Source organism: Actinomadura sp. WMMA1423 (genome assembly GCF_006547145.1).
Lineage (GTDB): Bacteria > Actinomycetota > Actinomycetes > Streptosporangiales > Streptosporangiaceae > Spirillospora.
In genome coordinates this window covers 5,179,475-5,293,164 of sequence record NZ_CP041244.1, presented here as the reverse complement: position 1 = coordinate 5,293,164, position 113,690 = coordinate 5,179,475, and the positions used below count along the sequence as shown (strand labels likewise).

The 113,690-nt window shown below is 70.7% G+C and carries 113 protein-coding genes, 3 tRNA genes and 1 pseudogene (2 of these 117 running past the window's edge); 78 read left to right on the top strand and 39 right to left on the bottom strand.

Annotation, left to right across the window (positions count from 1 at the left end):
- Positions 1-1,295 carry the 5' portion of a transglycosylase domain-containing protein gene (locus FKD65_RS24535; protein ID WP_168221168.1) on the bottom strand. Its footprint begins 1,213 nt before the window's first position, so 1,295 of the gene's 2,508 nt are visible here — the first part of the coding sequence; it begins with the start codon at positions 1,293-1,295; its stop codon lies beyond the left edge, outside the window.
- A 1,208-nt stretch (positions 1,296-2,503) separates the two neighbouring features.
- On the opposite strand from FKD65_RS24535, the gene FKD65_RS24530 reads away from it, so the two are divergent.
- From FKD65_RS24530 to FKD65_RS24510, 5 genes are all read left to right on the top strand, one after another.
- A complete protein-coding gene (locus FKD65_RS24530) occupies positions 2,504-3,127 on the top strand; it encodes a PadR family transcriptional regulator (protein ID WP_141579709.1) in 624 nt (207 codons plus the stop codon).
- Positions 3,128-3,195: 68 nt separating this feature from the next.
- Positions 3,196-4,275, top strand: coding sequence for an inositol-3-phosphate synthase (locus FKD65_RS24525; protein WP_141579708.1), 1,080 nt, complete (start codon positions 3,196-3,198; stop codon positions 4,273-4,275).
- Between the two features lie 257 nt (positions 4,276-4,532).
- Positions 4,533-6,305, top strand: a complete 1,773-nt coding sequence (locus tag FKD65_RS24520; RefSeq protein ID WP_302931547.1) for an ABC transporter substrate-binding protein — start codon at positions 4,533-4,535, stop codon at positions 6,303-6,305.
- Between the two features lie 81 nt (positions 6,306-6,386).
- Positions 6,387-7,406: a hypothetical protein gene (locus FKD65_RS24515; RefSeq protein WP_141579707.1), complete on the top strand. Its 1,020-nt coding sequence runs from the start codon at positions 6,387-6,389 to the stop codon at positions 7,404-7,406.
- A gap of 91 nt (positions 7,407-7,497) precedes the next feature.
- Positions 7,498-9,102: an MFS transporter gene (locus FKD65_RS24510; RefSeq protein WP_141579706.1), complete on the top strand. Its 1,605-nt coding sequence runs from the start codon at positions 7,498-7,500 to the stop codon at positions 9,100-9,102.
- Here FKD65_RS24510 and FKD65_RS24505 read toward each other — a convergent pair.
- Positions 9,099-10,412, bottom strand: a complete 1,314-nt coding sequence (locus FKD65_RS24505; protein ID WP_141579705.1) for an adenosylmethionine--8-amino-7-oxononanoate transaminase — start codon at positions 10,410-10,412, stop codon at positions 9,099-9,101. The genes FKD65_RS24510 and FKD65_RS24505 overlap by 4 nt on opposite strands.
- Positions 10,409-11,881, bottom strand: coding sequence for a CCA tRNA nucleotidyltransferase (locus FKD65_RS24500; protein ID WP_141579704.1), 1,473 nt, complete (start codon positions 11,879-11,881; stop codon positions 10,409-10,411). The genes FKD65_RS24505 and FKD65_RS24500 overlap by 4 nt, the downstream gene beginning before the upstream one ends.
- A gap of 379 nt (positions 11,882-12,260) precedes the next feature.
- Between FKD65_RS24500 and FKD65_RS24495 the strand changes: the two genes are divergently transcribed.
- The 6 genes from FKD65_RS24495 to FKD65_RS24470 all read left to right on the top strand — a co-directional run bounded on the left by FKD65_RS24495 (position 12,261) and on the right by FKD65_RS24470 (position 20,533).
- On the top strand, positions 12,261-12,788 hold the full coding sequence (locus FKD65_RS24495) for an aminoacyl-tRNA deacylase (RefSeq protein WP_141579703.1): 528 nt from the start codon (positions 12,261-12,263) through the stop codon (positions 12,786-12,788).
- Positions 12,789-12,857: 69 nt separating this feature from the next.
- Positions 12,858-15,455 (top strand): DUF6049 family protein, encoded by a 2,598-nt coding sequence (locus tag FKD65_RS24490; RefSeq protein WP_302931546.1) that lies wholly within the window; start codon positions 12,858-12,860, stop codon positions 15,453-15,455.
- Between the two features lie 16 nt (positions 15,456-15,471).
- On the top strand, positions 15,472-17,166 hold the full coding sequence (gene murJ / locus FKD65_RS24485; protein ID WP_240810353.1) for a murein biosynthesis integral membrane protein MurJ: 1,695 nt from the start codon (positions 15,472-15,474) through the stop codon (positions 17,164-17,166).
- 164 nt (positions 17,167-17,330) lie between these two features.
- Positions 17,331-18,956, top strand: a complete 1,626-nt coding sequence (locus tag FKD65_RS24480) for a protein kinase family protein (protein WP_141579700.1) — start codon at positions 17,331-17,333, stop codon at positions 18,954-18,956.
- Between the two features lie 186 nt (positions 18,957-19,142).
- Positions 19,143-19,751, top strand: coding sequence for an RNA polymerase sigma factor SigM (gene sigM, locus FKD65_RS24475; RefSeq protein ID WP_141579699.1), 609 nt, complete (start codon positions 19,143-19,145; stop codon positions 19,749-19,751).
- Positions 19,748-20,533 (top strand): anti-sigma factor, encoded by a 786-nt coding sequence (locus FKD65_RS24470; protein ID WP_141579698.1) that lies wholly within the window; start codon positions 19,748-19,750, stop codon positions 20,531-20,533. Before sigM ends, FKD65_RS24470 begins: the two co-directional genes overlap by 4 nt.
- A gap of 224 nt (positions 20,534-20,757) precedes the next feature.
- Here FKD65_RS24470 and FKD65_RS24465 read toward each other — a convergent pair whose 3' ends face one another.
- Complete coding sequence (locus tag FKD65_RS24465) at positions 20,758-21,330, bottom strand: dienelactone hydrolase family protein (RefSeq protein ID WP_141579697.1); 573 nt, start codon at positions 21,328-21,330, stop codon at positions 20,758-20,760.
- 150 nt (positions 21,331-21,480) lie between these two features.
- On the opposite strand from FKD65_RS24465, the gene trxB reads away from it, so the two are divergent.
- A complete protein-coding gene (trxB, locus tag FKD65_RS24460) occupies positions 21,481-22,434 on the top strand; it encodes a thioredoxin-disulfide reductase (RefSeq protein ID WP_141579696.1) in 954 nt (317 codons plus the stop codon).
- A 157-nt stretch (positions 22,435-22,591) separates the two neighbouring features.
- Entirely contained in the window at positions 22,592-22,906 is a 315-nt protein-coding gene (gene trxA / locus FKD65_RS24455; RefSeq protein ID WP_141579695.1) for a thioredoxin, read from the top strand.
- 90 nt (positions 22,907-22,996) lie between these two features.
- On the opposite strand, the gene FKD65_RS24450 is transcribed toward trxA, so the two are convergent.
- A complete protein-coding gene (locus FKD65_RS24450) occupies positions 22,997-23,614 on the bottom strand; it encodes a GNAT family N-acetyltransferase (RefSeq protein ID WP_141579694.1) in 618 nt (205 codons plus the stop codon).
- Positions 23,615-23,812: 198 nt separating this feature from the next.
- On the opposite strand from FKD65_RS24450, the gene FKD65_RS24445 reads away from it, so the two are divergent.
- The 3 genes from FKD65_RS24445 to FKD65_RS24435 all read left to right on the top strand — a co-directional run bounded on the left by FKD65_RS24445 (position 23,813) and on the right by FKD65_RS24435 (position 27,096).
- A complete protein-coding gene (locus FKD65_RS24445; protein ID WP_240809581.1) occupies positions 23,813-25,105 on the top strand; it encodes a PLP-dependent aminotransferase family protein in 1,293 nt (430 codons plus the stop codon).
- Positions 25,106-25,131: 26 nt separating this feature from the next.
- Positions 25,132-26,073, top strand: coding sequence for a D-alanine--D-alanine ligase (locus tag FKD65_RS24440; RefSeq protein WP_141579693.1), 942 nt, complete (start codon positions 25,132-25,134; stop codon positions 26,071-26,073).
- 504 nt (positions 26,074-26,577) lie between these two features.
- Positions 26,578-27,096 (top strand): nitroreductase family deazaflavin-dependent oxidoreductase, encoded by a 519-nt coding sequence (locus tag FKD65_RS24435; protein WP_141579692.1) that lies wholly within the window; start codon positions 26,578-26,580, stop codon positions 27,094-27,096.
- 309 nt (positions 27,097-27,405) lie between these two features.
- On the opposite strand, the gene FKD65_RS24430 is transcribed toward FKD65_RS24435, so the two are convergent.
- From FKD65_RS24430 to rsmG, 3 genes are all read right to left on the bottom strand, one after another.
- Positions 27,406-28,398 (bottom strand): ParB/RepB/Spo0J family partition protein, encoded by a 993-nt coding sequence (locus FKD65_RS24430; protein WP_141579691.1) that lies wholly within the window; start codon positions 28,396-28,398, stop codon positions 27,406-27,408.
- Positions 28,395-29,210, bottom strand: a complete 816-nt coding sequence (locus FKD65_RS24425) for a ParA family protein (RefSeq protein WP_141587045.1) — start codon at positions 29,208-29,210, stop codon at positions 28,395-28,397. The genes FKD65_RS24430 and FKD65_RS24425 overlap by 4 nt, the downstream gene beginning before the upstream one ends.
- 344 nt (positions 29,211-29,554) lie before the next feature.
- A complete protein-coding gene (gene rsmG, locus FKD65_RS24420) occupies positions 29,555-30,232 on the bottom strand; it encodes a 16S rRNA (guanine(527)-N(7))-methyltransferase RsmG (RefSeq protein ID WP_141579690.1) in 678 nt (225 codons plus the stop codon).
- A 184-nt stretch (positions 30,233-30,416) separates the two neighbouring features.
- On the opposite strand from rsmG, the gene FKD65_RS24415 reads away from it, so the two are divergent.
- Positions 30,417-30,875: a DUF6458 family protein gene (locus FKD65_RS24415; protein ID WP_141579689.1), complete on the top strand. Its 459-nt coding sequence runs from the start codon at positions 30,417-30,419 to the stop codon at positions 30,873-30,875.
- 1,138 nt (positions 30,876-32,013) lie between these two features.
- Here FKD65_RS24415 and FKD65_RS24410 read toward each other — a convergent pair.
- The 5 genes from FKD65_RS24410 to rpmH are packed head-to-tail and all read right to left on the bottom strand — an operon-like array spanning position 32,014 to position 34,422.
- Positions 32,014-32,499: a R3H domain-containing nucleic acid-binding protein gene (locus FKD65_RS24410; RefSeq protein WP_141579688.1), complete on the bottom strand. Its 486-nt coding sequence runs from the start codon at positions 32,497-32,499 to the stop codon at positions 32,014-32,016.
- A gap of 38 nt (positions 32,500-32,537) precedes the next feature.
- Positions 32,538-33,548, bottom strand: coding sequence for a membrane protein insertase YidC (gene yidC, locus FKD65_RS24405; protein WP_141579687.1), 1,011 nt, complete (start codon positions 33,546-33,548; stop codon positions 32,538-32,540).
- Positions 33,541-33,909, bottom strand: a complete 369-nt coding sequence (yidD, locus tag FKD65_RS24400) for a membrane protein insertion efficiency factor YidD (RefSeq protein ID WP_141579686.1) — start codon at positions 33,907-33,909, stop codon at positions 33,541-33,543. Before yidD ends, yidC begins: the two co-directional genes overlap by 8 nt.
- On the bottom strand, positions 33,906-34,271 hold the full coding sequence (gene rnpA, locus FKD65_RS24395) for a ribonuclease P protein component (RefSeq protein WP_141579685.1): 366 nt from the start codon (positions 34,269-34,271) through the stop codon (positions 33,906-33,908). Before rnpA ends, yidD begins: the two co-directional genes overlap by 4 nt.
- 13 nt (positions 34,272-34,284) lie before the next feature.
- Positions 34,285-34,422, bottom strand: coding sequence for a 50S ribosomal protein L34 (rpmH, locus tag FKD65_RS24390; protein ID WP_021592695.1), 138 nt, complete (start codon positions 34,420-34,422; stop codon positions 34,285-34,287).
- 614 nt (positions 34,423-35,036) lie between these two features.
- On the opposite strand from rpmH, the gene dnaA reads away from it, so the two are divergent.
- The 9 genes and pseudogenes from dnaA (at position 35,037) to FKD65_RS24345 (ending at position 47,854) form a co-directional block, all read left to right on the top strand.
- Positions 35,037-37,118 carry a chromosomal replication initiator protein DnaA gene (dnaA, locus tag FKD65_RS24385; protein WP_141579684.1) on the top strand — a complete coding sequence of 694 codons (2,082 nt, stop codon included), beginning with the start codon at positions 35,037-35,039 and terminating at the stop codon, positions 37,116-37,118.
- A 663-nt stretch (positions 37,119-37,781) separates the two neighbouring features.
- Complete coding sequence (gene dnaN, locus FKD65_RS24380; protein WP_141579683.1) at positions 37,782-38,924, top strand: DNA polymerase III subunit beta; 1,143 nt, start codon at positions 37,782-37,784, stop codon at positions 38,922-38,924.
- 81 nt (positions 38,925-39,005) lie between these two features.
- Positions 39,006-39,944: pseudogene (gene gnd / locus FKD65_RS24375) on the top strand (phosphogluconate dehydrogenase (NAD(+)-dependent, decarboxylating)); the annotation flags it as partial.
- A gap of 158 nt (positions 39,945-40,102) precedes the next feature.
- Complete coding sequence (recF, locus tag FKD65_RS24370) at positions 40,103-41,245, top strand: DNA replication/repair protein RecF (protein WP_141579681.1); 1,143 nt, start codon at positions 40,103-40,105, stop codon at positions 41,243-41,245.
- Positions 41,242-41,760: a DUF721 domain-containing protein gene (locus tag FKD65_RS24365; RefSeq protein ID WP_240809579.1), complete on the top strand. Its 519-nt coding sequence runs from the start codon at positions 41,242-41,244 to the stop codon at positions 41,758-41,760. The genes recF and FKD65_RS24365 overlap by 4 nt, the downstream gene beginning before the upstream one ends.
- Positions 41,761-42,117: 357 nt before the next feature.
- The gene (gene gyrB, locus FKD65_RS24360) at positions 42,118-44,055 is read left to right on the top strand and encodes a DNA topoisomerase (ATP-hydrolyzing) subunit B (RefSeq protein ID WP_141579680.1); all 1,938 of its coding nucleotides are present in this window, start codon (positions 42,118-42,120) and stop codon (positions 44,053-44,055) included.
- Between the two features lie 82 nt (positions 44,056-44,137).
- Positions 44,138-46,642, top strand: coding sequence for a DNA gyrase subunit A (gyrA, locus tag FKD65_RS24355; RefSeq protein ID WP_141579679.1), 2,505 nt, complete (start codon positions 44,138-44,140; stop codon positions 46,640-46,642).
- Between the two features lie 42 nt (positions 46,643-46,684).
- A complete protein-coding gene (locus tag FKD65_RS45700; protein ID WP_240809578.1) occupies positions 46,685-47,689 on the top strand; it encodes a DUF3566 domain-containing protein in 1,005 nt (334 codons plus the stop codon).
- A gap of 91 nt (positions 47,690-47,780) precedes the next feature.
- Positions 47,781-47,854 (top strand) — tRNA-Ile (locus FKD65_RS24345).
- A gap of 16 nt (positions 47,855-47,870) precedes the next feature.
- Here the strand turns inward: FKD65_RS24345 and FKD65_RS24340 are convergent.
- Positions 47,871-49,481, bottom strand: coding sequence for a LacI family DNA-binding transcriptional regulator (locus FKD65_RS24340; protein ID WP_141579678.1), 1,611 nt, complete (start codon positions 49,479-49,481; stop codon positions 47,871-47,873).
- On the bottom strand, positions 49,481-50,161 hold the full coding sequence (locus FKD65_RS24335) for a transcriptional regulator (protein ID WP_168221167.1): 681 nt from the start codon (positions 50,159-50,161) through the stop codon (positions 49,481-49,483). The genes FKD65_RS24340 and FKD65_RS24335 overlap by 1 nt, the downstream gene beginning before the upstream one ends.
- A gap of 803 nt (positions 50,162-50,964) precedes the next feature.
- Between FKD65_RS24335 and FKD65_RS45040 the strand changes: the two genes are divergently transcribed.
- The 36 genes from FKD65_RS45040 (at position 50,965) to FKD65_RS24155 (ending at position 79,033) form a co-directional block, all read left to right on the top strand.
- Positions 50,965-51,186: a helix-turn-helix domain-containing protein gene (locus tag FKD65_RS45040; RefSeq protein WP_205718238.1), complete on the top strand. Its 222-nt coding sequence runs from the start codon at positions 50,965-50,967 to the stop codon at positions 51,184-51,186.
- A gap of 2 nt (positions 51,187-51,188) precedes the next feature.
- Positions 51,189-51,563 (top strand): helix-turn-helix domain-containing protein, encoded by a 375-nt coding sequence (locus FKD65_RS24325; protein WP_205718237.1) that lies wholly within the window; start codon positions 51,189-51,191, stop codon positions 51,561-51,563.
- Positions 51,563-53,233 carry a DEAD/DEAH box helicase gene (locus FKD65_RS24320; protein ID WP_141579676.1) on the top strand — a complete coding sequence of 557 codons (1,671 nt, stop codon included), beginning with the start codon at positions 51,563-51,565 and terminating at the stop codon, positions 53,231-53,233. The genes FKD65_RS24325 and FKD65_RS24320 overlap by 1 nt, the downstream gene beginning before the upstream one ends.
- The gene (locus tag FKD65_RS24315) at positions 53,230-54,144 is read left to right on the top strand and encodes a bifunctional DNA primase/polymerase (RefSeq protein WP_141579675.1); all 915 of its coding nucleotides are present in this window, start codon (positions 53,230-53,232) and stop codon (positions 54,142-54,144) included. The genes FKD65_RS24320 and FKD65_RS24315 overlap by 4 nt, the downstream gene beginning before the upstream one ends.
- Complete coding sequence (locus FKD65_RS24310) at positions 54,141-55,751, top strand: YfjI family protein (RefSeq protein ID WP_141579674.1); 1,611 nt, start codon at positions 54,141-54,143, stop codon at positions 55,749-55,751. Before FKD65_RS24315 ends, FKD65_RS24310 begins: the two co-directional genes overlap by 4 nt.
- Positions 55,752-56,194: 443 nt before the next feature.
- On the top strand, positions 56,195-56,383 hold the full coding sequence (locus tag FKD65_RS24305; protein ID WP_141579673.1) for a hypothetical protein: 189 nt from the start codon (positions 56,195-56,197) through the stop codon (positions 56,381-56,383).
- Positions 56,384-56,552: 169 nt separating this feature from the next.
- A complete protein-coding gene (locus FKD65_RS24300; RefSeq protein WP_141579672.1) occupies positions 56,553-57,458 on the top strand; it encodes a hypothetical protein in 906 nt (301 codons plus the stop codon).
- 64 nt (positions 57,459-57,522) lie between these two features.
- On the top strand, positions 57,523-57,753 hold the full coding sequence (locus tag FKD65_RS24295; RefSeq protein WP_141579671.1) for a hypothetical protein: 231 nt from the start codon (positions 57,523-57,525) through the stop codon (positions 57,751-57,753).
- 2 nt (positions 57,754-57,755) lie between these two features.
- Positions 57,756-58,058, top strand: coding sequence for an HNH endonuclease (locus FKD65_RS24290; protein WP_141579670.1), 303 nt, complete (start codon positions 57,756-57,758; stop codon positions 58,056-58,058).
- Position 58,059: 1 nt separating this feature from the next.
- The gene (locus FKD65_RS24285) at positions 58,060-58,482 is read left to right on the top strand and encodes an AAA family ATPase (protein ID WP_141579669.1); all 423 of its coding nucleotides are present in this window, start codon (positions 58,060-58,062) and stop codon (positions 58,480-58,482) included.
- A 174-nt stretch (positions 58,483-58,656) separates the two neighbouring features.
- Entirely contained in the window at positions 58,657-58,908 is a 252-nt protein-coding gene (locus FKD65_RS24280; protein ID WP_141579668.1) for a hypothetical protein, read from the top strand.
- Positions 58,905-60,464, top strand: a complete 1,560-nt coding sequence (locus FKD65_RS24275; protein ID WP_141579667.1) for a terminase — start codon at positions 58,905-58,907, stop codon at positions 60,462-60,464. Before FKD65_RS24280 ends, FKD65_RS24275 begins: the two co-directional genes overlap by 4 nt.
- A 142-nt stretch (positions 60,465-60,606) precedes the next feature.
- Entirely contained in the window at positions 60,607-60,816 is a 210-nt protein-coding gene (locus FKD65_RS24270) for a hypothetical protein (RefSeq protein ID WP_141579666.1), read from the top strand.
- A complete protein-coding gene (locus tag FKD65_RS24265) occupies positions 60,813-62,009 on the top strand; it encodes a phage portal protein (protein ID WP_141579665.1) in 1,197 nt (398 codons plus the stop codon). The genes FKD65_RS24270 and FKD65_RS24265 overlap by 4 nt, the downstream gene beginning before the upstream one ends.
- A complete protein-coding gene (locus FKD65_RS24260; protein WP_205718236.1) occupies positions 62,009-62,674 on the top strand; it encodes an HK97 family phage prohead protease in 666 nt (221 codons plus the stop codon). Before FKD65_RS24265 ends, FKD65_RS24260 begins: the two co-directional genes overlap by 1 nt.
- 64 nt (positions 62,675-62,738) lie before the next feature.
- On the top strand, positions 62,739-63,212 hold the full coding sequence (locus tag FKD65_RS24255; protein ID WP_141579663.1) for a hypothetical protein: 474 nt from the start codon (positions 62,739-62,741) through the stop codon (positions 63,210-63,212).
- A 114-nt stretch (positions 63,213-63,326) separates the two neighbouring features.
- Positions 63,327-64,823, top strand: coding sequence for a phage major capsid protein (locus FKD65_RS24250; RefSeq protein ID WP_141579662.1), 1,497 nt, complete (start codon positions 63,327-63,329; stop codon positions 64,821-64,823).
- Positions 64,824-64,885: 62 nt separating this feature from the next.
- Positions 64,886-65,209 carry a hypothetical protein gene (locus FKD65_RS24245; RefSeq protein ID WP_141579661.1) on the top strand — a complete coding sequence of 108 codons (324 nt, stop codon included), beginning with the start codon at positions 64,886-64,888 and terminating at the stop codon, positions 65,207-65,209.
- 3 nt (positions 65,210-65,212) lie between these two features.
- Positions 65,213-65,794, top strand: a complete 582-nt coding sequence (locus FKD65_RS24240; protein ID WP_141579660.1) for a head-tail connector protein — start codon at positions 65,213-65,215, stop codon at positions 65,792-65,794.
- Positions 65,791-66,261, top strand: a complete 471-nt coding sequence (locus tag FKD65_RS24235) for a hypothetical protein (RefSeq protein ID WP_141579659.1) — start codon at positions 65,791-65,793, stop codon at positions 66,259-66,261. Before FKD65_RS24240 ends, FKD65_RS24235 begins: the two co-directional genes overlap by 4 nt.
- A 10-nt stretch (positions 66,262-66,271) precedes the next feature.
- Entirely contained in the window at positions 66,272-66,517 is a 246-nt protein-coding gene (locus FKD65_RS24230) for a hypothetical protein (RefSeq protein WP_141579658.1), read from the top strand.
- On the top strand, positions 66,517-67,545 hold the full coding sequence (locus tag FKD65_RS24225; protein ID WP_141579657.1) for a phage tail tube protein: 1,029 nt from the start codon (positions 66,517-66,519) through the stop codon (positions 67,543-67,545). The genes FKD65_RS24230 and FKD65_RS24225 overlap by 1 nt, the downstream gene beginning before the upstream one ends.
- Before the next feature lie 27 nt (positions 67,546-67,572).
- The gene (locus FKD65_RS45035; protein ID WP_240809577.1) at positions 67,573-68,352 is read left to right on the top strand and encodes an endonuclease VII domain-containing protein; all 780 of its coding nucleotides are present in this window, start codon (positions 67,573-67,575) and stop codon (positions 68,350-68,352) included.
- Between the two features lie 6 nt (positions 68,353-68,358).
- The gene (locus FKD65_RS24215) at positions 68,359-68,865 is read left to right on the top strand and encodes a hypothetical protein (RefSeq protein WP_141579656.1); all 507 of its coding nucleotides are present in this window, start codon (positions 68,359-68,361) and stop codon (positions 68,863-68,865) included.
- Entirely contained in the window at positions 68,862-69,353 is a 492-nt protein-coding gene (locus FKD65_RS24210) for a hypothetical protein (protein ID WP_141579655.1), read from the top strand. Before FKD65_RS24215 ends, FKD65_RS24210 begins: the two co-directional genes overlap by 4 nt.
- 90 nt (positions 69,354-69,443) lie before the next feature.
- Positions 69,444-72,416, top strand: a complete 2,973-nt coding sequence (locus tag FKD65_RS24205; RefSeq protein ID WP_141579654.1) for a phage tail tape measure protein — start codon at positions 69,444-69,446, stop codon at positions 72,414-72,416.
- The gene (locus FKD65_RS24200) at positions 72,416-72,874 is read left to right on the top strand and encodes a hypothetical protein (protein ID WP_141579653.1); all 459 of its coding nucleotides are present in this window, start codon (positions 72,416-72,418) and stop codon (positions 72,872-72,874) included. Before FKD65_RS24205 ends, FKD65_RS24200 begins: the two co-directional genes overlap by 1 nt.
- Entirely contained in the window at positions 72,874-75,066 is a 2,193-nt protein-coding gene (locus FKD65_RS24195) for a hypothetical protein (protein ID WP_141579652.1), read from the top strand. Before FKD65_RS24200 ends, FKD65_RS24195 begins: the two co-directional genes overlap by 1 nt.
- Positions 75,067-75,078: 12 nt before the next feature.
- On the top strand, positions 75,079-75,540 hold the full coding sequence (locus FKD65_RS24190) for a hypothetical protein (protein ID WP_141579651.1): 462 nt from the start codon (positions 75,079-75,081) through the stop codon (positions 75,538-75,540).
- A gap of 26 nt (positions 75,541-75,566) precedes the next feature.
- The gene (locus tag FKD65_RS24185; RefSeq protein WP_141579650.1) at positions 75,567-76,343 is read left to right on the top strand and encodes a PIG-L deacetylase family protein; all 777 of its coding nucleotides are present in this window, start codon (positions 75,567-75,569) and stop codon (positions 76,341-76,343) included.
- 37 nt (positions 76,344-76,380) lie between these two features.
- Positions 76,381-76,683: a hypothetical protein gene (locus FKD65_RS24180; RefSeq protein ID WP_141579649.1), complete on the top strand. Its 303-nt coding sequence runs from the start codon at positions 76,381-76,383 to the stop codon at positions 76,681-76,683.
- Positions 76,683-77,243 (top strand): collagen-like protein, encoded by a 561-nt coding sequence (locus FKD65_RS46310; protein ID WP_141579648.1) that lies wholly within the window; start codon positions 76,683-76,685, stop codon positions 77,241-77,243. Before FKD65_RS24180 ends, FKD65_RS46310 begins: the two co-directional genes overlap by 1 nt.
- 10 nt (positions 77,244-77,253) lie before the next feature.
- Positions 77,254-78,054 (top strand): CHAP domain-containing protein, encoded by an 801-nt coding sequence (locus tag FKD65_RS24170; RefSeq protein ID WP_168221166.1) that lies wholly within the window; start codon positions 77,254-77,256, stop codon positions 78,052-78,054.
- Between the two features lies 1 nt (position 78,055).
- Positions 78,056-78,598: a 3'-5' exoribonuclease gene (locus FKD65_RS24165; RefSeq protein ID WP_141579646.1), complete on the top strand. Its 543-nt coding sequence runs from the start codon at positions 78,056-78,058 to the stop codon at positions 78,596-78,598.
- A gap of 2 nt (positions 78,599-78,600) precedes the next feature.
- Positions 78,601-78,831: a holin gene (locus tag FKD65_RS24160; RefSeq protein WP_141579645.1), complete on the top strand. Its 231-nt coding sequence runs from the start codon at positions 78,601-78,603 to the stop codon at positions 78,829-78,831.
- A gap of 131 nt (positions 78,832-78,962) precedes the next feature.
- A tRNA-OTHER gene (locus FKD65_RS24155) sits at positions 78,963-79,033 on the top strand.
- Between the two features lie 193 nt (positions 79,034-79,226).
- Here the strand turns inward: FKD65_RS24155 and FKD65_RS44385 are convergent.
- The 4 genes from FKD65_RS44385 to FKD65_RS24140 form a co-directional block, all read right to left on the bottom strand.
- Positions 79,227-79,370 carry a hypothetical protein gene (locus tag FKD65_RS44385; protein WP_168221165.1) on the bottom strand — a complete coding sequence of 48 codons (144 nt, stop codon included), beginning with the start codon at positions 79,368-79,370 and terminating at the stop codon, positions 79,227-79,229.
- A 264-nt stretch (positions 79,371-79,634) separates the two neighbouring features.
- Positions 79,635-79,901: a hypothetical protein gene (locus tag FKD65_RS24150; RefSeq protein ID WP_141579644.1), complete on the bottom strand. Its 267-nt coding sequence runs from the start codon at positions 79,899-79,901 to the stop codon at positions 79,635-79,637.
- Entirely contained in the window at positions 79,898-80,104 is a 207-nt protein-coding gene (locus tag FKD65_RS24145; protein ID WP_141579643.1) for a hypothetical protein, read from the bottom strand. The genes FKD65_RS24150 and FKD65_RS24145 overlap by 4 nt, the downstream gene beginning before the upstream one ends.
- On the bottom strand, positions 80,094-80,309 hold the full coding sequence (locus FKD65_RS24140; RefSeq protein ID WP_141579642.1) for a hypothetical protein: 216 nt from the start codon (positions 80,307-80,309) through the stop codon (positions 80,094-80,096). The genes FKD65_RS24145 and FKD65_RS24140 overlap by 11 nt, the downstream gene beginning before the upstream one ends.
- Positions 80,310-80,502: 193 nt before the next feature.
- Between FKD65_RS24140 and FKD65_RS24135 the strand changes: the two genes are divergently transcribed.
- On the top strand, positions 80,503-81,495 hold the full coding sequence (locus FKD65_RS24135) for a helix-turn-helix transcriptional regulator (protein WP_141579641.1): 993 nt from the start codon (positions 80,503-80,505) through the stop codon (positions 81,493-81,495).
- 141 nt (positions 81,496-81,636) lie between these two features.
- Here FKD65_RS24135 and FKD65_RS24130 read toward each other — a convergent pair whose 3' ends face one another.
- From FKD65_RS24130 to FKD65_RS24110, 5 genes are all read right to left on the bottom strand, one after another.
- On the bottom strand, positions 81,637-83,739 hold the full coding sequence (locus FKD65_RS24130) for an FtsK/SpoIIIE domain-containing protein (RefSeq protein WP_141579640.1): 2,103 nt from the start codon (positions 83,737-83,739) through the stop codon (positions 81,637-81,639).
- The gene (locus tag FKD65_RS24125; RefSeq protein WP_141579639.1) at positions 83,736-84,560 is read right to left on the bottom strand and encodes a DUF2637 domain-containing protein; all 825 of its coding nucleotides are present in this window, start codon (positions 84,558-84,560) and stop codon (positions 83,736-83,738) included. The genes FKD65_RS24130 and FKD65_RS24125 overlap by 4 nt, the downstream gene beginning before the upstream one ends.
- Positions 84,557-85,024 (bottom strand): DUF1707 domain-containing protein, encoded by a 468-nt coding sequence (locus FKD65_RS24120; RefSeq protein ID WP_141579638.1) that lies wholly within the window; start codon positions 85,022-85,024, stop codon positions 84,557-84,559. Before FKD65_RS24120 ends, FKD65_RS24125 begins: the two co-directional genes overlap by 4 nt.
- Complete coding sequence (locus tag FKD65_RS24115) at positions 85,021-85,290, bottom strand: hypothetical protein (RefSeq protein ID WP_141579637.1); 270 nt, start codon at positions 85,288-85,290, stop codon at positions 85,021-85,023. Before FKD65_RS24115 ends, FKD65_RS24120 begins: the two co-directional genes overlap by 4 nt.
- Positions 85,291-85,364: 74 nt before the next feature.
- Positions 85,365-86,078: a hypothetical protein gene (locus FKD65_RS24110; RefSeq protein WP_141579636.1), complete on the bottom strand. Its 714-nt coding sequence runs from the start codon at positions 86,076-86,078 to the stop codon at positions 85,365-85,367.
- Between the two features lie 240 nt (positions 86,079-86,318).
- Here FKD65_RS24110 and FKD65_RS24105 point away from each other — a divergent pair, with 240 nt between their 5' ends.
- From FKD65_RS24105 to FKD65_RS24090, 3 genes are all read left to right on the top strand, one after another.
- On the top strand, positions 86,319-86,525 hold the full coding sequence (locus FKD65_RS24105) for a hypothetical protein (RefSeq protein WP_141579635.1): 207 nt from the start codon (positions 86,319-86,321) through the stop codon (positions 86,523-86,525).
- Positions 86,526-86,904: 379 nt separating this feature from the next.
- Positions 86,905-87,561, top strand: coding sequence for a YdcF family protein (locus FKD65_RS24095; RefSeq protein WP_240809576.1), 657 nt, complete (start codon positions 86,905-86,907; stop codon positions 87,559-87,561).
- 184 nt (positions 87,562-87,745) lie between these two features.
- On the top strand, positions 87,746-88,981 hold the full coding sequence (locus FKD65_RS24090; RefSeq protein WP_141579634.1) for an epoxide hydrolase family protein: 1,236 nt from the start codon (positions 87,746-87,748) through the stop codon (positions 88,979-88,981).
- 58 nt (positions 88,982-89,039) lie between these two features.
- On the opposite strand, the gene FKD65_RS24085 is transcribed toward FKD65_RS24090, so the two are convergent.
- From FKD65_RS24085 to FKD65_RS24075, 3 genes are all read right to left on the bottom strand, one after another.
- Complete coding sequence (locus tag FKD65_RS24085) at positions 89,040-89,390, bottom strand: hypothetical protein (protein ID WP_141579633.1); 351 nt, start codon at positions 89,388-89,390, stop codon at positions 89,040-89,042.
- Positions 89,391-89,676: 286 nt separating this feature from the next.
- Positions 89,677-90,180, bottom strand: a complete 504-nt coding sequence (locus FKD65_RS24080) for a DUF1269 domain-containing protein (RefSeq protein ID WP_141579632.1) — start codon at positions 90,178-90,180, stop codon at positions 89,677-89,679.
- A gap of 622 nt (positions 90,181-90,802) precedes the next feature.
- Entirely contained in the window at positions 90,803-91,663 is an 861-nt protein-coding gene (locus FKD65_RS24075; protein WP_141579631.1) for a dioxygenase, read from the bottom strand.
- A 378-nt stretch (positions 91,664-92,041) separates the two neighbouring features.
- On the opposite strand from FKD65_RS24075, the gene FKD65_RS24070 reads away from it, so the two are divergent.
- The 4 genes from FKD65_RS24070 (at position 92,042) to FKD65_RS24055 (ending at position 96,323) form a co-directional block, all read left to right on the top strand.
- Positions 92,042-92,767: a VOC family protein gene (locus FKD65_RS24070; RefSeq protein ID WP_141579630.1), complete on the top strand. Its 726-nt coding sequence runs from the start codon at positions 92,042-92,044 to the stop codon at positions 92,765-92,767.
- A 1,032-nt stretch (positions 92,768-93,799) separates the two neighbouring features.
- Entirely contained in the window at positions 93,800-94,033 is a 234-nt protein-coding gene (locus FKD65_RS24065) for a hypothetical protein (RefSeq protein WP_141579629.1), read from the top strand.
- On the top strand, positions 93,990-95,021 hold the full coding sequence (locus FKD65_RS24060; RefSeq protein WP_240809575.1) for an AraC family transcriptional regulator: 1,032 nt from the start codon (positions 93,990-93,992) through the stop codon (positions 95,019-95,021). The genes FKD65_RS24065 and FKD65_RS24060 overlap by 44 nt, the downstream gene beginning before the upstream one ends.
- 351 nt (positions 95,022-95,372) lie before the next feature.
- Positions 95,373-96,323 (top strand): DMT family transporter, encoded by a 951-nt coding sequence (locus tag FKD65_RS24055; RefSeq protein WP_141579628.1) that lies wholly within the window; start codon positions 95,373-95,375, stop codon positions 96,321-96,323.
- A gap of 127 nt (positions 96,324-96,450) precedes the next feature.
- On the opposite strand, the gene FKD65_RS24050 is transcribed toward FKD65_RS24055, so the two are convergent.
- From FKD65_RS24050 to FKD65_RS24040, 3 genes are all read right to left on the bottom strand, one after another.
- On the bottom strand, positions 96,451-98,244 hold the full coding sequence (locus tag FKD65_RS24050; RefSeq protein WP_141579627.1) for a M64 family metallopeptidase: 1,794 nt from the start codon (positions 98,242-98,244) through the stop codon (positions 96,451-96,453).
- 123 nt (positions 98,245-98,367) lie between these two features.
- Positions 98,368-99,159, bottom strand: a complete 792-nt coding sequence (locus FKD65_RS24045) for an SDR family oxidoreductase (protein ID WP_141579626.1) — start codon at positions 99,157-99,159, stop codon at positions 98,368-98,370.
- A gap of 17 nt (positions 99,160-99,176) precedes the next feature.
- Positions 99,177-99,386, bottom strand: a complete 210-nt coding sequence (locus FKD65_RS24040) for a hypothetical protein (RefSeq protein ID WP_141579625.1) — start codon at positions 99,384-99,386, stop codon at positions 99,177-99,179.
- A 218-nt stretch (positions 99,387-99,604) separates the two neighbouring features.
- On the opposite strand from FKD65_RS24040, the gene FKD65_RS45690 reads away from it, so the two are divergent.
- Positions 99,605-99,724, top strand: coding sequence for a DLW-39 family protein (locus FKD65_RS45690; RefSeq protein WP_021592723.1), 120 nt, complete (start codon positions 99,605-99,607; stop codon positions 99,722-99,724).
- A gap of 22 nt (positions 99,725-99,746) precedes the next feature.
- Positions 99,747-100,451, top strand: a complete 705-nt coding sequence (locus tag FKD65_RS24035) for an HAD family hydrolase (RefSeq protein ID WP_141579624.1) — start codon at positions 99,747-99,749, stop codon at positions 100,449-100,451.
- Between the two features lie 367 nt (positions 100,452-100,818).
- Here FKD65_RS24035 and FKD65_RS24030 read toward each other — a convergent pair whose 3' ends face one another.
- A complete protein-coding gene (locus tag FKD65_RS24030; protein ID WP_141579623.1) occupies positions 100,819-101,748 on the bottom strand; it encodes an LLM class flavin-dependent oxidoreductase in 930 nt (309 codons plus the stop codon).
- Positions 101,749-102,115: 367 nt separating this feature from the next.
- Between FKD65_RS24030 and FKD65_RS24025 the strand changes: the two genes are divergently transcribed.
- Positions 102,116-102,191, top strand: a tRNA-Ala gene (locus FKD65_RS24025).
- Between the two features lie 56 nt (positions 102,192-102,247).
- On the opposite strand, the gene FKD65_RS24020 is transcribed toward FKD65_RS24025, so the two are convergent.
- From FKD65_RS24020 to FKD65_RS24005, 4 genes are all read right to left on the bottom strand, one after another.
- Positions 102,248-102,673 carry a tyrosine-type recombinase/integrase gene (locus FKD65_RS24020; protein ID WP_205718235.1) on the bottom strand — a complete coding sequence of 142 codons (426 nt, stop codon included), beginning with the start codon at positions 102,671-102,673 and terminating at the stop codon, positions 102,248-102,250.
- A 966-nt stretch (positions 102,674-103,639) separates the two neighbouring features.
- Positions 103,640-104,428, bottom strand: coding sequence for an MBL fold metallo-hydrolase (locus FKD65_RS24015; protein ID WP_141579621.1), 789 nt, complete (start codon positions 104,426-104,428; stop codon positions 103,640-103,642).
- Between the two features lie 63 nt (positions 104,429-104,491).
- Positions 104,492-105,295: an alpha/beta hydrolase gene (locus FKD65_RS24010; protein WP_205718234.1), complete on the bottom strand. Its 804-nt coding sequence runs from the start codon at positions 105,293-105,295 to the stop codon at positions 104,492-104,494.
- Positions 105,296-105,725: 430 nt separating this feature from the next.
- The gene (locus FKD65_RS24005; RefSeq protein WP_141579620.1) at positions 105,726-106,340 is read right to left on the bottom strand and encodes a TetR/AcrR family transcriptional regulator; all 615 of its coding nucleotides are present in this window, start codon (positions 106,338-106,340) and stop codon (positions 105,726-105,728) included.
- Between the two features lie 131 nt (positions 106,341-106,471).
- Here FKD65_RS24005 and FKD65_RS24000 point away from each other — a divergent pair, with 131 nt between their 5' ends.
- From FKD65_RS24000 to FKD65_RS23990, 3 genes are all read left to right on the top strand, one after another.
- Positions 106,472-106,765, top strand: a complete 294-nt coding sequence (locus FKD65_RS24000) for a hypothetical protein (RefSeq protein ID WP_141579619.1) — start codon at positions 106,472-106,474, stop codon at positions 106,763-106,765.
- A 47-nt stretch (positions 106,766-106,812) separates the two neighbouring features.
- Positions 106,813-107,415 carry an NADPH-dependent FMN reductase gene (locus FKD65_RS23995; RefSeq protein WP_141579618.1) on the top strand — a complete coding sequence of 201 codons (603 nt, stop codon included), beginning with the start codon at positions 106,813-106,815 and terminating at the stop codon, positions 107,413-107,415.
- A gap of 248 nt (positions 107,416-107,663) precedes the next feature.
- Positions 107,664-108,056: a hypothetical protein gene (locus FKD65_RS23990; protein ID WP_141579617.1), complete on the top strand. Its 393-nt coding sequence runs from the start codon at positions 107,664-107,666 to the stop codon at positions 108,054-108,056.
- On the opposite strand, the gene FKD65_RS23985 is transcribed toward FKD65_RS23990, so the two are convergent.
- Positions 108,057-109,091, bottom strand: a complete 1,035-nt coding sequence (locus FKD65_RS23985) for a hypothetical protein (RefSeq protein ID WP_141579616.1) — start codon at positions 109,089-109,091, stop codon at positions 108,057-108,059.
- A 115-nt stretch (positions 109,092-109,206) separates the two neighbouring features.
- On the opposite strand from FKD65_RS23985, the gene FKD65_RS23980 reads away from it, so the two are divergent.
- Positions 109,207-109,818, top strand: a complete 612-nt coding sequence (locus FKD65_RS23980; RefSeq protein WP_205718233.1) for a TetR/AcrR family transcriptional regulator — start codon at positions 109,207-109,209, stop codon at positions 109,816-109,818.
- Positions 109,819-109,985: 167 nt separating this feature from the next.
- On the opposite strand, the gene FKD65_RS23975 is transcribed toward FKD65_RS23980, so the two are convergent.
- Positions 109,986-111,038, bottom strand: coding sequence for a LacI family DNA-binding transcriptional regulator (locus FKD65_RS23975; RefSeq protein WP_141579615.1), 1,053 nt, complete (start codon positions 111,036-111,038; stop codon positions 109,986-109,988).
- Between the two features lie 162 nt (positions 111,039-111,200).
- On the opposite strand from FKD65_RS23975, the gene FKD65_RS23970 reads away from it, so the two are divergent.
- Positions 111,201-112,553 carry an amidase gene (locus FKD65_RS23970; RefSeq protein ID WP_240809574.1) on the top strand — a complete coding sequence of 451 codons (1,353 nt, stop codon included), beginning with the start codon at positions 111,201-111,203 and terminating at the stop codon, positions 112,551-112,553.
- Positions 112,554-112,645: 92 nt separating this feature from the next.
- Here the strand turns inward: FKD65_RS23970 and FKD65_RS44380 are convergent, their stop codons facing one another.
- Positions 112,646-112,783 carry a hypothetical protein gene (locus FKD65_RS44380; protein WP_168221163.1) on the bottom strand — a complete coding sequence of 46 codons (138 nt, stop codon included), beginning with the start codon at positions 112,781-112,783 and terminating at the stop codon, positions 112,646-112,648.
- A gap of 114 nt (positions 112,784-112,897) precedes the next feature.
- Positions 112,898-113,690: the 3' portion of a thiol reductant ABC exporter subunit CydC gene (cydC, locus tag FKD65_RS44375; RefSeq protein ID WP_168221162.1), read on the bottom strand. 950 nt of this gene lie beyond the right edge of the window; only the last 793 of its 1,743 coding nucleotides appear in the window; its start codon lies beyond the right edge, outside the window — the gene reads right to left on this strand; the stop codon is at positions 112,898-112,900.

Genomic DNA, 113,690 nt, shown 5'->3' with positions numbered 1-113,690 from the left:
TAGAACGCGACGACCTCGCCGTTCGCGGTGTTCACCGACACCAGGCCGACGCGGATCTTCTTCTTCGCGAGCTTCTTCGGGTTCACCTGCGGGACGGTGTGCTCGGCCGCCTTCTTGGCCTGCGCCATCTTCTTGCGGTCGAACGTCGTGTAGATCCGCAGACCCTGGGTCGTCAGTTCCTTGGTGTCGATGTTCATCCGGCCCAGCTCCGTCTTGGCGCGCATCAGCATGTAGCCGCGCTGGCCGCCGTAGAGCTGGTCGCTGGTGCCCGCCTTCCGCATCTTGGGCACGCCCTGCTTGATGTACTTGTCGGCCTCGGCCCGGCTGAGCTTGCCCATGGAGACCATGCCGTTGAGCGTGTACTGGTACCTGCCGGTCACCCACGCCTGGTTGGCCTTGGCCCCCGGGTCGCGGTTGGGGTTCTGGATGATGCCGCCGAGGAGGGCCGCCTGGTCGGGCGTCAGCTTCCACACGTCGGTGCCGAAGTACTCGCGGGACGCCGCCTGGATGCCGTAGGTGTCGCGGCCGAAGTAGATGGTGTTCAGGTAGAGCTTGAGGATCTCGTCCTTGGAGTGCTCGTCCTCCAGCTTCAGCGAGATGAACAGCTCCTGGAACTTCCGGCTGACCGTCCGGTTGTTCGGGTCGGAGTAGTAGTTCTTCGCGAGCTGCTGGGTGATCGTGGAGCCGCCGCCCGAGCCGCCGGTCAGGTTGTCCCACACCGCCCGCGTCGTGCCCTTGACCGAGAAGCCGGGGTCGGTGCGGAAGCTGCGGTTCTCCGCCGCCAGCACCGCGTTCTGGACGTTCGGCGGGATCTTGGCCAGCTCGACGCTCTGCCGCTTCTTGCCGATCCGGCCGATCTCCGAGCCGTCGGTGTAGTAGAAGATCGACGCCTGGTCCTCGACGCCGGCGACCGTCGGCTCCTTCGGGGTCGGGGTGTTGGCGTAGGCGACCCAGATCATCGTGACGAACGCCGCGAGGCCGAGACCGCAGAAGCCGCCCACGACCTTCCAGGACGGGATGAACCGGCGCCAGCCCGTCTCCCGGGAGCGCAGATGGCCGAGGAACCCCTTCTTCCCGGGCGGGCCCTGCCGTCCGGGGCCCATGGGGCCTCCCGGGCCGCCGGGACCTCCGGGCCCACCAGGCCTGCCCGGGCCGCCGGGTCCGCCCGTGCGGTTGGCGGCGCGCACGCCGCGGCCGCGGAACTTCGCGGTCACCTTCGTGCCGAGCTCCTGCCCGGCCTTCCCGAGCTCACCGAGCTTCTCGCGCACGCCCGGCTTCGGGGTCGCCCCGGGCATCCCCGGCGTCCCGAATCCGACGGGCGGCCCCATTCCGCCCGCGCCGGGCGCACCCGGGGCCCCTCGTCCGGGCATGCCGGACGGGTTCGGGAACCCGGGACCGCCCGGTGCCCCCATCCCCGGAGCCGCGTGGCCGCCGGGCGGGGCGGGAAGGGCGGGAGGACCGCCCATCGCGTGCCTGCCGCCGCCCATGCCCGGCCCGGCCGGCATGCCGTGGCCCGGAGGCGAAGCGCCGGGTGCGTTGCCCACACCGGGGCCGCCGCCCGGCGGCTGGAATCCGCCAGGTCCGCCGTTGCCACCAGGCCTGCCGTTGCCACCGGGTGCTGCTGGGCCGCCGAACCCGCCCTGGCCGGGGACTCCTCCGGGGCCGCCGCTGCCGGCGGGGCCGCCGAACGTCCCCTGGCCCGGCGCCCCGCCTGGGCCGCCCTGCGCGCCCGGGGCTCCGCCCTGCGCGCCCGGGGCGGCGTGGCGTCCGGTGGACGGCGGAACGGGGCTCGGCGGGACGGGCGGCATGGACGCGGCCGGCGCGGGACCGCCGAACGGGCCCGGGCTCCCACCTGGGCCGCCCCTGAACCCGGGCCCCTCCGCCGTTCCCGGCGGGGCGGGGTTCGGGGGCGTGCCGGACGCGCCCGCGGGGTTGGTTCCGGCGGGCTCTCGGGGGGCGCTCGGGAAGCCGGGGTCGCCGGAATCGCCGGGACGGGGGTTCTGCTGCCCGCCCGGCCTCTGCGACCCGGGTTCCGGTCGGGGCTGGCTTGGATTACTCACGCGACCTCATCAACAGGGGACAACGGTTGTTGCCGAGGGCCGGGGGGCTCCCGGCCCTTGTTGCGGCTCTGCGCCGTCCGAAGAGTACTGTGCGGGCTGGTGAGCGGGGGGAGCGTGTGCTCGGCGGCGGACATCCCGGCTGGTCAGCGCCCCCCGAAGGACCGGCGGATCCTCCTCACTCGGTTGCCGTCCCAGGGCTGTCCGGGGATCGGGGTCGTGCGACACGGCCAGGTGGTTCCAGGACGCAACTTTGACACATTTCCACCACATACACCCTGAAATCGCCGCATTCGCGCTACGCCCGGCGGGGTGCCCCGCGGCGCCCCAGGTAGATCGCCACTTGCCAGCAGGGCCCCGGGGTACGTATCTTGTCGATGTATCGAGCCGATACATTCGCTCGATACATCGGATCGAGACATCGGCATCTGCGGAAGAGGGACGACATGGCGGCCAAGAAGGGCGCGGGCGTGCTGGAGCTCGCCGTGCTCGGGCTGCTGCACGAGTCCCCGATGCACGGCTACGAGCTGCGCAAGCGGCTCAACACCCTGCTGGGGATGTTCCGCGCGTTCTCGTACGGCTCGCTCTACCCGTGCCTCAAGCAGCTCCTGTCCAACGGGCTGATCATGGAGGACCGGCCGGAGGAGCCGAACACGCCGCTGGCACTGCAGAGCCGCCGGTCGAAGATCGTTTACAAGCTCACCGCCGACGGCAAGGAGCGCCTGCAGCAGCTCCTCACCGAGGCCGGGCCGGCTTCGTGGGAGGACGAGGGGTTCGGCGTGCACTTCGCCTTCTTCTCGCACACCCGCGCCGACGTCCGGCTGCGGATCCTCGAAGGCCGGCGCAGCCGGCTGGAGGAGCGCCTGGAGAGCGTGCGCGCCGCCCTGGCGCGCACCCGCGAACGGGTCGACTCCTACACCCTGGAGCTGCAGAACCACGGGCTGGAGTCGGTCGAGCGGGAGGTCCGGTGGCTCAACGAGCTCATCGGGCGCGAGCGGGCAGAGCAGGAACAGCAAGCACAGTCAGCTAAGCGAATTGACCAGGACATGCCTCGGGACGAGGGCCGCTGAGCGGTGGCCCGGCGCCCTCGGGGGCGGGTTAATCACCACATGTTCCGCAAAAGAGAAGGAGCAACCGGATGGGTTCGGTGCGCGTAGCCATCGTGGGTGTGGGCAACTGCGCCTCTTCGCTCGTCCAGGGCGTCGAGTTCTACAAGGACGCGGCCCCCGACACGCGGGTTCCCGGCCTGATGCACGTCCAGTTCGGCGACTACCACGTGGGCGACGTCGAGTTCGTGGCGGCGTTCGACGTGGACGCCAAGAAGGTCGGGATGGACCTGTCCGAGGCCATCCACGCCAGCGAGAACAACACCATCAAGTTCGCCGACGTGCCGCCGACCGGCGTGACCGTCCAGCGCGGGCACACCTTTGACGGCCTTGGCGAGTACTACCTGGACATGGTCGAGGAGTCCGACGCCAAGCCGGTCGACGTCGTGCAGGCGCTGAAGGACGCCGAGGTCGACGTCCTGGTGTCGTACCTGCCGGTGGGCTCGGAGGAGGCCGACCGCTTCTACGCCCAGTGCGCGATCGACGCCAAGGTCGCGTTCGTGAACGCGCTGCCGGTGTTCATCGCCAGCGACCCCGAGTGGGCGGCCAAGTTCACCGAGGCGGGCGTCCCGATCGTCGGCGACGACATCAAGTCCCAGGTCGGCGCCACCATCACGCACCGCGTCATGGCCCGCCTGTTCGAGGACCGCGGCGTCGAGCTGCTGCGCACGTACCAGCTCAACTTCGGCGGCAACATGGACTTCATGAACATGCTGGAGCGCAAGCGGCTCCAGTCCAAGAAGATCTCCAAGACGCAGTCGGTCACCTCGCAGATCCCGCACGAGATGGCGAAGGCGGACGTGCACATCGGTCCGTCCGACCACGTGCCGTGGCTCGACGACCGCAAGTGGGCCTACGTCCGGCTGGAGGGCCGCTCGTTCGGCGACACGCCCCTCAACCTGGAGTACAAGCTGGAGGTCTGGGACTCCCCGAACTCCGCCGGCGTCATCATCGACGCCGTCCGCGCCGCGAAGATCGCCAAGGACCGCGGCATCGGCGGCCCGATCCTGTCGGCCAGCTCCTACTTCATGAAGTCGCCCCCGGAGCAGTACAACGACGACCAGGCGCACGACGCGGTGGAGAAGTTCATCCGCGGCGAGGTCGAGCGCTAGATCGCGGGACAACTCGCCGGTCAGCGCCTCCCCATCGGCGGTTCAAGGTCCGGTCTCCCAGGTGGGACACGGTTTCCGAGTCGTTGAGAGCCTGATCACAAAGTCGCCAAAGGACGCCCTGGCAGTGGACACCCCACTGTCAGGGCGTCCTTACTTCTGTAGAGAAACGGTGATGTACCGGCCCTTTGTCACGCTCTGGCCCTACTGTGACACCGCCGGTTACTGCGCGCCAGGTTCCGAGTCAGTGAGGTGACACCGTGACGGCACGCGAGATGATCAAGGTGACGGCGGGGCTGACGGGCCTTGTGATGGGGCTCGCCGGATGCGCCGGAGGGGGTGACGGCGCGACGGCGGAGGGCGCCTCCCGCGAGGGCGGCACGCTGCGGATCGTCGGCTCGTCCGACGTCGAGCACCTCGACCCCGCGTCCGTGGCCAGCGTCGGCGCGTACGGGCTCGCCCGCACGTTCGCCCGGACGCTGTTCGGGAACCGGGCGTCCAACGACTTCCAGGAGACGGTCCCCGTCCGGCCCGACGTCGCCGAGCGGATCCCGACGCGGGAGAACGGCGACATCGGCAAGGACCGCCGCACCTACACGGTCCGGCTGCGCGAGGGCGTCCGGTGGAACACCAATCCGCCGCGGCCGGTGACCGCCCAGGACTTCGTCCGCGGGTTCGAACGGCTGTGCAACCCCGCCTCGCCGTCCTCCGCCAAGGGCTACTACATCTCCACCCTCAAGGGCATGGACGCGTTCTGCCGCGGCTACGGCTCCGTCGACGCGAAGAACGCCCGGGCGATCGCGGCCTACCAGCGCGACCACGGTTTCGAGGGCGTCCGCGCCAAGGACGAGCGGACGCTGGTCTTCAAGCTGAAGCGCCCCGCCAGCGACTTCCTCAACCTGCTGTCGCTGCCGGTCGCCGCCGCCGCGCCGCAGGAGTACGACCGCTACGTCCCCGACAGCGCCGAGTTCCGGCAGCACACCGTCTCCGACGGCCCGTACCAGATCACCGACTACAAGCCGGGCATCTCCTACCTGCTCACCCACAACCCGGCGTGGCAGGCCGGCTCGGACCCGCTGCGCGAACGGCACGTCGCGAAGATCCAGATCACGCTGGGGCAGGACTCGCCGGAGACCGTCCAGCAGCAGATCGAGCAGGGCACCGCCGACCTCGCGTGGGACCAGCCCGTCCCGACGTCGGCGATCCCGCGGCTGCGGGACGACCCGCGCTTCGCCATCAGGGAGACCCCGAACAACAGCCCGTACCTGGTGTTCAACACGCGCAGCCCCCGCAACCGCGGCGCGCTCGGCGACCGGGCGGTCCGGCAGGCGCTGGAGTACGCCATCGACCGCAGCGCCCTCATCAAGATCGTCGGCGGGCCGTCGGTGGCGAAGCCGCTGCACACGGTGATCCCGCCGGGGAACTCCGGATACGCGCCCGTCGACCACTACCCCACGCCCTCCGAGTCCGGCGACCCCGCCAAATGCCGCGATCTGCTCAGCAGGGCCGACCGCCTCGGGATCACGCTGAAGTTCCCGTACCGGACGAACAGCGTCCACAAGCTCATCGCCCAGTCGATCGCCGAGAACCTCGACGCCTGCGGGGTCAAGACCGAACTGACCCCCGACTCGGGCGGCTCCTTCTACTCCAGCACCCTCACCACGCCCGCGCGCGCCCGCGAGGGCAAGTGGGACATCGCCGCCCCCGGCTGGGTCCCCGACTGGTACGGCAACAACGGCCGCTCGATCATCCAGCCGCTCTTCGACGGACGCGGCTACGGCCCGGGCTCCACCAACTACGGCGGCTACGACAACCCGCAGGTCAACGCCCTCATCGACAGCGCCCTCACCGCCCCCGACGCCCAGCGCGCCGCCGGCTACTGGCAGCAGGCCGACCAGAAGATCATGGAGGACGCCGCGATCATCCCCCTCCTCGACCGGTCCCAGACCCTCTTCCGCTCCGCCCGCCTCCGCGGCGCCTACTTCCTCCCGACCACCGCCGGCTACGACTACACACGTGTCTTCTTGGCCTGATCGGGGGGCGGAGCCCGCCGGCCGGCCCCGCCCCCGCAGCGGCACGTCCATAATCGAGGCGGAGAGTCATCTGGAGATCACGTGCCCGAGCAGCATCCGCCAGGTCCGTCCCACCGGCCGCCCCGCAGGCCGGCCCGACCTCATCCGCCGGCAGAGCCGCCCCCGCGGTTACGCGGCTGGCTGCGCACACCCGCCGGGTGCGCCACCGCGATCGCCACGCCCCTCGTCCTCGCCCTCATCCTCTTCGTCGTCGCCCAGGCCTTCGACACGCCGGCCGCCAAGGACAAGGTCCGCGCCGTCACCCGGCCCGGCGGCGACCAGGACGTCCGCTGGTCGGTGAGCTTCAACGACCCCGCGTATCAGATCGCGACTCCCAGGGGGGTCGCCCTGACACCCCCGCAGAAGCGATTCCTCAGGACCTGGAGGTTCGGCGGTCAGGCCGAGGGCCCCGGCCACAGCCTGTCCGGCCTGATCAACGAAGTGCGAGCGGTCGGCGGCGCCAATCTGGACGCGCTCTACCTGATGGTCAGGCTGGAGGGCCGCCGCAACCAGCCGCTCTTCGTGGACGACGTCCGGCCCGTCAACATCAGGCGCACCCGCCCCTACGCCGGGACCCTGGTCGACATCCCACCCCAGGAAGGCGGCGAACCCTTCAAGATGATCTTCAACTTCGACGAGTTCGAGCCGCGTGCCCGCGAGGTCGAGGACGACGTGACCTCCGGCGGCCGGCCCGGGGACCTGTTCTTCAACCACAACACCATCACCGTGAAGGACGGCCAGCAGGACTCGATCGGAATCAAGTCGATCAGCACCCGCACGGCGGTGACCTTCCAGATCCGGATCGTCTACCACCTCGGCGGCCGGCCCAAGACCCTGACCATCGACAACCGCGGCAATCCCTTCGCCCTCACTCCCTACAACTGCACCAAGAGGACCAAACCGATCAAGGACGGATTCGCGCCGGGACGCGTCTCCTACCAGGATGTCTGGCGAATGGGCGCCGCCGGCCGGCGGGAGGACGCCATCGGCAGGGTCGCTCATTCCTCCACGCCCGGAAGCCAGCCCGTCGATTCACCGACCTGTCTCGCCCCGATGAAGTGACCCCGCCTGACGCGGAATTCGGATCATCTGCCGGAGGATGGTCGGTCCGCGGGAGGAGGAGTGCACAGAGAACAGCACATACTCTGAGCGGATGCGGGCTGGGGAGTTGCGGGGGATCTTGCGGGGGCGGGATTTCCGGCGGCTGTACGGGACGCGGCTCGCCTCGCAGTTGACCGACGGCGTGTTCCAGGTGGCGCTCGCGGGATACGTGTTCTTCTCGCCGGAGCGGCAGACGACGGCGACCAAGGCGGCGGCCGCGTTCGCGGTGACGCTGCTGCCCTACTCGGCGCTCGGGCCCTTCGCCGGGGTGTTCATCGACCGGTGGCGGCGGCGGCAGATCCTCGTGTGGACGCCCGTGCTGCGCGCGCTGCTCGTGCTGCTCGTCGCCGGGCTCGTGGCGGCGGGGCAGGACGGGCTCGGCTTCTTCCTCGGCGTGCTCGTCGCGCTGGGCGTGAACCGCTTCTTCCTCGCCGCGCTGTCGGCCGCGCTCCCGCACGTGGTGCGCCGTGACCAACTGGTCACGGCGAACGCGTTCACGGTCACGTCCGGGACGGTCATCGCGTTCGCGGGGGCGGGCGCCGGCTACGGGCTACGTCGCGCCTTCGGCGCCGGGCACGAGGGGACGGCCCTGATCCTCGTGGTGGCGGCGACCCTGTTCATGCTGGCGGGGCTGATCGCGACCACGCTGCCCAAGGGCCTGCTGGGTCCGCACCGGACGGCCGAAGGTGCTTCGCCCGAGACGTCCGCCCCAGCGGTCGCGCAGGCGGCCAAGGCGGGCGCGGTGTCGTCGACGTCGGACGCGCCCTCAAGGCAGGGGCCGCCCATGCTGGACGTGCCAGGTCCTTCGGATCCGGCGGATGCGTCCCCCGCAGCGGCCGCGGCGGCGTCGGACGCGCCAGCGAGGCCAAGGGCGTCCATGTCGGACGCGTCTGGCGGGGCGGTGTCGGGTGCGGCGGGAGTGCCTACGTCGCGTCGGGCGGACGTCGCGGAGGGACCCGCGGTGGCGGCCGAGGACGCGGGGGCCGGGGTCTCGGATGCGCCTCGGGTCGTCGAGGTGCTCGGCGGGGTGCTCAGCGGGCTCGCGGACGGGGCGCGGCATATCGTGCGGCGGCCGCAGGCGGCGCTGGCGCTCGGCGCGATCTCGTTCCACCGCTTCCTGTACGGCATCGTCCTGATCATGACGCTGCTGCTGTGCCGGAACCACTTCGCCGGCGACCCCGACCGGGGGCTGGAGACGTTCGCGCTGATGCTCGGGGTGTCCGGCGCCGGGTACTTCGCGGCGGCGCTGGTCACCCCGCCGGTGGTGCGGCGCATCAGCAAGCAGGCGTGGGTCGCGTGGCAGCTCGGCGGCGCGGCGGTGGGCCTGCTCGTGCTGGGCATGCCGTTCTCGGAGCGCCCCTGGGCGGCCGGCGCCTTCCTCCTCGGCGTCGTGTCGCAGGGCGTCAAGCTGTGCGTCGACACGACGTTGCAGGAGACGATCGAGGACGCCTACCGGGGACGGGTCTTCGCCGTCTACGACATGCTCTTCAACGCGACGTTCGCCGCTGCCGCCGCCGCTGCCGCGACCTGGCTGCCCCCGGACGGCCGCGCCGGCCTCACGCTGCTCGCGGTGGTCGTCGCCTACGGAGCGGGCGCCGTCGCCTACTGGACCGCCGCGTCCCGCATGCGGCGCCGTCCCGCGCCCGCCCTGCGTTAGAACGACTCCGCTATGGCCTGGAGGGCGGCGGCGATGTGGTGGACCTCGTCCTCGGTGCACACGTACGGCGGCATCGTGTAGACGAGCTTGCCGAAGGGCCGCAGCCACACGCCGTGCGCCATGGCGATCTCCTGGACGGCCCGGACGTCCACCGGCTCCCGCGCCTCCACCACGCCGATCGCGCCGAGGACGCGGGCGTCCGCCACCCCGGGAAGGTCGCCCACGCCGTCGAGCTCGCTGGTCAGGACGGCCTCGATGGTGTCGACCTCGTCCCGCCAGTCGCGCGAGAGGAGCAGGTCGACCGAGGCGGACGCGACGGCCGCGGCCAGCGGGTTGGCCATGTAGGTGGGCCCGTGCATCAGGACGCCGGCCTCGCCGGAGGTGATGCCCTCGGCGACGCGGTCGGAGCACAGCGTCGCGGCCATCGTCATGTAGCCGCCGGTCAGGGCCTTGCCGAGGCACATGATGTCCGGGACGACCTCGGCGTGGTCGCAGCCCCACAGCTCGCCCGTCCGGCCGAACCCGGTGGCGATCTCGTCCAGGATGAGCAGCAGGCCGTGCTCGTCGGCGATGTCGCGGAGCGCGCGCAGGTACTCGGGGGCGTAGAAGCGCATGCCTCCGGCGCCCTGGACGATCGGCTCCGCGATGATCCCGGCGAGCTCCCCGGCGTGCTTCTCGGCGAGATCGGCCAGCCCGGCCAGGTACGCCTCGTCGGGTCCTTCGTTGTAGCCGAGCGGGGGCTCGGGCGCGAAGACGTGCTGGCTGAGGACGTCGGTGAACATGTGGTGCATCCCGTTCACCGGGTCGCAGACGGCCATGTCGCCGAACGTGTCGCCGTGGTAGCCGCCCCGGACGGTGAGGAGCCGGCGCCGCTCCGGACGCCCCTGCGACCGCCAGTACTGCAGCGCCATCTTGATCGCGACCTCGACCCCGACGGATCCGGAGTCGGCGAAGAAGACCTTGGTCAGCGGCTCCGGGGTGATCTCGACCAGCCGCTCGGCGAGCCGGACGGCGGGCGGGTGCGTGAGCCCCCCGAACATCACGTGCGCCATCTTGCCGAGCTGCCCGGTGACGGCGGCGTTCAGCTTCGGGTGGTTGTAGCCGTGCACGGCCGCCCACCAGGAGGACATGCCGTCGATCAGCTCGGTGCCGTCCGCGAGGGTGAGCCGCACCCCGGCCGCCGACACGACCGGCAGCGCGGGCACCGTCGCGGGCATCGGCGCGTACGGGTGCCAGATGTGCTCGCGGTCGAACTCCTGCATGCGCTCGGCCTCGCGGGGGCTCATCCGTCCCAGCTGGAGCGGGATCATTCGCCCTCCTCCTCGGCGGTGGGGGCGCCGACGCCCTCGGCGGCGGCCCAGCGGCGCAGCTCCTCGGCCGCGGCCTCCTTGCCGATCATGCCCTGGTCCAGGCGGAGGTCGAGGAGGAACTTGTAGGCCCGCCCGACGAGGGGCCCGGGGGCGATGCCGAGGATCTCCTGGATCTCGTTGCCGTCGATCTCCGGGCGGATCGCGGCCAGCTCCTCCTCCTCGGCCAGCCGCTCGATCCGCACCTCCAGGCCGTCGTAGGTGCGGCGCAGCCGGTCGGCCTTGCGCTTGTTGCGGGTAGTGCAGTCGGCGCGGGTCAGCTTGTGCAGGCGGGACAGCAGCGGCCCGGCGTCGCGGACGTAGCGGCGGACCGCCGAGTCCGTCCACTCGCCGGTGCCGTAGCCGTGGAACCGCAGGTGCAGCTCCACCAGGCGGGAGACGTCGGAGATGACGTCCTTGGGGTAGCGCAGCGCGGTCAGCCGCTTGCGGGTCATCTTCGCGCCGACGACCTCGTGGTGGTGGAACGAGACGCGCCCGCCCGGCTCGAACCGGCGGGTCTTCGGCTTGCCGATGTCGTGCAGCAGCGCCGCGAGCCGCAGCACGAGGTCGGGGCCGTCCTCCTCCTGCGCGATCGCCTGCTCCAGGACGATCAGCGAGTGCTCGTAGACGTCCTTGTGCCGGTGGTGCTCGTCGATCTCCAGCCGCAGCTTCGGCAGCTCGGGCAGGACGTGCGCGGCGAGCCCCGTCTCCACCAGCAGCGCCAGGCCCTGCCGCGGGTACCGGCCGCAGAGCAGCTTGGACAGCTCGTCCCGGACGCGCTCGGCCGACACGATCTCGATGCGGCCCGCCATGTCCTTCATCGCGCGGACGACGTCGGGCGCGACGGTGAAGCCGAGCTGCGAGGCGAACCGGGCGGCGCGCATCATCCGGAGCGGGTCGTCGCTGAAGGAGTCCTCCGGGCGGCCGGGCGTCCGCAGCACCTTGCGCTGCAGGTCGGTGAGGCCGCCGAACGGGTCGACGAACTCGTGCCCGGGCAGCCGCGCCGCCATCGCGTTGACGGCGAAGTCGCGGCGGCGCAGGTCCTCCACGAGGGACGTCCCGTAGGAGACCTCCGGCTTGCGGGACTTCGGGTCGTAGGACTCGCTGCGGTAGGTGGTGATCTCCAGCTCGACGCCGTCCTTGCGCAGGCCGACCGTGCCGAACTCGATGCCGATCGTCCAGTGCGCGTCCGCCCAGCCGCGGATGAGCTCCAGGGTGCGCTCGGGCGGTGCGTCGGTGGTGAGGTCCACGTCCTTGGTCGGACGGCGCAGCAGCGCGTCCCGGACGGGTCCGCCGACCAGCGCCAGTTCGTGACCGGCCGCCGCGAACCGGGCGCCGAGCTCGTCGGCGACGGGCGCGATCCCGCGCAGCAGCTCGGCGATCGCGGGGCGCCGCGAGGACTCTGGGGTCACGTTCTGGTCAGGCACGGCCATCGAGCGTATTTCCTTGGTTGACGGGCTGACAAAGGAGTTTCTGGTGAGCACGGGGGTCCGCGCGGGAGTCCTTTCGGGGCCGAAGGAGGACGGAGCCCTTCTCATGCCGCGATCCCCGGGTTACGTTTCGGGCGTCCCGACGACGCTCCGCGCGACCCGGTGAGCCTCCCGTACGACAACGGTAGCGGGATCCAAAAGGGCCACGGTCCGCCGCACGTGCGGTTGAGGCGCGTCGCGAGGGTCCGAGTGCCGTGCGGCGGGGATTAGACCAGCCGTTCTGGGTATGTGGGGACTTCCCCCGCATGTGCGCGAAGCATGAGCCACAGGGAGACCAGATCCGGGGGATGAGCGGGGCGCGCCCCGCGGGACGGAGCCGAACATGAAGGACGCTCTCACCATCCACCGAGCCCTTCTCGGGTGGGAGACGGCGCATGAGATCGTGCGGCTGCGCCTCGCCATGTCCCGGGCGGACGAACTGCCCAGGGCGCTCGGCCTGCCGTCCGACCGGTGCCTGGTGACGCGCGTCTACTCCTGCGAGGGCGGCACCCGCGGCCGGCACTTCCTGGCCGGGGCGATCGTGCCCGCGGGGCGGTGGCCGTCCGCCGAGGCGGTCCGGCTCGCCGTCGGCGCCCGGAGCGTCCGGCACGCGCACGCGGACGTGGTCAACGCCGTGACCGAGTACGCCGCGGGCCTGGTCTGCCCGATCCTCCTGCCGGACTCGATGCCCCTGCTGATCGACCGGAGCCTCGTGGACGGGCCCCACGCGGGCGACATCGTCTACACCGCGACCGGCGAGGCGTCCACGGCGCTCGGCATCAAGGCCGACGTCCTGTACTCCCTCTGCCGCGCCGAACCCGTCGACCTCCTGGCCTCGCGCGCTCCAGGTCTGGACCACGCGACGACCTGAGAGGCCCGTCCGGCGCCGCCGCGCCGGACGCCCCCGGGGCCGCCGCGGCCGGCGGCGCCCGGCAACGCCATGAACACCGACGGACTAACATCGGGGCCGTGGTGCGGGAAATCTACGCCCGCCGTCCTCAGCCTGTCCTCGCGTCGCCGGACGGCCTGCGGACGGGCCCGGCGTGAGGGCGGACACGGCGTGAGGGCGGTCGGACGCGCGTTGGCGCTGGCCGCGCTAATGCCCTGTCTCGCGATGGCGGCCGCCCCGGCCATGGCGTCCCCCGCCGGGGCCCGGACGCGGACCCTCGCGAAGGCCCCCGCGCGCGTCCCCGAGGCGGCTCAGGCACGAGCCCAGGTGGCGCTCGCGGTCACCAAGATCACCCCGAAGACCGTCACCGCGACATCCAAGATCGAGATTTCGGGGGCGGCGCGGAACCGCGGCGACCACGCCCTGGACGGCCTCACCCTGCGGCTGCGCTACAGCGCCCAGCCCGTGACCAGCCGGAGCCAGCTCGACCAGCTCGCCTCCGGGCAGCAGACCGCGCTGCCCAACGTCGCCCCGCAGCAGCAGCCGCTCGCGCAGGCGTCCAGGCCCGGCGTGACCCAGGGCTGGAGCTTCCGGACCACCGCGCGGCAGCTGGGCCTGCGCGCGCCCGCCGCCACCCCCGGCGTGTACCCGATGCGCGTCGAGGTGCTGAACTCCGCGCAGCAGGTCGTCGGCGGCCTGACGACCTTCCTCACGCTGATGCCGAAGCAGCGCAGCTTCAAGCCGGTGGCGGTCGGCTGGGTCCTGCCCCTGGCCGACCGGATGCACCGCGCCAACGACCGCACCTTCATCGACGACGACCTCAGCAAGGAGCTGGCGCCCGGCGGCCGGCTCCACAAGCTCGTGGACGCGGCCGCCACCACCGACGCGCCGGTCACCTGGGCCATAGACCCGGCGCTGCTGGACGACGTGCGGCAGATGGCGTCCGGCGCCTACTACGTCAAGGCGCCCGGAGCCAGGAAGGGCGTCCGCAAGGAGAAGAGCACGGTCGCGGCGACGTGGCTCACGGCGCTGAAGAACGCCTCCAAGGGCGACCCCTACTTCGTCCTCCCCTACGGCGACCCCGACGTCACGGCGCTCGTCAGGCGCAAGTCGACCCGCGACATCGGCGTCGCGTTCGACGAGCGGAACACCGGCCTCGTGGCGGAGGTCCTCGGCCGCCGGCCCGACGCGCACATCGCCTGGCCGGCGTCCGGCGTCGGCGGGCCGGGCACGCTCGAACAACTCGCCAAGTACGCCCTGAAGGACGGCGGGTCGTTCCTGATGGGCAGCTCGCAGTTCGAGAACCCCGCGACGGGGGCGCTGCCGAACGCGACCACCGCGCTCCAGACGCAGCGCGGCACCAAGAAGGCGCTCCTCTACGACCAGACGATCACCCAGATGCTCGACGAGGGATCACGCTCGGCCTCCCGGGCGCTGCTGAGCGAGCAGCGCTTCCTCGCCGAGACCGCGATGATCGCGGCGGAGGCGCCGAGCGTGCCGCGGACCGTCGTCGTCGCCCCCGACCGCCACTGGGACCCCGCCGACGGGCTCGCCAAGAACCTGCTGACCTACACCAAGGCCGCGGCCTGGCTGCGCGAGGTCCCGCTGCGCTCGGTCGAGGCCGCCCAGCCTCAGGCCCGCGCCTTCCACGGCTACTCCGACGACTACGAGAAGTACGAGCTCGGCGACGTCCACCTCGACCAGACCCAGGCGATCGCGAAGCGCGCGGCGACGTTCCAGGCCGTGATGACCGGCCCGGTCAAGATCTCCTACGAGCGCGCCGTGCTGCGGCTGGAGTCGGTCGCCTGGCGGACGTCGCAGGGGCGCGCCAAACGGGCCCGCAAGGAGCTGGAGGACGAGCTCAGGGAGGACATGCACCGGGTCCGCGTCGTCCCCCCGAAGAACAGGCGCGTGCTCATGGGGGGCAGCTCGGGCAAGCTCCCCGTCCTGGTCGAGAACCGCCTCAACGACCAGTCCGTAAAGGTCAAGCTCGTCGTGACCTCCGAGAACACGGCCAAGCTCCAGCTCGGGGGGCTGGAGCCCGACGACGCGGTGATCGAGCTCGGGCCCGGGGAGCGGGCCCAGCGGTGGATCCCCGCGCAGGCGGCCGGTAACGGCAACTTCGGCGTCCACCTCGATCTGCAGATTCCCGACGCGGGCGGCCGGACGTACGGTGACGGCGAGACCATCACGGTCGTCGTGACCGGGTACGGGCGGCTCGCGCTGCTCATCACCGGCGGCGGACTTGCCGTACTCTTCGTGGGCGTCGGAGTGCGGGCCATCAGAGCGAGGCGCCGCCGGAAAGCGGAGGCAGCCGGTGACGGGTCGACCGGAATGGGATCGGCAGGGACAGGGGAACCGGGGAGCGGGCTCCCCGGCCCCGGGTTCCCAGGGCCCGGGGTACCCGCCGCCGAGTACTCCGGGCCCCCAGGGGCAGGGGTACCCGCCGCAGGGGAATCCCCAGGGGTACCCCCAGGGACGTCCGCCCCAGGGTCCGGGCCCTCAGGGGCCGCAGGGGCCGACGGGCAGGCCGGGTATGGGGCCGGGCCCGCAGGCGCCAGGCCCGAGGACCCCGCCGCAGTACCCGGCCCCGCCGCCGACGGGCATGCCGCCGGGCGCGGCGAACATCGCCGCCGAGACGGCGGTTGACATCCCCCTCCCCGGCGTGAGCCCGCCCGGCGCCGACACCACGGTCGTGGACGCGCGCCCGGCCGAGGAGGGCAAGGGCTCGTCCGGAATCCTGAAGTCCGGCGCGATCATGGCGGTGGGCACCCTCGCGTCCCGCGTCACGGGGTTCCTGCGCACCGCCGTCATCGTCGCCGCGCTCGGCACCGGACTGCTCGCCAACGCCTACAACACCGCCAACACCATCCCCAACCAGATCTACGACCTGCTGCTCGGCGGCATCCTCACCAGCGTGATCGTCCCGCTGCTGGTGCGGGCCAAGCAGCGCGACCGGGTCGCGGGCGAGCAGTACGAACAGCGCGTGTTCACCCTCGCGGTGATCGGCCTCGGCGTCCTCACCATCGTTTCGGTGCTGCTCGCGCCGCTCTTCATCGACGTCCTGGCGGGCAGCTACAGCGGCGACCAGCGCGCGGTCGCCGTCCTGTTCGCGCGGTTCTTCCTGCCCCAGCTGTTCTTCTACGGCGTCGGGGCGTTCGCCGGGGCCGTCCTCAACACGCGCGGCAGCTTCGGCGCGCCGATGTGGGCGCCCGTCCTGAACAACATCGTCGTGATCGCGGTCGGCGGCGCGTTCCTCGCGATCACCACCGGGAAGGTCACCCCGACCAGCATCTCCGACCAGCAGCTCATGCTGCTGTCCATCGGCACGACCGGCGGCATCGTCCTGCAGACGGTCGCGCTGTGGCCGTCCCTGCGCCGTGTCGGGTTCCGGTGGCGGCCCCGGCTCGACTTCCACCGCGGCGAGCTCGGCGAGGTCGGGCGGATGGCCGGCTGGACCCTGGTGTACGTCGTCGCCGCCCAGACCGCGTTCGCCGTCGTCACCGCGCTGACGAACCGGGCCGGGAATCTCGCGTCCGGCCAGGGGCTCGGCGAGGGCTACGGCTACACCCCGTACTTCAACGCCTACCAGCTCTTCCAGCTGCCCTACGCGATCGTCGGGGTCTCGGTGATCACCGCGCTGCTGCCGCGGATGAGCCGGTTCGCCGCCGAGGGCAAGACCGCCGACGTGCGCGCCGCCTTCTCCAGCGGCCTGCGGCTCTCCTCGGTGATCATCATGCCGGCGGCGGCGCTGATGCTGGTCCTCGGACCGGAGATCACCACGGTGCTGTTCGCGCACGGCAACACGAGCGCCGCCGACGCGCTGGTGATCGCGCGCGTCATGCAGATGTTCGCCATCGCGCTCGTCCCGTTCTCCATCTACCAGCTGATGCTGCGGGTCTTCTACTCCTACGGCGACACCCGGACGCCCGCACTGATCGGCCTGGTCGTCACCACCTTCAACATCGCCATGGCGTTCACCGCCTACAACGTCCTCGACGTCAAGTGGATCGTGGTCGGCATCGCGGGCGGGTTCGCGATCACCAACCTGGTCGGGACGGTCACCTGCTGGCTGGTGCTGCGCCGCAAGCTCGGCGGCATGGACGGGCGCCGCGTCATCGGCGGCCACCTCAAGCTGCTCGTCGCGATCTGGCCGCTGATCGGGTTCGCCTACGCCGCGCACACCGTCGCCGACGCGCTGGGCGGCACCGACACGATGCTGCCCGCGCTGGCCACGCTGATCGCCGGTTCCGTCGGCGGCGGGCTGCTGTACCTGCTCTTCGCCAGGTTGATGCGGGTGGAGGAGATCCAGACGACCATCGCCACGTTCGCGCGGCGGCTGCCGGGGCGGGCAAAGTAAAAAAGGACGCGCGGCGATAAGGCGGCCACTCGCGTGAGTAACCACTACCATGTGGGGGACTACGGCTTGCGGGGCGACACCCTGAGAAACGCAAAGAGGAGGGTCGGAGGCGTAAGCTGCCACGCCACGAACATGGGATCTGACCACCTGTGCAGGACGTTGCCGTGAGCACGTCAGTCATCGAGCCCGGCACGCGTCTCGCCGGCCGCTACAGGCTCGAGGAGCGCATCAGCGACTCGGGCGGCTCGTCGCTCTGGAAGGCCATCGACGAGATCCTCGCGCGGGCGGTCGCCGTCCGCACCTTCGACCCCGAGTTCCCACGGATCGCCGAGGCGGTCACGTCCGCGCGGTCCGCCAGCCGGCTGACCGACCCCCGGCTCACCCAGGTGTTCGACGCCGACGACTCGGGCGAGAGCGCCTACATCGTCAGCGAATGGGTGGCGGGCGAGCCCCTGGAGGGCATGCTCGGCAAGGCCCCGCTGGAGCCCGGGCGCGCCGCGACCCTGCTGTACGAGGCGTCCGAGGCGATCGCCGCCGCGCACGCCGCGGGGCTCTCGCACCTGTGCCTCACCCCTCGCGACCTGGTCTGGACGACCGGCGGCACCGTCAAGATCCTCGGCATCGCCACCGACGCCGTCCTGTGCGACCGGCAGTCCGACGACCCCGCCGCCGAGGACGTCCGCGGCCTCGGCCAGATGCTGTACGCGGCGCTCACCGCCCACTGGCCCGGCGACGAGGAGGGCTCCGCCCTGCCGGCCGCGCCGGCGTCCGACGGCGTCCCGCACGCGCCCCGCCAGGTCCAGGCCGGCATCTCGCACGCGATCGACGCGATCGTCTGCCGCTGCCTCGGCATCGGCGCGGGTGAGCCGCTCACGTCCCCCGCCGAACTGGCCAAGGCTTTGCGCGGCGTTCCGCGCACCCCGCTGCCGTTGTTCGCCGGGCTCGGCCACGCCCCGCCCGCGGCCCCGCGCCAGACACCGCAGCGGCGCCCGTCGCCTCCGCCCCCGCCCCCGCCCCCGCCCCCGGCGGCGACGCAGCCGCAGCGGCAACAGGCGCTCGAACCGCCCGCGGCCTCACACGTCCCGCCGCCGCGTGCGCGCGCCCAGCGACACGCCGCTCCGCCTCCGCCTCCGCCGTCCTCGTCCACCCGGACGACGCCCGCGCACAGCCACGGCGGCCCCAAGCTCCCGGCCAACCGCGCCCTCATCGGGGTGGCCGCGGCCGCGCTGACCGTCATCGTCGGGCTCGGCGCCTGGGCGCTCTCCGGCCCCGGCGGCGGCGAGCCCAAGGGCGGCGGCGACCCCACCGGCAAGACCCAGACGAGCGCACCGTCCAAGCCGTCCGTCGTGAAGCTGTCCGCGCAGCACGTCACGGCCGCCCAGCAGTCGCTCCCCGGCCACATGGACACGTCGATCGGCAAGGGCCTCGAGTCCCTGACCGACGGTCGGCCCAGCGGCTCCTGGGAGACCCAGAGCTACAGCGGCGCCGACTTCGGCAACTACTCCAAGGGCATGGGCGTCCTCCTCGACATGGGCAAACCCGTGAAGGTGGCCCAGGTCAAGATCTACGCTCCGGTGAGCGGCGGGACGCTCCAGGTCAGGGTCGGGAACTCGCAGACTCCTGGCGATCTGAAGCGTGTCGGGGAGCAGACGCCGAGCGGCGGCGAGGTCACCGTCACCGCGAATTCGCAGGCCACGGGCCAGTACGTGCTCGTCTGGTTCACCAAGCTGCCCAGTGACCGGTTCAAGGGGCGGCTCGGCGAGGTCGCCGTCTACGGGACGGCAAGCTGATCACGTTCCGGTTAGGGCCGGACATGAGCTGTGACGTGGAGCGGCGCATGTCTGTATCGTGCCTGTGAGCAGATTGTCCCCTCGCCCCCAGGAACCCGTGGTGCCTACCTCAGCAGCCGGTCGCGGACGCCCGGCGCCGGCCGGGCGTCCCGAACGAGAAAGCGGTCGCTCATGACGTCGGTGAGCATGCGTCGCGTAGGCGAAGTTCCCGACAAGGAGCTCCTCGCCCGGCACGCCCAGGGGGACCCGCACGCCTTCGCCGAACTCGTGCACCGCCACCGCGACCGCATGTGGGCGGTCGCGCTGCGCACTCTCGGCGACCCGGAGGAGGCGGCCGACGCGCTGCAGGACGCGTGCCTCTCGGCCTTCCGCGCCGCCGGACGGTTCCGCGGGGACGCCGCCGTCACCACCTGGCTGCACCGCATCGTGGTGAACGCCTGCCTCGACCGCATCCGGCGCAAGTCCGTCCGGCCGGCGACCCCGATGGGCGACGACGCGACGTTCGACGCCGTCGCGCCCAAGATGCCCGACCCGACCGACGCGCACGGCGTCTCCCTCGACGTCCGGACCGCCCTGGAGCAGCTTCCGTTCGAGCAGCGGGCCGCCCTGATCCTGGTCGACATGATGGGCTACTCCGTCGACGACGCCGCGCAGGTCATGGAGGTCCCGCCCGGGACGATCAAGAGCCGGTGCGCGCGGGGCCGGGCCCGGCTCGCGCCCCTTCTCGTCCATCACCGGAACCGACGCGAACCCAGGAACGTCGGAGGTGTGGAAGGAGGTGGCATGCCAAAGTGAACCCCGCACACCTCGACTACGACGTCTTGGCCGACCTGGCCGAGGGACTTCTCGAAGACGACGAAGCCGCCTCCGTCAACGCACACCTCGAAACCTGCGCCGACTGCCGTGAACTGTCCGCCGACCTTGCGGACGTCTCCCGGATACTGGCGGAGGCCCCGATGCCGCCCATGCCCGCCGAGCTGGCCGAACGCATCGACACCGCCCTCGCGGCGGAGTCGATGCACACCGCCACCGTGGCGAGCCTGGAGCAGCGGCGCGGAAGGCGGCATTGGCGGATACTGTCGGCGGCCGCGGCGACGGTGGCCGTGCTCGGCGGCGGAGCGACGGTCGGCAAGATCGCGCTGGACGACGCGAGCAGCAGCGACAGCGCGGCGCACCAGCCGGCCGCGCAGCGCACCCTGACCGATCCCGGGTCCGGTGCCGGCTCCGGGGTGCCCAAAGTCGCCCCGGACGCGCCGGAACCGGCGTTCAGGGTCGCGCACAGCGGCACCGACTACCGGTCGGGCTCGCTCGGCGAGCAGGTCGGCGGTGTCGTCGTCGGCGCGCAGAAGACGCGCACCGAGGGCGCGGCGCAGCCGGGCGCCCGGCTGCGCGGATGCGTCACGGGCGTCGCGGGCGCGCAACCGCCCCTGCTCGTCGACCAGGCGAGATACGAGGGAAAGCCGGCGATCATCATCGCCGTGAACGGTGACGAGCCCGGCAAGCGAAACATCTGGGTCGTCGGGCCCGACTGCTCCCCGCAGGCCCACCACCTGCTGAAGCAGCTGAAGAACGCCTGACCCGCCAAGCCCCGAACCGGGCACCCACCTGCGTGAAGGCCATGGACGGCCGACCCCGTCCATGGCCTTTCAGGTGACGCACGGGTCCCCTGTGACGGCCTCTCCCTATGGGATGCCGCACCCTCAAGGGAAGTTCGAGCGGCATCGCCAGAAATGTCAGCCTCACCACCGGGCTCCCGCTACCGCCCCTTCCCCGGGCTTCCGGGACGCGGCGGTCGGGGGCGTCAGAGGGTGGCCAGGAACTCCAGAGCCGTCGTCCAGGCGCGCTCGGCCGCGTCGGCGTCGTAGTCGGGCAGGTCGGGGTCGGTGAACAGGTGGCCCGCACCGCGGTAGCGGAACACCTCCACATCCGCTCCCGCCTTGCGCATCTGCAGATACCACGCGTTCAGCCAGTCGGCGGGCTCCCAGGTGTCGGGGTCGGCGACGTGCAGTTGCACGGGAATGTCGGTGGCCGCGTCGTCGGCTATGTCGGACGTGCCGTGCATCAGCAGCAGTCCGCCCGCGTTGGCGTCGGCGAACGCGAGGTTCTGGGCGATGGAGCCGCCGAGCGAGAACCCCGCGTAGACGAGCCCGCCCTCCCCGATCAGCGGCGCGGCCGCCACGACGCCGCGGCGCAGCAGCTCGTCCCGCCCGATCTCGTCCTTGATCTTGAGCCCGGCCTCCGCGTCGTCGACGACACGCCCGTCGTAGAGGTCGGGGACGTGCACCTCGTGCCCGGCCGCACGGAGCCGGTCGGCCGCCTGGTGCACCGCGGGCCGCAGCCCGTACATCGAGTGGAAGAGCAGAATGCGTGCCATGCGCCACAGCCTAGAGCGGCGCGGAGGCCCCGGCCGCTGGTGGACGGCCCGGCGCCGCGTGCCGGGGAATCAGCGGGCCCTAGGATCGGTTGACGCGACTGTGAGGCCGGGTCGTGCGGCACCGACGGCCAACGAGGAGAGGCAAGAACTGTGAGCGACGTCCGTAACGTCATCATCATCGGATCGGGCCCCGCGGGCTACACGGCCGCCGTCTACGCGGCCCGCGGCGACCTGAGGCCGCTGGTGTTCGAGGGTTCGGTGACGGCCGGCGGTGCGCTGATGAACACCACCGACGTGGAGAACTTCCCCGGCTTCCCCGACGGGATCATGGGCCCCGACCTGATGGACAACCTGCGCAAGCAGGCCGAGCGCTTCGGCGCCGAGCTCATCACCGACGACGTCACCGAGGTCGACCTGACCGCCGACCCGAAGGTCGTCAAGGTCGGCGACGAGACCTACCTCGCCAGGACCGTGATCGTCGCCACCGGCTCCGGGTACCGCGAGCTCGGGCTGCCGGACGAGAAGCGCCTGTCCGGGCGCGGCGTCTCCTGGTGCGCCACCTGTGACGGCTTCTTCTTCCGCGAGCAGGACATCGCCGTCGTCGGCGGCGGCGACACCGCCATGGAAGAGGCGATCTTCCTGACCAAGTTCGCCCGCTCGGTGACCGTGGTCCACCGGCGCGACGAGCTGCGCGCGTCCAAGATCATGCAGGACCGGGCGTTCGCCAACGAGAAGATCAAGTTCCTGTGGGACAGCGAGGTCGCCGCGATCCACGGCGACGACCGGGTGACCGGGGTGACCGTCCGCAACACCAGGACCGGCGCGGAGTCCACCCTGGAGATCACCGGGCTGTTCATCGCGATCGGCCACGACCCGCGCAGCGAGCTGTTCGCCGGGCAGCTGGAGACCGACACCGACGGCTACCTGCTGGTCGACGCCCCCACGACGAAGACCAAGATCCCCGGTGTGTTCGCCTGCGGCGACGTGGTCGACCATATCTACCGGCAGGCCATCACCGCCGCCGGAAGCGGCTGCTCGGCCGCCATCGACGCCGAGCGCTGGCTGCAGGACCGGGACGCCGCCGAGACCGTCCCGCAGGCCTGACCGTCCCGCGGGCCGCCAGCCCCACCACCGGCCTGACCGGCCCGCGGCGCTGACATCACCATCGGCCGCCGGCCCGGCGGAGACGCCGGGCCGCGCCGCGATGGGCTGCATCGGGCGGGGGAGTGTCCCCGCCCCACGCGAGAACCGAAGGAGACCGATGAAAGCCGTGACCGACGCCGACTTCGCGTCCGAGGTGCTGGAGAGCGACAAGCCCGTTCTCGTCGACTTCTGGGCGGAATGGTGCGGCCCCTGCCGGATGGTGGCGCCGATCCTGGAGGAGATCTCCAAGGAGCACGGCGACAAGCTCCAGATCGTCAAGCTGAACATCGACGAGAACCCGCTGGTCCCGCAGCAGTACGGCGTCATGCAGATCCCGACGATGAACGTCTACAAGGGCGGAGAGGTCGTCAAGCAGATCATGGGCGCCAAGCCGAAGGCCGCCCTGATGAGGGACCTCGCCGAGTTCATCTGAGCTTCCGGCGCGCCTCCCGTCTCCCGCGGCGAGCGCGAACGTGGCCCGCACTCCGGTCCGGAGTGCGGGCCACGCGTCGTTCAGAGCGCCTCAGACGGGCCGTAGCGCCCCTTCCGGGGTCATGGACCCCAGGAGTCGTTCGAGGGCCACCTCGACGTCCTCACGCCACGACAGGGCCGACTTCAACTCCAGCCGCAGCCGCGGGTAGCGGTGGTGCGGCCGGACGGTCTTGAACCCGACCGACAGCAGGTAGTCGGCGGGCACCATGCACCCGCCCTCCTCGCCCTTCAGGTCGCCGAACGCCTCGATCGCCTTCACGGCGCGGCGCGTCAGGTCCTTCGCGACGCCCTGGACGAGCATCCGGCCGATGCCGCCGCCGGAGAACTCCGGCAGGACGTGCGCCGTCATGAGCAGCACGGCGTCGGCGCTCACCGGGCTCGTCGGGAACGCGACGGACCGCGGCACGTACAGCGGCGGCGCGTACATCACGAACCCCGCCGGGACGTCGTCCACATAGACGATCTTGCCGCAGCTGCCCCACTCCAGGAGGGTCGAGGAGATCCACGCCTCCTTCTCCAGGCCCGCGTCGCCGCTCGCCTGGGCCCGCTCCCGGCTCACCGGGTCCAGCTCCCAGAACACGCAGCCGCGGCAGCGGTGCGGTAGATCATCAAGGTTGTCCAGCGTGATGTTGACGAGACGACGCGACACCGGGTCGGCACCCCCTGCTGCGATCCTCGCCCGCCGGCCTGGACCCGTGGCGGCGGAAGTTCCCGGCAACAATCCGGGACCCGCGGGCATCGTATCGGACAGGAGTTTCCCCATCGCCGCGGCACGCCACACCCGGGCGCCCCGCCTCGGCCGACATGACGTAGTTTGCAGGGAAGCCGATCGCCCCGGAGGTGCCTCGTGGAACAGCACTCGCGTACGGATGCCTATGCCGACCGCTACGCCGCCCGCGCCGCCGGCATGGTGCCGTCGGAGATCCGGGCCCTGTTCGCGATGGTCGCCCGCCCCGAGGTCGTCTCGCTCGCGGGCGGCGCGCCCTACGTCTCCGCGCTCCCCCTCGACGCCGTCGGCCGGATGATCGGCGAACTCGTCGCCGGCAAGGGCGCCGAGGCCCTCCAGTACGGCTCCGCGCAGGGCGACGAGCAGCTCCGCGAGCACATCTGCGAGGTCATGTCCCTGGAGGGCGTCCAGGCGTCCGCGGACGACGTGGTCGTCACCGTCGGCGCCCAGCAGGCGCTCGACCTCATCACGAAGATCTTCGTGGACCCGGGCGACGTCGTCCTCGCCGAGGCCCCGTCCTACGTGGGCGCGCTCGGCACGTTCGCCGCCTACCAGGCCGACGTGGTGCACGTGCCGCTGGACGAGGGCGGCCTCATCCCCGCCGCGCTGCGCGAGACCCTCGCGCGCCTCCGTGCCCAGGGCCGCCGGGTCAAGTTCCTCTACACCGTCCCGACGTTCCAGAACCCCGCGGGCGTCACCCTCACCACGGCCCGCCGCGCCCAGATCCTGGAGATCTGCGCCGAGTACGACGTGCTGGTCGTCGAGGACAACCCGTACGGCCTCCTCGGCTTCGACGGCGAGCCCATGCGGGCCCTCCGCGCCGACGACGCCGAACGCGTCATCTACCTCGGCTCGTTCTCCAAGACGATCGCCTCCGGGCTCCGCGTCGGCTGGGTGCTGGCCCCGCACGCCGTCCGCGCGAAGCTCGTGCTGGCCGCCGAGTCCGCGATCCTCTGCCCGTCGAACTTCTCGCAGCTCGCCGTCCGCGAGTACCTCACGACCCAGCCGTGGCGGGAGCAGATCAAGGACTTCCGGGAGCTGTACAGGGCCCGCCGTGACGCGATGCTGGAGTCCCTTGACCAGCTCATGCCCGACGGTTGCACGTGGACGCGTCCCGCGGGCGGGTTCTTCGTCTGGCTCACCCTCCCCGAGGGCCTGGACGCCAAGGCGATGGCCCCCCGCGCGATCGCCGAGCGCGTCGCCTACGTCCCCGGCACCGGCTTCTACGCCGACGGCACCGGCCACCGGCACATGCGCCTGTCGTACTGCTTCCCCGAGCCGCACCGGATCCGTGAGGGCGTCCGCCGGCTGGCCGGGGTGGTGGAGCAGGAGATCCGCCTCCTGGAGACTTTCGGAAGGACCACTGGCGGCGTCACCACCGGCGTGCAGACGCCGGGTCCCGGCATCGTCTGACTGTTTCACGTGAAACGAGGGGCACCTTGGAACTCGGGCATGTCGTCGTCCTCGCCGGGGGACTCTCCTACGAGCGGGAGGTCTCCCTCCGATCCGGCCGACGCGTCGCCGACGCGCTGCGCGCCCGCGACATCCCGGTGGAGCTCCGCGACGCCGACGCGACACTCCTGGACTCCCTGACCGACGATCCGCCGGACGTCGTCTTCCCCGTCCTGCACGGCGCCGCGGGAGAGGACGGCTCGATCCGCGACGTCCTGGAGCTCCTGGGCGTCCCCTATGTAGGCGCGCGACCGGACGCATGTCGTGTCGCCTGGGACAAGCCGACCGCGAAGTCCGTCGTGCGCCGCGCGGGCCTGCGGACGCCCGACTCCGTCGCACTGCCCAAGGAGGTCTTCCACGACCTCGGCGCGGCGTCCGTCCTGGACCAGATCGTCCGGGGGCTCGGCCTCCCCCTGTTCGTGAAGCCGACCCGTGGAGGCTCGGCTCTCGGCGCCTCCGTCGTCCACGAGGCGTCCGACCTGTCCGCCGCCATGGTCGGTTGCTTCGCCTATGGCGACGCCGCCCTCGTCGAGCGCTACGTCGGCGGCACGGAGGTCGCGGTCAGCGTCATCGAGCGCGACGGCACGCCGACCGCCCTCCCCGCCGTCGAGATCGTCGCCCCCGGCGGCCGCTACGACTACACGGCCCGCTACGACGCCGGCGACACCGAGTTCGTCACCCCGGCCCGCCTCACCCCCGAGGCGACCGCCCGTGCCACCGCGGCGGCCGTCACCGCCCACCGCGCCCTCGGGCTTCGCGACCTCTCCCGTACCGACCTCATCGTCTCTCCCGACGGCGAGGTCCACTTCCTGGAGGTCAATGTCGCCCCCGGCATGACCGAGACGAGCCTCTTCCCAAGGGCCGTCAGCGTCGCCGATCTGGACATGGGCGAAGTCTGCGAGTCCCTCCTCCAGGCCCACCTCCGCTAACCTTCCCGGCCATGCCCGTCCGGGGCGTAGCGCGCCCTCCAAGCCGTTTCACGTGAAACCCTTCCGTCCACCCGGCGACCGCACGGTAGACGCCCCCAGGGCCGCTCGGGGCGTCGCCGCCGCCAGCGGAGCCCGCTCATGGATCTTCCACGCCGGATAGGTGGGGAGCGCTACCTCCTCCAGCCCCACCGAGCCGACCCCCGGCTACGAACAGCGCTCGCGCTCCCGGAGATGGATCTAGGGAGTGTCTTTGCGATGTCCTGGCTCGCGCCTGGGTGCATCGTCAACGAATCCCAGCGGACCGCCGTGCAGGCCATCCACCCCTGTTTCACGTGAAACGAGCCCCCGCCCGGCTCAGCAAGCCGCCCTGAACCACCCCCGATCCCTGGGGGACATTCACCTCAACGGATCAGGGCCCTTCGCCCCTACGCCCCCCGTCCCCTCGGGCCCGAGCATGGATCAAGCTCGCGACCCGGATGGGCAAGTGCCAGGAGGGGACTCGCCATGTTCTTTCAGAACCGCGTTGTCAATCCCGTCGTGGGACGGCTGCTGCGCTCATCTCTGCACCGCATGCTGAGCGGTCGCGTCGCCCTGATCACCGTCACCGGTCGGAAGACGGGCAACACCTACAGGTTCCCGGTCATGTACGTGCGCGCTGAAGACGTCCTCTATGTGCTCGTCGGGCAGCATGACCGCAAGACCTGGTGGCGCAACGTCCGTCGTCCGGCTCCCGTTCGGCTGCTCATCGCCGGCCACCGGCTGGACGGCACAGCCGCCGTCCTGGAGGGCTCGGAGGCGAACGCCGCCAAGAAGGCGTATCTCGCCAGATTCCCCAGAGCCGCGACCGCCGTCACCCAGGACACGCCGGTGGTACGGATCAGCCCATGTTCCAAGTCTCCCGACAAGCACCTCGCCACCGCCGAATCCCGACCTCCTGGTACAGCGAGCCAGAGATTCCGCGACTTGCCGAGGAGCACATCCCGGAACCGAGCCCATGGGAGGCACGGGCGAAGTACTCCCTGACGGGTCCCAGGTCCGGTCCGAGGGCATACGGGGCGCACATGAGCGACGTCACCCCGCCCGCCACGGAACAGTTCTCCAGCGGACGTCGGTCGATCACGTCCGTCGGTTGATCAGGGGATGACGAGGGTCGGAGGTGCGGAAGAGCCGCTAGAGACTGCGCCACCACACGGAAGGCGCTCGCCTAATGACCTGGCAGCTCTCAGGGCAGAGGGCAGGATGTTGTTTCACGGGAAACATCGGGAGCCGGGGTTGGAATGAGACGCGCCCCGGACCGTGGCGGTCCGGGGCGCGTCGGGCGGCGTGGGGCCTCTAGGAGTCGCTCACTCCTCCGTCTTCGGGGGCCATGGACTTGATGATGCGGTCCAGGTCCTCCAGCGTGGCGAACTCGACGACGATCTTTCCCTTGCTGCGGCCCATGTCGACGCGGACCTTGGTCTCGTAGCGGTCGGAGAGGCGGTCGGCCAGCTCCTTGAGGCCCGGGGCGACCGGCTTCTTGCGGCGGCCCTGGCGCGGCGCCTTCGGTTCGTCCTCCACCTCGCGGAGCGCGATCATCTCCTCCAGCGCCCGGACGGAGAGGCCCTCCTGGACGATCCGCTGCGCCAGGTGCTCCTGAGCCTCCACGCTCTCGAGGGAGAGCAGCGCGCGGGCGTGGCCCGCGGACAGCACCCCGGCGGCCACCCGGCGCTGGACGGCCGGCGGCAGGTTCAGCAGGCGGAGCGTATTGGTGATGTGCGGACGCGACCGCCCGATCCGGGTGGCGAGCTGCTCGTGGGTGGCGCCGAAGTCCTGCAGGAGTTGCTGGTACGCGGCCGCCTCCTCCAGCGGGTTGAGCTGCTGCCGGTGGAGGTTCTCCATGAGCGCGTCACGGAGCAGGTCGTTGTCGCCCGTGTCGCGGACGATCGCCGGGATGACGTCCAGGCCGGCCATCTGGGACGCGCGCCACCGCCGCTCGCCCATGATCAGTTCGTAGTCGTGCTCCTCCGAGGGGGAGCGGCGCACGACGATCGGCTGAAGCAGCCCGACGATGCCGATCGACTCCGCGAGCTCCTCCAGAGCCTGCTCGTCGAAATGCTCGCGCGGCTGGCGCGGGTTCACCGTGATGGAGCGGACGGGCAGTTCCGCGAAATGGGCTCCGGCGACCGGCTCGAGCGCCGGTGCGGGAGCGACCGTGCCGTCAGAGACGGGACCGCCGGGAAAGCCCGGCTCACCCGCGCCGTTGGGCTCGGCGGACGTCGGCGTGGGCGGAGCGGTGGGGATGAGGGCACCGAGGCCCCGGCCCAGCCCGCGTCGCTGCTGGCTCACTGGACAGCTCCTCCGTGGGCCATCTCCGAGGCGGCCTCGCTGTAGGCGAGGGCGCCGCTCGAACCGGGGTCATAGGTCATGACGGACTGCCCGTAGCTGGGAGCCTCGGACACCCGGACGCTGCGGGGAATCACCGTGTTGAGGACGACGTCGCCGAAGTGGTGCCGGACGTCCTCGGCGACCTGCGCGGCGAGGCGGGTCCGGGCGTCGTACATGGTCAGCAGGATGGTGGACACCCTCAGTTTCTGGTTGAGGTGCGCCTTCACGAGGTCGACGGTCCGGATGAGCTGGCCGAGGCCCTCCAGCGCGTAGTACTCGCACTGGATCGGGATGAGCAGCTCATCGCCGCCGACGAGGGCGTTCACCGTGAGCAGGCCGAGCGACGGCGGGCAGTCGATCAGCACGTAGTCGAACTTCTCGATGTCGTAGGAGTCCAGCGCGCGCCGCAGGCGCGACTCGCGGGCCACCTTGGAGACCAGTTCGATCTCCGCGCCGGCGAGGTTGAGGGTCGCCGGCGCGCAGTAGAGGTTGGGGATCTCCGGCGCCGGGACGATGATGTCGGCCAGCGCCATGTCCTCGATCAGCACGTCGTAGATCGACGGGACCTCGGCGTGGTGCTCGACGCCGAGCGCGGTGGACGCGTTGCCCTGCGGGTCGAGGTCGACCACCAGCACCTGCGCGCCGTGCATCGCGAGGGACGCGGCAATGTTCACCGAGCTGGTGGTCTTGCCGACGCCCCCCTTCTGGTTGGCGATCGTGATGACCCGGCATCTGTCGGGCCGCGGCCACTCCCGCTCCCTGCGGCCCGGCATCGTCTTGAGCGCGGTGCCGGCTGTTTCACGTGAAACCTTGGCGTCCCGCAGCGCCTCTCGCACGAGTTCTGACTCCCCCTGAGTTGGTCCGCTGCGCGGCCTCGGCGCCTGCGCGCCGGCGTTCGTCGGCACGTAGCCGACGTTCTCCGCGGTCCCGGACGTCGTGTTTCCCCACATCGCGTGCCCGGAAGGCGCGGTGCCCGAAGACGAGCCCGGCTCCTGCCCCGTCCCACCGGAGGCGGGCGCCTGCGCGCCCTCGTCCGCACCGGGCCCGCCGGGGCCGGACGGCTGTTCGTCGGGGGATTCGTCGGCGCGGTCAGGCCTGCCCAGTCCTGGTCCCGTGCTCATGAAGACCTCTTCCTCGACCCTTTGGCGCGCCGGGGGGCGCGCTGCCGTCGCCCGACAACCGCTTCTCGGCCGGCGACCACACGGACGAGTGTTGTCGGCGGGTCGACCATACCGCGCCCGACTTGCAGCAGTTCCGTCGAGCGCACCCCGAACCGCTTGAGCACCGGTTCCGCCTCCTCCAACTCGGCCCCGGCCCGTTCCCCCTTGAGCGCGAGGAGTTCGCCGCCCGGCCGAAGGAGCGGAAGCGCCCATCGCGCCAGGCGTTCGAGCGGCGCGACGGCGCGTGCCGTGGCCACGTCCACCGCGAACTCGTCGGACACGTCCTCGGCCCGGGCCCGCCGGACCTCGACGTTCCGCAGGCCGAGCAGCTCGACGCACTCGTTCAGGAACGTCGTGCGCCGGAGCAGCGGCTCCAGCAGGGTGATCCGCAGGTCGGGCCGGACGATGGCCAGAACGATACCGGGGAGCCCCGCACCCGACCCGATGTCGACGACCTGGGCTTCCTCCGGTACGGCCTCCGAGACCACCGCGCAGTTGATCAGATGCCGTTCCCAGAGCCGGTCGGCCTCGCGCGGCCCGATGAGCCCGCGTTCGACCCCGGCCTCCGCGAGGAACGCCGCGTAGCGCTCCGCGACCGGCAGCGCGTCACCGAATACCTCCCGTGCAATCCCCACCAGACGAATCGTTCCACAAAACCCGGGGGCGCCGTACACACGAAACGTTCCCCTGGTGAACGGGGGTCTTCCGTGGGCGGACCCTTGCGTTATGGCAAGAACCACATGACCCGCCCGCATATTCGCCGAGCGTGGGGTAGAGCTGCGGTGTCGCCCGTCCGTCCCCCGGAAGGAGCTCCGACACATGGGAATCGGAGTCAGTCTCGCATTCATCGCCCTTGGGGCGATTCTGGCGTTCGCCATCCGCGTTGACCTCAGCGGCCTCGACATCCACATGGTCGGTTGGATCCTGATCCTGGTCGGACTGATCAGCATGGGATTCACGCTCAAGTACACCCGGCCGCGCCGCGCCGCCGGACGTGTGGCCGGGGCCGATCCCGCCTACGGGGACGAGCCCGGGACCGTGGTCCGCGAGGAGCACATCATCGAGGACCCGCCGCCGCCCGGTGGCCGCCCGGCCGAGCGGGTCGAGCGCGTCGTGGAGCACCCCGCGGACACCGGGGTCACCCACAGCGGCCATCCGCAGGACCCGGCGTACGCGCAGGATCCTGCGATCCAGAACGACCCGGCGATCCAGAACACCACCGGAGTCGGCGGCGCCGACGTCCCGCGCCGGCGGTGGCGCCGGACCGCCCGGCGGTAGTACCGAGAACCTGCTCGGTGTGCCAGGGCGGCGGTGCACACCGAGCTCCCCGGGGCCCCGCGTCGGCCAGGGCGCGGGGCCCTCTCACGTCCAAAGGAAGATCGCCCTACCCGCCCCGCGCCCCATCGGCCCATACAACTCAGCGGCCCCGTCACCCCGTGATCGGACGATAACCACACCTCTCACCGCGTCTCACCCCGCCAGTGAGAAAGCACCACCCGCAGGCGAGCGCCGTCCGTGTGATCGCGCAGTCTCTGCCGCCTCTTCCACCTCCGCCCCTCGCCATCCCCTGATCAACCAACGCCCGTGATCGATCGGCGCCCGCGTGCAGCTCCGCGAAGGCTGTGAGGCAGTCTCAGCACCAGGACGCGCTGGTCGAGTCCGGCGCGAGCAGCGGCCTCGCGCCGCCCGGCTGCCCCGAGCAGGACGCTCGCGGCGACCGCCGTCCCCCTGAAATCGGTTGTGGGGGTGACTGCGTCCAACCACGGGCTCCGAGCTCGGCCGACACACTCGGCTCGGGCCACACGGCCATCAGGTGGATCCGGCGGAACACACGGAATCGCCGGACACGCGGCGTCGACGGACACACCGCGTCGACGGACACGCGAAATGGGCAGGCAAACGGCGTCGGCCCACACGCGGGATCGACGGGCACGCGGCATCGACGGGCACGCGGCATCGGCGGGCACGCGGGCTTCGCAGTCACATGGGGTGTGCGGGACGCAGGGTCTGTGGCCACAAGGTGTCGCCGGGCACACGGTGTCGGCGGACACACTGGCTCTGCGGACACACTGGCTCCGCGGACACACGGCCTCGGCGGGTACGCGGGATCGACGGGCACACCGCGGCGGCGAACACGCGCGGCGGGGAGCACGCGGCGACGGGCACGCAACGACAGGCACGCGACGATGGGGTAGGCGGCGTCGGGTACGCGGCAACGGACACGCGGCGGGGGACGCGGTGGCGAACACGGGGCGGGGGACACGTTAGGTCGCCGGGCACAGGGCGGCGGGGGGCAGGAGAAGGGCACGGCCCAGCGGTGGGGTGCGCGAGTGGGTAGGACGTGGCTCGGGGCTTGGCTGGAAAGGCGACGGCCCCGGCCGGGGGTTCCGGTCGGGGCCGTGTGTGGCCTGGTGGATCAGGTGGGGAAGACGACCACGTAGCGGTCGGGCTCCTCGCCCTCGGACTCGCTGCGCAGGCCCGCGGCGGCGACGGCGTCGTGGACGATCTTGCGCTCGAACGGGGTCATCGGGGCGAGCGGCTTCGGCTCGCCGGACTGCTTGACCTCGTCCGCGACGTCCGTTCCGAGCTTGGTCAGCTCGGCGCGGCGCCGCTCGCGGTAACCGCCGATGTCCAGCATGAGGCGGGTGCGGTTGCCGGTCTGGCGGTGGACGGCGAGCCGGGTGAGCTCCTGGATGGCCTCCAGCACCTCACCGCGCTTGCCGACCAGCTCGTCCAGGGAACCGCCGACGACGGCGACGACGGCGCGCTCGCCCTCGACGTCCATGTCGATGTCGCCGTCGTAGTCACCGATGTCCAGCAGGCCCTCGATGTAGTCGGCGGCGATCTCGCCTTCCTGTTCGAGCGCCTGGACGTCGACCTCGGTGGTGTCGGTCTGGCTCAACGGGGTCTCCTTATCCGGGCACGTGCTCCGGGTCCAAACTAGCGCTTCTGGGTGCCGCTGCGCTTGCTGCGCGACTTGCGGGTCGGCTGGTTGCGCACGACCTTCGGCTTGTCCTCGGGCTCGGGGGCCGGCTCCGGCTCCTTCTTCAGCTTCGCCTTGATTCCGGACGCGGGCGCCTGGCCGTTCTTGGACGCCCCCGTCTTCGCGCCGGAGGACTTCGACCCGGCGGTCTTGGGGCCGGTCTTCGTCCCCGTCTTGGCCGTGGCGGCAGCGGCCTCGCCGTCCGTTCCGGGCGGTGGGTACCGCTTGTAGATGTAGTGCTGCTGGGCGAGGGTCCAGCTGTTGGACGTCACCCAGTACATGAGGACGCCCAGCGGGAAGCCGAGGCCGAAGAGGCCGAACAGCGGCGCCAGGAAGACCATCATCTTCTGGGCCTGCATCATCGGGTTGGCCTCGTCCGCGACGGGCTGGCGCTTCATGCTGGCCCGGACCGTGAAGAAGGTCGTGACGGAGCTGATCACCACGGCGATGCCGGTGACGACGATCGCCGTCCAGCTCTTGGGGTCGGTGCCCCAGGCGTTCAGGAACGTGTCGGGGATGTGGGCGCCGAAGATGTTCGCGTTCTGCGCGCTCGCCACCAGGTCGGACGAGACGGCGAAGACGCTCTGCCCCGGCTTGGCGTCCGAGATCCGCTTCAGCGTCTGGAACAGCCCGATGAAGATGGGCATCTGCACCAGGAGCGGCAGGCAGCCCGACAGCGGGTTGGCTCCGTTCTCCTGGTAGAGCTTCATGACCTCCTGGTTGAGGCGCTGCTTGTCGTTCTTGTACTTCTTGCGCAGCGCCTGAACCTTCGGGTTCAGCTCTTGCATCTTGCGCGAAGCATGGATCTGCTTCACGAAGAGGGGGACGAGGAGCAGCCGCAGGAGGACGGTGAGGAGGATGATCGAACCGCCCCACGCCCATCCGCTGTCCTTAGGGACGACCGTACTGAGCCCCGTGTGTATCCACACGATGAGCTGAGAGACGATCTCGTACAACCAATCAAGCACCGGGCAGCTCCTTGGGCTCTGCTAGGGCGGGGCCGCTCTCCTCGCGGCCGGAGTTCGAGGAAGCCGCCGCGCGCTCTTCCGGCGTCTTCTTCGGCGGTACCGGGTCGTAACCGCCTGGGTGGAACGGATGGCACCGCCCGATCCGGCGGGCCGTCAGCCACGTGCCGCGCAGCGCCCCGTGGACCTGGAGGGCCTCCAAGCCGTACGCGCTGCAGCTGGGCTGGAAGCGGCACTGCTGCCCGAGCAGGGGACTCAAGAAGCGGCGGTAGGCGCAGACGAGAAGGATCAGCACGGCCGCGACGGGACCCGGATGGCCCGTCGGGTGCTGTGCGGGGAACCCCGTCCCCTGCGAACTCCTCATCTTCGCCCCTTGGACGCGGGCCGCAGCAGCCGGTCGAGCGCCGACTCCAGATCCGCGGCCAGTTCGTCTGGTCGCGCCCCTCCCGCACGGGGGTTGGCGCGCACTACGAGCAGGCTACCCGCTGGGAGCCGGTCGAGGTGCGGCCGCATCAGGTGGCGGAGCCGGCGCCGGGCCGCGTTGCGGACGACGGCGTTGCCGACGTTGCGCGCCACGATGAACCCGACCAGCGGCTGCGCCGCCTGCGGGGCCTCTTCCGGACGTAGCAGGTGAACCACGACAGTTGGCCGTCCGGCGCGGCGACCGCGCCGGACGGCCAACGAGAAGTCGTCCCGCCGCCGCATCCGGTTTCCGGACGGCAGCACTGTGGGGGGTGGCTCAGACCGCGATGCGGGCGCGGCCCTTGCCACGCCGGCTCGACAGGATCGCGCGGCCGGCGCGCGTGCGCATGCGCAGCCGGAAGCCGTGCTTCTTGTGGCGGCGACGGTTGTTCGGCTGGAAGGTACGCTTGCTCACTTTGAGGCTCCAGTGCTGCGGTCGGTTCGTCGGATGACTTGAAGCTCGAAGGCTCGCATCGAGGGCCGCGTCCGGTCCCCCGCAGCGGGGGCCCAACCGAGCTTTCCTGAGGGGCTGCCGGCGGGCACGCGGCATCTCCGTCGATGCGACTCGACCTCAGAACGTTACGGGGTATCCGGGGGGCCGGTCAAACGGAGGCCGCCGCCGGGTCGCCTCCGCCGAGCACTTCCGCCGGACGCCGCCGGACGGGCGGGAACGATGGTGACCGTGTTGCGGCTGTGCCCGGCAGCGGTTAAGGTCGTCTGGGCGAGCCGACACCTCCCTCCACGAATCGCTGTCGGCGATCAGCCCCCAAACCCCCGGTTCGAGAACCACCCCGTATCGGCCCTATGAAGGCCGGTCTCTTGTCGACCGCGCATCCCTTAACCCGCCTCACGGGTTTTACACAGGGTCCCCCATGCCTATGCACAGCATGTGGACAACTCTGTGGACAACTCGTGAGAGAGTAAGTCTTCCGCGTCGCGGCAGTGTCCTGCGAGGCGTGCGGCATCCCGCGGGAAAGCCGAGCAGTCAGGTACTCCGTTCGGCGGAGTTGTGGGGAGGGGACCTTGCGCATGGACGGTCAGGATCTCGGATCGGTCTGGGCCCGCACCCTCACCGCGCTGTCCGAGAGCGATCTGTCGCCGAGCTACCGCGCATGGCTCCCCATGGTCCGTCCGCTGGCGCTCGTGGAAGGGACCGCGCTCCTCGCCGCTCCCAACGAATTCGCCAAGGACGCCCTGGAGACGCGCCTCCGCAACCTCATCACGCAGGCCCTTTCCCATGAGCTGGGCCGGGAGATCCGCGTCGCGGTGACCGTCCAACCGGAGCCTCCGGGCGGTGCCCGCCCGGGAGCGGGCGAGCCCCTTTCGGCTCCGATTCCGGGGCCCGGCGCAGGGCTCGGCATCGACGAGTCCACTCCTTCTTATGGGGAGCCCTATGGGGAGCGGGGGCATGACGAGCACGACCGTGATCGCGACCGTGCCTATACCGATCAGCCCTACGGTGAGCAGCCGTACGGAGAACAGTCGTCCTACGCGGAACGCCCCGACCGCCCTTATCAGGAGCAGCCGTACGGAGACCAGGGATACCGGCCGCAGTCGGGAGTTACCCACAACCCCGGTTCGCCCGGAGGTTATCCACAGGCTCAGGACGACGACCGTGGAACGTATCCGCCGGCTCCCCGCCCCCCTGCCTACGGGGCGGGCCCAGGCGGCCGCGGCCCGGCGCCGTACGAGGGGCGCGGTTACCCGCCCTACGGGGGGCAGGAAGGCTTCGGCGGCGAGCCCCCAGGGCGGCCGCCGCACTCTCATCTGAACGACCGCACTCTCGGGCCTCTGCGTCCGGGCCGTCGCCCAGAGCAACAAGGCCGCGAATCCCAGCGCCCTGGGGGCGAAGCCCCGCACGGGCACACGGATGACACTTTCCCTAGCGGCGAACAGCCCTATCCCGGCGGCGAGCAGCCCTACTCAGGCGGTGGGGGGGAGAAGCCCTATAGAGGAGAAGGCGTCTTCCGCGACGACGAGGGCTCCGACTCCAGGGTCCCTGGCTCTGACCCCCGCGGCCCCACGCCCGACCCACGCGCGCCCGCACCGGCGCCGCAGTCCGGTGCGTCCGAGCATGCGCGGCTGAACCCGAAGTACACGTTCGAGACGTTCGTCATCGGCTCGTCCAACAGGTTCGCGCACGCCGCCGCGGTCGCGGTCGCCGAGCAGCCGGCCAAGGCGTACAACCCGCTGTTCGTCTACGGCGATTCGGGCCTGGGCAAGACCCACCTGCTGCACGCCATCGGGCACTACGCGCAAAGCCTCTTCAACGGGGCGCGCGTCCGCTACGTGAGCTCCGAGGAGTTCACGAACGACTTCATCAACTCGATCCGCGACGGCAAGGCCGACGGGTTCCGCCGCCGCTACCGGGATGTGGACATCCTCCTCGTCGACGACATCCAGTTCCTTGAGGGCAAGGAGCAGACGCAGGAGGAGTTCTTCCACACGTTCAACACGCTGCACAACGCGAGCAAGCAGATCGTGATCTCCAGCGACCGTCCTCCCAAGGAGCTCGTGACGCTGGAGGACCGGCTGCGCAACCGGTTCGAGTGGGGCCTGACGACCGACGTCCAGCCGCCCGAGCTGGAGACCCGGATCGCGATCCTGCAGAAGAAGGCGCGCCAGGAGGGCCTCGCCGCGCCGCCCGACGTGCTGGAGTTCATCGCCTCGCAGATCGCGACGAACATCCGCGAGCTGGAGGGCGCGCTGATCAGGGTCACGGCGTTCGCGAGCCTGAACCGCCAGTCGGTCGACATGAAGCTCGCCGAGATCGTGCTGAAGGACCTCATCCCCAACGACTCCGGTCCCGAGATCACCGCCGCGATGATCATGGCGCAGACGGTCGAGTACTTCGGGACGACGATCGAGGACCTGTGCGGCCCCTCCCGCTCGCGGATGCTCGTCACCGCCCGGCAGATCGCGATGTACCTGTGCCGGGAGCTGACCGACCTGTCCCTTCCCAAGATCGGGCAGCAGTTCGGGGGGCGCGACCACACCACGGTCATGCACGCCGAACGCAAGATCCGGTCACTGATGGCCGAGCGCCGCGCGATCTACAACCAGGTCACGGAGCTGACGGGACGCATCAAGCACCAGGCCCGCAAGCGCTGAGCACCCGTTCGTACACACTGTGGACAGACCGTCGCCACCCCTGTGGACAGGTCAACGCCGCGCCGTCCACACCCTGTTCAAGGCAAAGAACCGACAAAAGGCGCGCGTCCCCCGAGAATCGGCGGCGCTCCTCACAACTTGTGGAAAACTCTGGGGATTTTCGCGGATAACCCTGTGGGCAACCGTTGGAGAAGCTGAGGATGAACAGTGGACGGGTGTGGACCGGCTGTGCACCGCCGCCCGGCCTTCTGGGGAAAACCGGTGGACGGCCTGGGGACGGCTTGGGGACCGACCCGGCCACCGCCCGCCCCGTCATCCCCAACGCAGGCGAACGCGCGGCGAACCGGCGGATGACCAGTGGAGAACTCGTGGATAACCGGGGGATGACATGAGGACGACGTGTGGGGACGAATTCGCCGTCCCCAGGCGCCGCCGCGCCGTCCACGCCCCGTGCACAGCGCCGGTGGACAGAGAAACGCGGTCTCACCTGCGAAGACGGACGTTGTCCACACTATCCACGGCCCCTATTACTGGTACTGCTCTACTTCTCTATCCAAGAAAAGATCCATCTCAAGTCAGGGCCTGGGGACAACGCGCACCGAGCGCCCCGGCCCGGACGAGATCAGCTCACCCTTGTCCGACACCTGCAGGAGGCGGGTCCCTTTGAAGTTCCGCATCGACAGAGACGCCCTGGCCGACGCCGTCGCCTGGACCGCGCGCACGCTCCCCGTCCGTCCCCCGGTGCCGGTCCTGGCGGGCATGCACATCGTGGCCGGGGGCGAGGGCAACGGCGACCGCCTGAAGCTGTCCGCGTTCGACTACGAGGTCTCGGCGCAGGTGTCCACGGACATCGACGTCGAGGAGGCCGGGACGGCGCTGGTGTCCGGGCGGCTCCTCGCCGAGATCTCGCGCAGCCTTCCTCCCCACCCTGTGGAGGTGACGACGGACGGCGCGAAGGTGATGCTCCGCTGCGGCAGCGCGAAGTTCACACTTCTGACCATGCCTGTGGAGGACTACCCGACGCTGCCGGAGATGCCGCCCGCCGCGGGGTCGGTCGGCAGCGACGAGTTCGCCGCCGCCGTCTCCCAGGTCGCGATCGCCGCGGGCAAGGACGACACGATCCCCATGCTGACCGGCGTCCGGGTGGAGATCGAGGGTGAGACCGTCACGCTGGCGTCCACGGACCGCTACCGCCTCGCCGTCCGCGAGCTGCACTGGAAGCCCGAGCGCCCCGACTTCTCCGCCGTCGCCCTCGTCCCGGCCCGCACGCTGGCCGACACCGCCAAGTCGCTGACGGCGGGCGCCGAGGTGTCGATCGCGCTCGGCGGCACGGGCGGCACCGGCGAAGGCATGATCGGTTTCGAGGGCGGCGGCCGGCGCACCACGTCCCGGCTGCTGGACGGCGACTTCGTCAAGTACCGCTCGCTGCTGCCGAGCGAGTACGCGGGCCTCGCCGAGGTCCAGACGGCCGCCTTCATCGAGGCCGTCAAGCGCGTCTCCCTGGTGGCGGAGCGCAACACCCCCGTGCGGCTCTCGTTCAGCCAGGGCGAGGTCGTCCTGGAGGCCGGGACGGGCGACGAGGCTCAGGCCGTGGAGGCCCTGGAGGCGTCCCTGGAGGGCGAGGACATCGACATCGCCTTCAACCCCGCGTTCCTCCTCGACGGGCTCTCCGCGATCGGCTCGGACGTGGCGCGGCTGTCCTTCACCACGCCGACCAAGCCGGCCGTCCTCACCGGGAAGCCGCCGCAGGACGGGGAGAACCCGAACTACCGTTACCTGATCATGCCGGTTCGTTTGTCCGGATAAGAACCACGCTTCGGGGCATGGCATCCGGGATGTCCCGCGGGGGAGCCGCGCCCCCGCGGGGAGGCAGAGCAGGCACGCACAGGGGAGAGTGAGCGTTTCATGGAGCTTGGGATCATCGGCCTGGGCAAGATGGGCGGCAACATGGCCGAGCGGCTGCGCCGCGGCGGCCACACCGTCGTCGGCTACGACCGCGACCCGGAGGTCAGCGACGTCGGGTCGGTCGAGGAGCTGGTCGAACGCCTGTCCCCACCGCGCGCCGTGTGGGTGATGGTGCCCGCGGGCAAGCCGACGGCGGAGACCGTCCACAAGCTGGGGGAGGTCCTGGAGCAGGGCGACATCGTCGTCGACGGCGGAAATTCACACTATGTGGATGACCGCAAGCACGGCGAGGAGCTGGCCGCCAAGGGCATCGGGTTCGTCGACTGCGGCGTGAGCGGCGGCGTGTGGGGCCTGGAGAACGGCTACGCGCTCATGGTCGGCGGCGGCGAGGACGACGTGAAGCGGCTGATGCCGATCTTCGAGACGCTCAAGCCGGAGGGCGAGTACGGCTTCGTCCACTCCGGCAAGGTCGGCGCCGGCCACTTCGTGAAGATGGTCCACAACGGCATCGAGTACGCGATGATGCAGGCGTTCGGCGAGGGCTACGAGCTGATCGAGGCAAGCGAGCTCGTCACCAACGTCCCGGAGACGTTCCAGAGCTGGCAGGAGGGCACGGTCATCCGCTCCTGGCTGCTCGACCTGCTGAACCGCGCGCTCGCCGACGACCCCGAGCTGGACGACCTGCGCGGCTACGCCGACGACTCCGGCGAGGGCCGCTGGACCGTCCAGGCGGCCGTCGACCACGCCGTCCCGCTGCCCGCGATCACGGCCTCCCTGTTCGCCCGTTTCGCCTCCCGCCAGGACGACTCCCCCGCGATGCGCGTCGTCGCCGCCCTCCGCAACCAGTTCGGCGGCCACGCCGTCGAGTCGTCCAAGGGCGCGGACTCCCCCGGCGCCGACGTCAACCCCCCTTCGGTCTGACCCCAGTTATCCACAGTTGTGGGTTCCGGCCCCGGCTCTCGGCGGCGTGTTTCAGGCTGGGAGTGGGGTCGGCCCCCCTGGGCGGGCGGGGTGTGCACAGGCCCGGAGGTTCGGGTGCGGCGCGTCAGGGGTGTGGGGAGGCTCTACGCTCGTGTGTTGTGCACGTCGCCCACCTTTCGTTGCAGGACTTCCGCTCGTATCCGGCCGCCGAGGTCGCGTTGGAGCCGGGGGTCACCGCGTTCGTGGGGCCTAACGGACAGGGCAAGACGAACCTGGTGGAGGCCATCGGCTACGTCGCCTCGCACGGCAGCCACAGGGCCGCGACCGACGCGCCGCTCGTCCGGCACGGGGCTCCGAGGGCGATCGTCCGGGCCGGGGTGGTGAAGGACGACCGCAAGGCGCTGATCGAGCTCGAGATCAACCCGGGCAAGGCGAACCGGGCGCGGCTCAACCGGTCCCCCGTCCCCAGGCCGCGCGAGATCCTGGGGATGCTGCGGACGGTGCTGTTCGCCCCGGAAGACCTCGCGCTCGTCAAGGGCGATCCGGGGGAGCGGCGCCGGTTCATGGACGAGCTGCTGACCACGCGGGCACCGCGGTTCGCAGGGGTTCGGTCCGACTACGACCGCGTCCTCAAGCAGCGCAACGCCCTGTTGAAATCGGCGGCCGCGCATAGGCGCTCCCCTGGCCAGGAGGTGCTCGCCACCCTGGACGTGTGGGATTCGCACCTGGCGCGCACGGGATCGGAGCTCCTGGCAGGGCGACTTGACCTCGTCGAGGCTCTGCGTCCGCTCGCAGCGCAGGCCTATGCGGCGCTCGCCCCCCACAGCGGCGCGGCCGATCTGGTCTACAGGAGCTCCCTGGGGGACGTGGAGTTGTCCACAGACCGTGGACAACTGGCCGAGCAGATCTTGAAGGCCGTGGCCGAGTCGCGCAAGCAGGAGCTGGAGCGCGGCGTGAGCCTCGTCGGCCCGCACCGCGACGAGCTGGTCCTGCGCCTGGGCGAGCTCCCGGCGCGCGGCTACGCCAGCCACGGCGAGTCGTGGTCGTTCGCGCTCGGGCTGCGGCTGGCCGCGTTCGACCTGCTCCGCGCGGACGGCGACGATCCCGTCCTCATCCTGGACGACGTGTTCGCCGAGCTGGACACGGGACGGCGCAGCCGGCTGGCCGAGATGGTCGCGTCGGCCGAGCAGGTCCTGATCACGGCGGCCGTCCCCGCCGACGTCCCCGCCGAACTGACGGGGGGCTCGTATACCGTCTCGGGCGGCGAGGTCGTGCGTGACTCCAAGGGGGCGAGCGCGTGAGTGATCCACAGGATGTGCACAAGTCCGCCGAAGGTGGGGATCCTCCCGCCAAGTCGGGGATCGAGCTGGCGCGCGAGGCTCTCGCGCAGGCGAAGGCCGACGCGCTCAAGCGCGGCACCCTCCCCGGCCAGAACGGCAGGCGCAAGGGCGGCGGGCGCGTCGTGCGCGTGCGGGAGCCCGGGCGGGGCGGCGACCCCAAGCTGTTCGGGTCGGCGATCCGCGACCTGCTGGCGTCCCGCGGGTGGGAGCAGCGCGCGGCGGTCGGCGGCGTGTTCGGCAACTGGGCGGGCATCGTCGGCGCGGAGCTGGCCGAGCACACCCGTCCCGACCACTTCGAGGACGGCGAGCTCACCATCGCCGCCGACTCGACGACGTGGGCGACGCAGCTCCGCCTGCTGTCGTCCACGCTTGTGCGGCGGCTGAACGAGGAACTCGGGCACGGGACCGTCCGCCGCGTGAAGGTGGTGGGGCCCTCGTCCGGGCCGCGCCGGACGGGCGCCTGGCGCGCGCGCTGAGCCGCCGTCCGCGCCCCGCCGATGTGTCAGTGGCGGGTGGGAACATCTGTTCGGTGATGGGACGTCCAGTTCAGCGGCCAGCGGCACGTAGGCCAGATAACCCCCCTGGACCAATGGGGGGATGTGTCTCCGGGCCCACCGGGCCGCCACACGCGCACACAGCGCTCGCGAGTGCCACTTTTCGGCTCGTCACCCGGTAGAATGAATGCGGGTTCAGGATGCTGCGCCGTCATAGGGTGCCCGGGGCTCTGACCAGTACGACCAGAGCACCGACCGGGCGCCCGCATGTGTGTTACGGGGCACACCGCGCCTCCCTCGGGCGCGGAGCGGCAGACATCCCCGGCAGGAGGATCTCCTTTGGCGTACGACGCTAGTTCGATCACTGTCCTTGAAGGGCTTGAGGCGGTTCGCAAGCGCCCGGGCATGTACATCGGCTCGACCGGTGAGCGCGGCCTGCACCACCTCGTCTACGAGATCGTGGACAACGCCGTCGACGAGGCCTTGGCCGGCTACGCCGACGACATCGTGGTCACTCTCATGGCCGACGGCGGCGTCAGCGTCCTCGACAACGGCCGCGGTATCCCCGTCGGCATGCACCCTGTGGAAAACCGCCCGGCCATCGAGCTGGTGCTGACCACGCTGCACGCGGGCGGCAAGTTCGACGGCAAGTCCTACGCCGTCTCGGGCGGCCTGCACGGTGTCGGCTCGGCCGTGGTGAACGCGCTGTCCACCCGGATGGAGGCGGAGGTCCGCACCGACGGCCACGTGTGGCGCCAGGCCTACACGTGGCAGGGGCCCGAGGCCGAGCTCCAGAAGGGCGAGGCGACCGACGAGACCGGGACCCTCATCACGTTCTGGCCCGACCCCGAGATCTTCGAGACCACCGAGTGGAACTTCGAGACCCTCTCCCGCCGCATGCAGGAGATGGCGTTCCTCAACCGCGGCCTGTCCATCACTCTGCAGGACGAGCGCCCAGACCACGTCAACGGTGAGCCGCACGTCGTTCGGTACCACTACGAAGGCGGCATCGAGGACTTCGTCCGCTACATCAACGCGCGCAAGGACGCCGCGCACGAGTCGGTGATCTACTTCAGCGACGACACCACCGGCATGTCGGTCGAGATCGCCATGCAGTGGAACTCGTCCTACGCCGAGTCGGTGCACACGTTCGCCAACACGATCAACACGGCGGAGGGCGGCACCCACGAGGAGGGCTTCCGCGCGGCGCTCACCACGATCGTCAACCGGTACGCCCGCGACAAGGGCCTCCTGCGCGACAAGGACGACAACCTGACCGGCGAGGACGTCCGCGAGGGCCTCACCGCGATCATCTCGATCAAGCTGGCCGACCCCCAGTTCGAGGGGCAGACCAAGACCAAGCTCGGCAACACCGAGGCCAAGTCGTTCGTGCAGCGGGCCTGCAACGTCTACCTGCGCGACTGGTTCGAGGAGAACCCGGGCGAGGCCAAGGAGATCATCAACAAGGCCTCGCAGGCGGCGCGCGCGCGGGTCGCGGCGCGGCAGGCGCGCGACCTGACCCGGCGCAAGAGCCTGCTGGAGTCGACGTCCCTGCCCGGCAAGCTGTCGGACTGCCAGTCCACCGACCCGGCCAGGTCCGAGCTCTACATCGTCGAGGGCGACTCGGCGGGCGGCTCCGCCAAGGGCGGCCGCGACCCGCACTTCCAGGCGATCCTGCCGATCCGCGGCAAGATCCTCAATGTGGAGAAGGCCAGGATCGACAAGATCCTGAAGAACAACGAGGTGCAGGCGATCATCACCGCCCTCGGCACCGGCGTGCACGACGAGTTCGACATCTCCAAGCTGCGCTACCACAAGATCATCCTGATGTCGGACGCCGACGTGGACGGCCACCACATCAACACGCTGCTGATGACGCTGCTGTTCCGGTTCATGAAGCCGCTGATCGAGGCCGGCCACGTGTACCTGTCGCAGCCCCCGCTCTACAAGATCAAGTGGGACGCGCGGGGCACCGAGGCCGACTACGCCTTCTCCGACTCCGAGCGGGACGCGATCATCGAGGCCGGGATCGCCGCGGGCAAGCGCGACCCCCGTCCCCGCGACCTGGTGCAGCGGTTCAAGGGCCTCGGTGAGATGAACGCCAACGAGCTGTGGGACACCACCATGGACCCCGACAACCGGGTCCTCCTGCAGGTGCAGCTGGACGACGCCGCCCAGGCCGACGAGCTGTTCAGCGTGCTCATGGGCGAGGAGGTCGAGCCCCGCCGGGAGTTCATCCAGCGCAACGCCAAGGACGTGCGCTTCCTCGACATCTGAGGTACGCGCCAGGGCCGGCGGCACGGCCTGACTCCCAGAGGCGGACGTACTTCCTTCCCACCGAGCAGAAGAGGTCTTGAGAGTGACGGACGTGACCACAGAGGGCGGGCACCCCGGCGAGCGGATCGAGCCGGTCGACATCCAGGTCGAGATGCAGAAGAGCTATCTCGACTACGCGATGTCGGTCATCGTCGCGCGCGCGCTGCCCGAGGTGCGCGACGGTCTCAAACCCGTCCACCGCCGCGTCCTGTACGCGATGTACGACGGCGGCTACCGGCCCGACCGCGGCTACTTCAAGTGCGCACGCGTCGTCGGCGACGTCATGGGGAACTACCACCCGCACGGCGACTCGGCCATCTACGACGCGCTCGTCAGGCTCGCCCAGCCGTGGTCGATGCGGTACCCGCTCGTCGACGGAAACGGCAACTTCGGCTCGCGCGGCAACGACCCCGCCGCGGCCATGCGGTACACCGAGTGCCGCATGGCGCCCCTGGCGATGGAGCTCCTGCGCGACATCGACAAGGAGACCGTCGACTTCTCCCCGAACTACGACGGCCGCTCGCAGGAGCCCGACGTCCTGCCGTCCCGGTACCCGAACCTCCTGGTCAACGGGTCCGCCGGCATCGCGGTCGGGATGGCGACGAACATCCCGCCGCACAACCTGCGCGAGGTCGCCGACGGCGTCCGCTGGTACCTGGAGAACTACGGCGCGTCCGACGAGGATCTGCTCGAGGCGCTGATCGAGCGGGTCAAGGGCCCCGACTTCCCGACCGCCGGCCTCATCGTCGGCCGCAAGGGCATCGAGGAGGCCTACCGCACCGGGCGCGGCTCGATCACCATGCGGGCCGTCGTCGAGGTCGAGGAGATCCAGGGCCGCACCTGCCTGGTCGTCACCGAACTCCCTTACCAGGTCAACCCGGACAACCTCGCCCTCAAGATCGCCGACGGGGTCAAGGACGGCAAGCTCGACGGCATCGCCGACGTCCGCGACGAGACCTCCGGCCGGACCGGGCAGCGCCTGGTCATCGTCCTCAAGCGGGACGCCGTCGCCAAGGTCGTCCTGAACAACCTGTACAAGCACACCCAGCTGCAGGAGACGTTCGGCGCGAACATGCTCGCGCTGGTGGACGGGGTGCCGCGCACCCTGCGCATCGACCAGTTCGTCCGGCACTGGGTCGCGCACCAGATCGACGTCGTCGTCCGCCGCACCCGGTTCCTGCTCCGCAAGGCCGAGGAGCGCGCCCACATCCTGCGCGCCCTGCTCAAGGCCCTCGACCGCATCGACGAGGTCATCGCCCTGATCCGGCGCTCGCCGTCCGCCTCGGAGGCGCAGCAGGGCCTGATGAACCTGCTGGAGATCGACGAGATCCAGGCGCAGGCCATCCTCGACATGCAGCTGCGCAAGCTGGCCGCCCTGGAGCGCCAGCAGATCATCGACGAGTACGACAAGCTCATGGCGGAGATCGCCGACTACAACGAGATCCTCGCCTCGCCGGAGCGGCAGCGCCAGATCGTCGGTGACGAGCTCGCCCCCATCGTCGAGAAGTTCGGCGACGAGCGGCGCACCCAGATCATCCCGTTCGACGGGGACGTGTCGTACGAGGACCTCATCGCCGAAGAGGGCGTCGTCGTCACCATCACCCGCGGCGGCTACGCCAAGCGCACCCGCACCGACCTCTACCGGGCGCAGCGGCGCGGCGGCAAGGGCGTCCGCGGCGCGCAGCTGAAGCAGGACGACATCGTCGACCAGTTCTTCGTCACCACGACGCACCACTGGATCCTGTTCTTCACCAACAAGGGCCGCGTCTACCGCGCCAAGGCCTACGAGCTGCCCGACTCCGGCCGCGACTCGCGCGGCCAGCACGTCGCGAACCTGCTCGCCTTCCAGCCCGACGAGCACATCGCCCAGGTCATGGACCTGCGCGACTACGAGGTCGCCCCCTACCTCGTGCTCGGCACGAAGAAGGGCCGCGTCAAGAAGACCGCGCTGCGCGACTTCGACTCGCCCCGCACCGGCGGAATCATCGCCATCAACCTCGTCGACGACGACGAGGTGATCGCGGCGCGGCTCGTCTCGTCCGACGACAACCTGCTGATGGTCTCCACCGGCGCCCAGGCGATCCGGTTCCGCGCCGACGACGAGTCGCTGCGGCCGATGGGACGCGCCACGTCCGGCGTCATCGGCATGCGTTTCGAGGAGGACCAGGAGGTCCTCAACATGCTCGTCGTGCAGGACACCTCGCAGGACGTCCTGGTGGCCACCCGCGGCGGCTACGCCAAGCGCACCCCGGTGGACCAATACCCGCTCCAGGGACGTGGGGGTAAGGGCGTTCTCACCGCTAAGATCGTGGAATCTCGCGGATTGTTGGTCGGGGCCCTGATGGTCGGCCCTGACGACGAGGTGTTCGCGATGACGTCGAACGGAGGCGTCATCCGTACCACCGCCGCCGAGATCAAGCAGTCCGGTAGGCAGACCATGGGCGTCCGCCTGATGAACCTCGCCGACGGGGACAGCGTGGTGGCCATCGCGAGGAACGTAGAGTCCATGGAGGACTCTGAGGACGCCGAAGGGGGCGACGGTGAGTGACGTATCCTGCATCGTCACCGAGTCGCTAGGCCAGGAGGACACGTGAGCACCGAGCCCGGCCAGGACAACGACGGGCCCGGCACCGCCGGCACCGGCAAGGGCGGTGACCGGAAACCCGGCGCCAAGTCCGGCCCCGCCAAGCCCACCGGCAAGTCCGGTGCGAAGCCGGGCAAGACGGTGGCCGCCGCGTCCGCCAAGTCCGGACGCGACGAGACGACCGTCGACATCGAGTCCGGCGCGACGGACCCCACCGGCAAGAGCGCGGACGAGACGCGGTCCGACCTCGCCCAGATCGACGACGCGCCGGCCAGGGCGGCCGACACGCCTGAGATCGCCCCGGTCAAGGACACCGCCGAACCGCCCAAGCCCGCGGCGCCGGCCCCGCCCGCCCCGCCGGTCGGCGGCACGGAGAGCGCTGCCTCCGGCTCCGCGGGTGGCGCCGGCCCGGCGGGCTGGGCCAAACCCGCCGAGCCGTCCGGTTCGGTCTCGACAGGACGTACGGACAGGCCCGGCAACGCGTTCAATTCATCATCGGGCGGTCCGTCCGGCAACTCCTCGTCCGGGTCGTCGGGCTCGGGCGGCCGAGGCTTCGCCGGCACCGTCCTCAAGGACCGGCCGTCCACCTCGGTGGCCCCGGCCAACTCCGCGTCCAAGCCCGCTCCCGGCAAGCCCGCCCGCAAGGCCCAGCTCCAGCTCGCCAGGCTCGAACCCTGGTCGGTGATGAAGTTCAGCTTCGTCATGTCGCTGGTCTGCTTCGTGGTGCTGCTGGTCGCCGTCATCGTCCTGTACGTGATCCTGTCCGGTCTCGGCGTCTTCGACGCGATCAGCGACACCGTCAACAGCCTCACCAAGGAACAGGGCGAGACCACGGGCAGCGTCGACGCCGGAAGCTGGTTCTCCTTCGTCCGCGTCTTCGGCTACACCGTCCTCGTCGGCGCCCTGAACGTCCTCCTCATCACCGCCCTCTCGACGGTCGGCTCCGTCATCTACAACCTCGCCGCCGACCTCGTGGGCGGCGTCGAGGTGACCCTCAAGGAGGCCGAGTAACCCCACCCGCCGCCGCCCGGCAATCGATTTCCGGTTGCCAGCCCAGATGGGGTAACCTCTCGTTGCGCCGCCAGGGGCGGCGGCACATTCCGGGCCTATAGCTCAGTCGGTTAGAGCGCATCCCTGATAAGGATGAGGCCGGAGGTTCAAGTCCTCCTAGGCCCACCCGGAACGTACGAGGTCAGCGTACATACTGGCCCTCTCTTGAACGAAGGTGAGCCGGGAGAACCCGGCCCCGGGGAGAATCTGGGGAGACGATCATGGGATCGTCTCCCTTCTTCTTTGCCCGCAGGATCCCGTCCAGCACCGCCACCGGCGACCCCGGAGACATCGAACGGCGGATATCCACAGCTTCTGTCCACAGGGCTGTGAGTTGCTCGCACAACTCCGCCCGCATCGCGGGCGTCACGTGGCTGTAGACCGCACCGATCCCACCCATCTCGTGGCCGAGCCGCTCATGGCTCAGCACCTCCGGCGTCCTCAGCTCGGCCATGAGCGTCTTCGCCGAGTGCTTCAGCCCGTGCGGCGTCAGGCCCCGCGCGATCGGTACCCAGCTCGCGGTCGCGCGCTCCTGGGCGCCGCGTCCGCGGAGCGGACGGCCGGGAAACGGTTCCGCCGCCAGCGGCACCGGATGCGCGGGCTGAAGCTCGCCCTTGGAGGGGAACCATCCGGAGACGGCCGGAGTGAACACCCACGCGCTGAACCCGCTCCGCCGCCAGTGACCGCCGCGCACCGGGCCGCCGCCGGGGCGGAACCCCAGCGAGGCGGCCGCCTCCTCGACGGCCGCCCGCTTGGTCTCGACGACACGATCCGGATGGTTCAAGACGTTGGAGACGGTGCCGACCGACACCCCGGCCTGCCTCGCCACGTCCGCGATCGAGGCCTTCCTAACGGTGCGCGCCCGCTCGCCCTGGCCCCGGAACACATAGGTCTGGCCGTGGCACCCGCAAGGCTGCGGGGCCGTCCGGGAGATGTGGTCGGCGATCAGCGTCGACAGGAACGCCGGGAGGTCGACGTCCCTGTATGAGTCGTCCTTGGGCGGGCAGCGGACGAGCTGGCCGCCGTCGATCTCGCAGAGCTGCCACTCGACGCGGATCGCGTTGCGCCGCGCGTACTGGGTTTCCAGGCCGGTGATCTCGCCCCACCGCATGCCCGTCCAGTACTTCGTGGTGAGCATGACGAACTCGTCGTCGCGGCCCGACAGCAGCGCGGCCCGCTCGGCGATCAGCAGGGCGCCGAGCGGGTTGGTGATGACCTTCTCGGGAGCGCGGTTCATCGAACGGCCAGCCCGCTTGCCGCGGTTGCGTTTGCGGGTGACGGGGTTGTGGTCGATCAGCCCGGCCGTGACCGCGTCGGCGAGGATCGTGTGCAGCAGCATCCGCCAGGAGCGGATGGAGCCCTCCTCGTAGCCGGCCTCCCGCTCGGCGCGCTCCCACGTATCCACAGTTGTGGGAAGGATGTCGCCGAGCGCCATGTCCTCAAAGGTGGGGAGCAGGTGTTGCTCCAGGCGGCGGCGGTAGTTCGCCATGGTGGAGGCGGCGAGGTCCTGCGCGGCGTACCACTGCGAGGCGTACTCGCCGAACGTGGTCTGGCCGGCGGCCGGGTCCTTCCACTTCTTTGCCCGGATCTTGGCCTCTTCGTCGTTGGCGGCCTTCACCGCCGCGCGCTTGGTGTCGAACCGGCGAGTGCCTCCGGCCGTATCGGCGACGGTGCCGTAACGCCCGTCAGGCTTCTTGAAGCGCCCCCGGTAGTACTCGCCGTACTTGTCCTTGCGCTTCTCGGCGTAGCCCATCAGGGTCTCCGCGCCTGGGCTTCATGGATCATCTCGACAACCGCCTCACTGGTCTCGCCGATCAAATCGCCGATCTCGTCAGGCGTCATGCTCCGTTCGTAGAGTTCTCCAACCATCTGGACCTGTCGATACCAGTCACGTCTGGCGGTCTGCTGCAACGTTGCGTAGTCCTCATCCTTAGCGGCCTGCGCGTTGAGATGGTCGACGTGCATGCTTAGCAAGTCCAGGAAGGTACTGGTCACGTGCGCTGGGAGGTCGGTCTCGTACGCTCTCGCCAGCCAAGACTTCATCTCCTCCATGGAGGGTTCGATCGCGTCGCTGAACTGGTCGATGAACCGGTAGACCCTCGCGCGCTCTTCGATCAGCCTGCGGTCCCAGTACCTGCGGAGTGTCTCCTTCATGTCTTCTGAAAGGTCTGCCTCTTCGATGCGGCGGACAGTCTCAGTCCTGTGCTCCGGAGGCTCTGGCGGAGTGGAACGTATGTTCGCGCCGACCGCCGGGTCGACGTGGCCGGCCAGTACAAGTAGGGGCTCTAGTTGCGTCTTCAAGAGCTGGCTGACGCGAACCAGGTGTTCGACGCTTGGGCGTGAACCCTTCCTCCAGCGCGAGACGGTGCTCTGTGGGAGATCGAGAGCGCGAGCGAGGTCGGCTTCGCGTGCGTAGCCGAGCGCGCGAGACATGTCTGCAAGCCAGCGCGCAAACGAAGGTTGTCCTGAGTTGGGGTGCGGATCGTCCCGCATCGCGGGGGGCCTTCCTTGGTTCGGGTTGCGTCGGGGAAGTAACGCGCACCCAATGTATGCAGGGGACTTGCGCGCACGCAACTACTTCCGTACCCCGGTGCGAACCGATGCGGTCTTTTGTGGACTGACCTGTCACGACGTTCTGTAGTTATCCACAGGTATGACGCACGTCACGCAAGAGGCTTGCTGGCCTCGTGCACGGAGCCGGAAATCTGAGTATTCGTGCCAGCTATGGCAACTTCTCGAAGCTGGACTACTTCACGCGATGTCCGGTATAGAGCGGTTCGCGGTGTGCTAGGGCAGAGGTTACTCGCCGTCGCATGTAGCTTGTGCAAGTGCTTGTGCGAACATGCTTGCGGGTCGGCGGGCACTCCGCTTGCGAACGGTTCCGCAGGGCTGTACGTTTCGACGGGCAGGTGATCCGCTGCGATCCCATGGGGACCGGCGGTGACCGACCCCGACAACTTAAAAGGGCCTGAAGGCAACAGCCCGGTGTTACGAGCACCGGGCGCCCTCAGGCCCATCGCCACATCCGCACCGGCCTGGACAGCCTCGATATCGGAGCAGCGATGCGCAACCTTAGTACGCATTTTCGCGTGCGGGAACCGTTCTGCATGGAACAGAGGGCAAAGTCTCGCCCCGCAGACGGTGATCCTTGCCACCTCGGCACCACCCACCACCAAGGGCGCCTCTGTCACGCCTTCTCGGACGGCAGCCTCATCCCCGTCATCGCTGGTGGGGCCGTGAACGTCGAGGTCATCGCGGTCACGCCCGAATTGCCGACCCTGCTCACGATCCCAGAGACCGCCCGCGAACTCCGTGTCGCCAAGTCGACTGCTGCTGACCTCGTCGCCAAGGGCGTCATCGAGTCCATCGTCGTCGGGGAGCGATCCCGGCGAGTGCCTCGCGAAGCGCTCCTCGCCTACATCCACTCACTGCGCGGTTCGACGAACGGCGGCGAGTAGACGTGCGCGCCGCACAGATCGCCGTCCAGACGACCGGACGGTCCGACGAATCCACCCTGGCCACCCTCGAACTCCTTGACGCTGACGAGGTCGCTGCTCTGCTGAAGAGCAAGGCGAGCACAGTCAAGGAGAAGGCGCGGCGCCGAGAGATCCCGTTCGTGATGTTCGGCGGCTCGTACCGCTGGACCATCGAACACGTCCGCGCGATCATCCAGCAGTACGAGGTGACGCCCGGCGCAGAGAAGCGCCCGGCCGAGCCGCGCCGCCGCCGCAAGGTGAAGACGCCAGCTGGAGAGTCCGGCGCCCCGGCCGTCACGCCGCTGCGCGCCCGACCGCCTCAGCGTCTCCGCCGCGCCGCCGGGGACGGCCGCGACTGATGGCCAACGACACGGCCCTCCGCCACAACGGCGGAGGGCGCTCCGACGCATCCCCGAAAGCCCGCCGGATCCCGCTCCGGCCCTACCAGACCGCCGCGATCGAAGCCGTCCAGGCCGCCGCCGCCCGGGGCGTCCAGCGCCCGCTCGTCGTCCTGCCGACCGGCGCCGGGAAGACCATCACGTTCGCCGACATGATCGACCAGCGCGGCGGCCGCGCCCTCGTCCTCGCACACCGGGACGAGCTGATATCACAGGCCGCCGACAAGATCGGGCAGGTAGCACCCGGCCTCGCCATCGGAATCGTCCGCGCCAGCGATAACGACGTGAACGCCCAGGTCGTCGTCGGATCCGTTCAGACCCTGTGCCTCCCTCACAGGCTCGAACAGCTCACGGCCGACTTCACCACCGTCGTCGTGGACGAGGCCCACCACGCCCCCGCCCGCATCTACCGGGACGTCCTCAACGGCGTCGGGTCCTTCACCGACGGCGGACCGCTCACCGTCGGCTTCACCGCGACCGCCGGCCGCTCCGACGGGATCGGCCTCGGTCACGTCTGGCAGGACATCGTCCACCAGCGCGGCATCCTCCAGATGATCGCCGAGGGGTACCTCGTCGACGTCCGCGCCCTGTCGGTCACCTCCGACGTCGACCTCGACAAGGTGAAGGTGCGCGGCGGCGACTACTCCGACGGCGACCTCGGCGCGGCGATCGAGGACAGCGAAGCGATCCCCGCCGCCGCCCTGGCCTACGCCAAGTACGCCGGAGACCGCCGCGGCGTCGCCTTCACGCCCACGGTCGCGACGTCGCAGGCGCTCGCGGCTGAGCTGAACAGCCGCGGGATCGTCGCCGAGCACCTCGACGGATCCATCCCCCGGGCTCAGCGCAGGGCGATCCTCGCCCGGCTCCACACCGGCGAGACGCAGGTCGTCACGAACTGCATGGTGCTGACCGAAGGGTTCGACGAGCCCGCCGTCTCGTGCGTGCTGATGCTCCGCCCGACCAAGAGCACCGGTCTGTTCACTCAGATGGTCGGCCGTGCGCTCCGCCCGCACCCGCCCTCGGGCAAGACCGACGCGCTCGTCCTGGACCTCGCCGGGGCCTCGGCCGCAGGCCTGGCCACCCTCGCCGACCTCGCAGGCCTGCCGCCCGGCAGCGTCGACGACGGCAAGAGCCTCACCGAAGCCGTCGAGGAGATCGAGGAGGAGAACGCCGCCGTCGAGCGCCGTCGCGCCGTCGTGCGCCAGATGAAGGCCGAGTTCGTCGACCTGTTCCGCCGATCCAACCTCCGCTGGCTCCAGCTCGGCGACGCCCACGTCCTCCCCGCAGGCAAGGACATCACCGTCTACCTCGTCCCCACCGGAGACCCGGCGGACGACCGGTGGCAGGTGTACGAGCACCGCCGGGGACGGCAGCCCTCCCGCACCTACGACGGCCTGAACGGGTCCCTGGCGTTCGGCGTCGGCGAGGAGGTCGCCCGGTCCGGCGGCGGTGTCCTGTCCCGCTCGGACGCCCGCTGGCGCGACCAGCCGCCCAGCGACGCGCAGCTGCGCGCCCTCCGCAACGCCCGCGCCGACATCTCCCAGGTGCGCACCAAGGGCGAGGCATCCGACCTGATGGCGCTCACGTTCGCCGCGCCGACCGTGCGCCGCCTCCTGGCCGGCGCCCGATGAGCCGCCGCGAGAACGCCGTCGCCCTGGCCCGCCTCGGCCTGGCCGTCTTCCCCTGCGGGACCCCCGTTCCGCAGCACCCGCACACCCCCGGCAGCAAGACCGACTGCCCGCTGTGTAAGGGCGAGAAGGCGCCCCGGCCGAGGTGGGAGTGGGCCGACCGCAACAGCAGCGACCCCGACGAGGTCGCCGCCGGATGGCCGCACGACGACCCCAACATCGGCGTAGCGTGCAGGCCGTCCGGCCTCCTCGTGGTCGACCTCGACCAGCACCACCCCGACGCCGACGGCATCGAAGCCTTTCAGCGCCTGTGCGAGGAACGCGAAGTCCAGTGGCCGCGCACCCTCACCGTCCGGACCTCGTCCGGCGGGTGCCACCTGTACTACCTGGCGCCGCCCGGGCGGCCGCTCGGCAACTCCGCCGGGCGGCTCGCCCCCGGCATCGACACGCGGGGCCCGGGCAAGGGCAACCACGGCGGGTACGTCGTCGGGCCCGGCTCGGTCGTCGGGGACAGCTCCTACGAGATCACCCGGGACATGCCCGTCCAGCCGCTCCCGGACTGGATCGCAGACACCCTCGACCCGCCCCGCCCCGTCTACACGCCCGGACCGTACGGGGCCATGCCTCAGGCGGGCGGCCCGTACGCCGCGGCCGCGCTGCGCAAGTCCATCGAGCGCCTCCTCGGCGCGACGCCCGGCACCCGCAACGACTCACTGAACGCGACCGCCTACAGCCTCGGCCGCCTCGTCGGCGCCGGGATCCTCGACGCCACCACCGTCACCGTCGCGCTCGAACGCGCCGCCGAAGCGATCGGCCTCACCGCCGAAGACGGGCCACGGCAGACCGCAGCCACCATCCGATCCGGGCTCACCACCGGCATGGCGAACCCGAAGCACGTCAAGGGGGGCCGGTGACCGACCAGTACACCGACGAGGCAGGCCGCATCTTCGATGAGGCCTGGGCCGCCGGAGGGCACGACCACACCGACGACCAGATCCTCGCCGGCGTCTACGTCAACGAGGACCAGGCCGCCGGCCACTTCACCGGGCCCGCCGAACCTCTCGCCGGCGCCGAGATCGAACCCCGGCCTTTCGACGCCCGGGAACTCCTCCCGGCGCGGCTCGCCGAGTACGTCCGCGCCGTCGCCGAACACCTCGAAGTCCCGAACGAGGCGGCCGCGTTCATGGCGATCGGCGCCCTCTCGTCGGCCGCCGTCGGCCGGTACCGCATCGAGGGCGGCGGGTCGTGGACCCAGCCTCTGATCCTGTGGATGACGGTCGGGATGCTGCCCGGCGAGCGCAAGTCCGAGCTCGTCCGCATCACCTCCGCGCCGCTCCGCCTCGCCGAGCAGGGCCGCATCGCCCAGCACCGTCAGGCGCTCGCCGAAGCCGAGGAGAAGCGGGAAGCGCTGGAGGGCGCGATCAAGGCCGCCCGCCAGAAGCTCAGCAAGGCCACTGGCGACGACGCGCTCACCATCGACGCCGAGATCACCAAGATGAAGGAGCAGCTCGACGAACTGCCCGACAAGGACACCCCGTTCCCGCGGCTGCTCGTCGAGGACCTCACCGAGGCGGCGCTGTCACAGCGGCTCATGGAGAACGACGAGGCCCTGGGCATCCTCACCGCGGAGGGCGGCCTGTTCGGCAACGTCGCCGGCCGCTACAGCGACGGCCTCCCCAACTGGGACATCTATCTGAAGTCCTACGACGAGGAGTACATCGCGATCGACCGCATCAGCCGCGGCACCGTCGTACTCTCACACCCCGCGCTCGCGATGGGAGTCGCCGCGCAGCCCGGAGTGATCCTCGACGCCGCGCGGATCCCGGGCGCCAAGGATCGCGGGTTCCTCGGCCGCTGGTTCTACGCCCTCCCGAAGTCCACTCTCGGGCACCGCAAGAACCTCCGGACCAAGCTCGCACCCGAACAGCACGAGTGGTGGAGCCAGACTGTCCAGCGCGTCCTGGACACCCCGCCGCGCTCGTCGCCCGTCCCATACCTGGCCCTGACCCCCGAGGCCGACAAGCTGCTGCAAGGCCTCCTCGACGGGATCGAGCCCCACCTCGACGCCCTCACCGGCCGATTCGCTCACATGTCGGACTGGGCGTCCAAGCTCGCCGGGAAGACACTGCGACTGGCCGGCCTGTTCCACCTCGCGCAGGGGTACGGCACCGCGCGCAAGGTTGACGAGGCCACCATGACCAGCGCCGTCGCCTTCAGCCTGTGGACCATCCACCACGCCGAGCGCGTCTACCAAAACTGGAAGAGGTCCGAGGACGAGGTCGGTGTCGAGCCGATCCTCACCTGGATCCGCCGGAAGCGGCCCGCGACCTTCACGGCCGGGGACCTCAAGACCAGCCTGCGGAACGCTGGCTGGTACTCACCCGAGGCCCGTGACGCCGCTCTGATCAGGCTTCACCGGAACGGCTGGATCGCCTCGACGATCCAGTACGACCGCGCTGGTAAGCGCCGCTCCACCGGCACCTTCGTGCCGCGTCCCGAGCTGCTGGCGGGTGCGAAGTGATCCCCGGGGTGACCGGTGCAGTCGATGTACCCGTGGATACCCGTGGTACCCGCGGACCCCGTCACGGGCGCCCACCGGGGGTACTAGGGGTACACCACGGGTACATCGGGTCACCGGTCGCCCGGACCCGCTCTGACCTGCCGGTTCGTGCGCCACTAGCGATGCATGGGGCCTCTGTGGGCACCAAGTGCACCAGGGGTATGGGGGCTCACCTGCGAGCGCGCACCAGGGGTACATTCCGCGCCGCCCTTAAAACGCAATCTGAAGTATCTATCTATCTATCTATTTCTCTTCTACCTGGGAAAACACGGCTATTCCGTGTGTCTCAGCGGCCCCGGGTACCCCTAGTGCCCCTGGTACCCCCGGTGCTCGACCGGGCCCGCGCCCGCGGTCCTCCTCTCGATGACGTGCCCGACGTCCACAGGAACCGAGAGGAGATCCACATGCCCATCACCGAGCAGGCACCCAAGCGCATCATCCGGTGCCGATACCTGCGCCAGAACGACGAGCAGTGCACGGCCGAGGTCCTCGACCCCGAGGCCGACGTCCTGCTGTGCCTGAAGCACAGCGCGCGAGTCGTCGAGCACGCTCGCGCCACCTACGAGCGGTTCCGGCTGGAGGCGAAGCTGTGAACGACTTCGAGAAGCGGTGGGCCGTCACGATGGTCCGCGCCAGCGCCCTGGCCGTCGTCCTGGCGCTCCTCGTCGCCGCCCTCATCGACGCGACCCGATGACCGACCACACCGAACACAACGAGGCCGGGGCAGTCCCTACCTGCCCCGGCCTGGAGGAGACAGTACCCATGCCCGACCAGACCACCACCGGCGACCACGACATGCGCGCCCTGTACACCCAGCTCGCCGAGCTCACCGGCCGCACCGTCGAGGAAGCCGCCGCCCTCACCAAGGACGACCTCATCGACCTGACCGCGCGGCTGTCGTTCCAGACCCTCGGCCTCCAGATCGCCCACCGCTTCGAGAAGGCCGACGGGATCCACCTCATGGAGGAAGGCCCCCAGGGGCACGCCGCCCGTGTCACCGAAGCGCTGGAGCGCCTCCACGGGCGGGTGCCGCTGTGGCCGGCCACCCTGCAGGACATCACCGCCGACTTGTTCGGCTTCGGTCGCGCCCCGGTCCGCTTCGTCACGCAGAACGGTGACGAGGGCGGCCACCCGGTCCGCTACTTCCTGCTGTCCGAGCTCGCCGAGCCGCTCGGTATCACCCTGCCCAAGGCCCACGCGTGGGCCGAGCAGGAACAGGTCGAGGCGCTGCGCGCGCAGCGAGAGACCGACGAGGAGCGCGGCGCGCTGGGGTGGGAGTGCATGAACGACGTGATCGACCTCGGCGTCTGGCTGACCGTCGACGACCCCGAAGCCGAGCCCGACGCCGGCGGCGCGCGCTGGTCGACCGCCGGTGAGTGGCTCGTCAGCGACCGGCGCCTGCTGGCGCTGATGACGTGGTCGCCGTGGTCCCGCGAGTTCTACGAGAACGCCCGCCCCCTCATGGCGCACGCCATGCTCCACTCCGGCCTGGCCGACAGGCTCGCCAAGGTCCCGACCTACACCACGGTCGAGACCTGCGACGGCCAGACCATCACCGGCCCGACCGGCGACACGCTCGGCGACCGTATCCGCGAGGACGCCGCCGGCATGTCCGTCGAGGACGCCGCCCGCCGCGCGATGCGCGGCCTGGACCTCGGCAGCGAGTAGCCCACCGCCGCCCCGGCGCGCGCCACGCGGGTGCGCCGGGGCGGCCCACCGAGAGGAGACACCGATGTCCGACCACCCCCCGGAAGCCGCCCGCCTCAACGAGGCCGACCAGATCGCCGTCATCCGCCCCGGTCAGACCCTCGTCATCCGCTACGCCCGCCGCATGCTCAGCGACTACGAAGTCGATCAGCTCAAGACCAAGCTCGCCGAACGGATGCCGGGCGTGAACCTCGTCGTCCTCGGCCCCGACATCGAACCCGTCGCGGTCTACGACCCCAACCCAGACCAGGACTGACCATGGCCAAGCCAGGCCTCGGCAAACGCCACCAGGCCATCGCCGTCATCGTCCGCAAGCGCGCAGCGAACGGCGAACCCTGCTACATCTGCCACCAGCCCATCGACACCCGACCCGCCAAGGACGGCGGCCCACCCACCCGATCCCGCTGGAGCTTCAGCGCGCACCACATCGAGGAACGCAACAACGGCGGCCAGACCGTCCTCGCCAACTACGCCCCCGCCCACTTCGGGTGCAACTCCAGCTGGGGCGACGGATCCACCCAGCGCAGCAAGCGCAAGCCCTGGCGCCCGAGGAAGTGGTGACGTGCTCACCGTCGTGACCGGCCCGCCCTGCGTCGGCAAGACCACCCACGTCCAGACGCACGCCAAGCCCGGCGACATCGTCGTCGACTACGACGCCCTCGCCGTCGCGCTCGGCAGCCCGGACAGCCACGACCACCCCGCCCCCGTCGCCTACGTCGCCAAGGCCGCACGCCAGACCGCGATCCGCGCAGCCATCGGCTGCCACCGCGGCGGCGCCCGAGTATGGATCATCGACACCGCGCCGAGCCCCGGACGGCAACGCCAGTACGCCAAGGCAGGAGCCCAGGTCATCACCCTCACCGCCCCGCCCGACGTACTGCACGCCAGGGCACAGGCCAGGCCCAAGGCCTGGCACGCCCTGATCGACCGATGGCTCACCGACCACGGAGAGCAAGCAGACCCCAGGGGCATGCGGGCATGGTGACCATGATCAGAGGCGAGGAGGACATGTGATCACGCCAGCGAGCGACCGCGTTTCCGCAGGTCATCAGTTTTTGATCACGGATATAGGAAGACCCGTCACCAAGTCCACGTTTTCTCTCCCCTCGCGAGAGAAAACGGTGACGGGCTGTGATGAGCGCAGGTCAGGGGGCGTGTGATGGGGCCGGTGGAGGAGGCGGCGCGGGCCGAGGTGGCGTCGATGGGCAAGGAGGCCGAGGCGAGCACGCTTGGGGCGTCGGCGATCGACCTGGCGCGGCGGCAGGACAAGGCGACCCTCCCTCAGCAGGCGGCGCAGGTGGCGAAGGAGCTGCGGGAGACGCTGCGCCGGTTGGCTGATCTGTGGCCGCCGGCGCCGGCGAAGGACGGGCTGGACGAGCTGCGGTCGCGGCGTGAGGAGCGCGGCGCGTGAGCCTGCGGGGTGCGCGGCGGCCGCGGCTTCGGACGGTCCCGGCCTACGAGCGGACGTGGGGCGCGGATGTCCGGGACCTGGCGGGGCTGGCCGGCCTCGACCTGGACGAGTGGCAGGCCGACGTCTTGAACGACTTCACCGCCGAGTCGCCGACCGCGCCGAGGCAGTGGAACAGCCTGGAGAACGTCCTGATCGTCGGGAGGCAAAACGGAAAAGGTGGAGCGCTGGAGGCCTACGTCCTGGCGTGCCTGTTCCTGTTCGACGACCCGCTGATCCTGTTCAGCGCCCACCAGTTCGACACGGCGCGGGAGATGTTCCTGCGGATCCAAGAGCTGATCATGGGGTGCCCGGACCTGTCGCGGCGGGTGCGGAAAGTGTCGGAGGCCCACGGTAAGGAGGGCATCCTGCTGCGGTCCGGGCAGCGGCTGCTGTTCAAGGCCCGCTCGGACAAGTCCGCGCGGGGGTTCTCCGGCGACAAGACGATCCTGGACGAAGCGTTCAAGCTAGATGCGGCGATGATGGGCGCGATCATGCCGACGATGTCCGCGCGCCCGAACCCCCAGATCGTCTACGCCAGCAGCCAGGGCTGGGAGATCTCCGAGCAGCTCGGCAAGCTGAGGCATCGGGCGCTGGCCGCGATCTGCGCGCGGCACGCGGCCGCCGGTGAGGCGGTCGAGGGGATCGCCGAGCGGCTCGGCCTGGCCGCGGAGGTGGTGGGCCGGTACCTGAAGAAGGGCGCCGCGGCGGGGGACGGGCTGGCGTTCTTGGAGTGGTCGTTGCCGGACGACCATCCGCGGGTGAAGGGCGCGATGGCCGACCCGCGGTTGTGGGCGCAGGCGAACCCGGCGTACGGGATCCGGTTGACCGAGCGGTTCGTCGCGGCCGAGCTCCGCACGATGGGCGCGGTCGAGTTCGCCCGCGAGCGGCTCGGCATCTCCGACTACCCGCCCGACGAGGAGGACGAGGGCGGTTGGGAGGTCATCACCGAGCAGCAGTGGGGCCGCCAGGCCGTCCAGGGCGAGGGCCCGCGCCCGGGCGACGAGGGCGCGCGGCGGCCGGCGTTCAGTGTCGACATGACGCCTGACCGGTCGATGGCGGCGATCGGCGCGGCGTTCCGCGACGAGGGCGGGGCGCTGGTGCTGGAGGTGATCGCGCACGAGGCGGGGTCGACGTGGGTTGTGCCGCGGGTGGTGGACCTGTGCGAGCGGTACGAGGTGGCGGCGGTCGCGGTCGACAAGGGCGGCCCGGCGTCGAGCTTGATCCGGCAGCTGGAGGACGCCGGGATCGAGGTGATGAGCCTGGGTTCGGGTGAGGTCGCGCAGGCGTACGGGCAGGTGGTGGACGGGATCACCGACTCCCGCGACGTGGTGCACCTGGACCAGGAGCCGCTGAACGACGCGGTCAAGGGCGCTACGGACCGGCCGCTCGGGGATCGCAAGACGTGGGACCGGCGGGGCGACGCCGACATCTGTCCGCTGGTCGCGGTGACGAACGCGGCGTATGCACACAACGAGCGGGGTGCCGAGGACGACGACCCGCTGAACGACATCTGGTAGCCGGATATCAACCAATGTTGAGGTTCCTGCCAACCATGGTTGACAATAGGCGGGTGGAGTGCGCGTGGTAGCGGTTGGGGCGGCGGGTCGGCCGGGGGCGCTGAGGCGTCGCCTGGCGGCCCGCCGCGCGACTGGGGTACCCGTGATCGCCCGCGCGGCTGGCGCGGTCGGGACGGCGCTGCGGGCCGTGCTGGCGGGGGTTCTGGCGGTGCGGGCCTTGGCGGGTGTGGTGCTGGTGGCGTACGGGGCGTATGAGGCGTGGCACCCGGCCGGGTTCATCGTGGCCGGCGCGGCGCTGCTGGCCGACCGGCTCGACGATCGGCGGCGGCCCGGCGAAGGGTCCTCGCCGTGAGCGTCCTGTTCGGCCGCGGCGTCGAGCGGCGCGCGGCGAACCTCGGTTCGTTCTTCGCCGCCTCCAGCGTGATCCCTGCGAACTCCGAGGCCGGCGGACCGGTGCCGGGCGGTACGGGCATCGAGTGGAGCTTGCAGAAGGTCGCGGTGTGGGGGTGCGTGAATCTCACCGCGACGATTGCCGAGTGCATGCCGATCGAGGTGTTCTCCTCCGACGCGCCCGACAAGCGGCGCCTGCCGGTCCCGGCGTGGCTGGCCGACCTCGGCGGCGACGGGCACGGGCTGCCCGACTGGCTGTATCAGGCGGTCCTGTCGTTCATGCTGCGCGGCAACCTGTACGGCATCGTCCCGGACGGGATGCGCGACACGCTGCGCGGCACCCCGACGATGATCCAGTTGCAGCACCCCGACCACGTGAGCGTCCACCAGCCGTGGAACGGGGACCCGCCGGAGTGGCGGATGAACGGCCGCGAGGTCCCGACCCGGGACGTGTGGCACCGGCGGGTGTACCCGGTGCCGGGTCGGCTGCTGGGTGCGTCTCCGATCGAGTACGGCGCCGGGGTCGTCTCGCTGGGGGTGGAGTCGACGCAGTTCGGGCTCCGCTGGTTCCATCAGGGCGCGCACCCGTCCGGGCTGCTGACCACGGACGCGCATCTGAAGCCCGACCAGGCGAAGACGGCTAAGGAGCGGTTCCTGTCGGCGCTGCGCGGCGGCGCGCGCGAGCCGCTCGTCCTCGGCGGAGGGTGGAAGTTCCAGACGATCCAGGTCGCGCCGAACGAGTCGCAGATGCTGGAGACCCAGGGCGCCACCTCGGCCGAGTGCTGCCGGCTGTTCGGGCCCGGGTACGCGCAGATCTTCGGGTACGAGACGGGCGAGTCCCTGACCTACGCCAACATCGAGCAACGCAGCTTGGACCTGCTGACCTACAGCGTGGATCCGTGGCTGGTGCGGCTGGAGCGGATCTTGACGATGCTGCTGCCGGCGGGCCGGAACGTGAAGTTCAACCGCAAGGGCCTGCTGCGCAGCGACCTGCTGACGCGGTATCAGGCGCACGAGATCGCGTTGCGGAACCGCATGGGCACCGTGAACGAGGCTCGTGCTGAGGAAGACCTGCCGCCGCTGGAGGGCGGCGACGAGCTACCCGCGGAGGCCAGTCCGGCGCCGCCGCCCGTCCCGGTGAAGGTGCAGAACTGATGAACAAGGCTGACCGCGCCGTGCGGAAGGGCGTCGAGCGCCGCCACTACGGCATCCAGTTGGAGGTCCGCAAGGCCGCCAGCGGCGACGGGCCGACCACCGTCGAGGGCTACGCCTCGGTGACCGAGCACGGCTTCGAGATGTGGGACCCGTTCGGCGCCTACACCGAGGTCATGCGCGAGGGTGCGTTCAAGAAGACCCTGTCGGAGCACCCGCAGGTGCAGCTGCTACTCAACCATGGCGGCGTGTCGATGGCCTACACCAAGGCCGGGACGCTCCGGTTGGCCGAGGACAGCCAGGGCCTGCACATGTCCGCCGACGTCAACCCGATCCGCACGGACGTCCGTGACATGCTCACGGCGATCGAGGACGGCGCGGTCGACGAGATGAGCTTCGCGTTCCGCGTGATCCGGCAGCAGTGGAGCCCGGACTACGACCAGCGCGACATCTACGAAGTGGACATGCACCGCGGCGACGTGTCGGTGGTGAACTTCGGGGCGAACCCGGCGACCAACGTGGCGATGAGGTCGCAGGACTGGGACCGCATGTCCGACGAGGACGCGCTGTCCCTCTATGAGCGGCTCGGCCGCCGGTTCGCCGCCGCGCCGGCGGCCGGGCTTCCACTTGGCGCCGTGACCGCCGAGAGTGAACTGCTGGGTCTGTGAACAAAGAGCCCCGGCGGGTGCTGGAACACCCCCGGGGCGTGGCCAACCTGGATGAGAGGTCGACATGGCCGAGTCTACGAAACCCTGCACCGTCTACCAGTACTTCGGCGTCAGCGGGCAACTGCTGTACGTCGGGATCACCGAGCGGGGTGTCCGGCGGGCGCACGAGCACGCGGACCTGAAGGACTGGTGGGAGCTGGCGGTCGGGTGCACGCTGGAGCACTTCGCGACGCGGGACGAGGTGCTCGCCCGGGAGGCCGACCTGATCCGGCGGTTCCGGCCGCCGTACAACCAGCAGCACAATCCGGAGCGGGCGCTGCCGCTGGCGGAGCGGTCGGGCGCGAGCGTCCTCGCGCAGCCGAAGCCGCGCGGTGTGACGCCCGGGACGCTGAAGGCCCGGCGCCGGGCCTACTACGCCGCGACGCCCGAGCAGCGGGCGCAAATGCCCTGCGTGCACTGCCAGGAGCGGCCGACGCACCGCGGCCCGTCCTGTCTTATTTGCCAACAAGCCCGACCGAAGTACACTTCCGATCAGTAGCCCGCGTCTAAGACGCGCCGGGGACCCCGCCGGACTCAGATCGTGTGAGCACCACGGGAGTTCCCACCCATCAGGGGACCGGGCGTTCATTGCCGTTCCCTGATGGAGCTACCGATGCTCAAATTCCTCCGCGAGCAGCTGGAGAAGCTGCTGGAGAAGCGCGCCAACCTGAAGGCCGACCTCGACGAGGTCCTGAAGGCGCCGACCGCCGAGAAGCGCGACCTGAACGCCGACGAGGCGAAGGTCTGGACCGAGAAGCGCGACGCGATCGTCAAGCTGGACGACGAGGAGATCAAGCCCCTCCAGGCCCGGATCGCCGAGCTGGAGGACCAGGCCAAGCGCGAGCAGGCCGCCAACGAGCTGCGCGCCAAGTACGGCGCCGAGAAGCCCGACGCCCCCACCGAGCGCCGCACCGCCGGCGCGCAGGTGAACGAGCCGCTCACCTACCAGCGCGGCGGCCCGCACTCCTACTTCCTCGACCTGGCCCGCGCGCAGCTGCGCAGTGACTCCGGCGCGGCCGATCGGCTCCAGCGGCACGCCGCCGAGCTGCGGGTGGAGATGCCCGCCCGGGAGAAGCGCCGCGAGGAGGCCGCCCGCCGCGAGCTGCGCGGCCTGGGCGACCTGTCGGAGCGGGCGCGGGAGAGCGCGTTCGAGAGGCGCACGAACCCGAACAGGACGGACGGGCAGGGCGGCTACTTCGTGCCGCCGCTGTGGCTGATCGACGACTACGTGGACCTGCCGCGGTACGGGCGGCCGACCGCGAACCTGTGCCGGAACATGACGCTGCCGGGCGGCACCGACTCGATCAACATGCCGAAGGTCGCGACCGGCACCGCCACCGGCGTGCAGACCGCCGACGCCGGATCGGTCACCTCGACCGACATGACGGACGCGACGGTGAGCGCGCCGGTCCGCACGATCGCCGGTCAGCAGGACGTCGCGATCCAGCTGCTGGACCAGTCCCCGATCGGGTTCGACGAGATCGTGTTCTCGGACCTGATCGCCGACTACAACCAGCGCGTCGACGTCCAGGTCCTCGCCGGCACCGGCTCCAACGGGCAGGTCACCGGGATCCTGAACGTCGGGTCGATCAACTCGGTGACCTACACCGACGCGTCGCCGACGCTGCCGGAGCTGTACCCGCCGCTGGCGCAGGCCGCGAGCAAGGTCTACACCGGCCGCAAGATGCCCGCCACGGCGGCGGTGCTGCTGCCCTCCATCTGGTACTGGGGGACGGCGCAGCTCGACACGACCAACCGGCCGCTGATCGTGCCGCCCGCGGTGGCGTCCAACCCGATGGCCGACCAGAACGGCCTGGGCACCGAGGGCCCGGTCGGGATGCTGTCAATCGGCCTGCCCGCCGTGCTGGACGGGAACCTGCCCTCCAACCTCGGTACGGGCACCAACGAGTCCCGCGTGATCGTGGCGCGGTTCCCCGACCTGTACCTGTGGGAGGGGTCGATGCGGACCCGGGTCCTTCAGGAGGTCCTGTCCGGGACGCTCCAGGTCCGGTTCCAGGTCTACAACTACGTCGCGTTCATGGCGAACCGGCGTCCCGAGGCCATCTCCGTCGTCTCCGGTACCGGCGTGATCCCGCCGGCCGGTTACTGATCACAGGCTGGGCGGCCCCTGGGCCCCCGAGCGGGGGCCGCCCTCATAGCAGGGAGGTGGACATGGCTGACCACGACCTGGCGGCGGAGCTTCAGGGCTACCGCGACGAGCTGGCGACGTGCGAGGCGCGCGGCCTGGACGAGCGCGCCGGCCTGGTGCGCAAGGAGATCACGCGAGTGGAGGACGAGATCCGCGAGGCGGCCGAGGGCCTGGAGCGCGAGGCGGCCGGGCACGAGGAGGCCGGGCAGGACGTCCGCGCGGCCGAGGCGCGCGTCAAGGCCCGCGAGTACCGCGAGGTGCTGCCGGCCGAGGCGCGGCCCAAGCGCGGCCCGGGCCGGCCCCGCAAGGAGACCGCCGAGGACAAGACGCCGAAGGAACGGGCGTAGCCGATGGCCGCGACCGACCTGTTCACCCTCGAGGACGCCAAGGCGCAGCTGAACATCGACCCGGACAACACCGACTCCGACGCGGAGCTGGCCGGGTACATCAGCGGCGTCACGCGCGTCGTCGAGCGGTACGTCGGCGCGGTCATCCACCGGACCGTGACCGAGCAGTTCGACGGCGGCGCCGGCGAGGTGCTGCTGTCGAACATCCCGGTCGCGTCGGTCACCACCGTCACCGACAGCGGGACCGACCTCGAGGCCGGCGCCTACTCGGCGACGGAGTCGGGTGTGCTGTCGCGGGTGGCGGGGGCGGCGCGGACGGCGTTCCTGCCGGGCTTGCAGAGCGTCCAGGTGGTCTACGTCGCGGGGAAGGTCGCCGACACCACGGCCGTGAAGGACGAGCTGGCGGAGGTTCGGCTGGCCGGGCTGATCATCCTTCAGCACATGTGGGAGACGCAGCGCCCGGCGGCCGCGGGCCCGTTCTCGCAGGCCTCCGACGACTTCGATCCCCGGTACGCCTACAGCGTGCCGCGCCGGGCGCAGGAGCTGCTTGGCGTCGAGATCGGCGAGTGGGCGGGGTTCGCGTGAGCACGCAGATTCCCGACGCGATCGACCGCCTCGTTGCCCTCTTCGAGGCCTCGCTGCCGGCCGGGACGCTCGTCGCGGACGGCCCGCAGGTGTCCTTCCCCACCGGGGAGTGGGCGGTGGTCGGCGGGGACGGCCCGGTCGACGAGGAGGAGGACGCCGCCCGCTCCACCCAGGCGTGGAAAGGCCTGGGCGCGCTCGTGCGCGACGAGTCGATCGACGTCGTGTGCGCGGTCGGCTCCAGCACGGGGAACGCGGAGACGACGCTACGGCCCCGGCGGGAGGCGGCTACGGCGCTGCTGAAGGCGATCGAGGACGGTCTGCGCGCCGACCCCGGTCTGGGCGGTTTCACCACCGGCGGCGCGGCCGCCGTGAGCGACGTGGCGCTGCGCTACCCCACCAACAGCCAGGGCCTGGCGGCGGTCCTGGTGTTCACGATCAACATCCCGGTCCGGTCCCGGATCACCTGAGGAGGAGTCGATGCGCAAGAGGTTCATCGGCCCGGCGAACCCGGGCCGCGACGAGGCCGGCAAGAAGGTCGACCTCGGCCACGAGATCAACGTGCGAGGCAGCTACGTCGGCAACGTCCGCTCCGGCGAGGTCATCGACATCCCCGACGCCCTGTGCGCGGGGAGCGACGACGACCCGGCGCCGGTCTGGCCGGCGGACCTGTGGGAGGACGTCACCGACGTCGCCCCCGTGAAGACCAAGAAGGGTGAGGACTGATGGGGACCCGGAGCGGTCTGGACGCGCAGCTGGGGTTCGCGCCGGAGGTCACGTTCGGGACCGGCGTCACGCCGACGCGGTTCGTCGAGTTCGACAACGAAGACATGAAGTTCATGCCGACGTGGCTGGAAGGCGAAGGCCTGCGCGCCGGCCGCAAGTTCAAGCGCGCCTCCCGCGTCTCGGTCAGCCGGAAGGACGTCAACGGCAAGGTCGACATCAAGGTCCCCAACAAGGGCCTTGGCCTGCTGCTGAAGGCGATGATCGGGTCGTCGGCGACGGCGACGCAGATCGGTTCGTCGGACGCCTACGAGCAGATCCACACCCCCGGCGACATGTTCGGCAAGTCGCTCACGGTTCAGGTGGGGCGGCCCGAGCCAGGCACCGGCACGGTGCGGCCGTTCACCTACACCGGCTGCAAGGTCACCCAGTGGGAGATGACCGTCCAGGACGGCGACCACCTCAAGCTCAGCGTGACGATGGACGGCCGGGACGAGGACACCGGCACGGCGCTGGCCACCGCGAGCTACGCCAGCGGGGCGGAGTTGTTCAACTTCTCCCACGCCACGCTGCGCCTGGGAGGCACCCCGGCCACCGCAGGCGGCGCGACGACCATCACCGGCGGCACCGCCGTCGCCGCGGTCGTCAACCAGATCCAGCTCAAGGGCGAGTCGCCGATGGCCGTGGACAGGTACGGCGTGGGGAACGCCGGCCTGAAGGCCGAGCAGTTGGAGAACGACTACCCCACCGTCACCGGCAGCCTCGACGCCGAGTTCGCCAAGGCCGAACTGTACGACGTGTACAAGGCCTACCAGGCGCTCGCGCTGGAACTCACCCTGGAGTTCGGGGAGGCCGACACCGGCGAGCCGTTCCACCTCAGCTTCATCGCCCCGGCGATCAAGTTCAAGGAGTCCGGGCCGAGCGTGGACGGCCCCGGCCTGGTCAAGGCCAGCGTGGACTTCGAGGTCTACGACAACGGCGTTGACCCGGCCTACCAGTTCCGGTACGTCAGTACAGATACCACTCTCTGAGCGATAACTACTACTAACATGTAGGGGGTGAACACGGCGCAATGTTCGTTCGACGGATGCAAGAACAAGATGCGGCACAGTGGCACCGGCTTGTGTGCGACGCATCGCCGGATGCAGCTTCGCGGGGAGGAGTTGCGGCCATTGCGCCGTTCCGCCTCGCAGACCAGTTCGACGTGTACCGGTCCCGAGTGCTCGCGCCCAGCAGAAGCCCACGATCTCTGCAAGGCGCACGGGAATCAGCTACGCAAGTACGGCGAACTCCATGTGATCGGGGATCGAGAGCACAGAGCCAGCAAGCATCGCGAGGCGTGGGCGCGAAGGTCGCCCGAGGATCGGCGCGCGCACATCGAGAAGATGATCGCTGGTCGTCCCTCAGTAAGGACGCTGGAGCATTCCCAGAATCTGTCTCAGTCGCTCCGCGCGATGTGGGAGGAGAAGCGGAAGGACGCAGAGCCGTACGAGCGCCTGTGTCTCACGTGCGGCCAGACGTTCACCGTTGTCCCCAAGCCGGGCGGCAAGCAGTACTACTGCACGCTCGAATGCAGGCGGATGTATCAGCGGCTGCGACGGTACGGCCTGACCTACCAGGAATACCGGGCGCTCATGGAGCGCCAAGGCGGCGTCTGTGCGCTCTGCCGACAGGAATGGAGAGGCTGGGGCGGCAGGACGGGGCTGCACGTGGACCACTGCCACCGAACGGGGCGGGTGCGCGGCCTTCTGTGCGGCGACTGCAACACGGCGCTCGGGAGGTTCGGCGATGATCCGGTCCTTCTTCGGCGCGCTGCGGAGTACCTCGAAGGCGGGTGATCTCTGATGCACGTCTCCGTCTCATCCCGTGACCTGGCCCGCCTCGGCCGGGACCTTCAGCGTGCGGGCCGCAAGGACCTGAAGAAGGAAGCGCTGAAGCGGATGCGGCGGAGCGTGCAGCCGATCGCGCCGGAGATCAAGCGGGCAGTGAAGGCGACGCCGGGCGGGACGAGCGAGGGCCGGTCGGTCGCGGCGCGGGCTGCTCGGCCCCGCCGGCTGCGCGACGCGACCGCCCGCGGCGTCCAGGTCAAGGCGAGCCTCACCGGGAAGTACGCCGGCGTCCGCCTGCGGGTGGACACCCGCCATTTCCCGGACGGGGAGAAGAACCTCCCCAAGTACCTGGAGGGGACGCTGCCGCGGTGGCGGTCCCCGTCGTGGGGCCACGACCCGTGGAAGGTGCAGCGGGCCCACCCCTACTTCTTCGTGACCATCCGGCCGCACATCCCTGCCGTGCAGGCCGAGGTCGCGAAGGTGATCAAGGAAACGATGGACGAGCTAGGCGGCGGCACATGATCATCACGATTCAGAAATGCCTCGTTCCCGCATGCGAGGGCGCGAGCCACAAGTGGGAGTTCGAGACGCCCACCCTCCGCGAGTTCCAGCGAATGGAGAAGATCGCCGGGATCGGCGTCGACCAGTTCGCCGGCGGCCTGGACGACGCGCTGGACACCGGCATCACCAGCGCGGCGATCGATGCGGTGCTGGCGATGGTCGACATGCTGCATCGCCGTGAAGGCGTCAAGGTGCCCTTCGAGGACATCGACATCGACCCCAGCGACTTCAAGCTGGACGTGGCGGACGGCGACCTGGAGGACAACGACGAGCCCGGCGAGGCCGCGGAGGACGGCGAGGGAAAAGACCCCGACCCGACTCCGCCCTCCCACCCCCACGAGGCGGCGGCGCCGGACGCTCCGGCATCTGGCCCCGCGACCGGGGAGGCGTCCAAGCCCAAGTCATCGCCTACGCAGACGGACTCTGGCGGTGGTTCGGCCTCACCCTGATCACCGTCTGGGACCTGACCCCGCCCGAGTTCGTGGGGCTCGTCCAGTTCATCGACCAGCGCAGGCGCGAGGAGAGGGAGGAGGCGAACCGTGGCGAGTACTGAAACCAGGAGAATCCAGTTCGACTTCATCGCCCGGGACCGGGGCGTGCAGCGCACGACCCGCGAGACCGGCGAAGCCATCGAGGACATGAACGATGGCGTGGAGGCCGGCTCGGGGAAGATGGGCAAGCTCGGCGCGGTCGCCGGGAAGCTCGGCCCGATCCTCGGCGCGGTCGCCGGCGCCGCGGCGCTCATCGGCCCGGCCATCGCCAAGGGCCTGGACGCCCAAGAGGCCGGCGCGAAGCTCCAGGCGCAACTGGGCGTCACGGCCAAGGAGTCGCAGCGGATCGGCGGGGTCGCCGGGCGGCTGTACTCCAAGGCCTACGGCGAGAACATGGACGAGGTCCGCGAGTCCATCACCAAGGTCATCCAGAACATGGACGGCATGCGGACCGCGAGCTCGGCGGATTTGCAGGCCACCAGCAAGCGCGCGATGGACCTGGCCGCGGTGATGGGCGAGGAGGTCGGGCCGGTCACGGTCGCGGTCGGTCAGATGATGAAGACCGGCCTGGCCAAGAACTCGCGCGAGGCCTTCGACATCCTGACGCGCGGCGCGCAGATGGGCGCCAACAAGGCCGAAGACTTGTTGGAGACGTTCAACGAGTACAGCACTCAGTTCCGCGACTTGGGCCTGTCGGGCGCGCAGGCCATGGGCATCATCCAGCAGGGCTTGCAGGGCGGCGCGAGGGACGCCGATGTCGTCGCTGACGCGATGAAGGAACTGAACATCCGCGTCCAGGACATGTCCGCGGCGCCCGCGCTGGAGAAGCTCGGCCTGAACGCGGACAAGATGGCGGCCGCGTTCGGCAAGGGCGGCCCGGTCGCGCGGCAGGCCCTCGACCAGATCACCGACCGGCTCCGCAAGGTCACCGACCCCACCAAGCGGTACGCGCTCGCGCAGCAGATCCTCGGCACCCAGAGCGAGGACATGGGCAAGGCGCTGCTGAAGATCGACCCGTCCGAGGCCACGAAGAAGATGGGCCAGTTCACCGGGGCGACGGACCGGGCCGGGAAGGCGCTGCACGGCACGTTCAAGGCGCGGCTGACGGGGTTCAAGCGGACCGTCGAGACGCAGGTGACCCAGGTCGCCGCGAAGGCCTTGGACGGGCTGGCGAAGTTCGGCGGGCAGATCCGCAAGGGCTTCCAGCTCCCGAAGACGGGCAAGGCCGTCAACGACTGGCAGCGGTTCGGGGTCGAACTGCGGAAGGTCGCGGACTGGGCGCGCAGCAAGCTCGTCCCGGCGCTGCGCGACATGGGCGACTGGATCTCCAAGAAGATCGCCCCGGCGATCACCAAGTTCTACAAGACGGCGCTGAAGGATCTGTTCGCTCAGCTCCGCCGCATCTACGGCGAGATCGCCAAGAGCGACGTTCCGTGGGAGAAGATCCTCAAGGTCTTCCGGCGGATCTACGAGTTCGTGATCAAGTTCTTCCTGAAGATGTGGTCGGTCGAGTTCAAGATCGCGCTGAAGATCGTGGGGACGTGGATCGTCTACTCGATCAAGAGTTTCCGGTTGCTGTGGAAGGTCCTGGAGATCGGCTGGGCGTCGATCAAGAAGGGCTGGAAGGCGTGGCTGGAGTACTACGGCAAGGCCAAGCCCGCGATCGACAAGATCAAGGACGCGGTCGTGCGGTCCACGACCACGATGACCCGGATGTTTCTGAACTTCGCGACCAACGTGGTGAAGGGCGCGGCGAAGGCCTTCGGGTGGGTGCCCGGCCTGGGCGGCAAGCTCAAGGGCGCCGCGAAGGCCATGGAGAAGTTCCGCAAGGACGTCAACGACGAGATCGGCAAGATCACCGCCAAGCGGAACGTGAACATGACCGTCAACGCGCGGGGGCTGTGGGTCAACGCCCACGACCCCGCCCGCCGGTTCCCCGGCCTGGCCAAGGCCAAGGGCGGCCCGATCCCCAGCATCGGCCCCGAATCGTCGCGCGCCTACGACTCGGTCCCGGCGCTGCTGAGGGTGGACGAGCACGTGTGGACGCCGGAGGAGGTCGATGACGTCGGTGGGCACGGCGCGATGCTCCGGCTCCGCGCCCTGGCCCGCAAGGGGCTGCTGAAGGGCTACTCCGGCGGCGGTCGGGTGTCCCAGGGGATGGGCCTGACGGCCACCACCCCGAACGTCCGGGCGATCCGCCAGGACCTCGCGCCGATCCCCGCCGGGATGACGAAGCTGTTCCTCCAGATCGCCAAGACGCTGGCGAAGATGTTCGGTGGCGCGAACGGCGTCGTCGCCGCGGCCCGGTCCATGATCGGCTACCCCTACAGCTGGGGCGGCGGCGGTAAGGGCGGACCCTCCTACGGCATCGGCCGGGGCGCCGGCACCTATGGCTTCGACTGCTCGGGCCTCACTGAGTACGCGTGGTGGAAGGGCGCGAAGGTCTCCATCGGCGGCGATACCTACAGCCAGTTCCCCAACTCCCACGCCACCTCCAGGCGCCCCGGGGCGCTGGGGTTCCCGCACATGGGCCATGTCGTCATCGCCAGCGACAAGCCGGGCCACATCATCCAGGCGCCGTTCACCGGGTCCCACGTCCAGGAGGTCGCGTCCGGCCGCGGTTACGCCTGGCGGTGGCCCAACGGCGCGCGGTTCTACACCGGCGGCGCGGTCGGGCAGGCCGCGAGGGCGGCGATGTACGGGGCGACCCGGCAGCGGGTGAGGGCCGAGCAGCTCGGGATGCTCGGCAACCCCGGACGGCGCCGCAAGCGCGGCGGCCGCGTCGGGTTCGGGACCCCCTACCTGGTGGGTGAGGAGTCGGCCGAGGTGATGGTCCCGGCCTCGGCCGGGACGGTGCACCGCGCCGGGTCGAAGGTCGTCGTGGTCCACCAGCACATCGACGTGACCGTGAAGGTCCCGCCGACCGTCGACAAGGGCGCGATCGGCCGCGAGATCAACGAGTGCCTGTTCGAGTACAAGAAGCGCGGCGGGCGCCTCGCCGCGGCGGGAGGGCGGGCCTGATGGCCGACTTCGAGTTCAACATCGTCAAGGGCCGCATGGCGTACTACGCAGCCTTGCCGGCAGCGAATGACGCGCTGATCGCGGTCCTGCTGAAGTCGTCTGGGCTGGAGGCGGACGGTGCCCTGAAGGACTACGACAACCTGTCGGTCCTGCTGGCCGGGACGACCGACGAGGCGACGTTCACCAACTACGCCCGCAAGACCCTCACCAGCGTGACCGCCACGGTCGACGACACCAACGACCGGGTCGACGTCGACGCCGATGACCTGTCCTGGGCGACGGCCGGCGGCGCATCGAACAACACCCTCGGCAAGCTGCTCATCTGCTACGACCCGGACACCACGGGCGGCACCGACGCGGACCTGATCCCCCTCACCGCACACGACATCTCGGTGACGACCGATGGCACGACGCTGAACATCGCGTTTCCCTCCGGCGGGTTCTACCGGGCGACCTGATGGCCTTCAGCATCGTCGGCGCAGGCAGCGACGGGGCTAACGCCTCGTCGCTGTCCGGCACGTCCTGGCCCGCGGGAGTCGCGGCCGGGGACGTGTTCCTCCTGTGGTGGACGATGCAGAACACCTCGACCCCCGACACCTCCCCGGGCGGCGCGACGCAGGTGTCCCTCCAGGTCGGCGACTCCGGGTCCATGCAGGTCGGGTTCTACGTCAAGGTCTGCACCGGCGCCGAGTCCGGGACGATCACCCTCAACGGGTCCGCCGCGAACCGGCAGTCGGCCGAATGGGTCGTCATCCGCGGCGCGCACACCACCTCCCCGATCGACACCTGGCAGGTCCGCGACGAGGCCTCGGCGGTGTCCTCGCACGCCTGCCCCGGCGTGACGCTCGGATACGCCAACTGCGGGATCGTGACCGCGATCTCCGAGCGCGCCTCCAGCGGCACCACCGGCTGGACGCCCCCCAGCGGGTACACCGAGCGCGCCGACTCCACCACTCTGGCCACCGGCACCGGCGGTACGGTCGGAGCGATCGCCGACGACGGGCTGGCCACCACCCGTTCGGCTGGCGCGACGGTGACGCCGCCGAACTGGACGTCGACCAACGCGTTCGCGAGCGCGAACGTCCTGGTCTGGACGGTGTCCCTGCGGCCCGCGCCGACGTCGATCAACGCCAGCGCCGGGCGGGTGACCGGCACCGGGACCGCGCGGCCCGTCACCGCCGCCAAGACCCTCACGGCAGGACGTGTCACCGGGACCGGCACCGCCCGGCCGGTCACCACGACGCAGCTGCACGTCGTCGGCCGCGTCACCGGCACCGGGACGGCCCGGCCGGTCGAGGTGTTCACCGCCTCCTCCGGGCAGGCGGTGTTCCCTGTCCTGTCGATCGAGGCCGCGTTCGCCTCGGGGGCATCCACGTCGACGCTGCTGACGCTGGACGACCCGACCCGCGGCCGGCTGAACACCGGCACCCTCGGCGACGGCACCGCCTCGGACCCGACCTGGGTGGAGCTCGCCGACCGCGCCACCGAGGGCACGGGCAGCGTCATCCGCGGGTCCCAGCGGGTCGACTCCCCGATCGTCACCTACGACCCCGGGACCCTGTCAGTACCGCTCGCCAACCGCGACCGCGACCTCGACCCCTCCAACCTGAACGGTCCGCACGTCGACCCGCTGAACGGCACCAGCCGCGTCACCGCGATGCGCGCCGTCCGGGTCCGTGCGACGTGGGCGGACGTCACCTACGAGCTGTTCCAGGGCACGGCCGACCAGTGGCTGGTCGCCTACCAGGACCCCGGGCAGGCGGTCACCACCCTCACCGCCACCGACGCCTTCAAGGTCCTGGCCGGTATCTCCCGCGGCGCGGTCCCCCCGGCCGGTGAAGGCGAGAGCAGCGGCGCCCGCATCAACCGGATCCTCGACTCGGCCGGATGGGGCCCGCTGGACCGCATCATCGACGACGGCGACACCGCCGTCCAGCAGACCGCCCTGGAGGGTGAGGCGCTCGGCGAGCTCCAGCTCGTCGCCGACTCCGAGATCGGCGAGCTGTACGTCGACGGCGGCGGCCGCGTCCGGTTCCGGGCCCGCAACGCCCTGCTGCAAGACGAACGCTCCAACACCTCCCAGGCCACCTTCGGCGACGACGGAAACGAACTCCCCTACAAGGACCTCGCCGTCGCGACCGACGACGCGACGTTCTACAACGAGGTCCGCGTGACCCGCGCCGCCCGCGCCACCGACGAGGGCGACCCGCCGGACGAGCCGGTCGAGCAGGTCGCCTCGGACGGCGCGTCGCAGGCGCTGTTCTACAAGCGGACCTTCACCCCGCCGTCCGCGCCGGTCCTGATGGCCGACACCGACGCCGCGGCGTACGCGCAGTGGCTCGTCAGCGTCTCCGCCGAGCCCGAGCTCCGGTTCACCGAACTGGTCATCGAACCCGCCGTCCAGCCGGCCGAGCTGTGGCCGCAGGCCCTCGGCCGGCAGATCGGGGACCGGATCACCGTCATCCGGCGGCCGCCCGGCGGCGGCGACCCCATCGAAATGGACTGCTTCATCCGCGGGATCGTGCACGAGTTCGGCGGCGAGGAGTGGACAACGAAATGGACGTTGCAGTCCGCGACCCGGTACGGGCGGTTCCTGGTGCTCGATGACGTGCTACTCGGGCAGCTCGGCAGTAACCGGCTGGCCTACTAAGGAGGATGGGATATGGGTCTGGGATTCAAGACCTTCGCGGTCGGTGAGGTGCTCGGCGCAGCCGACGTCAACGGCTATCTGATGCGGCAGACCATTCCCGCGTTCTCATCCAGCGCGGCGATCATCGCCGGTATCACGAGCCCGGAGACGGGACAGCACGCGGTCGCCCGCGACACCGGGAAGCTCTGGTACTACGACGGGACGGCGTGGCGCCCGACCTGGCAGTCCGGCATCCAGCTCGTGAGCTTCAGCAGCAAGACCAAGCATTCGCTGGTGGTGAACTTCCCGACCGCGTTCGGGGCGGCGCCGTCGATGTGTGTGAACATCGCGACAGGTGCCGGGGCCACCGAAATGTGGGTGGCGCGCATCACCGAAATCTCCGCGACCAATTTCACGATCTTCGTGTTCAGCACGAACGGGTCCACCGGCACGTGGACGAATATCGAAGTGGAGTGGCTCGCGTTCCGTAAGTGACCCCCCGGCAGTTTGAGGAGTATCCAGTGAGCGACCCTGTTCCGGCGAACCCGACCGGCAAACCGATCGTTTTCTATTCGCCCCATCAGGACGACGAGACCCTGTTCATGGGGCAGGCCATCGCGCACCACGCCCTCGCGGGCCGTGAGGTGCACGTGGTGCTGCTGTGCAACGGGGCCCTGTCCGGAGCCCGCGCGATGCTCAACGGCACGGCGAGCAGCGGGTTCTGGGGCGGCTACCACTACCCGCCGCGCGAGGGGTACGCGCCGCTGAGCGAGGACGACTTCGGGCTCGCCCGGACGCGGGAGTTCGTGGCGGCGTGCGCGCAGCTCGGAGTGCCGGCGGAACGGGTTCACCTCGGCCGCGCGGACGCGCCCGCGGCGACGTCGGCGGACCTGCCGGACGGCATCTCCACCAGCTGGGCGACGGACGTCATGCAGTCGTGGGCGACGCGCTTCGCCGCCGAGGGCTGGCCGTCCGTGGGGCACTACACGATGTGGTGGGGCGACAACCACGCCGATCACGCCGCCCTGGGCAACGCGCTGAAGTCCCTCCGCAGCTCGGCCCCGGCCGCGTTCGTGGACGCGCGATGGCTGGTGAAGCCCGAGCAGGCCAGCGCGGCGGGCGCGGCGGCCTACACGATCTCGGCGACGTACTCGGCGATGGCCGTGCAGATGGCCCGCCGCGCCGGCTGGTGCTACCGGTCCTGGCAGCCCCCCGCCTGCTACGCGGTCGGCTACCACTCCGTCTCGTACTTCACGGGGCCCGAGAACGGGACCGCGAACTACATCGTCAAGCCGTAGCGCAGCCGGATCGGAGAGGTGATGGACGGGGGTGACGATGGCCGATGAGTCCACGATCGCCTGGCGCCTGGCACAGATCGAGAACGCCGTCCGTGACCTCGGCAACCGGGTCGTGCCCATGGACCTGTACTCCCGCGACCGCGCCGAGATCGAGCGGGACATCGCCGAACTCCGCGCGCAGCTCGCCGAGGAGAAGCTCGCCCGCAAGGAGGCCGACCGGGATCTCAAGGCGGAGATCACCGGCCAGGGGTCGAACTGGCGGCAGGCGATCTACGCGGGTGTCATCCCCGGCGCGCTGTTCCTGGTCGGCATCCTCCTCCAGCTCAAGGGCGGCAAGTGATGGCTGAGCGGGTGGGGTGGGTGCGCCGGAACTTCGGGGTGATGGCGGTGGGTGTGGCGTTCCTGGTGCTGGCCGCGTGGACGTGGTCGGCGGTCGGCGACCTGAAGGGCGACAACCGGGAGATGCGGCGCGACCGCGACCTCCTCGCGCAGCAGGTGCGGCAGATGGGTGGGGTGCCGCTGAAGTCGCCTACGCCCGGCCCGGCGGGATCACCGGGCACGCCGGGTGCGGAGGGCCGTCCTGGCTCGCCAGGCGCCTCGGGTGCGCCGGGTTCGCGCGGCCCGGCAGGGTCGGCGGGTGCGGCAGGTTCGCCCGGGCGGGCCGGGCCGTCCGGTCAGCCGGGGACGCCTGGCGCGGCGGGGCAGCCGGGCAAGGACGGCGCGTCCGGTGCGACGGGACCGCAGGGGCCCGCGGGTCCGGCCGGCCCGAAGGGCGACCCGGGCGAGCGGGGGCCGTCCGGCCCGGCGGGGCCGGTGTGCCCGGAGGGCTACCACCAGGAGACGGTCCCGGTCGTCACGGCGGGCGGCCCGACCGACTCTGCGATATGCGTCAAGGACTGAAGGAGAGCATGTGAGCTACACCGCCGCCGCCGCGATCAAGGCGGCCGAGGGCGAACTCGGGACCCGCGAGACCGGCACGAACAACACCCCCTACAACCACTGGCTCGGCGCGATCCCCGGCTACCCGCATGGCGGCTACGGCTACGCCTGGTGCTGCTCGTTTCAGGGCTGGGTGGCCGACCAGGCGGAGGGCGAGGCCAACCGCGACTACCCGCGCACGGCCGGGTGTGAGGTCGCCGTCGGGTGGTTCAAGGCGCACGAGCGGTGGAGCTCCACCCCGCACGTCGGGGACTGGGTGTTCTACGGCCCGCGCGGCGGCACGCACGTCGAGCTCGTCGTCGCCGTCTCCTCGAGTTCCATCACGACGATCGGCGGCAACACCTCCGGTTCCCTCGAGGGCCGCTACTTCAACGGCGACGGCGTGTACCGCAAGACCGTCGCGCGCAACTCTGACCGCATCTACGGCTACGGCCGCCCCGACTACGAGGAGGACGACATGCCCAGCGAGAAGGCGCTCTGGCAGTGGGACGGGATCGAGGCGCCCGCCGGCCCGGACGGCAAGCCCCTCAACCCGAAGAACCCCACCTGGCGGCCGGACTCCTACCTGCGTGAGACCTACATGTGGGTGCGGCGCGTCCAGCGCGAGCAGGCCGCGACGCAGGCGACGGTCATCGAGCTGTCGAAGGCCGTCGCGCAGCTCGCCGCCGACCGGGGTCAGCAGGTCGACCCGGACGCCCTGGTCCAGCGGATCACGTCCGCGATCGAGAACGTCACGGTTCGCCTCGACGTCGCCGACGAGTCGACCGCCTGACATGCGGATCTACTACGACTCGGAGTTCCTGGAGGACGGCCGGACGATCGAGCTGATCTCGATCGGTCTGGTGGCCGAGGACGGCCGCGAGTACTACGCGGTGAACTGGGACATGCCGTGGCGCCGCATCGTGCGGCACGAGTGGCTCCGCGCGAACGTCGTCCCGTCCCTGCCGGTCGTCCGGCACGACGGCATCCGCCCGTTGCGGAAGCCTTTCCTCGACCGTGCGCACCCGGACGTGAAGCGCCGCGCCCGGATCGCCGACGAGGTCCGCGACTTCCTCCAGGCGACGCCCGACGTGGAGCTGTGGGCGTCCTACGGCGCATACGACCACGTTGTCCTGTGCCAGCTCTGGGGCGCGATGGTCGACCTGCCGGACGGCGTGCCGATGTTCACGCGCGACCTTCAGCAGGAGGCCGCGCGGCTCGGTAACCCGCCGCTGCCTGAGCAGGCGGGCGGGTTCCACAACGCGCTGGCGGACGCCCGCCACGTGAAGACCGTGGCGGAGTCCCTGACCGCCATGCCAACTGGCAAGAAGGAGTGAGCATGTCCGCACCCGTGGAAGCCAAGGTCAAGACGCAGAGTCTGGCGACGCTCGTCGCTGGCTTCGTCGTCGCGTGGGTCGTGGTGAAGGTCCCGGCGCTGGCCGGGCTCGCCGACGTCCTCCAGGCGGTCATCATCGGCGGCATCGCGACGGCGGTCGGCGCGGTGACGGGGTGGCTGACCAAGCACACCCCGCGCGCCCCGTCGCAGGTGCCGCCCGCGCCGCGCCTCTGAGCAGGCTTTTTCCCGGATCCGGGAAAAGGTCCTGATCGCGGGCGGTCCCCCCGAGCCGCCCGACGCGAACGCCCCTCGCCTCCCCGGACCCCGGAGGCGGGGGGCGCTTCGCCGTATCCTGGTCTGGCCGTCCGGTGTAGCTCAGCGGCAGAGCGGCCCGCGTTGGCGGGCATGGACCCCGGTTCGATACCGGGCACCGGCAGCGGCGCCGCTGCTGCCACGGGAAACCCTGGCACCCGGTGATCCGGCGCAAGCAGCACGAGCGCCCCCGTCCATCAGGGCGGGGGCGCTCGCATTTGCGCAGGTAGTGTGTGATGCGTCGGCGGGTGGGGAAGCCCGACCGGCACGCGGCCCCGTCTCCTTCGGGAGGCGGGGCCGCTTCGCTGCGTCCGGGGTCAGTCGTCGGGGAATTCGACGGTGATCGTCTTGTTGCCCTTGCAGGTGGTGCAGGTGCCCGACTTGGTGAAGCCCTTGCCTTCGCAGGCGGGGCAGGGCGCGGTGCGCTTCTCATAGACGATCGGGGAAAGGATCTCTCGCATCGGGGGCCTCCATCATCTCGCGGTACTCTTCGCTGTCCTTGGGGATGACGCCGCACTTGCGGCACCCGAAGGTGTCCTCGCGTGCCCGCGCCGGGTCGGCTTCGTGCTTGCCGCCCATGGGGCAGGGTGCCTTGGCGAGGCGCCGTCCTTCCTCGCTGAACTTCCACATGTTTGCTGAGCGTAGCCTCCTCGTGTCTGCTCGTGGTTGGGATGGAATCCGCGGCCCCGGGTCCCACCGCGCCGGGGATGACCGGGGCCGCGGGTCTAGGTGCGGACCGCGAGGAGTCCGGTGATGGCGACGGCCGCGCTGATGACGTCGTGCGCCTCGGCGAGCGGCTCACCCCAGTGCGTCCAGAACCACAGCGCGCCGCCGTCCTTCTCGCGGGGGCGGCAGGTGATGTGCACGGCGCGGGGGACCTCGCCCTCGACGCGGACGGTCAGGTGCCCGTTGTGGGTGACGTCCAGGCCGCGGGCCTTGAGGTGGACGCACAGCGCGGCGAGGCGGGCGCTGGAGTTGGCGTAGTCGCTCACCGGTGATCCTCCCGGCTCTGCTCGCGCTCACGAGCGGCGGCGCGCTGGACGATGTCGCCCAGGTAGGCGGTCCGGTCAACGTCCTCGCGCTGGCCCTGCCAGTACTGCGACTCCGGGACCACGACCTCGTTCATCAGCAGGTTGTAGGCGGCCAGCGCCATGCCCAGCCGGTGCCAGCGGCCCGGGTCGGCGTTACTCGCCACGGGTCGCCTCCCGGATCCGGTCGGCGAGGCCTTCGGGGGTGTCGGCCGAGACGTCCGCGACCCGGTTCAGGATCGCCCGCGTCAGGGGGCCGCGTGTCGCCCACCAGCGCCCGCGGTCGGTGTGGATGATCGACCAGTCGGGGAACTCGTCCTTCAGCCGGGCCTTCGCGTCGGCGTTGGTCGTCTCGTTCGGTACCGTCTCCATAGCCCGACTCCTGTTCGGGTCAGGCCCCGGAACAACCGGCGTTCGCCCGCCGGCCGGGGCCGCCTATGTGTCCTGAGACACCTTCCGCTCACCACTCGACCGGATCTGGCGTTAGCGTGGAAGCCCCTACCTGCTGCCTCTGGGCTGCAGGCAGCGGTTAAGACAGGGTCCATCCGGGGCGAAACGGGTGAACATGACGACCTTCGGCGAGAGGTTCCGCGCGCTCATGGCCGAGCGGCGGGTGAGCCAGCGCAGACTGGCGGACCTGGTCCCATGCAACGACGGGTACCTGTCGCGAGTTGCCCGCGGTGAGCGGGTCCCGTCCGGGCGGATCGCCGAGCGGCTCGACGAGCTCCTCGACGCCGGCGGACAACTCGCCGCGCTGCGCGACCCGTCCCCGTGGCGGACGCTGAACGGCGCCGTCAGCCTCGACGACCGCGAACGCCTCGCGCTGGCAGCCAAGCGCCCCGCACGCCTGGACACCGCCACCCTCGACACCCTCAGCGCCGTCCTGGCCGGGCAGCGGCGCCTGGAGGACACCATCGGCCCGGCCGCCCTCCTCAGCCCCGTGACGGGCCAACTCGACGTCCTCACGTCGATGCTGCGCGACGCGCCCGCCCCGATGCGGGACCGCTTCGGCCGGCTCGTCGCCGAGTGGAGCGTCTTCGCTGGATGGCTGAACGCCGCGCTACGCCGTGACGCGCAGGCGGTGGCGCTGTTCGACCGCGGAGCGGAACTCGCGGACGAGTTCGAGGACGGCACCATCGCGGCGCTCGCGGTGTCCTTCGCCGGGTACGTGGCCCGTCAGCAGGGACGCCCGCGGGCGGTGGTGCGGGCGTCGGCGGCGGCGCTGGCCACGCCCGGCGCGCACCCGGCGCAGCGGGTCTTCGACCGGCTCCAGTCCGCCCGCGCGCACGCCGCGCTCGGCTACACCGACCAGGCGCGGCGGATCCTCCACGACGCCGCGGACCATGCCGACGACGTGACCGACCCGCCCCCGCCGATCTACTGGTATTCGCCGCCGTTCTTCCGCCTCGTCATCGGCATCACCCTGTCGTCGCTGGGTGACCACGAGGACGCGGCCGCGCTCGTCGCCGAAGGGAAGGCGGGCCTGCCGGTCGAGCAGCAGTCGGCGGAGTGGGTCGCCGAGTTCGACGAGATCCTCGAACGCGACCGCGCCGACTAGGCGAACCGGTTCCACCCCACCCGAAACCGGTTTCGCCCCCGGTATCGGGGATGACCTGCACGGTTACTGGTTTCGGGGCTGCCCGGGGTCCCCCGGATACGGGCCGCTGACGGCCTTTCGGGAGCCCCGGGCCCGGAACCGTCACCGCTCGGGGAGGTCCTCCCACCGCACGCCCTTCGCCGAGCCGCCGGCACCGCGCCGGTTGATCTGCTGGGTGCCCACCCCGTACGGCTTCAGCGCGTTCGCCAGCGTCGTCGACGCCGACGACCGGGCCTCGCGCTGCTCGTCCTCGCCGAGCGCCTCCAGGCCGGCGGGAAGCCACCCGCCGTACACCTCGGGCCGGTACACGGCGAGGGCCTCGACGAGCCGCGCCGAGTGCACGGCGCTCTCCCCAGCCGGCCACACCGCCCGCACGTCGTCGATCAGGTCCGTGCGCTCGACCTCGGCGACCTCCTCGCCAGCGGCCTCCCCGGACAGCGTCCCGGCCGCGATCCGCAGCGCCAGGGCCCGCTTCCCGATCTCCTCCGCCTCAGTCTGCTTGATGAACGCCGCCCGGACGGTGCCGCCCTCACGGCCGCGGACGAGGATGCCGGTCCCCTGCTCGGACGCCGAGATGTCCATCGCACGCAGGCCCCGCTCGTTCGCGCCGGTGCCGAGCACGTTGTTGTTCGCGCGCCAGTCCATGACCGCCAGGCACAGCCGCGTCCCGACACTGGACGACACGCTGGAGGGCAGGGACGGGGCGTCCGGGTTCTGCGTCAACAGGATCAGGATCAGCCCGTACGCGCGGCCCTTCTTGATCAGCCGCGTGGACAGGTCAGCGGCCTCGTCCTTGTACTCGGGATGGGTGAACAGCTCCTGCGCCTCGTCGACCACGATGACGCGCGGCCCGAGGTCGGCCTCGGGGTACTTCTCGGCCAGGGCGCGCGTGACCCGGCGCCCCTCCGGCGTCTCGGAGGCGGGCAGGCCCCGGATGAACTCGGCGCGGCGCTTCTGTTCGGTGATGCCGGCGCGCAGCCCGGCCAGCGCGGCAAGCAGATCCTCGTCGTCGTCGCCGGACACGTACCGGTGGCAGACGGGCCGGACCGAGTCCAGGTCACCGGACCCCTTCAGCTCGAACACGTGGAGCTGCGCGGTCGGGTCGAGCGCGACGCCGAGGACGATCGCCAGCGCACACGAGGTTTTCCCCGATCCGGGGATACCTCCAACCAGCAGGTTCGAGTACATGAGGGTGATCTCGACCAGGTTGCCGCGCGGGTCGAACCCGAACGGCAGCGGCCCGAACACGTCGGCCTGGCCCTCGCGCATCAGCGGCCACAGCTTCCGCGGCGCCTTCGCCGGGTCCTCGCGGGCGACCCACAGGCGAAGCCGCCCGGGATGCGCGGCGCGGTCGCCCTCCGGCCACACGGTCGAGATCGGCCGGCGCATCGCCGCGGCGAGATCCTCCCGCTTCTCCAGCACCTTCGCCGCGGTGGTCGCGCCCGGCAGGTCGATCTCTGCCAGCCAGCCGGGGCCGTCGACTGCGATCGGGGAGGCGAAGTCGATGCGGCCCTTGACGCCGATCGCGGCGAGCGCCGTCTCGACCTCGGCGGAGTCCAGGCGCCGCTGCAACCGGACGGCCACGTACCGGGTGATGATCGGGCGGTCGGTGTCGCGGCCGATCCACCCGAGGGCGCACAGCGCGGCGGCCCCGGCGGCGGTGAGCGTCCACCCGGGCAGCAGGACCGCGGCGAGCGTGACCAGCAGCGCGACGGGGACGGCGACGACGAGGGAGAGGCGGCGGCGCGGCCCGGTGCGGCGGGACTGCACGGTGACGAACCGCGTCCAGGTGTCGGGGTCGAGCGCGGCCTTGGCTTCGGCGGGGCGGGCCTCGGCGTCGGTCACCCACCTCCACCACTTCCGCGCCGTCCGGGCGCCACCGCGCGGCGCGCACGCCCACAGGCGCCCCACGTAGACCGGGGCCCGGACGGTGTGGAACGCCCACTCCCGCCCGTACCACCGCGCGACGAACGCCGCGGCGTCGGCGAGCTGGCCGCGGTCGCGCAGCCACACCGGCAGCACCCGGGGCGCCTCGTCGAGCCGGGCCCGGCGGTCGTCCAGCCACCCGGGCCGGGCGGTCGCCGGGTCGTCGACCGGGACCGCTTCGACGGTCTCGGCCTCCAGCTCGACCGCGCCGGCGCGTGCGTCCTTGATGAGCGACACGGCCTCGTCGTCCGGCACCGCGTACAGACGGGGCAGCGTCACGAGGCGGCCTCCGCAGCGAGGATGATGCGCACGCGCCTGGCCTTCGGGTGCCCAATCCGGAGCTCCCGCCGGAGCTGGCGGACCGAGGGGAGACCACCGGTCGCGAGCACCTCGGCGTACCGGTCGCGGGCGGTCGCGACCACCGGGACGAGGTCCGGCTCGACGGGTGCCTCCGCGCCCTGCTCCGGCTCGTCGTCCGGCGCCTCCGGGAGCGCGGCCGGGAGCGGCTCGCGAGAGGGCTCGATCTCGTCCCACAGCGCGTACCCGTCCACCGCCTCACCAGCGGACCCGAGGTCCGGGAGAGGCCACCAGGACGACGATGCGACGGCCCTTGCAGGTCCCTCGAAGGGACTCGCAAACTCAGGGGCGGGACCGGTGGTCGCGACAGGCGCTCGCGTGACCAGACGGTGAAGCGTCCGCAGCAGGACGAGCAGGCCGAGCATCGAGGCGACCGGCGGGACGGCCGCGGTGAGCTGGTCGCTCAACTCGTGGTCGACGTGACCGATGTTGAACGCCAGCGAGACACCCCAGCCGGTGGTCGCGATCGCCCCCGGGAGCAGCAGGTCCGCCCACGACAGCGCGGACTTGCGGAGGCGGTGGCCCTCCAGCGTGAGGGCGAACAGGCCGAGCTCGCCGACGCCGATGAACACGTCGACCATCGCTGGGAACGACATGGCCTTCCAGTCGTTGAGTCCGTGCTCGGTCGCCCAGCCGTACAGGCCGGCCCACGACTGGGCGAACCCGACGCCGGTGGCGGCCAGGACACCGGTTGCCATGAAGGCAACGGACGCCAGGTGCGCGATGCGGGTCGTGCGGTTCATCGCCCCGTCACCTCACTCGGCAGGCCGTCCACGGTCCGCGACAGGTCCTCGACGGTCCGGGCCGCGAGCGCCGCGCCGAGCCGCTCGTGCAGCTCGCCCATGTCCAGCCGCCCGGCGGCGAAGTGGCTGTGGAGCGCGTTGACGAACACGTCGCGTTCGGCGTCGCCGATCCGGGCGCCCTTCCGGCACGACAGCAGGACGCTGGACACCGTCTCCGTCTGCACCACGGGCACGGCCTGGCGCTCGCGTTCGGCGGTCAGGGCGCGCATCCGGTCCTGGTAGATCCGCGCCGACCACAGGCACGCGAACCACACCGTCCCGCCCGTCGTCCCGAGCGCCCACAGCGCCGACACGGTCGGGTGCGCGGCGAAGAAGCCGAACAGCCCGGTGCCGAGCAGGACGGCGGCGGCCAGGAGCAGCACGCCGAACAGCACGTCCCCCGGCTCACGGTTGCGGCGCCTCACCGGGACACCTTCCCCGCGCGCAGGATGATCCCGGCGATGACCGCGCACGTCTCGGGCTCCCACCCAGCGAGCCACCGGAGGATGCGGAGGTCGTAGGCGCCGAGCTCGACGCCGGCGGCCTCGCACGCGGCGGTGAGCTGGTCGAGGGACAGGCGGCCCATGGTGCCGGGCGCGGTGCGGGCGTGGGCGTAGACGTGGGAGACGGTGTCGGCGGCCTGCTGGTCGGTCTCGTACGGGCCGACGTCGGCCGGTAGGTTCTCCTGCATGGTTCGGACCTCCTAGGAAAGGTCGGGATCTAGGGGCCCGCCGGCGGTGCAGTCGCCGGACGGGCCCCGCTCGGTTACTTCTCGGGGTTGCCGGTGCGGGCGATCGCCGCCAGCTCCAGCAGGTGATGCGCGAACTCCTCCGCCTCGTCGAGGGTGAACTGCAGACCGACCGCCGCGTCGTTGTGGCCGACCTCGATGCGCGGCGCGACCTCCCGGTAGTGCTGCCGGATGTACATCCGCGCCTCGTCGGGGTCCTCCCAGGCGTCGCCGGCGGTGTCGTTGCCGGTGAGCACGACCACCCGGGACTCACCGGTGTGGAGACGGTCGTCATAGCAGGCCTTGGCCGGGTGGTCGTCGGGCCACTCGCACCACGACGGGCAGCCCTCGGGCAGCCACCACGGGCGCGCGGCCTCACTCGGGGCGAGGGTGTGGGTGCCGGCTTCGGCGCGGGCCGCGAGCGCGAACAGGATCTTGCCGAGCCCGACCGCCTCGCCGACGCTGAGCGGACGCTCCTGGTCGCGGCGGCGCGCGTCCCGGACGAGGTCGACCTCCGGCGCCTGGCCCGGCGTCTGGTAGAGCCGGGCCATCATCGGCCCGGCCTCCTCGTCCGCCGAGAAGTGCATGACGTCCTCGTGGTCGGTGCACCAGGGCGGGCAGTCGTTCGTCTGCGGGGCCGGGCGCGGGCTGGTGCCGGCGCGGCTGGTGGTCGGCTCTCCTGCGGGCCGTGGGCCCGGGATGCTCGCCTCGGCCGCCTCCTGCGGCCTGGTGGCGTCAGTAGTGTTGCCCATGGGTCAGGACCTCCTCGTCCTGGTCAAGGGCCTCGGTTTGCGGTGGTGTCGCTTGCCGGGGCCCGCCCTATTGGCGGGGGGCTTCGTCTCGGGTTCCCTGTTCGAATACGGAAACCGTGTATGAACACAATAAGCAGAAACCTTGTATGCACACAAGGCCTCTGCGAGAATCCGTGTCAATACACGAGACGAGGGGCCATGACCGGAGACGACAAGCACAGCCGGCCACGACCTGTACGGATGCCTGACGCCATGTGGGATGCCTACGGGCGCGTCTGCGAGCGCCTCGGCACCGACCGGGCCGGCCGGACGCTCGACCACATCCGCGCCGACATCAGGGCGCACGGCGACGAGCAGGACCTTGCCGACCTGGAGCGCGCGGAGCGGGAGCTCGCCGAGCGGCGCTCTCGAAAGGGCGGCCGCCCGCCGAAGGGTGCGGCGAGGTGAGGTGTGGGAGAATCTGGGGAGACGATCATGCGTGCGAGCGCGGGTCAGGCTAGGCGAGACCAGGCCTCTCGGAGAGTCTCCGCAGGTCATAACCCCTATGGGGCAGGTAGTGAGCATGGCACGGCATCCCTGATAAGGATGAGGCCGGAGGTTCAAGTCCTCCTAGGCCCACTCGGAGTTGGGAGTGGTGTGGTCGAAGCCCTTCGGGCTTCTTCCCCGCCACTCCTTCGTCGTGTTGGCCCGGGGGGCGACCCCCGGACCCCCGATGTGGGGGCTCCGCCCCCACGCCCCCTGCCGGTTGCGGTTTGCTGATCGGCTGTCTGTGTGTGGTTGGGGCTCCGCCCCTCGCCCCCGCTGGGTGCGGTTTCTTGAAGGGTCCGTGTCCGAGGTGACGTTGCCCCTTGCCTACCGCGCTGACGTGGAAATCCTGTGGGACTACCACGACATGCACCACACCATCCGGCCTACCGACGTCGCCATCGGGCTCGGCAGCCATGATCTCGGGGTCGCCACCTTCACCGCGGAACTCCACCACGCGGGGATGTTCCCCCGCATCGTCTTCACCGGCGCCAACGCACCGACGACGATCGAACGATTCCCACGCGGCGAGGCCGTCCACTACCGCGAACACGCCATCGAACTCGGAGTCCCCGATGAGGCGATCCTGGTCGAGCCCAAGGCCACCAATACTGGCCAGAACATCGAGTTCACCCGCGAGCTGCTCGCAGAGCACGGGATCGAAGTCCACTCGGCGACGTTGATCTCCCGGCCCTACCAGCAGCGTCGCGCCTACTCCACCGCCAGGAAGCTGTGGCCAGAACTTGAGGTCGTTTGCGCGTCGCGACCGCTTTCGCTGGACGACTACATCGTGAGCATCGGGGATGCGAACCGCGTTATCGACATGCTGGTAGGCGACACCCAGCGCATCATGCTCTACCCAGGCCGAGGATTCGCCGTCGCCCAGGACATGCCCCCCGAAGTCGAAGCGGCCTACCACCGTCTGACCAGGGCCGGCTTCACCACCAGGCTCATTTGATGGCTCCCCGAACGAGAACAAGGCGCCTCGGACCGTCTCAAAGCCGGCCGATGTCGCGGGGGCGATTCTTGGTTGCGGAGGTGAAGAGCCAGGGACAGCATGGCGTTGTTGGTGGCCTGGCGTCGGCGAGCGGCTGGCGACAGGCCGACAGTGCCCGTCTGCCCAGCCGGTAAGGAACCACGCTTTGACCAATTCGCACGCGTTTCCCCTGGAGCCCACCCCGATCCACGTGCCGGACGAGGTTCTCGATGACCTGCGTACCCGTCTCGCATCGACCCGTCCGCCGCTGGACGAGGGGAACGAGGACTGGTCCTACGGCGTCCCGGACGGCTATCTCCGGGGGCTGGTCGCCTACTGGCGCGACGGCTACGACTGGCGCAAGGCCGAGGCCGCCATCAACGCCTACGAGCACTACGAGGTGAGCGTCGCAGGGGTCCCGGTGCACTTCATGCGGAAGCCCGGTCGCGGGCCCCGCCCCATCCCGTTGATCCTCACCCACGGCTGGCCGTGGACGTTCTGGCACTGGTCGAAGGTGATCGACCCGCTGGCCGACCCGGCCGCGTTCGGCGGCGATCCCGCCGACGCGTTCGACGTCATCGTGCCGTCCCTGCCCGGCTTCGGCTTTCCCGGTCCGCTCACCGGTTTTCCGGACGTGAACTTCTGGAAGGTGTCCGACCTCTGGCACACCCTGATGACCGAGACCCTCGGATACGAGAAGTACGCCGCGGGGGGCTGTGACATCGGCGGGATCGTCACCAGCCAGCTCGGCCACAAGTACGCCGACGAGCTGTACGGCATCCACATCGGCTCCGGGCTGCCGCTCGACTTCTTCAACGGACCCCGCGCCTGGGACTTCGCCCGGAACCGTCCCCTCACCGATGATCAGCCCGCCGAGGTCCGCGCCCGCATCGTCGAGATGGACCGTCGCTGGGCGCCCCACCTCGCCGTGCACATGCTCGACGGCGCCACCCTCGCCCATGGGCTGAGCGATTCACCCGCCGGATTGCTCGCATGGCTGCTGGAGCGTTGGAGCGCCTGGAGCGACAACGGGGGCGACGTCGAGTCCGTCTTCAGCAAAGACGACTTGCTCACCCACGCCACGATCTTCTGGGTGAACAACTCCATCGCCACGTCGATGCGCTACTACGCCAATGCCAACCGCTACCCCTGGGCGCCCGCCCACGACCGCACCCCGGTCGTGCAGGCCCCTGTCGGCCTCACCTTCGTCGCGTACGAGAACCCGCCCGGTATCCACACGACCGACGAGCGAGTCGGGGCGTTCAAGAACGGTCCGCAGGCCGACTGGTTCAACCATGTCAACGTCAATGCCCATGACCACGGCGGCCACTTCATCCCCTGGGAGAACCCCGACGCGTGGGTGGGCGACCTTCGCCGCACTTTCCACGGCCGCAGGCCCTGACCGGTCGCAGTGGAATCGGGGCCGGGTTCGCGTCGGAGCGGGCGGCTGTGAGCGGGCGCTACAGGGAATTGCGGGTCTGGGGTGTCAGATCGTCGACCACCTGCGCGACCGCCTCGACCAATGCCCTGCCTGCGGGAGTCCCGGTCACCGTCCACACTTCCCGGTCTTCTTCTTCGACGTCCGTGACGCCGCTGACGTCGCTCAGCGCGGCTGCGATGCGTCGTCGAAGTTCGGATTCGAGAGGGTCGGTACGGACGAACTCCATGACCCAGACGCTGACGCTCCACCACGGCCCCGCGCGAAGCTTGGAGGCCGATACGGCGCGCAGGTCTGGCTCATCCGTCTTGCGAATCCACTCTTCGGCTATCCCAGAGTCGAGCGGCTGAACCTGCTGGACGTCATTACTCACGCGACGAGATTAGTGCGGATACGCCGAACCGGCCCAGATGCCGTCTAACTCGGGCGGAGGCGGATTCGGGTGGCCAGTGCACGGGGCGCCCCCGTCGGGGACGAAGGTGAGTCCTTCGTGGGGGTCACTCGACGGGGGCCTCGTGGGTCACTGCGGATACCGGCAAGCCGAACAGGGGCGCCGCCCCAGCTTTGGAGTTCGGCCCGCCAGGCAGCCTCTGGATCGATTCGGCGGCACGGCACGCCGCGCCGTCCGGGTTGGTCCGCCGGGCACGTGTCAGCGAGCCTCAGGCGTGCTGGAGGGTGCGGGCCGCCTTGACGGCCTCGCGCAGGTGCTCCTCCTGTTCCGGAGACAGCGAGGTCTGGATGAGCCTGCCGCCCAGCGGCGCCATCTCCGGAACGGCCTTCTCGGGATTGCGCTTTTCGACCAGCATGAACACGGCCGCGGTGCCGGGTGGAAGGTTCTCGCCCAGGTCGCGCATGAACTCGTTGTCGATGCCGATGTCGGCCGAGGCGCCCATCGCGGCGCCGGCGGCACCGCCGATGGCCATGCCGAGGAGCGGCATGAAGAAGATGAGCCCTATGAGCCCGCCCCACGCGGCACCGCCGAGCGCGCCGCCTGCGGCGAGGTTGCGGGCCTGGTGGAGCTTGATCTTGCCGTCCTGCCTGCGCTCGACGATGACGACGTCCGCGAGCTCGATGACGTGTTCCTTGTGCAGTTGGATGAGCTTCTCGCGCGCCTGCTCGGCATGCGGCAGGTCGTCGTAGGCGACGGCGATCAGATCGCTCATGTTTCCCCCGATGTGTCCCCTGCTGCCGGGTGCAGGGGGACGCGTGTTCGCTTCATGCGGCGGTTCCCGGCGTGCCGATCACCCATGTGATCTGGTGAGATGACTGAAAGGTCCCCAATGTGCTGTCTGTCGCAAACCGTTGGCGAGGTGCTCTTGGGACGGGGCTGAGCGAAACGTGGCCTGCGATTGGGGAAGGCCCGCGGACGCGTCGGACGACTGGCCGGTCCCCTGGGGCGCGGGAGTCTGTTCGGTGGGGCGACGCGCGTGACGGAGCCGTGGGCTCGCAATTGTCGGGGAGCGGGGCCGCTGCGGCGCTCGCGCCTCTCCTTGGAGAGGCAGGTCGCGTGGCCTTTCGCGGCTGCTCGTCGCTTGGCGGAAGGTGTGGAAAAGCGTGGCCGGCCTGGACGCCGCCTCGATGCTGATCAGGCTTTCCGGGCCGGTGGAACTGCGTCTGGCTGCGCAGGCCGGAAGACGGTTATCCAGATTGGGAGGGTGTTTCTCCACAGGTTGTGGATAACCCGGCTTCTCGTTGTGACCTATGGAGAGAGCCTCGCCCCTCGAACCTTGTCACATTGCCGTAGGCGCGGCGCGGCCATCGGGGCCGATCTGCGGGTCCAGTGGGTCACGTGGGTTCTCTGCTCAGGATCAGATCGAACTCGGCGTGCCGGAACGGGGCTTGGACGCCGTTCCGTTCCGCCTCCTCCTCGTCGCCCGACTCGGCGAAATCGACGATGAGGCTTTGCTTGACCGCGAAGACCGCGTCGGACTCCAGATAGGGGCCGCCCGCCACGAAGACGTGAGTGGTCAGCGGCGTGTGGCCGGCCGCCCGGACGATGAAATGGATGTGCGCCGGACGGTAGGGATGGCGTCGGGTGGCCCCCAGGAACCGCCCGACCGGTCCGTCCGTCGGGATCGGGTAATGGCTGGGCACGACGGTCCGGAAGCGGAATCGGCCCTCGGGGTCGGTGTGGAAAAGGCCGCGCCCGTTGCCGGACGGTTGCACCCCGGGCTGCTGGACGTCGTAGAAACCCTTCTCGTCGCACTGCCAGACGTCCACCTCGGCGTCAGGTAGGGGCGTCCCGTCGCTGCTCAGGACGCGCCCAGACACCAGGCAGGGTTGGGCTTCGCCGACCAGGTCGATGCTGTCGCCAAGCGCGCGCGGGGGCGACTCGACCATATGGAACGGACCCAAGACGGTGCTTTCCGTGCCGCCCTCGCTCTCGTTCAGGGTCTCCACCAGCATGGAGACACCCAGAACGTCCGAAAGGAGAACGAACTCCTGGCGGGTGTCGGTGCATGCCCTTCCGACCGCGGTGAGGAACTCGATCGCCTGCTCCCACTCGCGGATCGTGGGGCGCACCTCGCCGACGAACGCGTGCAGGTGCCGGGTGAGGGCGTCGAGGAGCTCGCGGAGGCGCGGGTCGGGGGTCTCGCGGAAACTGTCCTGGACGGCGCGGGTCGCAGTGTCCTTGTTGAAGTCCACAGATGCCCTCCTGTCCACAACCTGTGGAAAACTCGGGGATGGGTCGCTCTCCACCGCGCAGAAGCAATGCCCGGTGCGTGGGGTTGCGTCCCCTGCCCCGGGGGCGACCTTCGGGGGCCACTCCGGTCCGGGCCTTCCCCCGGTCACGGCCTCTGCTCCGTTCCGGCTTCCGCACAGTGAAGATGGCCTTTGGTGCGGCGGCCCCGCCGTGCTGGGGACCGCGATGACGCATACATCATCATCCTCCACCTCCGCCGTTCGCGCCCGCCTGATCGACGCCTGCGCCCGTCTTCCCCAGTGCGGAGAGCTTGGGGACCTGGCGAGGTCATCGAGCTAATCAAACTTGACTAATACGGACGGCCTTCCTACGCTCCCCGCATGGGTGAGAAGGCAATTCCGATCTTTCCGTGCCGGTCGATCGAGCTGACCTGGGACTTCTACCAGGCGCTCGGCTTCGAGCGGTCCACCTGGCAGACCCGTCCCAGCCCGTACCTCGCGGTCCGGCGCGGCGAGGTGGAGTTGCAGTTCTTCGGGTGGAAGAAACATGAGCCGGCCGCGTCCATGAACATGTGCTACGTGACCACCACGGACGTGGACACCCTGTACGAGGCGTTCCGCGACGGACTCCGGCGGACCCTCGGTCGTGTCCCGACTCGGGGCCTCCCTCGGCTCAGCGCGCTGCGAGACATGTCGTACGGCGTCCGGCAGTTCCTACTTACCGACCCGGATGGGCTCCAACTCCGCATCGGTCAGGCCATCTCGAACGACCAACGGCATAGTCCCGTTCCGGAGGACAAGGTGGCCCAGGCCTTCCACGTGGCGGCCCTCCTGGTCGAGTCGAAGGAAGACCATCGTGCCGCGGCTCGGATTCTCGATCGTCTGCTGCGCTCGGCCGAGGAGCTGACCCCGTCCGAGCGCTTGAGGGCCCTCGTCCTGCGAGCTGACTCGGCCGCCCACCTGGAGGAATGGCCTCGCGTCCGTGCCCTCGCGGCAGAGGCCCGCGCGATCGACCTGGCCGGCTCGACCGACCTGTCCGACGACCTTCGCCGCCTCGCCGACATCGAGGCCTCCGTTCCCGCCGACGACGCGAGCCCACCGAGCTGAGGCACACGTTGATGTGGCCGTGCGGCCGAGCAGCCCAGGCAGGCGGGGACCAGCCGGGGTTGATCGTCCCCTGCCTCGACCGCCGGGACGAGCCGATGCCGCGCACGTGTGGGGGTGGACCGTGGGTGCGGTTGAGGATTCCCGTCCGAGGGTGGGGGTGTGGTGTTCGCAGTCGTCATCCCCATGGCTGTCCGCGAGGTTGGGGACGCGGCTGGGGATTGCTGTGGGCAACGCCGTCCACCGGCGCGGCGGGGTTGTGGAGGAGATTCGCCCACAGGGTGTGAACGGCCTGTGGAACATGCCGTCGCGAAACGTGTCCTCTCACTGGTCAGCGGCTTTTCCACGAGGTGGACAAGTGATCGCGCGGGTTGGGGGCGACCTGGGGAAGAATGTGGGCTCGAAGCCGCGCGGCCGTACCCAGGTTGTGCACGATAGTTATCCACAGGTTGTGGATTCTGTGGACGGAGCGGCGACCTCGGTCATGATGGGAAGGGCGGCGGCCGACCGGCCGTCCGGACCGTGGAAAGCCGGGCTGTCCTGGGGATCCGTCTGTGGACACGCCCCTCGGATCGCCTGTTGCAGCGGCAAGGAAGGTGTGCGCGACAGTTGCCCACAGCCTGTGGATGAAGGTGTCCGGAGACCCTTTCGCCGGGCGGAGTGGTCCATCCTGATCCCGCCCGGGTCCCGGGTTGGGTGCCGGGTGCCGGGTGCCGGGTCTCGAGTTCTGGGGTTCATGGTCTCGGTTGCCGAAGTTCTGGCTCTCGGGTGCCCGGGCAGTGGTGCGCCACCGTGCCTCCACCGAGTCGGCGGCGTGGTCGGAATGAGGAGCGGGGTGGATGAGGAACGGGGCGATTTCCGTTGGTCTGTTCATGACTCGCGTGACTCGGCTCGGCGGCGTGGAGACGAGCAGCGCGCCACGCCCGGCGGCGCAGGGGTTTTCGCGCTCGGATCGGTCGGTACGCGGTGCGGTGCCGGGCGTGAAGGCCTCTCCCACCTGCGAACATTTGTTCGAACGCGTGCTACTCTCCCCGCATGGGGCAGTTGCTGAACGAGCCGGTCAGAGCCGAGCACGATCCGGCGGGACGGCTCACCGCGTACGAGTGGCGGGGGGCGCGCTACGCGGTCGACGCGGTGCTGAAGACCTACGGATCGGCTCAGGAGGGCAGGGTCTACAGGTTCCGGGTCACCGGTGCGGAGGGCGTGGCCGTCGTGGAGCTCGGCCGTGACGAGAACCGCTGGCGGCTCCGGCACGTCTTCTCGGCCTGACCGGCGCACGGTGCTCGGGGGTCCGCGCGAACTCGGGGATCCGCGCGAGGCCGGAGGTTCCTGCGGCGCCGCGGGTCCGTGCGGTGCCGCGGGTCCGCGCGAGGTCGGGGGTTCGCGCGACGGCGGCGGAGTCGACCGGACGCTGTGGACGCGCGTCAGCGGCATCCAGGGCGCCCCGCTCGATCTGCTGACGGCCCGCATCGTCCGCCGGCACTACGCGCCGCACACCCACGACGAATACGCCATCGGCGTCACCGTCGACGGCCTGGAGACGATGCGCTACCGGGGCGAGAGGATCTACTCGGCGGCGGGCAGCGTCGTCGTGGTCGAGCCGGGCGAGGCGCACACTGGCGGTCCGGCGCGTCCGGAAGGCTTCGCCTACCTGTGCCTCTACCCCGTGACCGAACTGCTGGGCGCGGCCACGACCGCTGAACCGGGCCCGGTACCGGCCGAACCCCACTTCGCGAACCCGATCGTTGACGACCGGCGGCTCGGCGAGGCGCTACGCCTCGCCCACCGCGCCCTGAGGCTCGGCGTCGATCCGCTCGAGGGCGAGTCGCGGTTGCTCGCCGTGCTGGGCGCGCTCGTTCGGCGCCACGCGGTGTCCGCCCCTGCGGCGGTCCCGACTCCTCGAAGAGGCGAAGCGGGACGTATTGCGAGAACGGTCGCGACCCGCCTCTCGGACGAGTTGGTCGCCCCGCCCACGCTCGCCGAAGTAGCCGCCGACCTTGGGCTTTCGCGTTACCAGCTGTTGCGCGCCTTCCGGGACGCGATGGGAATGCCGCCCTATGCGTGGCTCGCCCAGCACCGCGTGGCCCGGGCCAGGGCGCTGCTGGACGCGGGGCATCGTCCGTCCGAGGCGGCGACGCTCGTCGGGTTCGCCGATCAGGCCCATCTCACCCGCTGGTTCCGTCGCGTTCTGGGCGTCACCCCGGGCGCGTACCGCAACAGCGTTCAAGACAGCGCGGCCTGCCCGCCCGCATCCTGAAGGCCCATCCCCGGGTCGGGCCCTCGAAGGAGCAGCACTGAGCGCCGCATGATCGCGCCAAGTCTGCCCTGCGGCGAGCCCGTCACGAGGCGGGCCCACCCCGCGGTGCGTGCCGTGTGCTGCACGGTGCGTGTGCTGCACGGCGTGCGGGCCGCGCGGTGACGTGTTGCGTGTGCGGTGCGGATCGAATGGTCCGCGCGGTGCGCTTGCTCCGTGGTGTGTGTTCCGCGGTGCGTGTGTTTCGTGGTGGGCCTGTTGAGCGGGGCTCCTGGTACGCAGTGTGGGCGGTCCGCGGGGGTCCGGGGTGGGAAGACGGTCCCGGGGTGGGGTCGGATGAGAGCGGAGGTCGGGTTGAGTCGCCGTGGCTGGATGCTGTTCGCGCTGATGAGCGTGTTGTGGGGCATTCCTTATCTGCTGATCAAGGTGGCGGTCGAGAGCGTCTCGGTCCCCATGGTGGTGTTCGTCCGTACCGCGCTCGGCGCACTCGTCCTGCTGCCGCTGGCTGTGAGGGCCGGGCAGTTGGACGTGGTCCGCCGCCATTGGCGTCCGCTCCTGGCGTTCACCGCGGTGGAGATCCTCGGCCCGTGGGCGCTCCTCTCGGACGCCGAGAACCGGCTGACCAGCTCGATGACCGGGCTGCTCATCGCCGCCGTCCCGATCATCGGCGTGGTGCTCGCCCGGTTCACCGGGGACGCCGAGCGGCTGGGGCTCGTCCGCTGGGCGGGGCTGCTGGTCGGTCTGGCCGGCGTCGGCGTGCTCGCCGGCCCGCACCTGGGCGGCGGCAGCGCGTGGGCGATCGGCGAGGTCATGCTGGTCGCGCTCGGCTACGCCATCGCCCCGATGATCGCCACGCGCCGCCTCCAGGACCTCCCGAGCCTCCACATGGCCGCGTTCGCGCTGGCCATCGCGGCGCTCGTGTACACGGGCCCGGCCGTCGCCACCTGGCCGAGCGACCTGCCCGCCGGACGGGTTCTCGCCGCGCTCATCGCGCTCGGTCTGGTCTGCACCGCGCTGGCGTTCATTGTCTTCTTCGAGCTGATCCGAGAGGTCGGCACGTCCAGGGGCATGGTGTTCACCTATGTGAACCCCGCCGTGGCGGTCGCGGCGGGGGTCGTGTTCCTCGACGAGCCCCTCACCGGGACGATCATCGCGTCGTTCCTGTTGATCCTCGGCGGCTCCGTCCTCGCCACCGCGCGCCGCTCTGGGGCTGCCGCCCCGGATCCTCTGCCCGACAACGACGCCACCGCCTACGCCCCGGACCCCGCCGCGAACCTGGCCCGGGAACCGGCGCCCGACCTCTGACCCTGCCCAGGAACCCGGTCGGTGGCGAACCATGAGGCCGACCGCAAACCGAGGCGCCGGTCGCCGAGGCCCCGCAGGGCATCAGAAAGCGGCTCGGCCCCGACCGGGGGGCCGGGAGCGAAGCGGGTCAGCGGAGGGTGGCGATGAACTTGCCGGGTTTGCTGATGTTGCCTGCGGGGTCGAACGCGCGGTACTCGATGGTGTGGCGGCCCTTGCCGAGCCTGCCGTAGGTGAGGCTGTCGATGACCGTGCCGTTCTCGGTGAACAGCCAGGGCGCGGTCGAGTCGGTCGGCCAGCCGAAGTAGTTGAACCAACCGTCGCCGTCCACGCGGAACTCGGAGACGACCACGCCCGGGTGGTCGTCCGCGCCGGTGAGCCGCATGGTGAAGGGGCCGTCGAAGACGTATTCGGGCGTGCGCCCGGGGCGGGTCCGGCTCTGGGACGCCTTGGACAGCTCGTACGCCACAGTCGGCGCCTGCGCGTCGACCGTCCATGCACGGCTCTTGGAGCCGATCCGTGCGACGAGCGTGTGCGTGCCCTTGGCCAAGCGGAACCGGCCGAGTTCGATGTTCCGGTCGCCTCCGCCTACGCGTCGCCCGTCCAGTTCCCATCTCACCTTGGGCGCGCTCTGCGCAGGGTGGGTCGTCTCCACGTAGACGACGGAATCACCCCCCACGGGCTTGTCAGTCGGCGTGGAGGAGCTGAAGTCGGCGGGCACGTTCTCTGGCGGAGTGCTCAGGCTGGTGTCGACCGTCCATGTCCGCACCTGCGTGAGTGCGGCGGACGACCGGATGGCCGGATCCCGGACGAAACCGGTGGGGTCGATGACCGTCGCCTCAACCGTGTGCGTGCCCTTCCTAAGGTGCAGCCTGGACAGATCGAGGTTCGCGCCCCGCCCGACGGTCTTCCCATCGATGGTCCACGTGACGGACAACGAATGGCCGGTCGGATGCATCGTCTCGACCCACAGCACGCGGTCGTCGCCAACAGGGGCGTTCGTGAGCGTGTTCGCCTGGACGAGGTTGACCTTGCCTGAGATGCGTTGGGTCATCCGTTCACGCGCGACCTGGTCGTAGTAGTAGCCGAGCGTCTTCATCATCGAGTGCTGGCTCGGCCTCCACACGCCCTTACTGGAGTACAGGCCACCTTCATAGCGTCCAATGGTGCCCCCTGCCTCGCTCCGTTCCCCGAGCCAGCGCCACCACTTCTCCTTCTGCGCCTTCATCTCCTTCTCGGGCAGCAGCGTGTGGTGGATGGAGGCGGGCTCAGGACCCGTGTACGTCCCCCCGGGAACACCTCGCTGGTAGTAGTCGTACTCGTCGTCCAGTCCACCCAGCGAGTGGCCGAGCTCGTGCGGCGCGATGAGGGCCGACATCGCGTTGCCGCCGGATGCCGTCGCATAGGCGCCGCCTGCACCGCCGTAGGTGTCGCTGTTGGCGAGCGCGAGGATCTGACGGTTTCCAGCAGTCGTGCCCTGGACGAGGTCCGCATAGGTCTTGGCGGCCGCAGAGTCCATGACGAGAAGACGCTGAATGCCGTCATCCCGGCACCCGCTCCAGAAGGCCATGCTCAACGGCGTCTTGCGACGCGGTGAGGAGAGCGCCGGGTCGCAGCTAACCCCGGACTCACCGGACGGGATCTCCACCGCGTACACGTTGATGTAGCTGCGGTACGACTTGAACGGCTCGATCGTCCACAGGTCGTTGAGATGCTTGGCGAGGTGCGCGCGGAACTTCGGCATGTCCGCCGCCGTGTATCCGTCGCCCATCACGACGAGGTTGAAGCGCTTCGCGGGGTCGCCGGTGACCTGGACCGGCACCACGGACGCGTCCGCGGGCTCCGCCGCCCGCGCGGGCACCGCCGCCAGCGGCAGGACGGCCGCGGCCGCCGTCCCGATCACGATCTTCCTGCCCGTCCACATGCGCAGACCTCCTCGCGCGGGGGCGCGCGCGGCGGGCGGGGGTGCGGCCCGGGCGCTGCGCCGGCTCCTCCCGCTGATCGAGCGGGCCCGCCCGGATTATCGCCGGAAGATCCTGATTTGTCGCTAGCGCTTGTCGCGCTGGCCGTCCGCGAGGCCCTGCGAGATCCGATGCCCGCCCGCGCGCCGCTGCACGGCCGCCGACAGGACGGGCGCGGCCCCGCCGATCAGCGCGCCGATCCTCAGCCCGAACGGCGCCACGTCGATCTCCGCGATGTCGCGCTCGACGGCCCGGACGGTCGCCCGCGCCACGTCCCGGGGCGACCGGGTCCCGACGCCACGAGGCAGCGTCACACCGGCCTCGGCGAACATGCCCGCGTCGCGGATGAAGCCGGGGAAGACGGTCGAGACGCCGACGCCGTGCGGTCGCAGGTCCTCGCGCAGCGCCAGGGCGAAGCCCCGCATACCGAACTTCGTCGCGTTGTAGAGGGACGCGTGCCCCGAGGCCGCCTTGCCGGACAGTGACGACACGAAGACCAGGTGTCCGCGGCCACGATCGGCCATCTGCGCGGCGGCGAGCTTCGCCATCACGATCGGCGCCCGCAGGTTGACGTCCAGCGCCCGGTCGATCTGCTCGATCGAGTAGTCCGCGAGGAGCCCGGACGCCGGCAGCGCCGCGTTCGCCACCAGCACGTCCACCCGCCCCGCCTCGTCCAGGAGGCCCTCGGCCGTCTCCCGATCGGCGAGGTCGGCGACGATGGCCCGGCAGCCGAGCCGCTCGGCCAGCGGTTCCAGGACCTCCGCCCGGCGCCCCGTCAGCACCAGCCGGGCGCCGCGATCGGCCAGCGCCTTCGCCAGCGCCTGGCCGATACCGCCGGTCGCGCCGGTCACCAGGACGTTCGCTCCGCGCAGATCCATGCCGAGATGATGGCGGATCACATGCCGATGCGCCACAGCAGCAGGATGACCGAAGAGAGCACCAGCCCGGCGGTGCCGAGCGGCACATCGCCCAACGCGATCACGGCGGCGCAGGCAGTGGCGGTCAGCCCAGCCGCGATCACCAGCCCGCGGCCCCCGGACGGCCGCTCGTCCTGCGCGTCCGACTCCAACTCGCGCTCCCAGCGCCGGAAGTCGTCCTCTGCCATCGGCACTCCCGAAGGTCGTCCATCCGGATTATGCGGCCGTTCCGGCGTTCGGACGAGAGGCGGAATGCGAGCCTTCTTCAAAGATGGCGTCCGGTGAGGGGCCTTCGGTGCTGATCGCCCGGCAACGGTTGCTAGGCTGCGGAGAGCCTGGGGGAAGCAGACACTGATGAGCCGTTCCCGGGTTCTGACTTGATAGTCGAAGGTGAAGGGGTCCCACCGTGAAGAAGCTGCTCGTCCTCGCCGTCGTCGCACTCGGTGGCTTCGCCGTCTGGCGCAAGCTCCAGCAGGACCGCGCCGAGCTGGACCTGTGGACCGAGGCCACGTCGTCCGACAACTGATCCGCCGGCGACAGGCCCCGGCGTGAGCGAAGCAGTGCCGATCACCCTGGCCTGCCTCGATCTCGCCGGGACCACCGTCGCGGACGGCGACACCGTCGAGGCCGCCTTCGCCGAGGCGATCGCCACCCTGGGGATCGTCTCCGGCACGGCGTCCTACGACCGTGCGCTCGCCCGCTTCCGCGACACGCGCGGCGGGTCGAAGATCGAAGTTTTCCGCTCGCTCTTCGACGAACCCCGCGCCCAGGCCGCGCACCTGGCGTTCGAGCACTCCTACCACGAGCTCATCGACCGGCGCGGCCTCAAGCCCGTACCCGGCGCCGACGAGGCCCTCGCACGGCTCCGCGGCGCCGGCGTCCGCGTTTGCCTGCTCACCGGCTTCGGCCGCGGCACACAAGCCCGCATTCTCGACACTCTGGGCTGGTGGGACCGCGCCGACCTGACCCTCAGCCCCGAGGACGTCCCGCGCGGCCGCCCGTGGCCCGACCTCGTCCTGACCGCGGCCCTCCGCCTCGGTGTGGACGACGTCCGCAACATCGCCGTCTGCGGTGACACCGCCGCCGACATGCTCTCCGGCCGCCGCTCCGGCGCGTCCATCGTCGCCGGCGTCCTGACCGGCGCCCACGACCACGAGCGCCTCCTCACCGCGGGCGCCACCCACGTCCTTCCCTCCGTCGCCGCCCTGCCGGACCTCGTCCTCCGCACCCCGGCCGCCGTCGACTCCAGGTAGCCGCGCCAGCCGTAGTGCGGATTCTCGGGCTGCTCAATCGCTGATGGGCGCGGGCCGACGACGACCTACGCAACTCCTGAAGCGTCTTGTACAACAAGGCGGCTTCGAGGCGTGCCGCCCCTTCGGAGCCGTCCGCGCCCAGCAACCGTCCTCTCGCAGCCGCTTGCAACGCCGCGCCTTCCTGTCCGGCGGGATCGCCGCAAGGCTCGCATGCAAAGATCAGGCCGCGCCGGAGACCACCTGCCGGAGTTCGGGAGCCTTTCCCGGCCTTGCTGACATTCCGCACGCATGCGCCTCCGCCGCAGGTGCTGACGGCCAGCTGTTCCGGGCGCACGGATGATCTCCGTGGCCCCGGCAGGCCGGGGCCTCAACCCAGGGCCGGACGCACGGACTCGGCTATGAGCTCCATCTGGTCGAGCTGGACCTCGAGGGACGGGGCGGCGATGCGGCAGACGAGGTGTGTCGCGCCCGCCTCGGTGTAGCGGGCCAGCGCTTCGGTTACCCGCTCGACCGACCCGGCGACGATCACCTGGACAGTACGCACCGTCTCGTACGGTAGGCCGTAGGTCGACCGACAGTACGAGTCGATCCGCCGGTCCGTGTCCTCCACGTCGTCGCTGATCAGCACTGTCACGAACAAAGCCGGAGCGACTGCGCCCTCGGCACGCTCGGCCGCAGCGTGCCGCACCGCCGCGAGACCCGTTCGGTAGTCCGCGGGATCGGGCGGATAGGGCAGCCACCCGTCGTAGAGCCGTCCGGCACGCTGCAGCGCCGACGGACTCCCGCCACCCAGCCAGATCGGCGGGCCGCCCGGCCGGAAGGAGGGTGTGGATTCAGGCAACTCGTCGAAGCAGAGGATCTTGCCGTGAAAGGCCCGCTCGCCCGACCACAGCGCGCGCCACAGCGCCACCGTGTCGTCCAACCGTCCGAAACGCCGCTCCCACGGCACCTCGGACACCGCGTACTCGATCTCCGACCGCCCGGGATAGCCCGCACCGACGGTGACGATGAGGCGCCCGGCGGACAGGTGATCGATGGAGGCGAGCTCCTGAGCCGCCATGACCGGACGACGGAAGGCGGGCAGGAGCGCGGCCGTCCCCAGAGTGACGCGCCCGGTCGCCGATGAGAGGGCCGCGAGCATGGCCAGCGGCTCGATCCGCGGGCCGAGCAGGGTGTCGTTGGCCCATACCGAGTCGTAGCCGAGCCGTTCGGCCCGGACCGCGAAGTCGACCAGCCGCCGCGCGTCGTCCCACTGGTCCTGGCCGGTAGGAAGCAAGATCCCGAATCGCGTGTTCATGGGAGGGATCGTTGCTTCCACCAGGAATGCCAACAACTCCCTCGAAGGTATGACCCGGGCAGACCGACGTCTCCCAGGCCCGGCCCTGGTCACCGCGGCCTCCGGCTCCGGGAGCGTGCCGATCACTAGGTCAAGCGGCGCACCTGCCCCACCCGGCTCGGCTTCACGCGCGGCACGCGACGCCGTGACGCCACCCCGACGCCACGAAGAGCAACCGCCGGTCCCCCTGGTGCCTTCCTTCCCCCCGGGTCACAACCACGGCATCGCCTGCCGACCCCCAGCCAGGAAAGCCCACTCCTCCCACGGTGTACGATCGTCACCGGTCGCGCCGGTCCGGCGTCGCCGCAGGTCAAACATCAGAAGACCAGGGGCCTTAGCTCAGTTGGTAGAGCACCGGCTTTGCAAGCCGGGTGTCAGGGGTTCGAATCCCCTAGGCTCCACCAGCCAAAACGCCCCCATCCGGATCATGGATGGGGGCGTTCGTGCGATTAGCGTGCGATTAGGCCACTGGGACGAGCGCGCCGCCGAGGCCGCCGTCATCGCCGTCATCCTCGTCATCGTCGCCCCGCTCCGCTCTGATCCTGTCGTTGAGCGCATCAGCGATAGCGCGGCCCGCTTCAGAGGTCGCGTGCTGATAGATCATCGCCGCCCGCACGCTGTCATGTCCCATCCGGTCCATGAGGTCACGCAGACTCGCCCCGCTCTGTGCCGCAAGGGTGTTGCCCGTGTGCCGCAGGTCGTGGAAATGCAGGTTCGGGAGCCCGAGCGTTTCCACGGCCAGCGCCCACCGGGACGCCCGCCGGAAGTTGCCCCGCCGCAGTACTCCGCCGTTCGGCCCCGTGAAGACGAGCGCCGACGCATCATCGGCGACGTGTGCCCGCAGATGTTCCCGCACCAATGGGACGATGCCCGCCGGGAAGCTCACGGTGCGCTTGCTCGCCCGAGACTTGGGAGGCCCGATCACCAGGTCTCAGGGGGCGGCGGCGCTCGGGCGGCCGTGTGGCTCGGCGCTAGGCCGCCGGAGCGTGTGGCGCGGGCGCCGGTCACGGGACGGCCGCGCGGGACCGCGCATCGCGCCACGCCCTTCGGCCCGCCTCGAACCGCCCACATGGGTACGCGCCGCCGCTTCGATTCTCATTCACGACGTCGAAGGACCAGCTCGGCCAGGCCGGCCGAGGCGAGGAGCCGGCGGCTACCGCCTTCCGTAGAGCCGAGGCAGGTCCAGCAGGTGATGGCCGTGGACTCGGCATTTGAGTACCGAGACCAGGAAGACATCCGGGCCTGGACACCGCACCAGCAGATGCTGACACCGACCGCCAGGCATGTTCCAAGCGTGAGAGACCTCACCGGCGGTGAAGTCGAAGCCGTCGAAATCCTCAGGCGGTACGGCGTCAAAGTACGGCCAGAAGTCGAATGGGGTGGGCGTCTCTAGGTCCACGCTTTCGGGTCGCCGACTCATCGTGGCTTCAAACTCGGTATCGGTGAGACGTGGCATCAGGTCAGCATGCCTTTGGTGGTGCCTCGGCAGGAACTCTTCCCCATGCCTCCGGGTGGGGCTCTGAGTCTGGGAAACCCAGGGTGCGCCCGTGACGGTCGTGGGGGGGTTGGGGAAGCTCAGGCGGGGCGCGGTGTGCGTTGCACGCGGGCGAGGACGTGCAGGCCATCGGCGGGGAGCCGTGTAATTAGCGCGTAATGAGGGGCGGTCAACGAGGGGGCGAGAGCGGTTGCTCGGGGATCATGGTTCGCCCAGGTCAGATGCTTGGTTCTGAGGTGGGTTCTCGTTTATTACGACCGATTCTTTTCGCTCCGAGCCGGTTGCGTGCGCGGAGCACGGCCGTGGGCATGATTCTGGTTTGCCGGCACATCGGAGGCTCACCTTATGGACGTCGCTCTAGACCTGGATCTGGTGTGCTCGGCCGGGGGTGAGCCAAGTGAAGTGGTGGGTGGAGGTGGGGGTCTGGTCGAGGGTGGCGGTGATGGCTTCGCGGTTTTCGGTGAAGTGTTGCCAGCCCTCGTAGTGGATGGGGATGACGGTCGTGGGGGTGAGGCCGTCGAGGAGGTCGAGGGCGGCGCGAGTGTTCATGGTGTAGTGGAGTGGGCCGGTGAGCGGGAAGCGGACGGCGCCGAGGTGGAGCAGGACGGTGCCGGGGCGCAGGGAGTGGGCGGCCCGGTGGACGGCGGGGTAATGGACGGTGTCGCCAGTGATCCAGAGGGGCCCCTCGGTCTGGCCGTCCCAGGTGAGCGCGAAGCCGATGACGTCGCCGGTGATGGTTCGGCTTAGGGGCGGCCCGTGCCGGCAGGGGGTGGCGGTGATGTCGATCGGCGGCTTGCCTGAGGCTTCCAGCCGGTGGGTCTGACCGGGCCGCAGGCCGTGGGCGCCGCCTCCCAGGCGCCGGGCTCCAGACACCGTCGTGAGGATGGTTCCCGCGCTGGGGAGGAGAGCGCGGCCGGCGGTGTCGAGATTGTCGCCGTGATGGTCGTGGGTGAGCAGGACGGCGTCGATCGGCGGTAGTTCGGTGGGGGAGAGCGCGGGGCCGGTGAGTTTCCGGGAGGAGGTGCCCCAGCCAAAAGAGTAGGTGCGGCCCGGAGGATCGAAGGTGGGGTCGGTCAGGATGTTCCATCCTGCGATCTCGATGAGGACGGTGGGGCCACCGATGTGGGTGAAGGCGACGTCGGTCATGGTCTCTCGCGGGAGCGTCGGCGGGCGGGCACTGTGGTCAGGGGGCGGCCAGGGAGTTGCCGGTCAACTATGGTCGAGCGCCCAGGTGAGGGCTTGGTCGGCGACATCTTCCCAACCGTCCTGGGCGGGCATGAGATGGGAGCGGCCGGGGATGGTGACGTGCTCGGTGACGGTCCCGGGCGCCTTGTAGTGCTTGGCGTTGGAAGCCTGGACCTTCGGGGGCATGAGGTGGTCCTCGCCGCCGGATATGAACAGCAGCGGCGGACGTTCGGGGTTGCGGTAGTCGACGTATGTGTCGGCGTGACCGGGGTGGATGTTGGCCAGGGCGCTGCCCCAGAAAACGTGCCCCGAGGCGGGGATGTGGTAGCGCTCGTAGGTGGCCTTGGCCTGGTCCTCGGGGAAGGTGTTGGTGAAGGTGTAGCGCCACTGGTCGTAGGTGAGACCGACGGCCTTGTGGCGGTTGGCGGGGTTGCGCAGGATCGGGAACGTCGCGCGTAGTTGGGACAGCGGGGTGACGGCCACGCCCTGGGTAGGCGCGGAGTTGATCGCGACACCGCAGGCGCCGTACCCGTGGTCGAGGAGGATCTGGGTGAAGACGCCTCCTGCGGAGTGGCCGATGAGGATCGGAGCGGTGTCCAGGCCGCGGATCAGTTCCTCGAGGGAGTTGATGACCTCGGAGACCTCGAGTTTCTCGATGGGGGTGGGGTCGGCGTTGAGTTCGTCGACCTCGACCTCGAAGCCGGGGTAGCCGGGGGCCAGCACGCGGAACCCCTTGGTCTCGTAGTGGGTGATCCAGTGCTCCCAGCTGCGGGGGGTGACCCAGAAGCCGTGGATGAGGACGATCGTGTCGGGCTTGGCCATGGTCATCGAGCTCCTCATCGGGGTCCGGTGCAGGTGGCGTCGGGGGGTGGCGGCCGCCGCGGCGGAGTGGGGGAGCATGACGACGTGGGAGTAACGGGTCTCGCGGGTGTGTTCAACCGCACGCCCGCTTCCCGCGGAACTCGCGCCCTCGGAAGCGGCTCTCATCTGCGGTTCCCCTTTGATGTGAAACCGAACCGGTACTCGGAGAGGCCAGGCGAGACTTTGCGGTCCCTTTCCTGAGGTCATCGGGGTGGTGTCGGATCACACGGACGCTGACGCGGCTTCCCCGGCTGGAGCCGGACCGGTTCACCGAGATCTCGACCGCCACTCCCCCGAGATCCACCGCTGTGTGGGCCATCCCAGGTGGCGGTGGTCGGAGTCGGCGGACGGCTGGGGATCGCGCCGCTCGGCCGCAGCGGGCGTGCGGTCGCGATGCTCAGGCCAGCAGGGTGTGTTCGGCGGTGGTTATCAGGGTCGTCGCCGTCTTCTCGGTGGAGAGGGCGCGGCCGGTGTACAGCAGGTCGAAGCTGTCGAAGCCGGTCAGCAGCCAGAGGAGGTCGGTGGCCTGGCCGGTGCCGACATCCGGGCGGAGCGCCTCTTGGTCGGCCAGGTGGCGGGCGAGTTCGGCCATGCCGCCCGCGCGGCCCTGCTCCATTCGCTGGATCGCGCCGCCCACCGCGTTGGCGTCGAGCATGGCCATCGATGACAAGGTGCGCAGTACGTCCCGGTGGGCCGCGTACATCTCGACCACTCCCCGGATGGCGCCGCGCAGTGCCTCGCGTGCGTCGGGGTGCGCCGCCGCTTGGAGCATGCGGCCGAAGCCGCCGCGCTGCAGCAGGTCCGCGCCGACCGCGTCGAACAGTCCGGCGCGCGAGCCGAAGACCAGGTACACGGTGGGGCGTGCCACGCGCGCCATGCGGGCGACACGGTCGATGCTGAGCGGCTCCGAGGGCGCCTCGCGCAGCCGCTCGTAGACCGCGTCGAGGATGCGGCGCCGGGTCTCCTGCGCCGCCTCCGCGCGCAGGCGCTGCTCGTACTTGCGGGTGGCCATGACCCCTCACCCTAGCAATTGGCTTGACGATATGTATTTTGGAATACATGCTGTCGTCTGAAGTTGAGGCCAGGACCCCGCCGCGCAGGGCGGTGGGGCGCGGCCGGCGACGCCCAGGTGAGGAGCCGGCGATGCAGGTGTTGGTCCGCTGGAAGATCAAGCCGGAGCAGGTGGAGCGCGAGTTGGAACTGCTGCGGGAGGTGTACGCGGAGCTCCGGGCGGTCCGGCCTGACGGCCTGCGCTACGCGACCTTCCAGCTCGAAGACGAGGTGACCTTCATGGACGTCGTCGAGCTGGACGACGGCCCCGAGGTCCTGCGGCGAATCGAGGCGTTCCAGCGATACCGCACGACCCTCGACGAACGGTGCGACGAGCCCCCGGAGATGACGACGCTGCACCGGGTCGGCTCCTACGGCCTCGGCTGAACGGCCCCGCACGCGTCCCGACCGACCGAACCGAAGGACGACCCCTCATGCGAACGACGACCGAAGTGACCCCCGCCGTCCGGACGGAACCGACCGGCCGGCCCCGGGTGGCGATCATCACCGGAAGCACCCGCCCGGGCCGCAAGGCCGGGGCCGTGGCACGCTGGATCCTCGACATCGCCGCGCGGCGCGATGACGCCGAGTTCGAGGTGGTCGACATCGCCGACTACGCGCTGCCCCACCTGGACGAGCCCATGCCGCCCCGGAACGGCCGGTACGACCGCCCCCACACCCGCGCCTGGGCCCGGAAGATCGGTTCGGCCGACGCGTTCGTCTTCGTCACTCCCGAGTACAACGGGTCGATCCCCGGTGCGCTGAAGGACGCTCTCGACTTCCTGTACGCGGAGTGGAACGGAAAGGCCGCGGGGCTGGTCGGTTACGGCATCCAGGGCGGTACCCGGGCCGTCGGGCATCTCCGGCAGGTCCTCGGGGACCTGGTGGTCACCGACGTGCGCTCGGCGGTGGCGCTGACCTTCGCCGACGATTTCCAGGACTACACCCGCTTCACGCCCAGCGAGCCTCAGGCCGGGAATGTCACCGCCATGCTCGACGAGCTCATCGCGTGCAGCGACGAACTCCGGAAGCCGTGAACACGGCCGATCCCGTGACCCCTCCGTCAGGGCTGTGCACGGTCAGTGAATAATGCCTTCCTGGTTTTCGATGCGGAGTGCTCTTCGCGTGTGAATGGACGGGGCGAAGCGGTGCTCGGCCGGGACAGGAACCGTTCTCGCGTGTCGGCCGTCTCAGCGGGGTGAGTGCGTCGACTACGGTCCTGCCTCTGGCGGGAGTGGTTCTCGGGTCCGCGGGAACGCTGATCGGTCAGTACCTTTCGACCCGGGTGGAGGCGCGGCGGGCGCGGTTCGAGCAGGCGACCGCGGAACGGTCGGAGCGCAAGGAAGCGCTCGTGGAGTTCCTGTCGGCGGCACAGCGGGTGGAACTGCTCCTGGACCGGCTCTCCATGGGAGCCCATGTCGAGGAGCCCGAGAAATGGGAGCTCCTGCACTCACTCTGGCTCGCCAAGAAGGTGTTCGAGCTCGTGTGCTCGTCTTCCGTCGCGCAGGCGGCCCACGACTACACCCTCGTCCTGCATGCGCTGCTTCGAGGGCAGGACGCCGGGGCCGCCTCCAAGCGTGAACTGCGCTTCGAGTTCATGGAGGCCGCGCGCCGGGAACTCGGCACGGGAGACGAGCCACTGAGACGGGACCCGCGGTCGCCCGCACCGGGCGATTAGCTATTCCGGTCGAGTGCGGTCGCGGCCGTATCGGGCGAGGGCGTGGAAGGCGGCCTTGGGTTCCCACGGCATGTCGGGGTAAGCGGTCCCCAGGCGGCCTTCGGGAAGCACCTTCACGATGCCGAGGGACGCCTTGTCGAAATCGCGGTCCTCGGTGTCGGCATGCGGCAGGTCGTAGCGGGCGAAGGTGTAGACGAATGCCGCGTCGAGGCCGGACTTGTCGAAGATGCCGAGGAGTTCGCTCAGGTAGTCGGCCTGCTCCTGCTCGTCGCGGACGACCGGGCGGGTGAACCGGGCGGGGCGGGCCCGGTCGTTCCATTCGATGACCTCGTCCCCCCGGCTCGCGATGTCAGCCGCGCCGCGGAAGGCGGCGCAGCCGAATTCGGTGACCGCCGCGGGCCTGCCGTGCGAGTTCAGCGCGCGCAACCCGCCGGCGAGATGGCCGGCGTTCTGCGCGTCCCGGTATCCGGCGTCGGTGGCGACCACGTCGAAGGGCGTCCAGTCGACGCCTTCGAACGGCAGTGAGGCGTAGCCGATCCGGCCGCCGAACTCGGCCCGCGCGGCCGCGAGCGCCTTGCCGAGGAAGGCGTTGATCGCGTCGGGCAGGGCGGCGAGCGCGGAGCGCGCCCGCTGCGGGTCGGAGAGGACGGCGGCCCTTCCGAGGAGGTCGTCGCCGGGGAGGAACCCGGCGGTGCAGATGGAGATCTCCGAACCGGTGAGGAAGACCACCTCCGCGCCGTCGCGGCGCAGCCTCTCGGCGCGGGCGGCGCTGTCGGTCAGGAAGTCCAGGAGTTCCTCCTGGGTGAGGTCGTTGGTGAAGGGGCAGTACCAGACCTCGAGGCCGGCGTCGGCGGCGAGGCGGGCGGCCGTCTCCAGCCGGTCGCGGTCGCCGCCGGTGATCCGGACGGCGTCGCAGTGCAGCTCCCCGCGGATGATCTCCATTTCGCGGCGGACGGTGGCCGGGTCGAAGGGCTCGCGGGTGGTGGTCCCGGCGCTGGTGAAGCCCGTGTCGAAGTTGATGCCGAAGACGCGCATGAGGAGTCCTTCCAAAAGAGTACGGTACGTACCGTACCTTATATGGATCATCGCCACGGGAAGGGAGCGCTCGCCTGGAGTACGCTGCGTGCCGGTACAGGGCGGAAGGGGAGGCATGGCCGAAGGCGGTGGGTCGCGGCGGCGCGGGGCGGCGCTGGAGGAGGCGATCCTGCGGGCGGCGGCCGAGGTGCTGCGGGAGTCCGGTGCGGCCGGCCTGACCATGGACGAGGTGGCCCGGCGGGCCGGGACGAACAAGAACGCGATCTACCGGCGCTGGCCGAACCGGGTCGCGCTCGGCGTCGCCGCGTACCGGCGGCTGGCCGACGCGGAGACCACGGTGCCGGACACCGGTTCGCTCCGGGACGACGCCCTCGACCTGCTCCGCCGCGCCAACAGCACCTGGTCCTCCCCCTATGGGGAGATCCTGCGCGGCCTGATCGCGGCGGCGGGGAGCGCGCCGGAACTGCTCGCCGAGCTGCGGGAGAACGGCGGCGGCGCCTACGAGGCGGCTTGGCTGACCGTCCTCGGCCGGGCGGTGGCGCGAGGCGAGGCCGCGCCCGAGGCGCTGCATCCCCGGGTCGCGTCCACGCCGGTGGCGCTGCTGCGCAACGAGTACATGGCGCGGGGCGTCCCGGCCGTGCCGGACGGCGTGCTCGTCGAGATCGTCGAAGAAATCTTCCTGCCGCTGGTCCGGGGGCGCGGCGAGGTCGGCGGACCGGGTTCCTGACGCCGCGGGCAGCGCGGCCGTCCATCGGCCCCGGTCTGCGGTGGGCGGGCCCGGTCCCGTGTTCGGCTCGCCGTCGGACCGTCCCTTTTGGGGTATAGCGGGCGCACCCGCAACGTCCCGGATCTCCCAGGCTTGCTTGCAGACGTCGAAGGGCCCCGGGCCGGTGGTCAGGACGGGGCGATCGTCCTCAACGAGCGCGTGGGGTCGGTGGAGGCTCGGACCGCGAGGGTGGCGGGCAGGCGCTCGGATCGGGGCGTCCGTCCCGCGAGCAGTTCGACGAGCAGGTCGAGGGCCCGCGCGCCCATCTCCCGCATCGGCGAGCGGACGCTGGTGAGCGGTATGGGCAGCTCAGACGCGAGAGGGGTGTCGTTGTACCCGGCGACCGCGACGTCGTGGCCGGGGCGGAGGCCGTGGTCGCGCAGGACGCCGAGCGCGCCGATGGCGGCGAAGTCGTTGACGGCGAAGACGGCCGTGGGCGCGGGGTCGTGGCGCAGGAGTCGTTCGGTGGCGTCTCGCCCGCCGGACGCGTCGAAGCCGCAATGGACGACGTGGGAGCCGGGCACGGGGAAGCCCGCCTCCCGGTAGCGGTCGACGAAGCCGGCGGTGCGGTCGGCGCCCGTGCTGGCGAAGGGCTCGCCCGCGATGACGCCCACCCGCCGGTGGCCCAGCGCGAGGAAGTGCTCGGCGACCAGGCGGCCGCCGAGCCGGTCGTCGCAGGTGACGGAGGGATGGCCGCCCGCGTGCCGGCTGACCAGGACGAACGGGACGCGCCGCTCGGCGATCTCGTCGAGGAACGCGGTGCCGGTGTGCGCGTCGCCGAAGACCAGGCCGTCGACGCGGCGCGACAGCGCCAGTTCGGTGCGCGCCCGCTGCCGCTCCGGCCGGTCGTGGCTGTTCATGACGAAGGTGGCGAGGCCGTGCCGGGCGGCGGCGTCCTCGATCCCCTCGTAGACCGTGGCGAGTACCAGGTCGGACAGCCGGGGGACCAGGACGCCGACCAGGTTGCTGCGCCGCGTGCGCAGGCTGGTGGCGTGCGGGTTGGGGCGGTAGTCCAGCCGGGCGGCCACGCGCCGGATCTCCTCGGCGGTCTCGCGGGACGCGGCGCGCTGGGCGTCCTCGGCGGACCCGTTGAGCACCCGGGACACGGTGGAGACGTCGACGCCCGCCGCCTGCGCGATGGTCCGCAGCGTCGCGGGGCGCTGCCGGTCGCTCCGGGCCACCCGTCCGCCTCCTGTCGCCGTGCCCTTGACAGGGCCGCCGTCCGGTGTCTTTTATACAACCCAAACGTTTGACCCAATCGTTTGGGTCGGACGAAGGTCCACCCCGATCGATTGGGAAAGAGGCGAAGCCGTGGCACGACGGGTCGATGCGGGGCGGTCGGCGTGATCAGCCTTCCGCCGGGGGCGGGATGGTTCGCCGGGCAGACGGTCGCCGGCCTGGCCGAAGCGCTGCGGGACGGCCGGGCGTCCCCGACCGAACTGGTGGAGCGGGCGCTGGCCGAGGCTTCCAGGCTCGGGGCGCTCAACGCGTTCGTCACGGTCGACGGGCCGGGGGCGCGCGCGGCGGCGGAGCGCGCCGGACGGGAACTGGCCGCGGGCGTGGACCGCGGTCCCCTCCACGGCATCCCCGTCGCGGTCAAGGACGTCGTCGACACCGCCGGGCTGCGCACCACGAGGGGTTCCCGCCACCACGCGGACCGGGTGCCGGCCCGCGACGCCGAGTGCGTGCGCCGGTTGCGCGAGGCCGGCGCGGTGATCGTCGGGAAGGCCGCGACGCACGAGTTCGCCTTCGGGCCGACCGGCGACCGCTCGCTGAGCGGGGCGACCCGCAACCCCTACGGGGACGGGCGCCTCGCCGGCGGGTCCAGCAGCGGGTCGGCCGCGGCCGTGGCCGCCGGGATCGTGCCGCTCGCGGTCGGCACCGACACCGGCGGGTCGGTGCGCATCCCCGCCGCGTGCTGCGGGATCGTCGGGCTCAAGCCCACCCTCGGCGCCGTGCCGTCCGACGGGGTCTTCCCGGTCTCGACGTCCCTGGACACGGTGGGCCCGATGGCGCGGACCGCCGATGACTGCCTGCTGCTGTGGAACGCCCTGACCGGACGGGACGCCCCGGCGCCGGACGTCTCCGGTGCCCGCGTCGGCTGGGTGGCGCCGGACGCCGTCCACCCGGCCGATCCGCGGGTGGCGGCGGCGGCCCGCGCGATGCTGGAGCCGCTGTCCGTGCGGGACGCCGCCGTCCCGGAGATCGCGCGGCTGCGCTGGGCCTACACCGCGATCCAGAGCGGGGAGGTCCACCGGCTCCACGCGGCACGGATGGCCGCCGCGCCGGACCTCTACGACGGGGAGGTGCTGGCGCGCCTGCGCGCGGCCGGGAGGATGACCGCCGAGGACGCCGCCGCGGCCCGCGAGATCCGCGAACGGGTGCGCGGCGCGGTGACGGCACTCTTCGGACGGTTCGAGTTCCTCGCCATGCCCACCGTCCCGGTCGTCGCTCCGCCGCTGGGAGCCCGGACCCTGGCGCTGAACGGGACGCCGGTCGACGTCCGCGCGGCGCTTCTGGCGTTCACCAGCCCGTGGAGCGTGCTCGGACTCCCCGCCGTCAGCCTGCCCGCCGCCCTCGTCGACGGACTGCCCGCCGGTCTGCAGCTCATCGCCCGGCCGGGCGCCGAGCGCCTGCTCCTCGCCGCCGCCCGCCACCTGGCGAGGACGGCGTCCTCCGTCCCCTCCCCGTCATGAAGGCGGGCCGTCCCCCTGCCCGGCCTGCCGCCGGGGTTCGCCCTGACGTCCGACCGGCGACAAGGAAGGCATGACCGTCCGGCCGCTTCGGCTCACGGCCGCGAACTGGAGGGACGCTGCAGGAAGGGGGCGGGCGGGGTGTCGGCTCCGGCGGCGTCGAGGGCGGCGACCGTGGTGGCGAGGGCCAGCAGCACCATCGCGACCCGGAGGGTGATGCGCAAGATCTTCATTCGTGGAATCCCCCGTTCCATCGATCGGATCCTGTACTCCGTGTGACGCGGTCGAAGCGGGGAGAGTTCTGTGAATACCCCAGAAAGGGCGAAACGACCCGGCCGGCGGACGGCTCAGGCGGGCTGGGGAGCCGGGGCGGCGGCCTGCTCGCGTTGCCAGAGCGCGCGGTAGGGGCCGGGACGGCTCAGGAGGTCGGCGTGGGTGCCCCGGTCGGCGACGCGGCCCCCGTCCAGGACGACGATCTCGTCGACCGCGTCCAGGCCGGCGAGCCGGTGGGTGACGAGGAGGGTCGTCCGGCCTTCGGTGGCGGTGAGGAGGTCGGCGGTCAGCTCGTCCGCGGTCGCGATGTCGAGGTGCTCGGAGGGCTCGTCGAGGAGGAGGACGGGGAAGTCGGCGAGGAGGGCGCGGGCCAGCGCGATGCGCTGGCGCTGGCCGCCGGAGACCTGGGCGCCGTGCTCGCCGACGCGGGTACCGAGGCCGTCCGGGAGGGAGTCGACCCAGTCGAGGAGCCGGGCGCGGCGCAGCGCGTCGCGGATCTCCTCGTCGGCGGCGTCCGGGCGGGCCAGGCGGATGTTCTCGCCGATGGTCGAGTCGAACAGGTGTGCGTCCTGGGCGCACAGGCCGATGACCTGGCGGACGTCCTCCCCGGAGAGAGCGCGCAGGTCCACGCCGTTGAGGGTCGCCTGGCCGCCCGAGGGCTCCAGGAAGCGGAGCAGGACGGACGTCAGGGTGGTCTTGCCCGATCCGCTCGGGCCGACGATCGCGCAACGGCGTCCGGGCGCCAGGTCCAGGGAGAGGCCGTCGAGGGCGTAGGGCGCGCCGGGCGTCCAGCGGGCTCGGAGGTCGTCGACCGCGAGCGTGTAGGGCGCCGCGGGCAGCGGGGCCGGGTCGTCCGGCTCCCGCACC

Bases quoted from the DNA above. Each gene is read 5' to 3' on its own strand.
- FKD65_RS24530 (WP_141579709.1), top strand. From the start codon at position 2,504: ATGGCGGCCAAGAAGGGCGCGGGCGTGCTGGAGCTCGCCGTGCTCGGG.
- FKD65_RS24525 (WP_141579708.1), top strand. From the start codon at position 3,196: ATGGGTTCGGTGCGCGTAGCCATCGTGGGTGTGGGCAACTGCGCCTCT.
- FKD65_RS24510 (WP_141579706.1), top strand. From the start codon at position 7,498: ATGCGGGCTGGGGAGTTGCGGGGGATCTTGCGGGGGCGGGATTTCCGG.
- FKD65_RS24505 (WP_141579705.1), bottom strand. From the start codon at position 10,412: ATGATCCCGCTCCAGCTGGGACGGATGAGCCCCCGCGAGGCCGAGCGC.
- FKD65_RS24500 (WP_141579704.1), bottom strand. From the start codon at position 11,881: ATGGCCGTGCCTGACCAGAACGTGACCCCAGAGTCCTCGCGGCGCCCC.
- FKD65_RS24495 (WP_141579703.1), top strand. From the start codon at position 12,261: ATGAAGGACGCTCTCACCATCCACCGAGCCCTTCTCGGGTGGGAGACG.
- FKD65_RS24490 (WP_302931546.1), top strand. From the start codon at position 12,858: ATGAACACCGACGGACTAACATCGGGGCCGTGGTGCGGGAAATCTACG.
- sigM (WP_141579699.1), top strand. From the start codon at position 19,143: ATGCGTCGCGTAGGCGAAGTTCCCGACAAGGAGCTCCTCGCCCGGCAC.
- FKD65_RS24465 (WP_141579697.1), bottom strand. From the start codon at position 21,330: ATGGCACGCATTCTGCTCTTCCACTCGATGTACGGGCTGCGGCCCGCG.
- trxA (WP_141579695.1), top strand. From the start codon at position 22,592: ATGAAAGCCGTGACCGACGCCGACTTCGCGTCCGAGGTGCTGGAGAGC.
- FKD65_RS24435 (WP_141579692.1), top strand. From the start codon at position 26,578: ATGTTCTTTCAGAACCGCGTTGTCAATCCCGTCGTGGGACGGCTGCTG.
- FKD65_RS24425 (WP_141587045.1), bottom strand. From the start codon at position 29,210: ATGCCGGGCCGCAGGGAGCGGGAGTGGCCGCGGCCCGACAGATGCCGG.
- FKD65_RS24415 (WP_141579689.1), top strand. From the start codon at position 30,417: ATGGGAATCGGAGTCAGTCTCGCATTCATCGCCCTTGGGGCGATTCTG.
- yidD (WP_141579686.1), bottom strand. From the start codon at position 33,909: ATGAGGAGTTCGCAGGGGACGGGGTTCCCCGCACAGCACCCGACGGGC.
- dnaA (WP_141579684.1), top strand. From the start codon at position 35,037: ATGGACGGTCAGGATCTCGGATCGGTCTGGGCCCGCACCCTCACCGCG.
- FKD65_RS24340 (WP_141579678.1), bottom strand. From the start codon at position 49,481: ATGGGCTACGCCGAGAAGCGCAAGGACAAGTACGGCGAGTACTACCGG.
- FKD65_RS24335 (WP_168221167.1), bottom strand. From the start codon at position 50,161: ATGTCTCGCGCGCTCGGCTACGCACGCGAAGCCGACCTCGCTCGCGCT.
- FKD65_RS24320 (WP_141579676.1), top strand. From the start codon at position 51,563: ATGGCCAACGACACGGCCCTCCGCCACAACGGCGGAGGGCGCTCCGAC.
- FKD65_RS24315 (WP_141579675.1), top strand. From the start codon at position 53,230: ATGAGCCGCCGCGAGAACGCCGTCGCCCTGGCCCGCCTCGGCCTGGCC.
- FKD65_RS24305 (WP_141579673.1), top strand. From the start codon at position 56,195: ATGCCCATCACCGAGCAGGCACCCAAGCGCATCATCCGGTGCCGATAC.
- FKD65_RS24300 (WP_141579672.1), top strand. From the start codon at position 56,553: ATGCCCGACCAGACCACCACCGGCGACCACGACATGCGCGCCCTGTAC.
- FKD65_RS24295 (WP_141579671.1), top strand. From the start codon at position 57,523: ATGTCCGACCACCCCCCGGAAGCCGCCCGCCTCAACGAGGCCGACCAG.
- FKD65_RS24290 (WP_141579670.1), top strand. From the start codon at position 57,756: ATGGCCAAGCCAGGCCTCGGCAAACGCCACCAGGCCATCGCCGTCATC.
- FKD65_RS24280 (WP_141579668.1), top strand. From the start codon at position 58,657: ATGGGGCCGGTGGAGGAGGCGGCGCGGGCCGAGGTGGCGTCGATGGGC.
- FKD65_RS24260 (WP_205718236.1), top strand. From the start codon at position 62,009: ATGAACAAGGCTGACCGCGCCGTGCGGAAGGGCGTCGAGCGCCGCCAC.
- FKD65_RS24255 (WP_141579663.1), top strand. From the start codon at position 62,739: ATGGCCGAGTCTACGAAACCCTGCACCGTCTACCAGTACTTCGGCGTC.
- FKD65_RS24250 (WP_141579662.1), top strand. From the start codon at position 63,327: ATGCTCAAATTCCTCCGCGAGCAGCTGGAGAAGCTGCTGGAGAAGCGC.
- FKD65_RS24245 (WP_141579661.1), top strand. From the start codon at position 64,886: ATGGCTGACCACGACCTGGCGGCGGAGCTTCAGGGCTACCGCGACGAG.
- FKD65_RS24240 (WP_141579660.1), top strand. From the start codon at position 65,213: ATGGCCGCGACCGACCTGTTCACCCTCGAGGACGCCAAGGCGCAGCTG.
- FKD65_RS24230 (WP_141579658.1), top strand. From the start codon at position 66,272: ATGCGCAAGAGGTTCATCGGCCCGGCGAACCCGGGCCGCGACGAGGCC.
- FKD65_RS24225 (WP_141579657.1), top strand. From the start codon at position 66,517: ATGGGGACCCGGAGCGGTCTGGACGCGCAGCTGGGGTTCGCGCCGGAG.
- FKD65_RS24215 (WP_141579656.1), top strand. From the start codon at position 68,359: ATGCACGTCTCCGTCTCATCCCGTGACCTGGCCCGCCTCGGCCGGGAC.
- FKD65_RS24210 (WP_141579655.1), top strand. From the start codon at position 68,862: ATGATCATCACGATTCAGAAATGCCTCGTTCCCGCATGCGAGGGCGCG.
- FKD65_RS24200 (WP_141579653.1), top strand. From the start codon at position 72,416: ATGGCCGACTTCGAGTTCAACATCGTCAAGGGCCGCATGGCGTACTAC.
- FKD65_RS24195 (WP_141579652.1), top strand. From the start codon at position 72,874: ATGGCCTTCAGCATCGTCGGCGCAGGCAGCGACGGGGCTAACGCCTCG.
- FKD65_RS24190 (WP_141579651.1), top strand. From the start codon at position 75,079: ATGGGTCTGGGATTCAAGACCTTCGCGGTCGGTGAGGTGCTCGGCGCA.
- FKD65_RS24180 (WP_141579649.1), top strand. From the start codon at position 76,381: ATGGCCGATGAGTCCACGATCGCCTGGCGCCTGGCACAGATCGAGAAC.
- FKD65_RS46310 (WP_141579648.1), top strand. From the start codon at position 76,683: ATGGCTGAGCGGGTGGGGTGGGTGCGCCGGAACTTCGGGGTGATGGCG.
- FKD65_RS24165 (WP_141579646.1), top strand. From the start codon at position 78,056: ATGCGGATCTACTACGACTCGGAGTTCCTGGAGGACGGCCGGACGATC.
- FKD65_RS24160 (WP_141579645.1), top strand. From the start codon at position 78,601: ATGTCCGCACCCGTGGAAGCCAAGGTCAAGACGCAGAGTCTGGCGACG.
- FKD65_RS44385 (WP_168221165.1), bottom strand. From the start codon at position 79,370: ATGCGAGAGATCCTTTCCCCGATCGTCTATGAGAAGCGCACCGCGCCC.
- FKD65_RS24140 (WP_141579642.1), bottom strand. From the start codon at position 80,309: ATGGAGACGGTACCGAACGAGACGACCAACGCCGACGCGAAGGCCCGG.
- FKD65_RS24135 (WP_141579641.1), top strand. From the start codon at position 80,503: ATGACGACCTTCGGCGAGAGGTTCCGCGCGCTCATGGCCGAGCGGCGG.
- FKD65_RS24125 (WP_141579639.1), bottom strand. From the start codon at position 84,560: ATGAACCGCACGACCCGCATCGCGCACCTGGCGTCCGTTGCCTTCATG.
- FKD65_RS24115 (WP_141579637.1), bottom strand. From the start codon at position 85,290: ATGCAGGAGAACCTACCGGCCGACGTCGGCCCGTACGAGACCGACCAG.
- FKD65_RS24110 (WP_141579636.1), bottom strand. From the start codon at position 86,078: ATGGGCAACACTACTGACGCCACCAGGCCGCAGGAGGCGGCCGAGGCG.
- FKD65_RS24105 (WP_141579635.1), top strand. From the start codon at position 86,319: ATGCCTGACGCCATGTGGGATGCCTACGGGCGCGTCTGCGAGCGCCTC.
- FKD65_RS24080 (WP_141579632.1), bottom strand. From the start codon at position 90,180: ATGAGCGATCTGATCGCCGTCGCCTACGACGACCTGCCGCATGCCGAG.
- FKD65_RS24070 (WP_141579630.1), top strand. From the start codon at position 92,042: ATGGGTGAGAAGGCAATTCCGATCTTTCCGTGCCGGTCGATCGAGCTG.
- FKD65_RS24065 (WP_141579629.1), top strand. From the start codon at position 93,800: ATGGGGCAGTTGCTGAACGAGCCGGTCAGAGCCGAGCACGATCCGGCG.
- FKD65_RS24050 (WP_141579627.1), bottom strand. From the start codon at position 98,244: ATGTGGACGGGCAGGAAGATCGTGATCGGGACGGCGGCCGCGGCCGTC.
- FKD65_RS24045 (WP_141579626.1), bottom strand. From the start codon at position 99,159: ATGGATCTGCGCGGAGCGAACGTCCTGGTGACCGGCGCGACCGGCGGT.
- FKD65_RS24040 (WP_141579625.1), bottom strand. From the start codon at position 99,386: ATGGCAGAGGACGACTTCCGGCGCTGGGAGCGCGAGTTGGAGTCGGAC.
- FKD65_RS24030 (WP_141579623.1), bottom strand. From the start codon at position 101,748: ATGAACACGCGATTCGGGATCTTGCTTCCTACCGGCCAGGACCAGTGG.
- FKD65_RS24015 (WP_141579621.1), bottom strand. From the start codon at position 104,428: ATGACCGACGTCGCCTTCACCCACATCGGTGGCCCCACCGTCCTCATC.
- FKD65_RS24010 (WP_205718234.1), bottom strand. From the start codon at position 105,295: ATGACCATGGCCAAGCCCGACACGATCGTCCTCATCCACGGCTTCTGG.
- FKD65_RS24005 (WP_141579620.1), bottom strand. From the start codon at position 106,340: ATGGCCACCCGCAAGTACGAGCAGCGCCTGCGCGCGGAGGCGGCGCAG.
- FKD65_RS24000 (WP_141579619.1), top strand. From the start codon at position 106,472: ATGCAGGTGTTGGTCCGCTGGAAGATCAAGCCGGAGCAGGTGGAGCGC.
- FKD65_RS23995 (WP_141579618.1), top strand. From the start codon at position 106,813: ATGCGAACGACGACCGAAGTGACCCCCGCCGTCCGGACGGAACCGACC.
- FKD65_RS23985 (WP_141579616.1), bottom strand. From the start codon at position 109,091: ATGCGCGTCTTCGGCATCAACTTCGACACGGGCTTCACCAGCGCCGGG.
- FKD65_RS23980 (WP_205718233.1), top strand. From the start codon at position 109,207: ATGGCCGAAGGCGGTGGGTCGCGGCGGCGCGGGGCGGCGCTGGAGGAG.
- FKD65_RS44380 (WP_168221163.1), bottom strand. From the start codon at position 112,783: ATGAAGATCTTGCGCATCACCCTCCGGGTCGCGATGGTGCTGCTGGCC.